The organism is Halomonas sp. KX33721, from assembly GCF_001596805.1.
Taxonomy (GTDB): Bacteria; Pseudomonadota; Gammaproteobacteria; order Pseudomonadales; family Halomonadaceae; genus Vreelandella; species Vreelandella aquamarina.
Genome location: NZ_LVIA01000023.1, coordinates 1 through 97373 on the forward strand (window position 1 = coordinate 1; position 97373 = coordinate 97373).

Here is a 97373-nt window from a genome sequence, read left to right on the forward strand (position 1 = left end):
TCGTGAGGTATTGGAAAATGAGTGACGAGACACTAAGTGCTGAGGAGCTTGGCAACAAGTTGCTTCAGTCTGTTAAAGAAATGAAAGCGGGCAAAACTGCACGAGTCAGTCGTGTTGAGCCTAACGAGGTGGCAGAGGCTCGAGGCAAAACCGGACTGACTCAGGTCGAGTTTGCTGAGGTACTGCATATTTCCGCGCGAACCCTGCAGGAGTGGGAGCAAGGTCGACGTGAACCCTCTGGTCCAGCAAAAGCGCTCATTGAGATTGCTTCCCGTCATCCCGAGGTCATTCGAGAAGGCCTCGAGCTACGGGGTTAACAAGCGGCTGTTGTCGGACGCGCTACGCTGCGCTCCGGCACGCCGCAAAGCCGGGCGTTAACCATATTAGAAATCGGGAAGCCATAGAGTGAATATAGAGCAAATAGTCAATGATTCTTCCGATGAAGACGCTAAGTCAGCGCTGACATATTTTCTTCAGAGCTACATGACACCTGCTTTCGGAGCATTGCCTAAAAATGAAGTTGAACTGATCGTCCTTAACGTCCTAGAAAAGTTGAACGCGATAGATGAAGAGCCAGAGTTATATGAGCTTGTGTCAAAGCTTAAAGTTACTCGCTCAAAGGCTCGCGGCCTAATTTACGACAGGGAGCTACGTCGATCTTCCGAAAAAGAGTTGGACGAAAAAGTGAAAGCTCTTTTGAAAAAGCCGCTAATCCAGAAGAACGGGGACTTGTATGTTCTAGAAGTTGAAAATCCACTTGTATCGGATCATCTGAGGTCGAAGGTCCAGAAGTTAGGCTACGTTTCTGATGGTTCGTTCTCGCCTAGCATAGTAAAACTTGGCCTTGATGCTGTTGCAGCTTTAATAGAGTCATATCTTACTGAGCGAGAAAGGGATGACGTTAAGGGCGCGCTTGTTGCCGCTGGCGCTCCAGATATTTCATTCAAAGGTGTGATTAAAGCTACCTTCAAGAAATTGGCTGGCAAGGTTGCATCAGATACTGGCGAGGCACTCATGGAAAAGGCATCTGATTTCATTTCACCGATAATAGATGCTGGGGTTGATTTGGTAACAGAAAAAGCAAGAGAGCTTTTTGAAGAAGCTGATGAGCAGAATGGTTAACAAACGCAAGCACGCGGAACAATTTTCCGCTGCACTCCAAATTGTCCGGTGTTGCGGGCGTTAGGCAAAACAAGGAAGACAATCATTATGCGTAAAATTTTAATCATATTAGTTTTATTTTTCTCTTCTATTGGTCTGTGGAATTACTTTGCTCTCCAAAAAAAGGTGACAGATATCGTAGATTCTGATTACCGAAATGAAGGAATTAGTGTTCTTTTACATTTCGAGTGGTTCGTAAATCCAAACGTTATCGTTTTTGATATTCGTGAAGTTAAGTCAGATAAAAGCCCAATGGATGTTTCCAGGGTCTTGTTACAGTTATCTGAAACTTTAAAAGACAACAACTATAAGAAAGTCATTCTCTCATTTAAAGGCAGTTCGAAATTTATGCTTGAGGGAGATTTTTTTAAAGAAACAGGCATGGAGTACGGAATTCAAAATCCTGTTTATACACTTAGAAGCTTACCTCAAAATGTATATAACTTGGATGGAACAAAAGCTTTTCCAACATGGACTGGCGGGCTAATAGGTGTGCTTGGTAAACAAATGGAAGACTTAACCGAATTTCACAAACAGTGGTATATAAATGAACTCGTTTCCGGAAGCTGACAAGTTAAAGCATCGGGAAACCACTCGCTGCGCTTGCGTTTTTCGCTGTTTAAAGCGTTAGGCTCATATTTTTCACATATGGAGAAATTAGTATGAATTTTTTGAAGTTAGCTATGGTTGCCGTTTTGTTCGCTTCTGTACCTACGTGGGCCAACAGCTTAACTGGCCCTCAAAAAAATGCCGTCAGGTCTGCCCAGCAATACATCAGCATCCAAGGCTTTTCACGCAACGGACTTATTGAGCAACTATCTTCAGACTATGGAGATGGTTATAACGTTTCTGATGCAACTGTAGCTGTCGATAGCATGAATATTGATTGGAATAAGCAAGCGGTAAGATCTGCAAAGCAATACTTAAGTATTCAAGGTTTTTCGTGCAAAGGGCTTATTGAGCAGCTTTCATCGAGTTATGGAGATAAGTACACCCAGAGCCAAGCAACCTACGGGGCAAAACAGGCGGGTGCTTGCTAAACCGTAAGGCTGCCTAACAAGTTGCTTAATTTCGTTCCGGCCACAAAAAAGCGTGGCCTCCACTGGACTGCCTACGCTGCGCTGCGGCAGCCAATTAGCAAAGCGTTAAAGGCCTTGCTCCGGTGTTCTTTGGTTTGGTGTTTTACCGCCGCTTGGCAGGTTGCCGGCAGGCAGAAAACAGCCCTAAGTTTGGCAACGGCTTCGGCGCGTAATTTGGAGTTCAGGTCGCGGGGCAATCCGGCGTAATCGTCGGGTAATTTCCGCTCATTCGGTGGCCTGGTTCCTGGCGCAATGGGTCAAGATGGCACACAGTATCGGGAGTTGGCATTCAGCATTGGGTGCCCAATAAAAACCAAGGGTGAACAGGCCCTTAACAAGTCGCAGCAGTACGCGGCCGATGGCCGCCGGACGCCCTTTCCATGGCTCCTTCGTCGCCATTCCAAGGTCGCCGCTGTGCTCAGCGTTAAAGATGCTGCTCCACATCCATACTGTTGTGGATAATTCGGATGACAACGATCCTGGATTCCGTACCGGCTCTGTAAAAGATAACATGACTGCCCTGACTGAACTTTTTGTACCCTGGTTTTATGTCACCCGCATCGCGGCCAATATCAGGTTGGCGAGCGAGCAGCTTGAAAGCATCGTCAAGCTGCCTGAGGTATGTATCGCGTTGGCGCTTTCCCCACTTTTCGGTGGTGAAGCGGCCTATCTCGACAACGTCTTTTCGGGCAGAGGCAGTGAGCAGGTATGGACGCATCAGTGAGCTTCGTTGTCCAGTTCTGTAATAACGCTTTCAAGGGAATACTCTGCTATTCCGCTCTGCTCGCCTTCATCCAGGAGGCGTTGGAGCCGTTCAAGCTTACTTTCCGTTTCTTCAAGCAGACGCAGTCCGGCACGTACCACCTCGCTCACCGAGCCATAGCGGCCCTTTTCAACCTGAGTGGCTATAAACTCGTCAAAGTGGGGGCCGAGTGTAATGCTGGTATTTCTAGCCATGGGGAAACTCCTGTACCAAATATTGGTATATCATGGCAAAGCACCCATAACAAGGCAAGGCAGGCCGACGCGATAAAGTCGCGCCACTGTGAAGCTGGCCTCCCGCGGCCTCAAACCAAAAGCGCAGGAACGGCTAGCGCTGGTAGCGGAAGACCCATACCGCAAGCCGCCTCCGTTTGAGAAACTCGTGGGTGATTTTGCGGGGGCCTATTCACGCCGCATCAATATTCAGCATCGCCTGGTCTATCAAGTGCTCGATGAAGAGCGAGTGGTGAAAGTTCTCAGGCTCTGGAGCCACTACGAATAATGCATAACCAACGGCTGTTGCGGATGTATTAGCCTTTATTCACGGCCCGACGTCGCCTAGATAGAGCACTCGATTCGTGCGACGACCTAAAATACGCCAGCAGTGGTGACGGTGATGGCATGCCAATGGGTGCAAGAGGGAACGTTGGCGCTTTTGGAACAGCGCATCAGTGTCTACCGCTGCGCCCTTTTCAACGGCAGCCCAGGTGCCCCATGCCATCCGTCTTGCGCTAGCATCGGTAGATATTCAGCAGCTCGAAAGGGCGCTGTGTGCCGTCAGAGAGGTCGTTGAATACCATGCCTACGTTTAACATCCGCCGTCGAGTCACCACGAACACGGCCAACCACGAACCCTCACTTTGACAAGACGGCTCCAACCATGACCCGCAAAACCCTAAGCCTCAAAACGAAACGGCCCCCAGAGGCCAAGCCCGCCGAGACAGTGGCCGATTCCTCACCCGAAGAGCAATCACACACCGACCCCGAAAAGCGCTTTCTCAACGGCACGGCCATTCATCCTTCCCCGCGCCTTTATCTGGCCAATGGCGTTCGTGAGCACAGCGTGCGGGCGATGGATTTGATCACGCCCATTGGCATGGGGCAGCGCGGGCTGATCGTGGCGCCGCCGGGGGCGGGGAAAACCACGCTGTTGAAGCATATCTGCCAGGCCGTGGCGGCGGCGTATCCCGAGATCAAGCTGTATGCCCTGCTGATCGACGAGCGCCCGGAGGAAGTGACCGATTTCAAGCGCAGCGTGACCGCCGAGGTGCACGCTTCGTCGTCTGACGAAAGCTACGCCCACCATGTGCGCGTGGCCGATAACCTGCTGCAAACGGCGCGCAGGCAAGCCGGGGAAGGGCACGATGTGATGATCGTGATCGACTCACTGACGCGGCTTTCCCGGGTGCACAACGCGGGGCAGCGGGGCAGTGGGCGTACCATGTCGGGCGGGTTGGATACCCGAGCGCTGGAAATCCCCCGCAAACTGTTCGGGGCGGCACGGAACATCGAAAACGGCGGTTCGCTGACCATCCTGGCCACCGTGCTGGTGGAGACGGGAAGCCGCATGGATCAGGTGATCTTCGAGGAGTTCAAGGGCACCGGCAACATGGAGCTGGTGCTGTCGCGGGAGGTGGCCAGTCAGCGCATCTTCCCGGCGCTCGATATTGCCAAAAGCAGTACCCGCCGCGAAGAGCTATTGATCGAGGCCCACGAGATCGAAAAGGTACGCAGCCTGCGCAGAGCCTTGGCGCCGCTCAAGCCAACCGACGGCGCGCAGAAGCTGCTGGCGCTGCTGGAGAAGTACCCCACCAACGCCGAGCTGCTGGCGGCGTTTTCACCCGCTCAGGGGTAAGGCCTGCCACCTGCCTGCGGGCCATCACTCGCCGATGTTGCCTACAACGCCTAGCGGCTGCCTTTCTTCACATGCTTCAAATTGGAGGCCGGGACGGCCTTCTTGACCGGAAACTCTGCCACTTCCCGGCGCTCGATGAGCTGGTTCATGCGCCGTTCGATGGCACACAGGTTCTTGAAGTCGCTGATATCCACCAGCGAGATGGCTTCCCCGGAGGCCCCGGCGCGGCCGGTGCGGCCAATGCGGTGGATGTACTCTTCCGGCTGGAAGGGTAGGTCGTAGTTCACCACTCGGCTCAGTTCGCCGATATCCAGCCCCCGCGCCGCGACGCCGGTGGCCACCAGGTACTTGAGCTCACCGGTTTTGAACTGGGCCAGAATCTTTTCGCGCATGGCCTGGCTTCTGCCGCCATGGATGGAGTCCGCGACGATGCCGCGTTTCTCCAACTGGGCCACCAGCTTGGCCGCGCTGTGCTTCTTCTCGACGAAGATCAGCGCCTGGTCCCAGGCCTGTTCGTTGATCAGGTGGCTGAGCAGGGCGGATTTGGTGTCCTTGTCGACCGTGATCAGCCACTGTTCGATGGTGTCGGCGGCGCGAACGTTGGGGGTGATGGCGATGTTGGCGGCCAGGTCGGTCATCTTGCTGTCTGAAAAACTGCGGGCGAGGGCGCGAACGTCCTGGGTCATGGTGGCCGTGAACAGCAGGTTCTGGCGCTGTTCCGGCAGGCGCACGATGATCTTGTGAATATCATCCACAAAGCCCATGTCGACCATTCTGTCCGCTTCGTCCAGCACCATGACCTGCAGCTCGTCGAAGTGCAGGGCGCGCTGATGCGCCAGGTCCAGCAGCCTGCCCGGTGTGGCCACCAGAATGTCCACGCCTTCGATCAAACGCTCCTTTTGGGGCGCGGTATCCACACCGCCATACGCGGCCATCGAGGTGAGCTGGGTATGCCTGGCGTATTGCGCCACGCTGGCATTGACCTGTACCGCCAGCTCGCGAGTGGGCACCAGAATCAGCGCGCGGATGCGCTTGGCCCGCAGCGCTTCTGCCTTGCTGAAGCGCTCCAGCAGCGGCAGCACGAAGGCGGCGGTTTTGCCGGTGCCAGTTTGGGCGGTGGCGATGAGGTCCTTGCCCGAGAGAATGGCGGGAATGGCCTGTTCCTGGATGGGCGTGGGCGTCTGGTAACCGAGTTCGGTAATCGCCTGAACGAGGGGAGTGGATAAACCGAGTGTAGAAAAAGGCATAAGGGGCCCTGACAGCGAGTCGTAGGTGGGTCGAACGTAAAAAGTGGTGCAGCATAGCGTAAAATCGGCCCGCCGTTGCTCGAATATTGCCCGCCGCGTCACCGTACCTCGCCTTACACAAGGTATAATGCCCCCTTCCCGGCGAAGCCTGTGTGCTTTAGCCTGCTGTTTTACGTCGATAAGGTCGTGGTTTGATGATCAACACGAAAATTTACAAGGCGGTGTACGAGCTGGCCGAAAAGCTGATGAAGGCCGCGTCCAAGGATGACCGCGCCACCTTTGAAGCGCTTTACGCCGAGCTGCAGGCGATCTGCACCGAGCATGAGAACACCGAAAAAGACCACCCCGAGCAGTGGGAAACCCTGGCCGACTTCACCGAAGAGCTGGAAGACGCGCTGCCGATCTACCAAAAGGCGCTGGACAAGGCGGTAGCCAAGCAGTCGAACGACCACATTGCCTCGATTGGTTTCTCCATGGCGGCACTGCAAGTGGAGCTGGGCGACACCCAGGCGGCGATTGAACGCTTGCAGCAGGCCCAGGCCAGTGCCCACACTATTGAAGATAACGAACTCAAAGCAGAAATTGATGAGCTGCTGGCAACATTAACTACCGGTTAGGACCTGATTTTGACCAACAACGATATTTTTCGCCGTATCCGCTACACCTTTGATTTAAAAGACAATACCATCGTGGATATCTTCGCGCTGGCAGAAGTGCCCGTTACCCAGCCGCAGGTCACCGCGTGGCTAAAAAAAGACGAAGACGACGCTTTCGTCACGATGAAGAACCGCGAGCTGGCCGCGTTCTTGAACGGTTTTATCAGCTTTAAGCGCGGCAAGCGTGAAGGCCCGCAGCCTGCGCCAGAATCGCAGCTGAACAACAACATGGTGTTCCAGAAGCTGCGCATCGCGCTGAACATGAAGGCAGAGGATATTTTAGAAGTGTTCGATCAGATGGGCCTGCCGCTTAGCCCTCACGAACTCAGCGCGTTTTTCCGCAAGCCCAGCCACAAGAATTACCGCGAGTGCAAAGACCAAATGCTGCGTAATTTCCTGATGGGCGTGCAGCAACAGCAGCGCCCCAACGATAACGGTTAAGCGAGGCCCTCGCGTTTCACACATACGAAGATCGCATTGCCTGAGACGTTATCCCAGGGCGTGATGGTCTGGTAATCATGCTCGAACACGTGCACCTCGAAGGTAGGCTCCAGCAGGGCGATGAGTTCGCTAAAACTGACGGCCACCATGGGGTGCTCGTCGTGCCACACCTGCGTTGTCTCCGCCGTGGTCTTTTCGATGCTCAGCCGCAGCGACTGCCGCGCCCCTTGCCCGCTATAGTGCCAGCCCGAGCGAAAGCTAAGCGTGGCGTCTGCCTGTTTAGCCGTGTGCTTAACGAACAGATCGTTATTAATGCGCTGCTTATCCACCGCGTTGAAGCAGAACACGCCGCCCTCGTTCAAGGCGCGGTGGGCACTGGCGATGCAGTCGCCGAGCTTGTCCAGGCCATCGCTGTAGTGGATGGAGTAGAGAAAGCAGGTGATGAGATCCAGCGGTTCGTCGACCTCAAAGCTGCTCATATCCTGCAGTGAGAAGTGCGCCTCTGGGCAGCGTTGGGCGGCAATATCCAGCATCGGTTGGTTAATATCCAACCCGCTGCTGGTGTAGCCAGCATCCAGAAAATGACGCACGTGAGGGCCGGTGCCGCAGGCTAAGTCCAAATGGCGTTTGCCTTCATTACCAAAAATTTGGTGCAGGCGACGAATGGCGTGGCTTTGGGCCAGGTAGTCGATGTCGACGCACATCAAATCGTAGTAGCCAGACAGGTCGGTGTAGAGCGCGTTGACGGACATAGTGGCCTAATGGTGAGGGCTGACATAAATGAGGAGGCGCATAGTAAACGAGCGGTTGGAGTTTGAGAAGGCGTAGGAGTGGCTTGGCCAAGCGGCGATCAAGTTTGCACTCTTTCACAGCCTGGCTAGCGCTTTAGGGTTAATGTGATTAAAGAAATTGTGTGATGGTCCGATAACTACTAAAGTCGCACGACACATTCGATTGCCATACGAGGCTGCCATGCTAAAACCCTTTGCTCTCATTCTCTATGCGTTGCTCCTGGCGATGACTTCTTATGTACAGGCGTCTACCACCGAGGCGGCGGAAGCGGCCGCGCTCGCTTGGCTGGAAGCGATCGATCAAGGTGAATATGAGCAGGCTTGGGAAAAGTCGTCGCCGCTGTTGAAGACGCCGCTTTCTCCCACCATGCTGCAGCGCGTGGTGACGCTGGCCCGCAACGATTTGGGCAGCGTCGAGTCGCGGCGGCGCATCCGCATGTCGCAGTACACCTCGATGCCTGGGGCGCCGCGCAACGACTACAAAGAGTTCGCTTTTAAAACCCAGTTCACGAATAACCAGCGCGTGGTCGAAGTCGTCACGCCACATCTGGAAGAGGGCACGTGGCGAGTGAGCGGCTACTACGTGCAGTAACGTGATTCGCGCCCATCAATAGCCGCAACGTTGGCGGCTAGTGTGTTTTCTACACGATCAGCCCCGCCAGTGCCTGCATCCCCAGGACTAGCAGAAGCACCACACTGCCCAGCGCTAGGCTGGTCTTTAGCGCATGGCGTTTCCACATGCTTTCCACTCGGTGCCCAAAACGGTGTACCAGCCATGCTAGTCCGTAGTAACGCAGCCCGCGGGCGATGAGGGCGGCCAGGGCGAACAGCGCGATGGGGTAGCCCGAGAGCCCGGCGGTAATCATCGCGACCTGAAACGGAATCGGCAAAATGCCAATGGCGAGAATGGCTGCAAAGCCGTACTGGTCAAAGAAGCCTTGAAACGCCTGATAGCTCTGCTCCATCCCCATAAATTCGATAAACCACGTGCCGAGGGATTGGTAGAGCACCATGCCCACGCCGTAGCCCACTATCGAAGCCACTAAACAGCCCAGCGTGGTAACGGCGGCAATAGCCCAGATGCGCTGCCGGTTCACTGCCATTAGCGGGATTAATACCAGTTCAATGGGAATCGGCAGAATAATGGTTTCTAAAAAGGAGAGCGTGGCGAGCAGCCACAACATATTTTTCGAGCCGTTAATACGCTCAAACCACTGCTTCGTACGCGTTGATGTAAAGGCCATAGGAGCGCTACAGGGAAGGGTTAATACGGCGGTAAACAGCGGTTAATAAGCTATACACGCCAAACGCAAATAGCCCAACAGCCACAAACGCGAGCAGCCACTGGCCCAAGGCTTGGCCTCTTAACGTGCTGAACACTTCGGTCGTGCCGCCCGCTTGGTTAGGGTTGAACTGGTAAGCCGCTAGGATAAAGAAGCTGCCAACCATAACAAATACCAAGCCACGCACCGCTAAACCAAAGCGGCATACTGGGTAAGCCCAGCGCTGCACTTTGGCAGGCATTGAGAAGTGGCGGTCGAATTTTGCTTTCCAGCCTTTAATGGCATGGGCGATGCCCGCGCCAATCAGCGCAATGCCGACTGCCGCCACCAGCCAGCGCCCGAAGGGCTGCTGCATCAGCCAACTGGCCGCACTTTCAGAACCATCTCCTGAGCCGCTAGAGCCGCCGATATGAACCACAAGCTTGGCAGCAAAAAAGGCCAAGAACGTATGCGTAACGGCGCTAACCAGCAAGCCCCCGCGAATCGCCAGCCCTTTAGTGCCGCTGCCGTGGTGATCAGTATCCTGAAGGGCTTGCAGCGTGCGCCATACGGCATAGCCCACTAACCCCAATGCAATAACGCCCAGCAGCACTTTGCCGAAGGGGGCGGTTAGTACGCTTTCAAGCGCGCCGCGGCTGCCTTCGGTTTGGCCGCCTTGGCCAAACGCCGCCAGTGCCGCTAATCCACCCACCAGCAGATATACCACGCCTCGCGATGCGTAGCCCAAGCGGGCGAACAGTTTTACCGCATCCCGTTGGTTCGGGGGGTTACTGTCCATGATGTCCTCCTGACGTAAATGGCAATGGCGATCCTTCCGGCGGCCCATACTGTGGGTGTAGGGAGATAATGTCCAGCGTAGCGTTTATTGGGCATTTGGCGATAAAAGGGACGCAAACTGAGCAAGATTCGGGTGGGTCCTGGGGCCTTGGCTGGTTAAGCTTGAACTACCGTGAGCGTTACCCCTTAGCCTTGCCCGTGAGATAGAAGCAATGAACGACTATGCCCGCATCGAAAAAGCCATGGCCTTTATGGTGGCGAATGCCGCCCAGCAGCCGAGTTTGGAAACGGTGGCGGCGCAGGTGCATTTGAGCGCGTTCCATTTTCAGCGGCTGTTTTGCCGCTATGCAGGCGTTAGCCCCAAGCGCTTTTTGCAGGCGCTGACGCTGGCGCGGGGTAAACAGCTCATTGCCTCGGCGCAAAGCCTGGCCGATACCGCCCAGGCGCTGGGGCTAAGCGGTGGCTCGCGGCTTTACGATCATTTTGTGACACTGGAAGCGGTCACGCCTGGCGAGTTTAAGCGCCAAGGGGAGGGCGTGGAGATTGCTTACGGCATTCATCCCACGCCGTTTGGCGAAGTGTTGGTGGCAGCGACGCCAAGGGGTATTTGCCGAATGGGGTTTCTGGCCGCCACGCCCGAGGCAGAGATGCTGGCTCAGCTCGCCGCTGAGTGGCCGCGCAGTACCGTGCGCCACCGGCCAGAGGCGACCCGCTATGCCGTCGATGCGCTGTTCGAGCCAGGGAAAACGGCTGCGCCGGGGGCGCTGTCGCTACACGTACGCGGCACCAATTTTCAGCTGAACGTTTGGCGAGCACTGCTGATGATTCCCGACGGACGGCTCGCCAGCTATTCGCACATTGCCCAGGCGCTAGGCGCGCCAACAGCATCTCGGGCGGTAGGGAATGCGGTGGGCGCGAACCCGGTGGCGCTGTGGATTCCCTGCCACCGGGTGATTCAGCAAAGCGGCGCGCTAGGCGGCTACCGTTGGGGGCTAGATGTGAAACGCAAAGTGCAGGCCTGGGAAGCTGCCCAGTACGCTGAACAGTTGGAAAGCGCCCACGGCTAGTGCCCAAACACCGACCAGCCGGTGCGTTGTACGAACATCTCCAGCGCCCGTGCGCCTAGTAGGCTGTTGCCATAGCGATCTAACCCTGGCGACCATACCGCCAGCGAACCGCGCCCCGGCGCGATGGCTAAAATGCCGCCGCCCACGCCGCTTTTGCCTGGCAGGCCCACGCGAAAGGCGAACTCCCCCGAGGCATCGTAGTGGCCGCACATCATCATCAGCGAGTTGATCCGCCGTGCCCGCTGGGGTGATACCACCCGTAGGTTGCTAGGACGGTTGACACCATCGGAAGCCAGAAACAGCCCCGCGTGGGCGAGCTGGTCGCTGCTCATGGCGATGGCGCACTGGTGAAAGTAGGTGCCGAGCACTTTATCGACATCATGGCGCAGCCGCCCAAAGGCTTTCATGAAGTGGGCCAGCGATGCATTGCGGTGTTTGTGCTCCATTTCCGAGGCGGCGACCTGGTGATCAAAGCAGATGCTGTTGTCGTCTGCGATGTAGCGCACAAAGCTCAAAATTTCGGCCAGAGTCTCTTTGGGTTCGTGGCCCATCATAATGGCATCCACCACCGCAATGGCCCCGGCATTGATGAACGGGTTGCGCGGTTTGCCGCCCTCATGCTCTAGCTGAACGATGGAGTTGAACGGGTCGCCGGAAGGCTCGCGGCCTACTTTTGACCACAGCCCATCGCCCCATTTGCCCAGCGCAATGGTCAAGGTAAACACCTTGGAAATACTCTGAATCGAGAAGGGCGTGGTCGCGCAGCCCGCCGAAAAGCGCTCGCCCTCTACCGTGGCTAGGCTAATGGCAAACTGGCTGGGGTCAACGTGGGCTAGCTGCGGAATGTAGTCGGCCACGTTGCCGCGCTCGGTCTCTTGCGCAAGCTCGGCGACTATCTCGTTCAGTATCTCTTGCATATCGGGCGTAATCGGTTGGTGGCGGGAGCCGCTACCCTAGCGGAAAATACCCAAGCTGTCTGCTGGCATACCCTTTATGGCATGGCCTATAACACTAACTAAGTTAACGCCTAGCTTGATTTAAGTGTTTGTTGCAAAAGGTCTCGGTGATTTGCTTGCGTCTGCTGGGGTGGGCTCTAGACTGTCACGATAGCCGTATCACTCAAGGAGCAGGAATGGATAGGACATCCACCCCTGAGGCGTTGCCGACCGCAACGCTCAGGGAGACCATTGCCATTATCAGCCAAGTCATGGCCCCCAACGTGGCAAAAGGGGTCATTCGCCGCCGCCCGAACGTCGTCGGCGTGGTGGAGCGCTTCGGGCTGGATGCCAAAGGCATTCGGCAGCTTCAAGCGCTCAGTAAAAAGTATGGCCGTGGCCCGCTCATGCTGAACGTGCCTACAAAGAGGATGGCGGTGATCCTCGACCCCGCCGATGCCAACCATGTGTTGGCGCACACGCCGGAACCGTTCGCGACGGATGAAGCGCTTAAGCGCAGCGCGCTCGGTCATTTCGAGCCCAAGATGTCGCTCGTGTCCCACGGTGAAGCACGCCAAACGCGTCGCCACTTAAACGAGCGAGTGTTGCAGAGCGACTGCCCGCATCACCTGTTTGCCGATGCGTTCGCCCAGGTGGTCGAAGAGGAAGCCGAAACGCTCGTGGCCCGCACCCAAACCCGGTTCGATGAGCTGGATTGGCCGACCTTTCAACACGCTTGGGAGCGTATCGTGCGGCGTGTGGTGCTGGGCGATAGCGCACGGGATGACCAGACGGTCACCCGCGAATTAGCACGGCTGCGCAAGGCCGCCAACTGGGGCTTTATGCGCCCTAAGCGCAAGCGCTTGCAGCAGCGGTTCGAGCAACACTTGGCGTTTTACTACCAGCAGGCCGAGCCACATAGTCTGATGGCAATGCTCCATCACACGAACCAAGAGGCGGATAGCGCCCCGGCGCCGCTGCAGCAAGTGCCGCAGTGGCTGTTTGCGTTTGATCCCGCCGGTATGGCGACGTTTCGAGCGCTGGCGCTCTTGTGCGCGCATCCTGAGTATGCGGCCAGCGCGCTCGACGAGGTAAAAGATGCTTCGCCGCCTTCCATGGATCGGTTCAAGGCGAGCGTGCTAGAGGCGCTGCGGTTATGGCCCACCACGCCGCTGATTTTAAGGCAGACCACCCAGGCGACTCAGTGGAAGCAGGGAGAAATGCCGGCCAACACGTCGCTGTTGATTCACACGCCCTATTTTCATCGGGACGAGCGCTACCTGCACGCTGCCCATCGGTTCCTGCCAGAGATGTGGCTGCGCCCGGACGGTGCAGGGCGTTGGCCTTTGGTGCCGTTCAGCGCCGGGCCAGGGGTGTGCCCCGGCAGGCACATCGTGCTGCTCGTCACTAGCCGATTGCTCGCTGCGCTTCTTCGGCGTGCGCGCTGGGCGTTGCATCCCCCCGACAAGCTGTCCGGCGAAGCGCCGATGCCGGGGTTACTTAGCCCGTTCCATGTGCGCTTTCGGCTGGAGCGTCATTCCGTTGAAAGTGATGCCACGGCGTAAGAAGGAGACCACGCGATGCCACACGCTCAGCCTACGACCGGTTTACGTTTCGATGTGCTGGTGAATATTCTGCCTGCCGAGGCCGATATTCCGCCGCTGCAATGCTATACGGCACGAGATGGCGGTACGTTGAACTATCGGTACTATCCCGCCCGCTGCGCCTCTGCCAACGAGCAGGCCGCGCCGCCTACATTGCTGGTGCTGCTACATGGCTCATCGGCCAGCAGCCACTATTTGGCTCCCATGGCAGAGTACCTAGCGACATCGGCTGGCTTCGATGTCCTTACCCCCGATTTACGCGGCCACGGGCCAAATCCTATGCGGCGGGGTGACGTAGATTACATCGGCCAGTTAGAGGACGACCTGGCTGATCTGATCGAGCACGCGAAGCATGAACACGCGCCCCATGAACGTGTGGTGATTGGTGGGCACTCTTCCGGCGGCGGGTTGGCGCTGCGCTTTGCGGCGGGCAAGCAGGCAGGCAACTTAGCGGGTGTGGTGCTGTTGGCGCCGTTTTTAGCTTACAACGCCGCCACGGTGCGTAAAAAAGCGGGCTGGGCCAAGCCGAACCTATGGCGCATCGTACCGCTGGCGCTGCTGAATCAGCTGCGCGTTACTTGCTTCAATCACTGGCCGGTGCTGCGTTTCAACCTGCCGCTGGCGTATCGCACTGGCTCTGAAACCCGCAGCTACACCTACCGCATGATGGAGAGCTTTGGTACCGCCAATTACAAAGCTGACCTTGCCAACATTCGCGCGCCCATTCTGGTGCTGGTGGGGGATAGAGACGAGGCGTTTTACGCCAAGCAGTTCGAGCCTACCATTCACCCTCATGCGCCTCAGTCAGAGTTTGCATTCATCGCTGGCGTATCGCATCTGGATATCGTGGTGAATACTACCGCTGCTCAGCGTATCGCCCTCTGGGCAGAGACCCACGGCCTATGACATGAGCTTTATACGACTTGCGAGGGGACTTTCCTCAGTATTTAATGCCGTTGCCTTTCCTAGTTTTTAACTGAGCTTTCTAACTGAATTTCTAAGTCAGTTTTCCAACGCCATTAGTGCAAGCGAGTCACTCTATGCAACGCTACACCGATACGCAGGGCTGCCGCCATGTTTGAACGGCGCCCTCTCTTCCTGGCGGTAGGGATAGCGCTGGGCACTCTGACAATATCAGGATGTGGTTCCAGTGGCGGCGGCGGGGGTGATAGCCACCAGGGCGTGCATACCCCTAGCGGCGCTTCCCCGGGTGTCGGGGCCAGCCAAACCCCCACACCGCTTGAGCCGGGGTTGGTGAGAGTGGCGGTGGCGGATAGCGCGTTTGATGTCGCAACTATCACCAATAGCGAGCGGGTGATTGACCGCTTGGACGTGTACACCGGCTCCGCCGACGTTAGCGGGGTGGATGAGTGGCACGGCAACGCCGTCACGTCTACCATCACGGGCGGAACCTTGGGCAACGCCCGCCTGGATCTTCTGAAAATAGAGGATAGTCAGGGGGCGACGTTAAATAACGCCCTGGATTACGCCATTGGTGAAGCCGCTAATCGCGGTGCACGGGTTATCAACGCCAGTTTTTCCCGCCGTTTGGAAGCCAGCGACCCTCGGCTCACGTTCAATGGGGTGACCTCGGCGACGTCGTATCAGCGCGTGGTGGATGCCAACGGCGGCAAAGGCGGAATCTACGTGGTGAGTGCTGGCAATACGGGCAGCGCTATCGATACGCAAGGCAAGCCGATCTATGCCAGCCAGCCTGGGCTGTACGAAATGATGCTAATCGCCGTTGGCACGACGACCAATGGCGATATTCATCCATCGAGCAGTTATCCCGGTGACGATACGCAACTGCAGGCGCGCTCGATTGGCACCGATTTCGCGAACCGCGACGTGGGCGCGCAGGGCACGTCGATTTCTGCCGCACGCATTTCCGAGTATGCCGCAGGCATCGTAGGTCAGTGGCCGCACCTCACGGCACAGCAGGCGAGCCAGCGGCTATTAGATACAGCAAGCCAAGAGAGCGCTCTGTTCCAGCAAAGTAACTGCGGCGCGAGCGGCACGTTGAACTGTGGCGCGTTCTACTTGGGCCAAGGCATTGCCGATATTGACGCAGCCATGGCCCCGGAAGGCGATCTGGTCGTTAGTCAAAGCCAGCGAGTGGCCGACGGTGGCGCGCAGGCGGATGTTTCTTACCTGCAGCTTTCTGATGCCTATGGCGATGCGGTCGCAGCGTCTGGCGTGTTAGAGAACGTGGTGGCCTTTGACGCGCTGGGCCGAGATTACGCCATTGATTTAGGGCGCAATACGCAGCCCCGCACCGCGCGGGCTACGCAGCTTCGCGATCAGATGCAGCAGATGGCAAGCGCCTCCCCATCGTACGCCACTACTCAGACGGCGATTGAAGGCAACTATCGTTTCTCCACCAGCAGCACGGCCTACGGTGAGCTGCTGGCCAGCCGCTTTGACGGCACCTTTGGCAACGCCCAGCTCAGCGCCTTTCGTTTTTCGGGCGACCAGCCCAGCCCCATGGGCAGCTACGCCGAGCTAGGCGTGATGCCGATGATCTCGTTTCAAGCAGGGTCAGCGTTGACCAATGCCTTCGAGCGTGTTGATGGTGTAGAAACCCGCTATGCGCTAGGTGAACGGCTCAGCATGACGGCCTCCCATTGGCTGGTGATGCGACCAGCGACTATCAAGCGCAGCGCTCGGACGTAGGTTTGGCATGGCAAATCGCCCCAGGGCTGAGTATCGATAGCTACGTCGGCCAGCTTACCGAGCAGCAGGGCCTATTGGGCGCTAACGGCAACGGCGCGCTAGGTTTGGGCGAAGATAACCAGATGCGTTTTACGGGCGTTAGCTTGCAGGCACAGATGGATGGCTTTCGCGGTTTTGCTGAATTTGAGCAGGGGCAGGGCAGCGCATCGGGCAGCGGCCTGCTGACCAGCGTGAACGGCATGCGCGCCCAGCAAATGGCGCTGGGATTACAGTGGCAAGGGGAAGGCGAGCGCGCCGAGCGCTGGGCGCTCACCCTGCGCCAGCCGCTGCGTATAGACAGCGCCACGGCGAGCTTCGATGTGCCCGTAGGACGCCGCTTGGATGGCAGCGTGGTGCGTGAAACGCGCAGCGTGTCTCTAGAGCCGTCGGGTCGTCAGCTCGATATCGAATTGGGCTATGGGTTTTCGGCCAGTGAGCGCAGCCAGTGGCAGTTCAACCTGCTGCATACCCGAGAGCCGGGCCACGATGCTGACGCACCGAGCGACTCAGCGGCCATGGTGAACTACACCTACGCTTGGTAAGAGGCGTGAATGACCACACTGATGATTCAAGGCACCACCTCGGATGCGGGCAAAAACACTGTGGTACGGGCAATCAAAGCATTTGGATTGTATGAACTGCTTAGCTAAGCAGTTCATACGGCATGCCACGCCTCCTCCGTATCAGTCAATTAATCCATTTTCATCATAAAAAGGAAAGGGGCCGGGATATTGGTCAATAAAGCCCTGGTGGGTCACCGTGCCGTGCGTGGCCGACCAGTGGTGTAATAGATACCCTGTGGGCTCTAGCTGAAAGTGTGCAGGGCCGTTTGGAGTGAGATCCAGACTAACTTGGTGGGAGACTCCAGGGCAGCTCATCGCAAGGGTATTCGCAAAGCGGGTCTGAATGCTTCGGTGCAAATGCCCACATAATACACGCTCAACCTGATCATGTTTGCGAATTACGTCGGCTAGAGCGTCAGGCCGATTCAGCGGCTGGCGATCCATATGGCCGATGCCACTCACAAACGGGTGGTGATGCACCATGACAAGAGTTGGTTTTTCCGGATGCTCTGCCAAGGTGGCGTCTAGCCATTGCAGGCTTTCATTACTTAGCTCGCCGTGGGGCTTTCCCGGTACCGATGAGTCAAGCCCTACCAACCGTACCGGATAGTCATCCACGACCCACTGCAAATAGTCCTGATGCTGAAATAGGTAGCGGTGGTCGGGAAAGGCGGCACGTAAATGCTGACGATCATCGTGATTGCCAGGGATCAGGTACACGGGCAGCGTTAATTCCGCCATGAGTTGCTTGAAGGTGGCGTACTCTTCAGGGTGGCCAAAATCGACTAAGTCGCCGCTGATCAGCACCAGAGCTGGTCTTGGCGTTAGCTGATTAAGCGTAGTAATCGCTTTGCGTAGTGCATTAGCGGTATCCACCTGGCGGTAGGAGAGCTTACCGCCTGCCTTAATGTGCGGGTCGCTGATTTGGGCAATCAGGCATTGTTGGTCGTTAATACCTTGCTGGTCATGAAACGGTGTCGAGGCGTTCCCAATGTGTTCAGCCATTAGCCAGTTCCTTGGTCGTGTCCGTTGTCGTCGTTTTCTCTGGGTGGAATAGCACGCTTGAAGGCAGGTTCAAGCCGATGTCTGTTCCGTTTGGCCAGCGTTGCCGCGAGGGCGCTTCAATTTGTAGCGGTGAAGCTCCTCCTGTATCCACCAGCAGCCGTTGGGACTGGCCTAGAAATATACTCTGTACCACCTTGCCCTTTATATCGGCTTGGCTTAGCGGTACTACCTGAATATCTTCAGGCCGGCAGTAAACTATGGGGGCTCCCTGCAAGTGAGGGGCGACCAGTTCTCCCCCATGCACGATTAATCCTCCATCGGATTGCATGCCGATAACTTCCAGGCAGTTAACCGCACCAATAAAGTCCGCTACAAAAGCATTGGCCGGGCGGTGGTAAATCTCCTGGGGCGTGCCCAGCTGGGCAATGCGGCCTGATTGCATGACTGCGATGCGGTCACCTAACGCCATTGCCTCGTCTTGATCATGGGTAACGTAAACCGCCGTAGTGCCTAGTTCTCGAAGCAACTGGCCAATTTCAATTCTCAGCCGATCACGCAGTTTGGCGTCTAGGGCAGCCAAGGGTTCGTCAAACAGCAGCACCTTGGGGCGAACGGCGATGGCGCGAGCGAGCGCAACACGCTGTTTTTGGCCACCGGAGAGGGCATCAATGCGCCGCCCACCAAAGCCTTGTAAGTCGACCATACGCATGACTTCGTCAAGCCGATGGGCGATCTCGCTACGTGGCAAACGCTTTATTTTCAAGCCGTAGGCAATATTGTCGGCAACGCTCATATTGGGAAAGAGGGCATAGTTTTGAAACACCATTCCCACGTCGCGCTTCTCAATCGGCAGAGCGGTGACATCACGCTCTCCAAACAGCACTTGACCGCCTTTGTCGGGGCTTTCCAGGCCGCTAATAATGCGTAGTGTCGTTGTTTTGCCACAGCCAGAAGGCCCTAACAGCACTAACGTTTCGCCCGCGTTGATGTGCAGATCCAGCGGCTGCAGAGCAGTGTTGCCGCCAGCAAAGGTGCGGCTGCATTGAGTAAGTGTAATGCTGACAGATGAACTCATATAAGTTTCTCGAATAAAGCAATTAGATGACTTTAAAGGTGGCTGGCGGTTCGATTGATCAGTGGCGCTGCTGGGTGAGTTTTCCTGCCCACTGAATCGCCACCAGCAGCGGCACCACCATGACTAGAAATATCAGCGTGTAAGCCGAGCCAACTTCGAGACGCATGGAGGCGTAGCTATCGGCCAAGCCGACCGGAAGCGTCTTGGTCAAAGGGGTGTGCAGCATCCAGGTAATGTTGAATTCACCAATGGATAGGGTGACCACCATTAATGCGCCCGCCAGAATGCCGCTCATACTGTTGGGGATGACCACTCCGAAAAAGCGTTGCCTGAAGCTGGCACCTAAGCTGGCAGCGGCTTCTTCCAGTTGGGGAAGTTTGGCGGTTTGCATCACGGAGAGCACCGCGCGCACCATAAAGGGCAGGGTAAACAGCACATGACCAACAAGAATGAACAGCCAGCTACCGCGAAACTCACGATAGCTACCGTAGGCTAGTAACAAGGCAAGCGCGGTGGCCAGCCCCGGCACTGCAACCGGTAGCAGCAGGAGTTCTTCAATCGCGTTGGCCCAGCGGCGTCGACTACGTAGCAGGCCATAGGCAGCAGGCACGCCAACCAAAATAGTGATTAATAAGCAGGCAAGAGCCAGTTTAATGGAGAGCCAGATGGTATCTGCATAGAGCTCCCATACCTCATTTACCCAGCGTAACGTCAGCCCACTCTCCAGGCCTACAAAGTAATTTTCGGTCAGCCCTGCCATCACAGACATGGCGACGGGCACCATCATGAACAAGCACACCAGCAGGGTGAAGCCCAATTGCAGCGTAAAACGAAGGCGAGATTTCATACCGAAGCCCCTAAGTTGCCGCCAGCCAGCCTACGGGCAAGGCTCAATGCCATCCAGGTGATCACGCCCAGTACCACCGAAAGCGCGGCAGCCATGGCGAAATTGGCGTAGTTGGTGAATTCACCATAGATATTGAGCGGTAAAATGCTTAATCGCGTGCCCAGGGTAAACGCCGTACCAAACGCACCCATGCTGGTAGCAAAACAGATAGCCCCAGTAGAAAGCAGAGCAGGTGCAATGCCGGGTATTATGACGTCTTTGGTGACCTGCCAAGTATTAGCGCCTAACGAGCGGGCGGCTTCTTCGATACTTTTGTCCAGGTTGTCGCAGGCCGCCATTACCGTGGTAATCACGCGAGGAATCGAAAAGTAGAGGTAACCTATAAATAAACCGGCCAGCGAGTAAGCGAACATCCAGCGCTCACCAAACAGCCATAGGCTGGCCTGCGCCAGCGCCCCTTGGCGACCACCCAGCATAATCACTAGAAATCCCACCACCACGCCTGGAAAGGCCAATGGAAAAGTGAGGATCGCCACCAAGGCTGCCTTACCAATAAAACGGTGACGAGCGAGGAAGAACCCAGCGAAGCCCGCTATGGCCACCGCCGTGATCGACACGACAAGCGAGATGCCTACGGTGGTCACGAGGCTAATCAAGTACTGACGATGGGTGAGAATGGTGAGATAGGCGCTGATGCCGCTGCTTCGGTCAACCTCGGCACCCATCACTATCAAGCGTGAAAAAGGCAGCAACCAGAAGGCGCAGAAGATGACCAGCGCAGGCATCAGCGCTAACAAAGCGATCAGTCTTTTACGCCTCGCTGGGCCTACGCTAGCTGACTGGGGTCTAAAGTAAGAAGCAGCCCCGGAGGGCTGCTTGGATGCCGCGGTCATGATTAACGCACCTCCGATAAATACCGCTCAGAGAAGCTGCGTTGTGCAGCCGCCATGGCGGTGTAATCGACGGCTTCTGCGCGGGCATAATCGCTATCCGGCAAGAAGACTTCCCGTGCTTCAGCGGAGATGGCGCTTTCACGTACGGGGCGTAAATAGGCGTCTGCCCATACCGCTTGACCTTGGTCAGACAGCACGAAGTCAAGCACCTGCTGGCCGTTCTCAGGATTCGGACCCTCTTTTACCAGGCTCATCACATAAGGAACGACCACGCTACCTTCTTCGGGAATCACAAACTCAACGTTAGCACCGTCGCTGTGGCGGGCACGGTAAGCGTTGAAGTCGTAATCGAGGAGAATCGGTATTTCGCCAGAAAGCACCCGCGCATAGCTAGTCTGCTTAGGCACAATGGGGTCGTTTTCGGCGAGCTCATTGAAGTAGTCGATGGCCGGGGTGAAGTCGTTAAGATCGCCACCCATTGCTAAGTTAACGGCGACCGCACCCACGTAGCCGACAAAGGCGCTAGCGGGGTCAAGGTAACCCACCATGCCCTGGTACTCAGGCTTGAGCAGATCTTCCCAGGAAGTAGGCACCGGCGCGCCGTCTAAGGCATCGACGTTAACCATAAAACCGAGCGTGCCGGAATGAATGGCGAACCAGTTGCCCTCAGGATCTTTCAGGCCTTCAGGAATCTCATCCCAGTGCTCGGGCTGGTAAGGCGCTACTACATCCTCTTCCATGGCTTGAATGCCAAAGGTCACACCGTAGTAGACGACATCCGCTACCGGACTCCCCGCTTCGGCCACCAACTGAGCTAAAGACTGGCCGGAGTTCTTATTGTCTTGGGGCACGCGAATGCCGGTTTCCTGTTCAATCAAGCGCAGCTGAGTTCCCCAGTCAGCCCATTCTGGCGGGCAGTTGTAGCAAATGGCACTATCGCTTGATTGCGCAAAAATGCTCCCTGACGCGCTGATAACCGTCGTGGCCAATACTGCTTGATAAAGATGCTTGAGATTCATGATGTGCTCCTCTATGAAGTGCCTAACTTGAACTTGCGAGTTGTCGGCATTCCGACACTCTCGCCCTTACGCAGCGCGTGGGGCAGGGGAGCAGGTGTGCAAATCTCTCCCCGAATCTTGGCTAGTAGAGTTTGAACCGCAGTACGCCCAATATCGGCGCGTGGCTGCTCAATAGTGCAAAGTGCAGGGTAAATGTGCTTGCCCAAGGCAATACCATCGAAGCCCATAACAGAAAGGTTTTCGGGGACGCTAAAACCCTCACGCTGTAGTTCGCCCATCAGGCTGATAGCGAGCAGATCGTTGGTACAAATCACCGCTGTGAGGGCATCCTCACCCGTTAATTCAGGCGTCAGGCTGTTTAGATCTGCTTGGGTATGGCGCTCCATTTCAACCAGTGGTCTAGGCGTGAAGCCAGCTTCGATCATGGCATGGCAATATCCCGAATATCGCTGTTTCGCACGGTCTGACTGAAGTAGCGGACCAGCCACCATGCCAATGCGTGAGTGGCCAAGGGCAAGTAAATGCCGTGTGGCATCCGTACCTGCAGCGTGGTTGTCTACGCCGATAGAGGTGAAGCCGCTATTGGCAGGTGGGTTATAGACCAATAGGCATGGAGTGGTTTCAAGCCTCAATTTGTCCAACACGGCGCTACTTCCAGCATCGGCGACAGTGAGAACTAAGCCATCAACACGTTGACGTAGCATTTCTTCGACAATGTCGCTTTCACGGCTTGGAGAGTACTCACTGGTTGTCACTAGCAATGAATAGCCACAGGCGCGTGCTGCTACTTCCATGGCCTGCAGTTGCTCCGCAAACACCGGGTTGTCGAGACTTGGCACCATCACCCCGATCATTTGTGTGGCTTGGGAGCGCAACTGCTGAGCAACTTTATTAGGCCGAAAGGCCAATTGTTTGGCAGCGTCAAAAACACGCTCTCGTGTAGTTGGGCGTACCAAATCAGGGTTAGAAAAAGCGCGTGCTGCTGTTGCCCTAGATACCCCGGCAAGTTTGGCGACGCTAAGTAAATCTGCCATGCACAATACCTGTCATTGATTCAATGAGATCGATCTCATTTATTAGGTATTAGCCTAGTGAGGGGATGTGACGAATAAATGTCGGGAATATGTATTTTTGACTTGGTTATGATGACAAGGTGCTTAATCCTTAGCGTCTTGAGCGAGACGAAGAAGAGAGCGTGTTTTCTTGCTCACATTGCGATGATTTATATAGGCCGCTAAAGTCTCGTTCTTAACTCGATGGGCAAAATATCGCCATGACCACACTGATGATTCAAGGCACCACCTCGGATGCGGGCAAAAGCACCGTGGTGGCGGGGCTTTGCCGAGTTCTCAAGCGCCGGGGTCTCTCGGTGGCCCCGTTCAAACCACAAAACATGGCGCTAAACAGTGCGGTGACCAGCGATGGTGGCGAGATTGGCCGCTCCACCGCGCTACAGGCCCAAGCGGCCGGCGTCCTTCCCCATAGCGATATGAACCCGGTACTGCTAAAGCCAGAAACCGACCGGGGTGCCCAGGTGATTCTGCGTGGTAAGGTGTACGGCCATATGGACGCGCTGGACTACCACGCCTTCAAACGCACCGCCCAAGAGAGCGTGATGGCAGCGTGGCAAGCGTTAGAGCAGCGCTATGATGTGATTATTGCCGAAGGCGCAGGCAGCCCGGCGGAAATCAACCTGCGCAAAGGGGATATTGCCAATATGGGCTTTGCCGAAGCCGCGGACTGCCCGGTGCTGCTGGTGGGCGATATTGACCGCGGCGGCGTGTTTGCTCAATTGGTTGGCACGCTGGCGCTACTGAGTGACAGCGAACAGGCCCGCACCAAAGGCTTTATTATCAACCGTTTTCGGGGCGATATTGCGCTGCTGGAGCCAGGGCTAGAGTGGTTGGAAGCGCGCACCCAAAAGCCGGTGCTGGGCACGCTGCCGTATCTACAAGGGCTGCTGCTGGATGCCGAAGATAGCATCGGCACCGTGCAGGCGGAGAAAGAGAGCCAAACGCTCAAGGTTATCGTTCCTGCACTGCCGCGCATCAGTAACCATACCGATTTCGATCCGCTTCGCCTGCATCCGCAGGTATCGCTTAGCTTTATCGGCCCCGATCAGCCCATTCCCTGCGCTGATGTGATCGTACTTCCCGGCAGTAAAAGCACCGCTAGCGACTTAGCCTGGTTAAAGCGCCAAGGTTGGGACGCCGCGATGACTCGCCACCTGCGCTATGGCGGCAAAGTGCTGGGCATTTGCGGCGGCTTTCAAATGCTGGGGGAGTGGGTGGATGACCCCGACGGGCTAGAGGGCACGCCCGGGAAAGTCGCCGGGTTGGGTCTGTTACCGCTGACGACACGCATGGTGGCGGGCAAGCAGCTTCGCAACGTGAGCGGCATGTTGGTGGGGGAAGAAGCAAAGGTAAAGGGATACGAGATCCATAACGGCGTTAGCAAAGGCTCCGCTCTGGACAATCCGCTATTCGATCTCGGTACCCACTTGGATGGGGCCATCAGCGAGGACGGCCAAGTGATGGGCACTTACCTACACGGCCTGTTTGATCATCCAGACGCCTGCCAAGCGCTACTCACGAAGCTTGGCCTAGCCAAGGCAGGCAGCGTAGATTACAACGCCCACCGCGAACAAGCCTTGGAGCGCTTGGCCGATACGCTAGAAGCACATCTGGATATTGACGCGATCCTGGCGTTAGTCAAATCTTAACGGAGGTTATTCCGCTGCAGTGTCTTTCGATGGACGTTTCGCCATCAAGGTAATTTCTACCGAACTGCCACCGCAAATGTGGGGTGATTCAGTACAAGTGCGCGCTGGGTAGCGCCCTGGCTCAAAAAAATTCGGCGTAGATGCTGTCTAGCGCATTGATCTGTTTTAGGTCAGTGAGGTGAACATCCACGCGAACCACATCCGCCAGACTGCCACCTTCTTGCTCTAGCATGCGCGCGAGTTCGCGCATCACTAGGCGGGTCTCCTCTTTAACATCGCCTCGCGCCGCTTCCCCGTTGGAAAGATCGGCCACCGTCAGGCCAGAAATAAACATATAGTGGTCGTCAACTACCATATGGCTACCCGGGAAACTGGGTTTTGGCAGGGTAGGGTCGTTGATGAACTGTGTCATGTGCTCTCCTTGGCAATGAGACTCAAATAAAGCAGCCTTGAACGTTATGACTTGCGGCTTGCAGAGTCGTTCAATTTGCCTGAATGATCAAAAAATCAGTGGCTGACGCAAATACTCTGCCAAAAAATCGATGAGTAGCCGCACCCTGATAGGTGTGTACTGGCTATATGGATACACCGCATAAATATCGGCATTTGGTAAAGCGTAATCAGGCAATAAGCGAATCAACTTGCCGGTTTTGACATGTTTCACCACGTCCCACTCTGCACGTACCGTGACACCCAGGCCTTGTAGCGTCCAGTGTAAAACGGTTTCACCATCATTGGCGCTTAGCGAGCCAGCTACTTTAACGTGGTGATGCTCATTCTCTTTGATAAATGTCCAATTACCGTAGGTATCATCGTTTTGGCGCAGAAACAGACAGTTATGGTGAGATAGTTCACGAGGATGCGCGGGCGTTCCTGCTTTTTTTAAATAGCGTGGTGCTGCGCATAGCCAGCGTTGATGAGTCACTAGCTTGCGTGCATGTAGCGTGGAGTCAGGCAAGTTGCCAAAACGAATACACACATCAAGCGAGCGCTCAATAAGATTGACTGGGTGATCGGTTAGGTAAAGTTGGCAGTCAATTTGAGGATATTCTCGGACAAACTGAGATATTGCGTCTGCTATATACTTTCGTCCAAAACCAAACGGAGCGTTAATCCGTATGGTCCCTTCTGCGCCAGTGCTCTGCTGGCGAATGGCACGCCGCATTGTGTCCATTTCGCGGCTAATTTTCTGTGCATATTCAAGATATAGCTGACCACTACTGGTGAGACTCATTGCTCTTGTGGAGCGAATAACTAGCTGACAACCCATGTTTTTTTTCAATTTGAGCTAGTCGTTTACTAGCTGCCGCCGAAGAAATATCCAGCGCTTTCGCAGCGTTTGAAATACTGCCTTCAGCGCATAGCAAAATAAAAAAAATCGAGTTCGGATACGCTACTCATTGTTAACTCTCAGGTTAAAACTAAATTAACTCTGAGTTTATTGCTGATGTCTGATGATGTCACCTAGGATGCGTTCAGGTTCACACAATAAGCCCTTAACAAGTAGGAGCATCTCATGCGAACACATAACGTTGCAGTCATTCCTGGTGATGGTATTGGTACAGAAGTAATTGGCGCTGGCAAAAAAGTGCTTGAAGCGCTGGCGAAGAAGAACGGTGATTTTACCTTTAATTTTGAGGAGTTTGATTGGAGCTCCCAGCGGTACCTGGATCAAGGCCAGTACATTCCTGAAGGTGGCCTTGAAAAATTAGCGACGTTTGATGCCATTTATTTTGGCGCGGTAGGCAGCCAGCAAGTACCCGACCATATTTCACTTTGGGAACTGCGGTTAGCCATTTGTCAGGGGTTTGACCAATACGCCAATGTGCGTCCTGCTCGCGTTTTACCAGGCGTCAACAGCCGGTTGCAGCATGCCGATAAGATTGACTGGGTCATCATTCGTGAGAATAGCGAAGGGGAGTATTCAGGCAACGGTGGGCGCGTTCATCGTGGTTTACCGGACGAAGTAGCGACAGAAGTGTCGATTTTCTCTCGCAAAGGTATCGAGCGTATCCACCGCTTTGCCTTCGAGATGGCCCAAAGTCGGCCCCGTAAGCAGCTTACTCTGGTTACTAAATCCAATGCTCAACGTCACGGTATGGTGCTGTGGGATGAAATCTTTTTTGAAGTGGCCAAAGAGTATCCCGATGTTTCCATTGACCGTGAGTTGGTGGATGCGGTGACTACGCGCATGGTGCTGAAACCTGAAACGCTTGACGTGGTGGTAGCGACTAATTTGCATGCCGATATTCTCTCCGATTTAGCCGCTGCGCTTTCAGGCAGCTTAGGGATTGCTCCTACGGCAAACCTCAATCCAGAACGTCAGTTCCCCTCGATGTTTGAGCCCATCCACGGCTCTGCCTTTGATATTGCGGGGCAGGGCATAGCCAACCCTGTGGGTTCTTTCTGGACCGCGGTCATGATGCTGGAGCATCTGGGCGAACAGTTAGCCGCTGAGCGTCTTATGGCAGCCATTGAGCGTCTAACGGCTTCAGGATTACAGACCAAGGATCTTGGAGGTACGGCTACTACCCACGATGTCACTCTCGCTATTTGTTCTGATATTGAAAGCCAGGCGTAAGCAATCGTCATGAACATTTTGATAGCGCCAGATAGCTATAAAGGATCGCTTAGCGCGACTGAAGCCGCTGCAGCCATGGCGCGTGGTTTCAAGCGCGGCTGCCCCGATGCTCAGATTACTCAATGCCCGCTTGCTGATGGTGGAGAAGGAACATTGGATGTTCTGTTAGTCAGCGGTTATGCCACGCGGCAAACGCGTTCTGTCATTGACGCATATGGTCGTGAGCATCAGGCGGCGTGGGGGTGGGATGAGCAGAATGCGACGGCATTTATAGAACTGGCGCAGGCAAGTGGGTTATGTGCTGATATGGCGAGCAAGCCAAGTGCTGTGGAGCGTGCTAGCACCTTTGGCGTTGGCCAGCTTATCCGCGAAGCGCTGGACAAACAGGTTCAGCATATTGTGCTGACGTTAGGAGGAAGCGCTACCAACGACGCCGGTGCAGGCATGTTAACGGCCTTAGGCGCACAGCTTCTGGATGCAGAGGGCCACTGCCTGCCTTTAGGAGCCGCCGCACTGGAAAGGGTTCAGCGCGTGGCGCTGGATGCGCTAGATCCTAGGCTTGCCAGCGTGTCATTTACTGCTGCGGTGGATGTTAGTAACCCTTTGCTCGGTCAAAACGGGGCCACCGCGATTTTTGGTCCACAAAAAGGAGTCGCAGCTGGCTCGGTCACAAGGTTGGATCGCGCATTAGCGAACTTTGCACGGTGTCTTTGTCTGGCGCTGGATAAGCCATTGGTCGATTTTCCTGGTGCGGGCGCGGCCGGGGGAATGGGGTTCGCTGCCCAGGTTGCGTTGGGTGCCGAGCTAACGCCTGGTATCGAGCTTGTCATGAGGCATTGCCAATTTGATTGCCTTTTAAAGAAATGCGATTGGGTGGTGACGGGAGAAGGTCGGCTAGATGGGCAGAGTCTTGCCGGGAAAACGCCTATTGGCGTCTCTAAAGCAGCGGCGGTACAAGGTGTTCCCGTCGTGGTGCTTGCAGGCAGTTTAGGTGACGGCTGGCAGAATGCCTATCAAGCGGGTGTTACTGCTGCATTTTCACTGGTAGACGGCCCTGTCTTATTAGTGGATGCCATCGCTCACACCAACAAGCTGATTGAAGATCGCTGTGAAGCGTTGGCGCGATTAATGACGGTGAATCAAATAAATAACCTACCCAAGGAGGTGTTTTCTCACGCTAACTCATGATGACTTTATTCTTTTCTACATAACGAACGCAGCATTCATAGCAACAGTGACAACAACAACATTAATGGAGTATTCCTATGAAAACGTTCACAACACTTTTAACGAGTGCATTGTTCACTGCCGTTGCGGGCAACGCCCTTGCTGATGATCGTAGTGATTGGCCAAACAGTCTTACGATTGGTACCGGTAGCCAAGGTGCGACCTATTACATCTATGGCTCGGGTTGGGGAAATATAGCCAGTGAGGCGACTGGCGCCAATTTCGGAGCAGAGGTCACCGGTGGGCCAGTCCAAAACGTGACGCTAGTGCAAATGGGTGAACACGAGTTCGGTATGGTGACCATGGGGCCTGCTTACCAAGCTTGGGTTGGTGAAAGTGCCCTGGCTCCAGGTGTCGAGCATACTGACATTCGGGCAGTATTTCCGATGTACCAGACCGCCCTTCAGGTGATTGCTCTAGAAAGTTCCGGAATTGAGTCCATCGCTGATTTAGATGGCAAAACGGTGGGGATTGGCCCTGCTGGCGGTACCGGGGATCTGTATTATCCCCAGCTTTTTGATGCTTTAGGTTTGGACGTCGAGACACGTAATGCCGGAGCAGCCGATCAAGCGGGGCAGGTACAGGATGGATTGCTAGATGCGTTTGCCTTTGCTTCTGGCATGCCGGTATCTGCATTTAGTCAGCTAGAAGCTCAGGCTGATGTCAATATTTTCTCGTTTTCCCCCGATGAAATCGCCGTATTTGCCGAGCAGTTCCCTGAACTGTCTGCTTCCGTGATACCTGCCTCTATTTATAGCAGCTTAGAAGAGGATACCTCTGCGGTATCGCTGTGGAACGTTGCCATTACGCATAAAGATATGCCTGATTCGCTGGTGTATGAAGTGACGAAGGCGGTGATGGAGAATAACGACCGGATGATGCAGGTACATGGCGCTGCTATTGAAACTCTACCTGAGAACGCTAAGCACAACGCTTTTATTCCCTGGCATCCGGGAGCTGTCCGCTGGTTTGAAGAAAATGGCGTAGAGATTGACGACGATTTGAAAGGTTAATTAAAACGGCATATTGCGTGCGGGTATAACTCGCACGCCTTCATCCCCAGGCTCAGTCGGCCTAGAAGGTAGGACAGCATGAGTAACAATACTCCAGAAGTGCAGCCCATCATCCGCACCGATAGTGTGTCGGATGTGCCCGTTGCCCATAATGAACGGCTGCTGTCCGGGATGACCGGCAGCATTATTTTCCTTGCGTGTGTTTTGTTTACCTCAATGCACCTATATGCCTTGAATGTCTCGCCCATCGAGACTTGGACATTTCGGATACTTCACGTTGCTGGGGGCTTGGTAGTTGGGTTTGCTTTAACTGCCGCTGTGACGCTTGAACGTGACACCCAGGTCCATCGACGTTCACCCACTGAGTGGCTAGCGTTAGCTATTAGTGGTACTGCTCTTGGTTACGCAGCGCTATGCATGGTATATGCCTGGTGGTTGCGAGATATGCAGGAAGTTGCATCAGTGACCGCGCCCTTATATCAGCTTAGTTGGGCATTAGTCATCGCTACGACATGCGCACTTCTCAGTAGTTGGACGTGGCGCAGTGATGATAAACATATTCACTGGGCTGATTGGATTTTGATGGTGGCTTCTATTTTGGTCGCTGCTTACTTAATCTTTGTTATTGATCGCTGGCGTATGGTGGCAGGTATGCCACTAGTGGGCCAAACGGAACTGCTTGTGTCCGTTGTTGGTGTTGCGTTGATTATGGAGTTAACGCGTCGCGTAGCGGGGCTAGCATTGATTGTCATCACCGGGGTGTTTTTGGTGTATGCGTTTGCTGGACCGTTACTGCCTGGCATTCTTGAGCATCAGGGCTATGGCGCACCGCGCTTCTTCTCCTATCTCTATACCGACAATGGGATTCTTGGCCCGACAACGGCGGTGTCGTCAACGTATATCATTCTATTCATTACCTTTGCCGCGTTTTTACAAGCGTCCAAGGTGGGTGACTACTTTGTCAATTTTGCCTTTGCTGCAGCGGGGCGCTCCCGTGGTGGGCCTGCCAAAGTAGCCGTCTTTGCATCTGGTTTAATGGGGATGATCAACGGAACGTCTGCGGGCAACGTGGTAGCCACTGGTTCGCTGACTATTCCGCTCATGAAGCGTGTGGGGTATCACCCGCGCAGCGCAGGGGGGATTGAGGCGGCCGCGTCTACGGGCGGACAAATCGTACCGCCCATTATGGGCGCTGGTGCCTTTATTATGGCTGAAATTACCGGTATTCCTTATACCGATATCGCCATTGCCGCTTTAATCCCTGCCGGGCTCTATTTTCTATCTATTTATTTGATGGTGGATCTGGAGGCCCGTCGAGATGGCATGCAGGGCTTGGCAAAAGACCAACTGCCTGTTTTTAAAGATATGGTGAAGCAGGTCTACCTATTTTTACCCATCATCATTCTGGTTGGCACGCTTTTCATGGGCTACTCCGTCATTCGTGCGGGCACGCTGGCCATGATCAGTGCAGCGGTAGTTTCCTGGTTCACTCCTCACTGGATGGGACCTAAAGCCTTGCTTAATGCGCTCTCCTTGGGTGCCCGTATGGCAGTTCCATTGATTGCCGTATGTGCCTGTGCGGGCATTATTGTAGGGGTGATCTCATTAACGGGCGTTGGCGCGCGGTTTGCTTCAATGCTGCTAGGCATTGCTGATGCTAGCCACTTTCTAGCGCTCTTTTTCGCTATGTGTATTTCTATTTTGTTGGGAATGGGCATGCCTACGACAGCCGCCTATGCCGTCGCGGCTTCCGTGGTAGCCCCCGGATTGCAGCAAATTGGTATTCCGCCGCTGGTGGCCCATTTCTTTGTTTTTTATTATGCCGTGCTCTCTGCGATTACCCCGCCAGTGGCCTTGGCAGGCTATGCAGCCTCTGCCATTGCCAATACGGACCCTCTTAAAACGGCCATGACGTCGTTCAAGTTCGGGCTATCTGCGTTTATCGTTCCGTTTATGTTCTTTTATAGTCCTGCACTGTTGATGGAGGGTCACTGGTGGGAAATCCTCCGGGTAGTGATCACTGCGAGCATTGGGATTTACCTGCTGGCGGCGGCGGTACAAGGCTACTTTATGAGTGGACGCACGAATGTTTTGCAGCGCCTGATTCTTCTATTAGCAGCGCTGGCGATGATCGCCGGTGGCTGGATGACGGATTTATTGGGTATTGGGTTAGGAAGTATCGTACTGACAACGCAGCTTGTCGCCTCTCGTTCAATGGCAAAATCTCCCAGTTAAACTGGTGTCATCACGCGCTTTGCTCTACGCTGGCGGGCTTTTATAGCTCGCCAGCGCTTGTTGTAAGGTAAAGAAGTGGCGGGGTGATTGAACGCAACGAGAGAGCGTTATGAAGGTAGTCCATGTAAGTCAGAGTGAGCCGCGTGATGCGTGTTTGGCCAAGCTATGTGCTGAGGTGTATGGCCAGCAGGCAGGCCTAACGCCGCTGGTAGTGTTTACCGGTACTAAAAATGTACTGTTTGCCCAAGAAGGCGCACGCCTTTTGGCGGGCGTAGACGGTGCTGGAAAGCCGCTGGCGCTAGCCCTGCTGGTGCTTGATGAAGCGGGCGAGGGCATGACCGTGACTCACGCCTGGGAGTTTGCAAAAGGTGCAAAAGCTCGTTTGTTGAGCGAGCTCAGTCTGAAGGCTCCGCTGCGCATCGATACGCAGGATGAAAAAGAGAAAGCGTTCTATCAGAAGTGCGGCTTCAAACGCTGGTTCGCGGCGGATAATGGCCAGCATATTGGGCTGTCGGCGCGCCATCCTGCCAAGAGCCTTGAGGCGCTATCGCCCACGTTAGCACTGGATGAAGCACTGATTTTGCGTCGTTTTAAACACGATGCGGCTGCGTTTGCTCAGGCTAAAGAGGCATTTTTAACCGGGATCAATAATGTGCCTGCGACGCTTTAAGGCAACGCGACGTTCCATTATTCGCGACTAGCTTGCACGCTGTTGTCATGTTCTCAATAGCGTGGCTAGGGCACGTGATCAGGGAGTAAAACGCTATCGTTTGTCGAAGGTTTGGAATACCCCACCCAAGCAACGGCGTTGGGTGGGCAAACGCTACTTCGCCAATTCGCGCATAGCGGTTTCCAGCCCTTCCAGCGTCATCGGATACATACGCTCGTCGATGAGCTCGCGAATGAGCGTGGTCGAGTAGGTGTATTCCCAAGTGCGGGGAGGCATTGGGTTAAGCCAGGCTAAACGGGGGAATTTCTCGGTCAAGCGTTTGAGCCACACGCCGCCGGCTTCATCATTGAAATGTTCGACGCTACCGCCAGGATGGGTGACCTCATAAGGCGACATGGCGGCGTCGCCGACGATGACCACCTGGTAGTCCGCGCCGTAGGTGTGCAGTACGTCCATGGTAGGGATACGCTCGTTGCCACGGCGCAGGTTGTTTTTCCAGACGCCTTCGTAGAGGCAGTTATGGAAGTAGTAGTGCTCTAGGTGCTTGAACTCGGAGCGTGCCGCAGAAAAGAGCTCTTCGCAGACGCGAATGTGGTCATCCATGGAGCCGCCCACGTCCAGAAACAGCAGCACCTTGACCGCATTGTGGCGCTCCGGGCGCATCTGGATATTGAGCAGCCCGGCATCGCGGGCGGTTTCGCGAATGGTACCGTCCACATCGAACTCGTCCCGAGCGCCCTGGCGGGCGAATTTGCGCAGCCGTCGCAGGGCCATTTTGATGTTGCGGGTGCCCAGCTCCAGCGAGTCGTCGTAATCGCGAAAGCGTCGCTCGTCCCATACTTTGGTGGCGCGGCGGTGGCGGGAGCCATCTTGCCCAATTCGAATGCCTTCCGGGTTGTAGCCGTAGGCCCCAAAGGGGCTGGTGCCGCCGGTGCCAATCCACTTGTTGCCCCCCGCGTGGCGCTCTTTCTGCTCTTCCAGGCGCTTCTTGAAGGTCTCGATGAGCTCTTCGAGCCCGCCTAGCGATTCGATCTTGGCCTTCTCCTCGTCGGTGAGCTGTTTCTCGAATTCGCGGCGCAGCCACTCATCGGGAATCAGCGCTTCGATGGCGGCGTCCATGTCCTCAAGGCCCTTAAACCAGGCCGCAAAGGCGCGATCGAAGCGGTCAAAATGGCGCTCATCTTTGACCATCACCGTACGCGCCACCTGATAAAACGCCTCCATATCGGCAAACACCACGCCGCGCTCCACCACCGCGTGAAGGTCCAACAGCTCCCGCAGTGAAACGGGTACGCCTGCGCGTTTGAGGGTCTCGAACAAGCCGATGAACATGGCTTAGCGCCCGCTGTTTTTCTGGCGGCGCATCATGAACGCCAGGCGTTCAAGCAGGTGGGTATCCTGCTCGTTCTTGACCAGCGCACCGGCCATGGGCGGCAGCGCCTTGGCGGGGTCGCGATGGTAGAGCGCTTCTTGCGCCAGCTCATCGGCCATCAGCAGCTTGAGCCAGTCGACCAGCTCTGAGGTTGAGGGCTTTTTCTTCAGCCCTGGAGCGTTGCGCAGGTCAAAGAAAACCTCCAATGCTTCGCTGACCAGTTTTGGGGCAATGTTCGGGAAGTGAACATCCACAATCGCCTGCATGGTTTCGCGGTCGGGGAATTCGATGTAGTGGAAAAAGCAGCGGCGCAGAAAGGCATCCGGCAGCTCTTTTTCGTTGTTGGAGGTGATGACAATGATCGGGCGCTTTTCGGCGCGGATGGTTTCACCGGTTTCGTAGACGTGAAACTCCATGCGATCCAGCTCTTGGAGCAGGTCGTTGGGGAATTCGATATCCGCCTTGTCGATTTCATCGATCAGCAGGACCACTCGCTCATCAGCGGTAAAGGCTTCCCACAGTTTGCCGGGCTTGATGTAGTTAGCGACGTTTTCAACACCTTCTACGCCCAATTGGGAGTCCCGCAGGCGGCTCACCGCATCGTACTCATACAGCCCTTGAGCGGCTTTGGTGCTGGATTTGATGTGCCAAGTGATCAGCTTGGTGCCGAGGGATTCTGCCAGCTCTTCTGCTAATAAGGTTTTGCCGGTGCCTGGCTCGCCTTTGATCAGCAGCGGGCGCTCAAGTACCACGGCAGCATTCACCGCCTGTTTAAGCGCATTGGTTGCGATATACGAAGAAGTGGAATCAAACGCCATAGTGGGCCTCGGCTTATTGGAAGCGTGGTGAATATCAGATTCAAACAAGTGTACGTGAGGCTGGTCGCCCAGGCCAAGCGCCGTCCGCTCTCAGGCCTTATTCGGCGGCACGATGCCTTGGCGCTGCATTTGCCGATACACCGTTGGCCGTGAAACCCCCAGCTCGCGTGCCACGGCGCTAATGTTCCATTGGTGTTGCTGCAGCTGAATGAGGAGTTGGCTATCGGCGGCCTCGTTTTCAGGCGCGGTGATGGCTGGCGAGTGGGTAATGCGCTGGCTGAGGCACTGTTCGGGCAGGTCGTGTACGGTGATTTCGTCGCTCTCGGCGGTGACGAGTGCAAACGCCAGGGCGTTTTTAAGCTGACGAATATTGCCGGGCCAGGCGTAGGCAAGTAGGGCGCTGATGGCGTCGGCCCGCAGCTAGGGGCGGAGCTTCCGCCGCGTTCGCTCACCACATCGCTGAATACTTGGCGAATCACGTAGAGCTTGTCGGCGCGTTCGCGCAGCGGTGGTAAGCGCAGTTGGGCACCGTTCAGGCGGTAGTAGAGGTCTTCACGAAACTCTCCCTGCGCAATCATGGTATCGATATGGCGGTGGGTAGCGGTGATCACCCGTATATCGACCTTTTCGGGTTTGTTTGCCCCTAGCGGCATCACTTCCCGCTCGGCCAGTACCCGCAGCAGGCGGGTTTGCAGCGCCAGCGGCATATCGCCGATCTCATCTAAAAATAGCGTGCCGCCGTGGGCCTGGGGAATCAGCCCGCGCATACCTTTTGCCCGCCCGCCGGTAAACGCGCCGGGTTCGTAGCCGAACAGCTCGCTTTCGATCAGTGCTTCGGGAATCGCCGCACAGTTCACGGCAATAAAGGTGCCTTTGGCGCGGTTGCCGCTATCGTGCAGCGCACGGGCGACCACTTCTTTGCCGGTGCCGGTTTCACCGCTGATCAGCACGTTGACACTGGCTTCGTTACGCAGCCGTTCGGCCAGTTTCTGCACTTTGCGTATAGCGGGGTCGTCGGCCCCCAACCGTTCTAGCGCTGTTGGCAGCGAGGAGGCGGGCTTTCCGAGTGGTGCGATGCGCGGCCTGCGCGGCTCCAGCAGGCTAATAAAGTAGATGGCGTTGCTGGCGCGGGCGCGAAACGCCCTGAGCTGGTCGTTGGTCGCGCTGTTGATACTCAGCACATCGGCAATTTCGCACTCAAACAGTTCGCTGAGCATCGGTGCGTGTTGAGCAGACCACGGCGGCCAGCGCTGTTGGTGCGTACTGATCAGTTCGCGGCCGACGGCATTGGCGGCAATCACTTGGCCGTTCTCTTCTATCGCGATCAGCCCACGCCCATTGACGTGGACAAACTCCCGCGAGGTATCCAGGCGCACCATCAAGCAGTCGCGGTAGCGCTGCAGAAAGTAGGCGTCTTCGATCATGCGGGCGTAGAGCGTCACCAGCGAGAGGCTGAAGTTCTGGCTCTCATGCTGGGTGGGCGATTGCAGCGCAGAGATATCCAGCACGGCCATCACGTTGCCTTGCGGGTCGGCGATAGGGGCAGCCGTACAGGTCAGCGAAATATGCGTGGCGTCGAAGTGCTCCTGGTGGTGGCAAATGATCGCTTGGCGGTCGTGCAGACAGGTACCTACGGCGCAGGTACCCGCGAAGCGCTCGTCCCAGTCGGCTCCTAAATAGAGGCCCGCTTTGCGTAGCTGCTGGTCCTGGCTGGGGTTGCCGCGAAACTCGACGGTGATGCCCCGGTGGTCGGTGAGCAGCAGCACGTAGCCGAGCTGGGCGATTTGCCCGTAGAGCTGCTCGACCCCGGCGCGGGCGACGTGCAGCAGCTCATCGACGGATTCCCGGTGCTCGATCAAGGTTTGCTGGGGCACCACCCGGGCAGGGCGTGGCTGCGTGGGGTCGAGTTGGTACTCGTTGAGGCAACGTAGCCAAGAACGACGGATGGTGGCCTGCGCCGGAAGTTGCGGCATATCCAGCCCTTCACCGAGCTGGAAGATGTGCTCGATATGCTGGCGCTGCACGGAGGCCAAGCGTGTCGGTGGTAGTGATGGCGTTGGCATGGCGAATCCACACACAATTATTGTTGTGCTTCCAGCCTATGCGCTTTGGCGGTGGTGTCAACGAGGCTATGTTACGCCGTTAGTCGTGCGTTACACCTGTAACGTTGGCCGTACACAAGGCGTGACAGGTGTACGCGGTTCGCGCATTTTATAGTGATAATAAGATGCTTGATTGCTTATATTTTTCAATCGCTTATTGCCTGTTTTACGCATTTGGCACGGCGGATGCTTAGGGTTGAGTGTCTTATCGACAGTTCAACAATAACAACGACCTTGGAGTACCCGCGATGACTCACACAGAAGTAAGAACCCCAACCCACGCCACCAGCACCGTCAACGCATGGCTACAGGAGTTTGATGAGGCGCTGCAGGTAGGCGATATCCAACGCGTGCTGACGCTATTCAATGACGAATGCTACTGGCGCGACTTTCTGGCGTTTACCTGGAATCTAAAAACCTGCGAAGGCCAGAAGGAAATCCAGGCCATGCTTGATGCCACGCTGGCCAATACTCAGCCCACCCAGTGGCAGCTTGACGGTGAGGCCAGCGAAAACGGCGATACCGTCGAGACGTGGTTCACCTTCAAAACGGCCATTGCCAGCGGAAAAGGCTACCTACGTTTGATAAACGGCAAGTGCTGGACACTGCTGACCACCATGCAGGCGCTGGACGATTTTCCCGAACCGCGCAACCACCATCGCCCTAAAGGGGCCGAGCATGGTGCCAACAAACAGCGTGAAACCTGGCTGGAAGCCCGCGAGCGGGAAGAAGCGGAGCTTGGTTACACGCGCCAGCCTTACTGCGTGATCATTGGCGGTGGCCAGGGCGGTATTGGCCTGGGGGCGCGGCTAAAGCAAATGGGCGTGCCCACCATCATCATCGAGCGCAACGAGCGTGCGGGGGACTCCTGGCGCAAGCGCTATAAATCCCTCTGCCTGCACGACCCGGTATGGTACGACCATCTGCCTTACATTCCCTTCCCAGAGAACTGGCCGGTGTTTGCCCCGAAAGACAAAGTGGGCGATTGGCTGGAAATGTACACAAAAGTGATGGAGCTCAATTATTGGAGTTCCACGACCTGCGACAATGCACGCTTCGATGAAGCCGCAGGCGAGTGGATCGTGAACGTGAAGCGCAACGGTGAAGAGATTACGCTACGCCCTAAACAGCTGGTGATGGCTACCGGGATGTCCGGTATGCCTAACGTACCCAAGTTTGCAGGCTCGGAAAGCTTCGAAGGCGAGCAGCAGCACTCCAGCCAGCACCCAGGGCCGGATGCTTACGCGGGTAAAAAGTGCGTGATCGTGGGCTCGAATAACTCGGCTCACGATATTGCCGCCGCGCTCTGGGAGCACGATGCCGATGTCACCATGCTCCAGCGCTCCTCGACCCATATCGTTAAGTCGGATTCATTGATGGAAGAAGTGCTGGGGCCGCTCTACTCGGAAGAGGCGGTAGCTGGCGGGTTGACCCACGAAAAAGCCGACCTGCTGTTTGCCTCCATTCCTTACAAAGTGCTGCCTGACTTCCAGCGCCCGGCGTTTGAGGCGATTAAACAGCGCGACGCTGAGTTTTACCAAAAACTCGAAGACGCGGGCTTTATGCTCGATTTCGGTGACGATGAGTCTGGCCTGTTTTTGAAATACCTGCGCCGTGGCTCGGGTTACTACATCGATGTGGGGGCCTGCGATCTGGTCGCCAATGGCGATATTAAGCTGCGCAGCGGTGTTGGCATCGAGCGTATTAATCCGCACTCCATCACGCTCACTGACGGCAGCGAGCTGGACGCTGATTTAATCGTCTACGCCACTGGCTATGGCTCCATGAACGGCTGGGCGGCACGGCTTATCTCCCAGGAAGTGGCCGATAAAGTGGGTAAATGCTGGGGGTTAGGCTCTGACACCACCAAAGACCCTGGCCCTTGGGAGGGCGAACTGCGCAATATGTGGAAGCCCACCCAACAAGAGGCGCTGTGGTTCCACGGTGGCAACCTGCACCAGTCCCGGCACTACTCTCACTATTTGGCGCTGCAGTTAAAGGCTCGTATGGAAGGACTAGATACCCCCGTCTATGGGCTGCAGCCGGTTCACCATGTGTCTTAAAAGCTATGTGTCTTAACAGGAAGGGATACTTATGAGTCAGTCAACGAATCAGCCTCAGATGCAGGCCGCAGTGTGGTATGCCGCTAAAGATCTGCGCGTTGAGCACGTGCCGGTGCCTACCATCAACGACCCCCATGCGGTGAAAGTGAAAGTCGCCGCCTGCGGTATTTGCGGCAGCGATTTACACGAGTATGCCGCCGGGCCGATTTTTATTCCGGTAGGCAAACCGCACCCCATTAGCGGCGAACAGGCACCGATCATCATGGGCCATGAGTTTGCGGGTGAAGTGGTGGAGGTTGGTGAGGAAGTGACGCGGGTGAAAGTAGGCGACCGTGTGGCCATTGAGCCGATACTTTCACCTAACAAGGATGGCGCTTACCAGATGGAGCGCTACAACCTGACGCCGCTGCTCGGCTTTCACGGCCTCTCCGGCGGTGGCGGCGGATTTTCGGAGTTCACCGTGATGGGTGAGCATATGGTGCACAAACTGCCGGATGACCTCAGCTACGAGCAGGGGGCGCTGGTCGAGCCTGCGGCGGTCGCGCTGCACTCAGTACGCCAGAGCAGCCTCAAAGCCGGGGATAGTGCCGTGGTGTTTGGTGCGGGGCCGATTGGTTTAATGACCATCGAAGCGCTTAAAGCCGCCGGGGCTGCACAGATTTATGCGGTGGAAGTCGCACCGTCCCGTAAGGCCAAAGCCGAAGCGCTGGGAGCCATGGTCGTCGACCCACAGCAAGAGGACGCGGTGGAGAAACTGCACGCCTTGAGCGGCGGCGGGGTGGACGTGGCCTTCGAAGTGACCGGCATTCCCGCCGTGCTCAACCAAGCGCTGCACAGCACCCACGAAGGGGGCGAAGTGGTGGTGGTGAGTATTTGGGAGGGTGACGCCAGCTTCCAGCCCAATGACCTGGTCATCAAGGAGCGCACCATGAAAGGCATCATTGCCTATCGCCATGTGTACCCAGCGGTGATGGCGCTGATGCAGCGGGGCTACTTCCGCGCCGAGGATATGGTCACTCAACGCATTCCGCTGGCGGATATCGTGGAGGAGGGCTTTGAGGCGTTGCTGAACGATAAGGCGCAGGTGAAAATTATCGTCACGCCATAGCGGTACGTTTTTGAAAGGCGAAAGGCCATCCGCGGATGGCCTTTTTTAATGGGATTTTTTGATGGGCGGTGCCGCTACTCGGCATAGATCATTTTGCGCGTCATCCCGCCGTCGGCGACAAAGTTCTGCCCGGTGATAAAGCCGGATTCTTTGGAGAGAAGAAAACGGGTGAGCGCGGCAATATCTTCGGGAGTACCCACGCGCCCCACCGGATGCTGGTCACGATCGATGGCGCGGTGCTCCACCGGCTGCTGGCGGCTGGGTTTTTGCCAGTCGCTGACCTCGATCCAGCCAGGGCTAACGGCGTTGACGCGAATATCCGGGCCTAGGCTGACCGCTAGCGCGTGGGTCAGCGCGACAATGCCACCTTTGCTAGCGGCGTAGGCTTCGGTATCCGGCTCGGATTGGATGGCGCGTGACGAGGCCATCAGCACCATACTGCCGCCGTGCGGGCGTAGATAAGCAGCCCCATGCTTGGCGCACAAAAAGGCGCCGGTGAGGTTAGTGTTTAAGTAGGCCTGCCATGTCTCTAGCGAGAGCTGCTCCACCGGGCCATGGAAGGGGTCGGCAAGGCCCGCGTTATGCACGATGCCGTTGAGCTGGCCAAAGTGGCCGACGGTTTTTTCGAGGCTGGCTGCCACTTGGGCTTCATCGCTGACATCCGCCATTAGTGTTAGCAGGTTCTCACGGCGGGGCAGTCGTTCAGCGGCCGCACTTAGGGCTTCTTTATCAATATCCGTAATGGCAACGCGATAGCCGTCGGTGAGCAGGGTGTGGGCGATACCGAGACCAATTCCTTGGGCACCGCCAGTGATATAGATGATGTGGGGCTTAGTCATACGCACTTTTCCATGGTGAGTTAAACGTGTCTTGGCACGGTAGCCGTTTTAAATGTGAAATATCGATACAGCTAACGACAGCAGCTGAATAAATGCATACATTGACATTAACTGCTAATTGAAGAGGACCCAACGCTAGGGCAGCATATCCTGGAACAGTTGACAAACTTCAGCTACGTGGTATGCCTGTTCTCCTCGGTTCCGGCTGCGTGCAAGGAGATTAACAAAGAGCCCCCGATATTTTAATTGTCGATGCCATGATGGGTGTTGAGCACATGGTGTGCAGCCTCGATGCGTCAGATCAAGATCGGGATCGTTTACTGGTATTGGCGGATGAGGCGCTTTACCGCGCCAAACGCGGGGCCGCAACCAGGTGTGCCAGTAGCGCTATCCGTCGACGGCGCTGGCATGATTCGTTATGGAGCAACGCAGCAACAATTGCGCACTGCTGGTGCGCTTTTGCCGTCTGGCAAGCGATGCGCGTCTTTCGAATACGGTTTATTTTTTATAACTCTATGTATTTAAGTAGAAATATATTTATTGGCATGCGGCTCGCTACATAAACGGTAAGCAGCAAATGAACAGAGTCATTTAGGTCACTTGCATGACGACACTCGATGCTCTCCCTTCTTTGCGACGTTGCTAAGGCGATGCCTGGCAACCCACCGAGTGAGCTGGCGTGCTCCACCTGGGTCCCCTTCGGGGGACTTTTTTTTATGCCTGCTTTTCGGGGCCGTTGGTTAATAAAAGCTATCAGAGTCAGAAAACCTATAATAAAATTTCACAGGAAATTTGAAAACAGTGTTCGTATACTATATATTGTATAGGTTAGCTGGTGTCGACCAGCACCAATCCCAAGCAAGATGCAAGAGGATACTCTGATGAGCAAGCTAAAACTGATGACTGCCGCCGTTGTTTCTGCCAGTGCGCTCATGGCCAGCCAAGCTGCCATGGCCTACGAAGCGGGTGATGTGTTCGTCCGTGGTGGTGTTGCCCAAACAGATACTGGTTCCGGTAACGGCAACGTGGGTGACGCAGACCTCAACGTGCAAAGTGCCCGTGGTTTCACCTTCGGTGCGGGTTACCTGTTCACCGACAAAATCGGTATGGAGCTGAACAGCTCTGAAAAATTCGAGCATGACCTGAACACACGCCCGGGTGGCGATGCAGGCAGCGTCGATCGCCTGCCGGTCAACCTGCTGGTCAACTACTACCCGATGGGTGGTTTAGACTCTAAAGTACAGCCCTACGTTGGTGTTGGCTTAAACTACACCCGCTTCTCTAGCGAGCCGACAGGTTTGAGCATCGATGAGAGCTATGGTGCCATTGGCCAAGCGGGTGTGGACTTGGCAGTGACTGACAACGTCATGCTGAATGGCTACGTTAGTTATGCTGACGTGAGTGCCGACATTAATAACGCGGCTGGCGCCACCATTGGCGAAGTCGATATGGAGCCTGTGACCATCGGCGGTGGTATTACTTACCGCTTCTAATCCAGGTTTGTAAGACACACGCCCGGCCCACTGATGTGGGCCGGGCGTTTTTGCATTGGTAGATTATTACTGCGTTAAATTATCTGAGCCGCTATCCGTCACCAGAATATTATCTTCAATGCGAATACCGCCGCAGACAGCCAACTGATCAACCAGTGTCCAGTTGACAGGATGAGACTGGTTTCGCAGCGGCGCGAGCAGCATGGGAATAAAATAGAGCCCTGGTTCAATGGTCACTACCATGCCGGGTTGCAGGGGGCGGGTGAGGCGAAGGGCAGGGTGAGCGTTAGGTGCCGGTGATGGCGTGCCGTCTGGCTGTCTCAACCCGGCCACATCATGTACCTGAATACCCAGCGAGTGCCCCAGCCCGTGGGGGCAAAAGGCTCTCGTAATACCTGCTTCCACGGCGCTTTCGGCGCTGCCGTTATATAGCCCGTGTGCGACCAAGATATCAGCCAAGCCTTGGTGCATTTTTTCATGCAGCGCAACGAAATCAACGCCAGGGGCGATGTGTGCAATCAGCTCATCTTTGAGGCTGTGCATGGCGGTAATTAAAGCGCCAAACTCGCTGGGGGCATCTGGGCCTGTATAGGTGCGGGTAATATCGGCGCAGTAACCCCGAAAGCGTCTGCCCGCATCTACCAGCAGGCTATAACGCTGCTTGGGGGCTGACAGGTCATAGTGCTGATAGTGTAAGACCCCGGCATGCTCATTTAGCCCAATAATATTTTGATAGGGCACTTCAGACTCGCGTTGTCGGCTGGCTGCCAGATAGGCTAACTGCACATCCAGCTCGGCGGCAGCGCCTATAAAAGCGGCGTTAGCCGCCTGATGACCTGCTACCGCCAGCCGGTTAGCTTCACGCAGGCAGGCAATTTCATAAGCAGATTTCGTCATCCGCAGCTCATCTAGCTCGCGAACTAACGCTTCAGGTTGCAACGTGGCCACGTTAGCGAGCTGCGCGGTGCTTTCAAGCTCCGTTACATCGCCAATGACGGTGGCGCGGCCTGATAGCGGTGGCGTGATTTTGTCGCTACATAGGTGCACATCAAACTCAGCGACCCACGGCTCTTCAGGTAGCTGTGTCGGCAAGTGCCAAAAATCTGCGGGCGCATAGAGGTAGAGCTGGGGGCGTTGATTCGATTGAATCACCAGCCAGCTATGCTGAACGTCTGCCATACCGACCCAGTGTATAAAGTGGCCGTAGGCCTGAAAGGTCGTGGTGTGATCATCGGCGAAATGGTAGCGGGCGTGGCCGCTGTAAATCGCCAGGCTATCCAGCTGATGGTTAGCCAAGCATTGCTGGTAAGCACGCTGTAGCGACGCGATATGCTCGCGCTGCTGTTGGTAGAGGGTTGCTGACATATAAGACATCCTTTCAAGATCGGGGTGGGGTAAGCTCGCTCCACAGGCTATCGAGTTCGGCGTGGTGCTGGCTTTGGTGACGATAAAGCCGCAGCTCCATCGGCACATCCCAGCGGCTGTCTCCAGCCCTGACTAGCGTGCCGTTGGCGAGTTCCGCCGCCACATTGCGTTCCGGTAGCCAGCTCATGCCATAGCCCAGTAGCACCAACTCTTTGATGCCCGCCGCGTAGAGATTTTCACTTTGTGCCGTTAAGCACGTGCTTTGCGGTAGTCGCGCCAAATGCGCTTTGACTGCCGAGCCTAATAGCCCCCCGTTTGGGGTACGCCAGCCAAGGCACTGGCTGCTGGCGAGTGCCGGGGAGCTGTGCACAGGGCGTGCCATCGGCTTTCAGCCCTGTCATGGGGATCAACCGCTCATGACCAATTACCCGATAAGTACAGGCGCTGGTATCAATATCTAGATCACAGCGCCCAACAGGCCAGTAGCAAATCGCCAGATCACACTCCGCCCGTGCTAGTGCCTGGAAGTAGTCGCTGGCCACCCAGCCCGTGGCGCGCAAGTAGGGCTGCATACGGTCTTGCCAACCCAGTTGGGTCAGCCATTCGGGCAGAAAATGCGCCAGCAGGCTTTGCGGTGCTGCCACCATAATGCGCCGCTGCTGCCCGGCACTGATCTCACGAACGCGATCACGCGTTAAGCGAACCCGGTCGGTGACCTGTTCGCATAGCGTTAAAAACTCTTCCCCCGCAGGCGTTAACGACAGCGGTAGCGTTTGCCGATTGATCAGCGTGACGCCCATCTCCTCTTCCAGCAGCTTAATGCGCCGGGAAAAGGTGGGCTGGGTGACGTGCTGTTCGTCGGCAGCGCGAGAGAAGTGTCGCGTTCTGGCCAAAGCAATAAAGTCTTCTAGCCAGCGAATTTCCATGCCCTACCTCGCAAAGCGGCCAAGCGTATAACGGTTGAATGGGCCGCGCTCATAGGCGGCCTTCTTCAACAGCGTGGCACGCAACGTGGGTACCATCATCCTGGGTTTTTAGTGCAGGGATTTCCTGTTTGCAGCGGGCGTTGGCATGAGGGCAACGGCCATGAAAGACACAGCCGCTAGGCAGATTGACCGGCGTAGGCACTTCACCGGAGAGGCGAATGTGCTGGGGGCGGTCATCTTCCAGCCGAGGGATGGCCGACAGCAGCGCCTGCGTATAGGGATGGCGCGGCTTGGCAAACAACGTGGCCGTGGTGGCGACTTCACACACAGTGCCCAGGTACATCACCGCCACGCGCGTGCCGAAGTGCTCGACCACGGCCAGGTCGTGGGTGATGAACAGATAGGTCAGGTTACGGTCCCGTTGGGCATCCATCAGCAGGTTGAGCACCTGAGCCTGAATGGATACGTCCAGTGCTGAAATGGGCTCGTCGGCCACGATAAATTCGGGGTCGACGGCGAGTGCGCGAGCAATCGCAATCCGCTGGCGCTGTCCGCCGGAGAACTCGTGTCCAAAGCGCTTGCCCCAGTCTGGGTCGATACCCACCGAACGCATCACCTCCTCGACTTTATCGAGGATCTGCTGGCGCTTCCAGTCGGGATGGTGAAGCCGCAGTGGCTCTTCCAGCGTCTGCTGAATGGTCATGCGTGGGTTCAGCGACGCGTAAGGGTTCTGGAAGATCATCTGCATGCGCTTGCGGTAGGGCAGGAGCTGCTTCGAGCTGAGATCGTCGATGCGCTGGCCGTCGTAGCGAATTTCACCCTCTGAGGGAGAAATCAGCCCCATGACCGTGCGCGCCACGGTGGACTTACCGCAGCCAGACTCACCCACCACGCAGAGCGCTTCGCCGCGTTTGATGTCCAGGTTCACGCCGTTAATGGCGTGGATAAACTCCTGATGGCGAACCAGCTTGCCGCCTTTGAAACGTAGCTGTTCCAGAAAATCACCGGAGAGTGAGAAACGCTTTTTAAGACCGCGAATTTGCAGTAGCGAGTCGTTGCTCGCTTCGTTTTGGGTCGGCATGGTCGCGATCGTTTCCGCCTGGGCGTTCATAGGGTCTCCTCCTTCAAGCGGCGGTCTTCAAGCATTTCCGCCACCATGTGGCAGGCAACGCGGCAGTTACCGGATTCAACAAAGTCGGGGACTTGCTGGGTGAACCGCCCCGGCTTTACCGGAGACTCCATATCTTGAGAGGATGGAGTTATGAACTCACCAAAACGATATTCCCCAGAAGTCCGGGAGCGAGCTGTTCGATTAGTCCTTGAACAGCAAGGCGAATACCCGTCCAAGTGGGCGGCGATCTGCTCCATTGCCAGCAAGTTCGGCTGTACACCAGAGACTTTGAGAGCCTGGTGCAAACGCACAGAACTCACGCAGGAAAACAGCTCGGTTAACCTGTCTGAACATGAACGGCTCAAGCAGCTAGAGCGTGAAAACACCGAATTGAAGCGTGCCAATGAAATTCTCCGTAAGGCGGCTGCTTTTTTCGCCCAGGCGGAGCTCGACCGAAAACCCAATTGATGGTGTCATTTATCGACGAGCATCGTGCTCAGTTCGGGGTCGAGTCGATTTGTAGTCAACTGCCAATCGCCCCATCGACGTATTACCACCACAAGGCACTTGAAGCTGATCCTGAACGGCGGGCAGACCGGTATCGGCAGGATGCGTTTCTTACCGCTGAGATTCAGCGCGTGTGGGAAGAAAACTTCTGCGTCTACGGTGCCCGTAAGGTCTGGCGGCAACTCCGTCGTGAAGGCGTTAATGTTGCTCGTTGCACTGTAGAACGGCTCATGCGCCGCCTAGGAATTCGCGGCGTGGTGCGAGGCCAACGCCCCTTCACGACCATCAGTGATCCCGGCCAGAAACGGGCACCTGATTTAGTGAAACGTGACTTTACGGCCATGCGTCCTCATCAGCTTTGGGTGGCCGATTTTACCTATGTCGCTACCTGGTCTGGCTTCGTTTACGTTGCGTTCGTTATCGATGTTTATGCACGCTGTATCGTGGGTTGGCGTGTAGCGACGTCGATGAGAACGGCACTGGTGCTGGACGCTCTGGAGCAAGCTCTGTGGGCACGAAAACACAGACAAGGGTTGATCCACCATAGTGATAGGGGAAGCCAATATCTCTCGATCCGCTACACCGAGCGTATGGCTGACGAGGGTATCAATGCCTCAGTCGGCACCACCGGCGACTCCTACGACAATGCGCTGGCTGAAACCATCATCGGCTTGTTCAAAACGGAGGTGATCCATCATCGTGGCCCATGAAGGGGACTGGATGCCGTTGAGTATGCCACGCTGGAGTGGGTTGACTGGTTCAACAACCGCCGACTGCTGGAACCCATCGGAAACGTTCCACCAGCAGAACGAGAAAGGACGTATTATCATCAACTGGAAGAGTCGGGTGAAGCTGCCTGACTCAAACAAACCGGTCTCCGGAATAACCGGGGCGGTTCACTGGAGTCATCCCCCAGCGCTTCGGAGGGCGTGCCGCTCAGCGTGCACTTCGATATTACCGCGCAAAAGGTCGAGTTTTAGGCAGCGTATGTCGCTGCAATTACGCCCCAAAACGCTGGTGAAGCCAGCGGTTAATCTCATCCGATTCGTATAGCCAGGTGGCTTGACCTGCGTCATCGGTAATTTTTAGGCAGGGAACCTTTACTTTACCACCACCTTCCAGCAGGGCCTGCTTATGTGCAGGGTCTATCTGGGCGTCGCGAAGCTCAATATTAAGCCCCAGCCGGGCAATCTCTTTACGCACTTTGATACAGAAGGGGCACGTTCTGAACTGGTAGAGCGCAAGCTGTTGGCAAGCGGCGTCTACCTGAGCCTGCTCTTCTGGGGTGCGCTCTACGGCTTTTGGCGTGGATAGCTTCTCGGAGATCAGCATGACGGGGGCTAGCAGGACGCGAACGCCCCGAAAGAAGTAACGAATTAAGATGCGCATGGTTGTCTCCTCTCACTGCACTGCTTTACAGCGTATGCAGTGGACGGGTTGTTGGATGTCGAATAAGAAAAGGTGCGCGCATCCTGCAATAAATCGTCAGAATTGTCACTTTCTGAGCCTGTAATGCCATGTCGCGCGGGGAACGAGATGAGCAACACCGCGTGGCGTGCTAATCTCAGCGCTCGTTGATTGATGTGTTTAGTAAGTTCAATCGTTTGAAATGGTTAGGAAGGGAGCGCTTGGCCCATGCGTCTGCATATTATTGGCATCTGTGGCACCTTTATGGGGAGCCTTGCACTACTTGCACGGGAGTTAGGCCATGAAGTAAGCGGCTCCGATGCCAACGTATATCCACCGATGAGTACGCAGCTAGCTGAGGCTGGGATCACCCTGATGGAAGGCTATCAAGCAGCCAATCTCTCAGGCTCAATCGACTTGGTGGTCGTGGGTAATGCGCTCTCACGGGGCAATCCGGAGGTGGAGGCACTGCTCAATAGTGGCATGCGCTATACCTCAGGGGCGCAGTGGCTTGCAGACTATGTGTTGCCTGGCCGCAAAGTGATTGCGGTGGCGGGCACTCATGGCAAAACCACCACTGCCAGCTTGTTAGCTTGGCTATTAGAAAGTGCTGGGCTAAAGCCTGGCTTTCTGATTGGTGGCGTACCGCGTAATTTTGGCGTTTCGGCGCGCTTAGGCGACGAAAACGCCCCCTTTGTAGTAGAGGCCGATGAGTATGACACGGCCTTTTTTTGATAAGCGCTCCAAGTTTGTTCACTACCGCCCGACGATTGCCGTACTCAATAACCTTGAGTTTGATCATGCTGATATTTTTCCTGATCTCGCCGCTATCGAGCGCCAGTTCCACCATTTAGTGCGTATCGTTCCCAGCCAAGGGCATTTATTAGTAGCCGATCAGCAGCCCGCACTGGAACGAGTGTTGAAGATGGGGGCGTGGTCACCGGTGGCCTATTTTGGAGCTGATGCAAACAGCCAGTGGCAGCTGCGCTTAGAACGTGCCGACGCTAGCCGTTTTCAGGTCTTGTATTTAGGCGAGCAAGGTGAAGAGGATGGCGTGGTGGAGTGGGCGTTAACCGGCGAACACAACGCGCGCAATGCACTGGCAGCGCTCGCGGCAGCACGACTGTGTGGCGTGAATTTGGTGCGGGCGTGTGCCGCGCTGGCGCGATTTAAAACACCGCGCCGTCGGCAAGAGGTAAGGGGCGAGGTCAATGGCATTCAGGTGATCGATGATTTTGCCCATCATCCGACGGCCATTGCCGCCACGCTACAAGGTCTGCGCGCAGCCACGACCAAGGGGCGTTTGCTGGCAGTGATTGAACCACGCTCCAATACCATGCGTTTGGGTGCCCTGCGGGAGCGCTTAAATGACAGCGTGGCCGATGCGGATGCGGTGTTCTGGTTTCAGCCAGCGGGAGTGGCTTGGTCGATGGAATCGCTGGTAGAGACTCAAGGAGAGCGTGCCGCGCTGTTTAACGATATTGATGCGCTAGTAGAAGCAGTGGTCACTCAAGCGTCACCTCTAGATCGTATTGTGGTGATGTCTAATGGTGGTTTTGAGGGAGTGCACGAGCGGTTGTTAGATGCATTAACAGCGCGGGAGCAGTCGAAGTGACAATGTTTAAACCTCCGGTAACAGTAGCGCTAACAGGTGCTTCAGGCGCTCAGTATGGCCTTCGCTTGATCGATGTGCTGGTCGAGGCGGGGCATGAAGTGTGGGTAATGATTTCCAAAGCGGCTCATATGGTGATTGCCACGGAAACGGATGTGTCACTCCCTGCCCAGCCGCAGCGATTGGTAGAGACGCTCACAGAAAAAAGCGGTGCCCAACCAGGGCAAATTCGCTGTTTTGGTCGAGAAGACTGGATGGCGCCCGTGGCATCTGGGTCTGGTGCACCTTCGGCCATGGTAATTTGCCCCTGTTCAACGGGCACGCTCTCGGCGGTCGCGACCGGCGCCAGTAATAACTTGATTGAGCGCGCCGCTGATGTGGCCATTAAAGAGCGCCGTACGTTGGTGATGGTGCCACGCGAAAGCCCGTTTTCTCCCATTCATTTAGAGCACATGCTGGCGCTTAGCCGCCTGGGGGTGGTGATTTTGCCCGCCGCTCCAGGGTTTTATCACCGCCCTCAAAGCATGGAAGATCTGATCGACTTTATTGTTGCGCGTATACTCAATCAGTTGGGTATTGCCCACCGCCTGATGCCCCGCTGGGGCGAAGACGCCGCGGCCACCTCTCGCGATGCGCAAAACAAGGACGGTTCGCCATGATGTCATGGGCGACGCTCTCGGTCTTCATACCGACGTTTCTCTTCGTCTCGTTAACACCAGGCATGTGCATGACGCTGGCCATGGTGTTGGGCATGACGCAAGGCGTCAAACGCACGCTGTGGATGATGGTCGGGGAGCTGATCGGCGTCGGTTTCGTGGCGGCGGCGGCGGGGGCGGGCGTCGCTGCGTTGATGCTGCGCCAGCCCGAACTATTCATCGCCTTCAAGTGGGTGGGCGGTGCCTATTTGGCCTATTTGGGCATCATGATGTGGCGCTCACGGGGCCGTATGGCTATTCCTAGTGAGCTGGATACTGGCCCTGCCGCTGGGCGTCTTCAGCTTGCCACCCAAGGTTTGGTAACGGCCGTTGCCAACCCAAAGGGGTGGGCGTTTTTTTATGGTGCTACTGCCGCCGTTTTTAGATGGCAGTCGGCCGCTTGCGCCGCAGCTCAGTATGCTAATTGCTGTCATTCTCACCATTGAGTTTGCCAGTATGTTGGTATACGCCACCGGCGGAAAAACGTTGCGTAAGCTGCTAGGTAAAAGCGGCAATGTGAGGCTGCTTAACCGCATCGCGGGCACATTGATGATTGGCGTAGGCATGTGGTTGGCATTGGGTTGAACGAGTCACTCCCTGCATGAATCCCTATGTTTAAACGGGCGGGAAAAAAGTAACACGTAGAATGATGAGTAGTAGTGACCCAAGCAGCAGCCCAAGCCAGGGAAAAGACGGCAAAGGAGGGCGATAACGCCGTTGCCAATTAAGCTGAACAAGCGCACAGACGACCAGACCAAGCAGCACACCGCCCATTAAGTCGCTGAGCCAGTGGACACCAATGATCAGACGCGAAAGTGCCATTGGGATCGTGATGGCAATGGCAAGCCAATATACCCACATCCGCCTTTGTCTCGGCATCTGTGACGCGACAAAGGCTGCCGTGATACCCACCACTACAACCCATGTGGAGGTATGTGCACTTGGGTAGGAAAACGACCCGACTAAATAGTCCGGTGTGTCAGGCCTAGCCCGCGCAAATACGGCTTTACCTAATGTGTTGAGTGCGCCAATACCTCCCAGCGCTAGCGCCCCATGAGCAAGTAGGTCAATACGTTTGACCAACAGCAACCAGAGTGCCCAAGGGGCGACGAGTGTAATAATCCCCGCTTTATCGCCCACTTCGGCAAGTAGCAGGCTGGCGTCTGTTAGCCAGGGAGTTGCCAGCCAGGAGAAGAGTCGCTGCGCCTGCAAGTCAATCAGCAAAGGGCCTGGATGCTGCATGACCATCAGTGTCCAGGCGGATGCTGCGGTAAGCGCTATGATGCATAAAAAGAGTGAGGCTAAAGGCACCTCGCCACTGCGACTCATAGCGAGCCACGGGCGGCGCATGGCGGGTATTCGGCGAGCAATACGTGCAATTGCAAAGTACACCCGCCCCTTGTGACCTACTTGCGCGCGGCCCCAGGAGAACATTACGGCCAGTGCCACGACGCTAACGGCCATCATCACCACGGCCATTTCAACATTGGCGGGCAGGTTGAGCTGCTGTTGCCAAGTGTGGCCCAGCAGGTAGCCGGGTAAAACGTATGCCGGTGCCCAAAGAGCAGCAGAAATTACGTTGGCTAAGAGAAAGGTGCGCGCTGGCATATGCATCATACCCGCGATGAGCGGAATAATAGGGCGCACGGGTCCGACAAAGCGCCCAATAAACACCGAGTAGATACCATAACGCTCAAAAAAACGGGCGCCTCGGCCTAGCCATTCGGGATGAAGCGAAAGCGGCCAACGGGTCACCACGGTATCGCGGTGGCGATAGCCTAAAAAGTAGCTAAGCCCATCGCCTAACACAGCCCCTGCGAAGGCTGCGCCAATTAGCCACGGTAGCGCGACCATTTGATGCCCTGCCATAGAGGCAGCGGCAGTGATAAGTACAACGCCGGGCACCAGTAAGCCTACCAGCGCTAGAGATTCCACCATGGCAATCCCCAGCACCAGTAGGAGCAGCAGCGTAGGTGAAAGTGACAGAGATAACAGTGTGTCGGCGATAGACAAGGGCGATTCCGTCCGCAGATGGGTTACACGTTGGCAATAGCTTCGGCACGCGTTTCCAGGCGCTGTACATATCGCTCGAAGCTCTCTTTGCGAAGAGGCAGGCAGGTGGTAATGCGCGCTTCTAGTTGCCCAGTTTCCACTAGCACACGACGGGAAAGCGCTCTCTGTAAGCGCTCCCTAACAAGCAAGGCGCCACTTTCACTGGTATCGGGTAGGACCAGCCAGAATGTCGCATTGCCAGCGCGACCCAGTATATCGTGATCACGGCAACGGCTATTGACCTCGCTGCACAGGGCACCCAATAAGGCGGTTTGCGCACGGTGACCAAACTGCTCTTCTGCCATATCCAACTGTGGTAAGTGAAGCACTAGGACTGCCAAGCGCTTATTGAGCATTGCTGCCCGTTGAAATTCATTATTGAGCCGCTCTTTCAGCGTATCAATATGGTAAGCATCACAGTCGCTATCGTTTGGGTCTGTGGCCCGCAGTAGCGCCCGACGGCGTGCATGTTCCCATGGGGGAAGGGCGAGCAGTAGCGTTAACGCCACATGACTAAGTGAAAAAGCAGTCGTCTCAAAAGGTGCTAGCCACCACCAGGCGGAAAGGCAAACTATATTCAGACTAAGCGCGCTCCAAAGCGGCAACAGTAAAAATGTGGCTGCAATGGGTAAGCCGAGCCATAGGGGCGCTGGGCTTGGCTGTGTATAGGTGGCGGTTAGCACAGCAATATAGATGCTCGCCAATAACAGTATGCGCGGTATGCAGGGGCGAAACCCTTGGCCTAAATGCATCAGCAAACTGACCAATAACAGCATTGCCAAAAATAGCGGTATTAGCAGTTCGCGGTAGCTGCCCATCGCGTACAGCCACATCATGTAGCCCACCATGATGAACATACTGGCGCTATAGGCCGCAGTCATTAGTCGCTTGGGCAGTGGCTGCACTCTCATGCGGCCTCACTTAGCCGATGTTTCGGGTAGCGGCTTAGGGCTTCGATTGAGAGTGACGCCAGCTCGATCTCCATGAGGGGCTGGTGATAAATGGCGGCGCTGTCGGGTAGAACAGCACATAGGAGCTCGCGCCGTTTAGCGGCCTCTTTGGACGTTCTCGATAATATGAGGGTGGCGAGTGTCGTGCCATTCAGCCGATAGACGTTTTCAAACTTATAAGTCAACTCGCAGAGTTGTTGGGCGACTGGCCAAAGTTGGTGCCGCTTTACTTGAATGACTAACACTTCGGCATGGATAGCTTCCCGCTCTGAGCGGGTTTGTTCTCGCAGTAAATCGCGTAAGAGTTGCTCGCCTGCCCATAGGTTTGCTCCTGGTACTAGCCTTAGGCGTTGGCGTATATCGCCATTCATATTAATTAACTGGTGAGTGCGTGAAAGGGCCAGTACGCTGAGTGTTGCCAGCGATAAAACCATTAGGAGCCACTCCGGTAGGCTCACCACGGGAGCGAGTAGTAAGCAGCTAAGCATGGCCGCGCATGCATTAAAAATGGCGGCCCAGCGATGTTGAGGCAGCATAAACACTGCTCCCCATGCCCAAATAAGCAGCGCATGCCGCTCAGGTGCGGCGGCAATTAACCCTAGTAGTAGCGTTCCAGCGAGCATCTGCCAGGGCAGCCCAGGAGAGCGGCGATGGCTAAAATCCAGTACCAGCGCCGTAATAAAGAGCCAACCAACCGACAGCCAGAGCAACAGGGCAGCTGCTGGCGGTGCCATGGGCGTCCATAAAGCCAGCGCCACGGCAGCGGCGAGTAGACTGGCTCTTAGCAGGCTGATTTTGTATTTGCTTTGCATGGTGGCTTACTATTTACCTGATAGCGGTTGGCCTATTTAGCAGTAGCATAACGCATTGCTTGGCCTAGTCCTTTGAATCACTCAGTATAATGCCCAAATGGCGTAATATAAGCCCACTTCACTTAGCAACGCTGACCACAACACAGGGAGATAGTATGCGCGGTTCTGATGCATTCCAAGAAGACGCCCAACACCATTTGGCTGCCGGGGATGTGCCCGCGTATATGCAGGCCCTGGGGCAAGGCGCTCGGGCAGCGGCAAGCGCATTGCGACGTGCCAATACCCACATTAAGAATCAAGCGCTTGAGGCAATGGCGCAGCGTGTGGCGGCGGCACGCAGTGATATTCTGCAGGCCAATGCCGAGGACATGCAGCGTGGGCGTGACAATGGGCTAGATAATGCACTGCTAGACCGGCTGGCCCTGAATGACCAGCGCATTGACGCGATGATTGAAGGTCTTCGCCAAGTGGCAGCGCTACCCGATCCGGTGGGTGAGATTGACGGCATGAGCTACCGCCCCAGCGGCATTCAGGTTGGCAAAATGCGCGTTCCGCTGGGAGTTATCGGCATTATTTATGAGTCACGCCCCAATGTAACGATCGAAGCGGCCAGCCTGTGTCTTAAATCGGGAAACGCTTGCGTGCTACGCGGTGGCTCCGAAGCCAGCGCCTCTAATGCAGCGCTTAGCCGCTGCCTTCAGGCGGGGCTAGCCGATGCGGGCCTGCCAGCGGGCAGTGTGCAGGTAGTGGCCACTACCGACCGTGCGGCCGTAGGTGAAATGATCAGTATGCCTGCCTATATTGATGTGATTATTCCTCGCGGCGGTAAGTCGCTGATTGAGCGCATTTCCCGCGAAGCTAAAGTACCGGTTATCAAACATTTGGACGGCGTATGCCACGTCTATATTGATACCACCGCCGATCCCGCTAAAGCGCTGGCGATTGCCGTTAATGCCAAAACGCACCGCTATGGCACCTGCAACACCATGGAGACGCTGCTGGTGGATGCGCCCGTTGCCGATATTTTGCTGCCGGAGCTGGCCCGGGCCTATGCAGAACATCAGGTAGAGCTGCGTGGCTGTGAGCGCACGCGCGCGTTACTTCCCCAAGCCACTTTGGCTACAGAGGACGATTGGCATGCGGAGTATTTGGCGCCGATCCTCGCCATTAAAGTGGTCGATGGAATGGAAGAGGCGATTGAGCATATTGAGCGCTACGGCTCGCACCATACCGACGCGATTGTGACTCAAGACTACTCGCTGGCGCGGCGTTTTATGGCCGAAGTGGACTCAAGCTCAGTGATAGTGAATGCCTCTACCCGTTTTGCGGATGGCTTTGAGTATGGGTTAGGGGCAGAAATCGGTATCTCCACTGATAAGCTTCACGCCCGTGGTCCGGTGGGGCTTGAAGGCTTAACGACTCAAAAATATATCGTATTGGGTGACGGCCAGGTTAGACAATGAGTGACACGCCCAGCATCGCCGGGCCAATGCGGGTAGGTATGCTCGGGGGGACATTTGACCCCATTCACAACGGCCATCTGCGCAGCGCTGTAGAAGTGCGCGAGGTGTTAGGCCTCAATACGCTGCATATGGTGCCCGCGCCGCAGCCGCCCCTGCGAGATACACCGCAGGTGTCGGCTGCCCAGCGCTTAGCCCTCTTAAAAGCGGGCATTGGCGATACGCCAGGGCTGTTAGCGGATGATCGAGAGCTTCAGCGCGACGGCCCCTCATACAGCGTGGATACGCTGGCGGAACTCCGCCAGCAGTATGGCGACGATGTACCGTTAGTCATGGTGATCGGCTTCGATGCCTTTTTACGCTTGGCGAAGTGGGACCGTGCAGAGCAGCTTTTCGAGTTGGCCCACCTAGTGGTCATTGCCCGCCCAGGTTATCAATCTTCTTGGCCCTCAGCATTGAAGGAACTGGTCGGTAATCGAGAGGTCGATAGTGTCGATGTATTAATGCAGCGCACGAGAGGCGGAATGTTGATGCTTGAGCTGCCGTCTTTAATGGCGATATCTGCCACTTATATTCGGGAGCGGCTGCAGGCGGGTAAAAGCGTGCGCTACTTACTACCAGAAGCGGTAGAACAGGCTATTTTTTATCAAGGGCTTTATCAGTCCGATGAATAGCGCTGGCAGTCGTGAAAGAAGCCGTTACAATGGCCCGCTTACAGGCTGATGCCACTCGAAATACCGACGTTAGTAACGACACTCGATACCACTACTCGATACCACCACAAGGGGTTGCCTTCAGGAGTCATGCACATCGATACACTGAAAAACCTAGCGATTGACTCGCTAGAAGAGCTTAAAGCACGCGATATTACTCAACTCGACGTTGCGAAATTAACCGAAGTTACCGATCTGATGCTGATTGCCAGCGGTACTTCTACCCGCCACGTGGCCGCACTGGCCCAGAACGTTGTCGAAAAAGCCAAAGCATCCGGCCTTCACCCTCGCGGTGTTGAAGGTGGCGATAATGCCGACTGGGTGCTGGTCGACCTGGGCGATGTGGTGGTTCACATTATGCTTCCAGAAGCCCGTGCGCTGTATGACCTGGAGCGCCTTTGGGCAGATCTGCCTAGCGACGCTGGCGCGATTAGTGAATCGCTGAAGCAGTTTGAAGAGCGAGCCACGATGTCATGAGGATTCGGCTGTTAGCGGTGGGTACAAAAATGCCTGCATGGGTGGAACAAGGCGTTGAGACCTACCGCAAGCGGCTCCCTCGGGATTTCACGCTGGAAATTGAAGAAATACCGCTCGGCCAGCGTGGCAAAAATGCCGATATCGCTAAAGCCCGCGCGCAAGAAGCGCAGCGAATTCGTGAAAAGCTGCGTGGCGATGAAATCGTGGTGGCGCTGGAGGTAAAGGGCAAACCCTGGACCACCGAACAGTTGGCGCAGGAAGCGGATGGCTGGCGCATGGAAGGGCGTGATGTGGTGCTGTTGGTGGGTGGCCCGGACGGCTTAGAGCCTGCGCTTTCCGCTATGGCTGATAAAGCGTGGTCACTTTCGCCGCTAACGCTACCTCACCCGCTTGTGCGAATTATGTTGGCAGAGCAGCTTTATCGCGCCTGGACACTGCTAGTGGGCCACCCCTATCACCGCTAGTGAGCAACATAGAGTTAATCACTAGCCGGTATGTTGCATTTATTCCCCACTGGGGCCGCCGCTTTTATTGTTTGATTTGAGAGTCATCTGTTGCCATGCCCCAGCGCCGTGACACGCTAAAAAATCCTGAGCAAGAGCTGCGTATTTTCCGTGTCAGGGCGCTGCTTGCTGTCTTGGTAGTGATTGTGTTGACGAGCTTGCTGGTAGGCCGCCTTGGCTATTTGCAAATCGTTCAACACGATTTATACAGCACGCGCTCCGAGAAGAACCGGGTACGCGTCGAGCCTCTGCCGCCTAACCGCGGGCTTATCTACGATCGTAACGGTACGCTGCTGGCGGAAAACCGTCCTACCTACAACCTGACCCTGGTGCGTGAGCGTGTCGATGATCTAGACGACACTCTGGCCCTGCTCGTCGATTTATTAGAGCTGCCTGAGGAAGAGATAGAGGCATTTCAGGTGCGCTCGCGGCAGCGTCAGCGTCCTTTTCAACCTGCGCTGCTGATGAGTGACTTAAGCGAAGAGCATATTGCGCGACTGGCCGTTAACCGCCACCGGCTGCCTGGTGTTGAAGTGGAAGCCCAGCTGTTGCGCTACTATCCCGATGCTGAAGTCATGGCTCATGCTCTGGGGTATGTGGGACGTATTAACGCCGAAGAGCTACAGGACTTAGACCCAGGCCGCTACGCGGGCACGCACTTTATTGGCAAGACCGGTGTCGAGCGTTTTTACGAAACCGAGCTACATGGAGAGGCGGGCCTACGCAAGGTAGAGACCAACGCCCGTGGTCGCGTGCTTCGCGAGCTTGGCCGTACTGACCCGGTGCCCGGCGCTAACTTAACGCTTACTCTCGACCGTTCCTTGCAGATGCTGGCTTACGAGCTTTTGGATGGCCGGCGTGGCTCTATTGTGGCTATTGTGCCAAGTACTGGTGAGATTCTGGCGATGGTGTCGACCCCGGGGTTTGATAGCAACCAATTTGTGACCGGGATCGACGTAGCCTCTTATCGAGCACTGCAGGAAGATATCGACCTGCCACTGTTTAACCGTGCTATTCGAGGACACTACCCGCCGGGCTCCACCATCAAGCCGTTTCTGGCCCTGGCAGGTTTGGTGGAAGGGGTCATTACCCCCGACAGCACCATTAATGACCCCGGCTTTTATCAGCTACCAAACGACTCCCGACGCTACCGTAACTGGCTGCGCTGGGGGCATGGCCGTGTTGATATGGAGCGCTCGATAGCGGTCTCCAACAACACCTACTACTACACGCTGGCTCATGACCTCGGCATTGATAAGCTCCATGAGCGTATGACCAACTTTGGTTTTGGCCAGCGCGTTGCCCACGATGTGCAGGGGGAAAGCACTGGACTCATGCCCTCCCGAGACTGGAAGCGAGCACGTTTCAACCAGCCCTGGTACCCCGGTGAAACGCTATCGGTGGGGATTGGCCAAGGCTACTGGCAGGTCACACCTCTGCAATTGGCCAGTGCCACTGCCGCGTTGGCAAACCGTGGGCACTGGGTGAAGCCTCGCCTTGCCCAGCGTATTGGTGAAGAGCCAGTGCCCGCAGAACTACCCGATACGCTCCCCGATATTCAGCTGGCCAACGATAACTGGTGGGATCGGGTATATAGCGGTATGGAAAAAGTGCTCAGTGGCAGCGAGGGTACGGCGCGTCGAACTGGGGTAGGGCTCGAGTATCGCATGGGGGGCAAGTCAGGCACGGCCCAGGTGTTCTCGCTCGGCCAGGATCAGCGTTACAACGCGGAGGAGTTAGAGGAGCGGCTACGAGACCACGCGCTCTTTATGGCTTTTGCGCCCATTGAAGAACCGAAAATTGCGGTATCGGTCATCGTCGAAAACGCGGGGGGTGGCAGCACTCATGCCGCGCATTTGGCGCGGGCGATGACGGATGCTTGGCTGCTCGAAGATGAGGCCCCCGAGGCTGAGGAAGTCAAAGAGGTGTTAGAGGAAGATACCGCCAACGTGGAGGGTAACTAGCGATGCCTTGGCAACTGATTACCCGCTCGCTGCGCCGTTATCCGGTACGCCCGCCTGATAGCGGTATTGCCCGTCGCAAAAGTATTTGGGAGCGTATCCACCTCGACCCTTGGCTGCTAGGGATGCTGTTGGTGTTGATGGGTGGCGGTTTGGTGGTGCTTTACAGCGCTTCCGGGCAGCGTATCGACACCGTGATTGCCCAAGCCATACGCTTTGGTATTGCGCTTTCTGGCATGGTGATTATTGCACAATTTTCCCCTTCAACTTTTTTACGCTGGGCCCCGCTGGCTTACGGTGCTGGGCTAGCGATGCTGTTGGCGGTTGAAGTTGTCGGCGATGTAGGTATGGGTGCCAAGCGTTGGCTGGAAATTCCGGGGGTCATCCGTTTTCAGCCCTCTGAGATGATGAAGTTGGCCGTACCGCTCATGGTGGCCGCTTACTTAAATCGCTGCCAGTTGCCGCCTAGGCTGCGTGATATTGTGGTGTGTGCGGTGATTATCGGCGTGCCCGTGGTGCTCACGGCTATCCAGCCTGACCTTGGGACATCGCTGCTGGTGGCTAGTGCTGCGGTGATTGTGGTGCTTCTGGCTGGGCTCTCTTGGAAGCTCATTGGCTTGGTCGCGGCCCTGGGCGCGGCGGGCCTGCCGGTACTATGGATGAACATGCACAACTACCAGCGCCAGCGGGTACTGACATTTTTAGACCCTGATAGCGACCCGTTGGGCTCAGGGTGGAACATTATTCAATCCACCACGGCTATTGGCAGCGGCGGGCTGTGGGGAAAGGGGTGGTTGGAAGGAACGCAGTCTCAGCTTGAGTTCCTGCCAGAGCGACATACCGACTTTATTATTGCTGTACTTGGTGAGGAGTTCGGCCTGGTGGGTATGCTCTTGCTGCTAACACTATATATCATGATTGTAGGCCGCGGCTTATGGCTGGCATCGTCATCCCAAGATACCTTTGGGCGGCTGTTTGCGGGCAGTATTATCCTGACGTTTTTTATCTATGTATTTGTCAATGTGGGTATGGTGAGCGGCATTTTGCCGGTGGTGGGCGTGCCGCTGCCACTGGTCAGTTATGGCGGCACCTCTAGCGTGACCTTGTTAGCGGGGTTCGGTATTCTCATGTCCATACACGCCCATCGGCGGTTGCTGCCACGCTGACGGTCAAGGTCGTGGCAGTATGAATTCACAGGAGTGGTGAGCAAATGAACAGGGCGCGAAGTCAAGTGGGTGGCTATGTCATTGCCATGCTAGTAGCGTGTTCGGCCCCAGCGGTCGTCGCTGAGGAAACGGTCAGTTTCGATCCGCAGCATAATCCGCAAACCCAGCAACTGGCTGACGAGCTGGCCGAGCAGGGCGTGCCAAATGCGTGGCTGGAGCAAGCGCTGGCTCAGGCAAGCTATCGACAGGAAGTGTTGGATGCCATGGCAGGCGCGGCCGAGCGTCGGCTGCGCTGGTTCGAGTATCGCGATATTTTTCTAACCGAGCAGCGTATCGACGAAGGGGTTGCGTTCATGAAGGCCCATGCCGATGCGCTGGCGCGTGCCGAGTCGGAATACGGCGTGCCGCCGGAAGTGATTACCGCCATCATGGGTGTAGAGACCTACTACGGTCGCCACAAAGGGCGTCATAAAGTGTTGGACTCTCTCGCCACGCTGGCATTTCACCACCCGGTACGCGGCGATTTCTTTCGCGGCGAGCTAGCGGCCTTTTTGACCATCGCCTATCAGCAAGAGGTGGCACCCGAGTCGCTCTACGGCTCCTATGCAGGGGCCATGGGCTACCCTCAATTCATACCTACCAGCTATCAAGCGTACGCCGTCGATTTTGACGGTGACGCGAAGCGCGATTTGTGGAATAACCCAGTCGATGCGATTGGTAGCGTTGCCAATTACTTCGCCGAGCATGGTTGGCAACGAGGCGGCGCGATTTACCATGAAGCCGAAGGCCCTGAAGAGCTCCCTGAAGCGCTGAGCTTCAATCAGACGGTGCGCCCAAGCACGACGGCTGCCGAAGCCGCTGAGCAGGGTGTGGTGACGGAAACTTCCTTAACGCCCGATACGCCAGTGGTGCCACTGGTGCTGGAGTATGCCGATGGCCAGGAAAGCTACCGGCTGGGTGAGTACAATTTCTATGTGATTACCCGCTATAACCATAGCCACCTCTACGCCATGGCAGTCGCCGAACTGGCAGAGGCTATCAAGCAGCAAGCTGAGGCTGAGCATGACTAAACTGCGAATCAATATGCGCTACCTAAGCGGCTCGCTGCTGTTAGCTGCCTTGGTGAGCGGGTGTGCCAGCCAAGCGCCGCAGCGTACAGGCGGAGAGGTAGGTGCTTCAAGCTCCGCGCCTGCTGCTCCGGCGGCTGCCAGTGGCGAGCGCTATGCGATGACTGGCGATGCCTACCCGGTGGCGCCGCCGGATGTCAGCACCGTACCCGATGCCGAGCCGCGAATCGAAGCGCCTTCCCGGGCGGGCAATCGCCCCACCTACGAGGTGTGGGGCGAAACCTACCGTGTACTGCCGGACTCGCGGGGTTATGCTCGCCAGGGCACGGCCTCCTGGTACGGTGAAAAATTCCACGGCTACGCCACCTCCAACGGTGAGATCTACGACATGTACAAGATGACGGCGGCGCATCGCTCGCTGCCGTTGCCGACCTTTGCCCGTGTCACCAGCTTGGCCAATGGCCGTTCGGTGATCGTACGCGTCAATGACCGTGGCCCTTTTCACAGTGATCGCGAAATCGATCTTTCCTATGCCGCAGCGGCTCGACTAGGCATTCTGGACGATGGCACGGGGCCTGTTCGCGTCGAAGCCATCGATCCGGCGCAATGGCTGGCAGAGCGTGGTCGAGGCGGGGAGGCGGCCCGCTCGACGGCGGCGAGCTCACCTGCACCCGCCTCGTCTGCGCCGAGTGTGGTGAGTGCTCCCGCTGCGCCTTCGTCTTCTGCTTCGCCGGTATCCAGTCAGCCGAGCGGTGACGGCATCTTCCTGCAAATTGCCGCGTTAGGTACGGCAGAGGGTGCCCAGCAGTTGCAGCAACGCCTTTCTGGGGAGTTATCGCATGGTGTACATGTGAAGAGCGAGGCTGAAGTGCATCGGGTTCAGGTGGGCCCAGTGACTCCTGCCCAGGAAAACCAGGCGCGGGAAGATCTGCGCCGTGCGGGCTTTCCTCAAGTGTTTATAGTGCGATAATGCGTGCCAATTTAGTCATCCAGCAGCGCCACCGTGCTGCTATTCAATGTAAGTGAGACGTGTGTGATGAGTGTATTGATTTCGATTCGCCGGACCGCCAAGCTGTGCCTGTTTGCCGCGATGACCGTGGTGGCAATACCTGCCACGGCTCAGGTGATTCCCCAGCCGCAACCCCAGACCATCATTCCAGCGCCTCCACAGCTGGCGGCCAGCTCGTGGATTTTGATGGATGCCAATAGCGGCCGTATTCTCGCGGAGCATAATTCCGATGTCCGCCTACCACCGGCGAGCTTGACCAAGCTGATGACCGCCTACATGGTCGAGCGTGAGCTGGACCGAGGCACCATCAACCTGACCGACATGGTCAATATCAGCGAGAACGCTTGGCGCACCGGTGGCTCCAAGATGTTCATCGAGGTGGGCGACCGCGTCTCGGTGGATGACCTGCTACACGGTATCATCATCGTGTCCGGCAATGATGCCAGTGTGGCCATGGCCGAGCATCTGGCCGGGGGGGAAGCGCCCTTTGCCGACCTGATGAACCAGCATGCCACGCGGCTGGGCATGCACAATACCAATTTCCAGAACGCCACAGGGCTGCCGGGTGACCAGCACTACTCCACGGCGCGGGACATGGCCATTCTGTCCCAGTACATCATCAACGACTACCCTGACCACTACGCTATCTACTCACAGCGTAACTTCTCCTTTGGCGGCATCGATCAGCCCAATCGTAACCGCTTGCTGTGGCGCGATCCTTCAGTGGATGGCCTGAAAACCGGCTGGACTACCGAAGCGGGTTACGGCTTGGTATCGTCTGCGCTGCGTGATGATATGCGTCTGATCTCCGTGGTCATGGGCACCAGCTCCGAAGAAGCTCGCGCCCAGGAAACCCAGAAGCTGCTCAGCTATGGCTTCCGCTTCTATGAAACCATGAAGCTCTATGAGCGCGGTGCCGTATTAGCCACGCCGCGGGTGTGGGGTGGTGACACCAATGAGCTACGCGTGGGTGTCGATGGTGAAGTCTTCATGACGCTACCGCGCAACCGCAACGAAGAGCTGCGCGCGCGTCTAAATCTGGATGCTGATATTCAAGCACCTGTGGCAGTAGGTGACGACGTTGGTACGCTGGAAGTCTATCTAGGCGAAGAGATGGTGGGGGAGCGCCAGCTCGTCGCGCTGGAAAACATCGAAGAGGGTGGGCTGTTCAAGCGCCTGTTCGATCAAGTGCAGCGTTTCTTCAGCAACTTGATCAGTAATTTCACCAGCTAAACGGCCAGTGTTGGGCCCAGCTTCTCACATACGCCTTGTATTGTGAGAGGTTGGGCCTTATTTATTGGGATTAGCCCAACGATTCACTTAATGTAAAGGCGAGTTATGAAAAAAGGTGCCAAGCAAGGGCTGCGTGATTTACGCCAGCCCGTGGTGAAAGAGCCACCCAAAATTACCTTCCCGTGCGATTACCCGTTAAAGGTCGTGGGCGATGCGGCTGACGATTTTCCAGCCACCGTGTGTCAAGTCATCGTGCGTCACGCGCCTGACTTCGATGAGACCACGTTGGAAGTCGTGGATAGTCGCAATGGTCGTTTCCAGTCCGTTCGAGTCACCATCGTGGCCACAGGGGAGCAGCAGTTGAGCCAACTGTTCAACGAGCTGAAGGCCACTGGCCGCGTGCACATGGTGGTATGACCATGAGCGACGACGCCCCGATTGCTCTGCACCGCCTCGGCCATCGCCCCTATCTACCAGTATGGGAAGCCATGCGTGAGCTTACCGACACGCGCGATGAAAACACGGCGGATCAATTTTGGCTGGTCGAGCATGAGCCTGTATTTACCCAAGGGCAGGCGGGCAAGCCAGAACACCTGTTGATGCCGGGCGATATTCCCGTGGTCAATACCGACCGGGGCGGACAGGTTACCTATCACGGGCCGGGGCAGGTGGTACTCTATCCGCTGCTGGACGTGCGTCGGGGCAAGATCGGCGTGCGCGACTTGGTCACGGCGCTCGAAAATGCCGTGATCGACGTGCTAGACGCGTATGGAGTGCGCGGCTGGGCCAAGCCCGATGCGCCGGGGGTTTACGTAGAAACGGCCATGGGGGAGGCCAAAATCGCCTCGCTCGGCCTGCGTATTCGTCGTGGGGCCAGCTACCATGGCGTCGCGCTGAACGTCGACGGCGACCTGTCGCCGTTTGCGCGTATCAATCCTTGTGGCTACGCGGGTATGCAGGTCACTTGTCTTGCCGACTTGGTCGATCTCTCTCATGGACAAGACGGGACTAATGGTAAAGACGTTGGCGAACGGCTTGCGCAGGCGTTGGCCGCGCGACTGAAGCGTACCTTGGTGGTGCCTGAGTAACGAAGACTGCCTGCAGAGCGCTGTATGCAGGCAGTCCGCGGCGAGTTAGCCGACGTTGAAGGCGGGGATGCGGTTGCTGTCCGGCTCTTGACCTGGAATGGCCGCAGGAGCGGCAAGACCCAAGTTGTTCTTTTCGAACACGCGGTCTGCCCGGTAGCTAGAGCGTACCAGCGGGCCGGATGGCACTTCCATAAAGCCTTTCTCAAGGCCTAGTACGCGATAGCGCTCGAACTCTTCTGGGCTTACCCAGCGCTCCACGGCCAAGTGGTTTTTGGTTGGGCGCAGGTATTGGCCTAACGTCACGATATCGACACCAATCTCACGCAAATCGTCGAAGGTTTGCAGGATCTCTTCGTCCGTTTCTCCCAGCCCCAGCATCAAGCTGGTTTTGGTGATGATGTCGGGGCGATACTGCTTGGCGTGGGCCAATACGTCGAGCGTTTTGCGGTAGCCAGCGCGAGGGTCGCGCACTTTGCTGGTCAGCCGCTCAACGGTCTCAACGTTTTGCGCAAACACCTCAAGCCCTGAATCGACCACGCGCTCAATAGCGGCTTTATCGCCATCAAAATCAGGCGTTAACGCCTCAACAACCACCTCCGGCGTGCGCGCTTTAATGGCGCGAATACAGTTGGCGTAGTGGGTGGCGCCACCATCGTCTAGATCGTCACGGTCTACTGAGGTCAGCACGATATAGCGAAGACCCATTAGCTCGACGGATTTGGCGGTATTTTCCGGCTCTTCGTGATCCAGCCAACCTTTAGGGTTGCCAGTATCAACCGCACAGAAGCGGCAAGCGCGGGTACATACTGAGCCCATCAACATAATGGTGGCGGTACCATTGCTCCAGCATTCACCCATGTTAGGACAATGGGATTCAGCGCAAACGGTGCTGAGCCGGTGCGTCGCCACGTTTTTCTTAACGGCCTCAAAACGCTCGCCGCCGGGAATTTGCGCGCGCAGCCACTTTGGCTTGCGCTCAAGTGAAGGGGCATCTGCCTGCGCTTTGCGCTGCTTCATGCCATCTTTAATCACCGTCATGCCATGTTCGTTACGGAATTTTTCGCCGCTGGGCACGCGCTGGGAAGGGGTGTTGCTCATAGGAGAGAGCCTCTCTACTGTGCGGCTGGTAAGCAGAAAATCCGAGCGACGCATCACGAAAAATATACGTGCAAAATGTGGCCGCGATGCAACTGTTTACCATGCCCTGAGTAACGCTAACTGATACGTAGGTTGTAAATAATGTAACATATTTGGCAATCAACAAGACACCGTAGAACCGCTAGTGATCCTATTCCAGTGACAGGGCGGGTAAGCAGGAAACTCCATGGCTAGGAAGCGGGCTGCCAGTCGCTTGGAAGTGGCGCTGGAACTCGCTCAGATGCTCACGCACAAAACGCAGGAAGAGCTCTGCTACCGGAGTGGGAAAGTGGTCTCGGCGATACACCGTGCACCAAGCGCGGCGAATGGGGAAGTTGGGCAGTTCCAGGGTAGCTAGCAACCCCTGTTCGAGCTCGCGCTGTACGGCTAAGCGGGGCAACACGGCGACGCCCAGGTGAGCCATGACTCCTTGTTTGATAGCTTCGTTGGTGCCCAGCTCGATACGGTGGGCCAGCCCCACTTCCTGATCCACGGCGAGCTGCTCGAAGGCACTGCGCACCCCTGATCCTGGTTCGCGCATTAGTACGAAATGGCGTGCGAAATCCGTCAGCGTTGGATTGGGCATACTTAGCAGAGGATGTTCTGGCCACACTACCGCCACAAGCTCGTTTTCAAGAATTGGCATAACCACCAAGCCGTCGTCTTCTGGCACCATGGCCATGATCACCACGTCGTCTTGTTGTTCGGCCAGCCGCTCAAGTGCTTGGCTGCGGTTACACACCTTTAAACGCAACTGAACATCCGGGTATCGTGCGCGAAATTTAGCCAGCACATAGGGCACGACATACTGCGCGGAGGAGACGGCAGCGACGTTCAACTTGCCGCTGATCTTGCCGTTAATGTCTGAAAGGCTCATTTGCAGCCGCGACAGCTGACCAAAGATTTCCCGCGTAGAGAGGGCCAGTGTATCGGCCGTTGGCAGCACGTGGAGAGTTTTCCCCGCATACTTAAAGAGAGGCTGCCCCAACGCTTGCTCAAGCTGTCGAATCTGCGCGCTCACGGCTGGTTGTGTCAGGCCGAGCTGCTCGGCGGCCCGTGAATAGGAGCGTTGTTGATGCACTGCCTGAAACACTTGTAGCTGTCGAAACGTTAAGCGGTTGAGCAGCGTGGGGGATGACATAACCACCTCAGGGTAAACTTCCTCGGTAAAAAAGCGCACTGTATAAGGCCTGTTATATAGGGCTTGGCCTCAGCGTCGAAATGCTATCACTGATTTAGGGCTACCGCCTTGAAAGCTTGGCGGTATATAAACGGTGTACGTTTCGATCAATAAGGCAGTCGTTGGAAAAAAAGGGGGGGGAGTCATCGACGTTAGGCAAGGAGTGGCCTAAACTATATTGCATTGCAGCATCATTGCTTTGGGATTGGTGCCATGCATCAACCCAATGGGAGAATATATGAACTTTCTCGCTAATCCTTTGCTTACCACCAATGCGCTTGCTGCTCCTTGGTTTGGGTCATCGAATGATTCCGCGGCGTTACCGGGCGGTGAAGCTCTCGCTAGCATGATGGACCCTTTTGGGTTTGGTCGTGCCGCGGTTAGCTACTGGCGTGACAGTGTAGAGCGCAACATCCTTTATTGGGATGTCATGCGCGAGCGCGGCAACCAATATCTCGAACACATGGAGCAAACGAAGCCCAATGTGCTCGGCTTTGAAACCGAGGTGTTAGTGGATGGCCGTACGCTGCCTAATCCGACTAACTATGAGTTACTGCGGGTATTGCCGCCTAAGAATATCCAGATTGACCCACAAAAACGCCCCTTTGTCGTTATTGACCCGCGTGCAGGCCATGGCCCTGGTATCGGCGGTTTTAAGCCTGATAGCGAACTCGGTGTCGCGCTAAAAGCGGGCCATCCCTGCTATTTTATCGGCTTTTTACCTTTCCCTGAGCCAGGCCAAACGGTGGAAGATGTGGTGGAGTCGGAAGTGGCCTTTTTGCGCCACGTGATTGCGCTACACCCGGAAACCACTGAAAAACCGATGGTGGTTGGTAACTGCCAAGCGGGCTGGCAAATCATGATGGCCGCCGCCCTTGAGCCTGAAGTATTTGGGCCAATCTTAATCGCTGGTGCACCGCTCTCTTATTGGGCTGGCGAGCATGGCAAGGCGCCCATGCGTTATACCGGCGGTATGACAGGGGGAAGTTGGATTACTGCATTGACCAGTGATATCGGCAACGGCCTATTTGATGGGGCGTGGCTGGTTCAGAACTTTGAGCGCCTCAACCCGGCTAATACCTACTGGAAAAAGCAGTACCACCTGTATGCCAATATTGATACCGAGTCCAAACGCTATTTAGAGTTTGAACGCTGGTGGGGTGGTCATGTGGTGCTGGGCGGTAATGAGATCCAGTACATTGTCGATAACTTATTTGTCGGCAATCGCCTTTCTACGGCGCAACTGGTTACCCGCGATGGACGGCGTATTGATCTGCGTAATGTACGCTCGCCTGTGGTGGTGTTTTGCTCACGGGGGGGACGATATTACGCCACCGCCTCAGGCCCTGGGGTGGATTCGTGATCTGTACGCGGGCGAAGAGGATATCATTGCGAATGAGCAGACGATTATTTACTGCTTGCATGATACCACTGGGCACCTGGGAATCTTCGTATCTGGCAGTGTTTCCCGCAAAGAGCACTCCGAATTTACGGCCAACATGGACTACATCGATGTGATGCCGCCAGGGCTGTACGAAACGACGATTTCTCATGCCGACGAACACACAGACGCCGAGCTGATTGAGCGTGACTATCTGCTGGAATTTGCGCCGCGCAACTTCGAGGAGCTTGATCGTGACGTGATGCATCAGCCGGAGGATGATCGTCGCTTCGCCACCGTTGCCCGCATCTCTGAAATTAACCTGGGGTTTTATCGTCTCTACGTGCAGCCGTGGATACAGTCCATCATGACACCCGAGGCGGCGCGCTGGATACGGCGTATGCACCCCATTCGCCTGGGCTACAAGCTCATGTCAGACCGTAACCCGCTGACGGTGCCGCTACCGGTTATGGCCGACTACGTGCGCCGCTATCGTCAGCCGGTGGAGCAGGACAACATATTTAAAGCGCTAGAGCTCATGGCATCTGATCAAATTGTAGTGAGCCTGAATGCATGGCGTGACCTGCGCGATAGCTCAACCGAGCGCCTGTTTATGGATATTTATGGTCAACCGCTGCTCCAGGCCGCTGTTGGCTTGTACGGGGATGCCCATGTACATCGCCGCCGTCCTGGCGCAGAGCCTGAGCACCGCCGCTTTATTGAAAACCGCCAAAATGAGCTGCGTCATAAAATTGCTCAGGGTGGCCCTCATGAAGCCGTGATGCGTTCAGTGATCTATGTGCTAGGTGGCGCACCGGCCACCGATGAGCGTAACTTTAAGCGCCTACGCGCCTCTCGGGCGGAGCTTGAACCCAGCACCTCCTTGAGCGAATTTAAGCGCCTAGTGCGTGAGCAGTTCTTTATTTTGAAGCTTGATCGTGAGCAGGCGCTTAATACGTTGCCGGAGCTATTAAAAGGGCAGACCGGTGAGGAGATAGATAACTATATTAGCCACTTAGAGCATGTCTTTGCCGCTAGCGGTGAGTTAACTGAACATGCCGCTAAGCGGTTTGACCAAGTAAAAGCGTTGTTTGATAAAGCGCGTCCCGCTGCCTTGGTGGCGCCAGCCCCTGAAACAGCGCCCGCATCTGACTCCACTGCGGCTACAGCGGAAATAGCAGCCGAAGCGAGTAACACGGTAACGGCTGAAAAGGCCCAAGAATCATCGGTAGAGGCGCCAAAGAAAAAGCCAGCCATCCGGCCGGCTGGGCAGCGCAGAAGCTCGCCCCGTAAGCGTTAGATAAAGTTGCTAAGACGCCTTCGCCCCCGCTTTTTAGCGGGGGCTTTTGCATTGATAGGCGGCGATTTGGGTTGCCGAGTGCCGAGCGGCAGTCTAGTGTCTAGCTACCCTGATCCAAAAAAGCATCGTAAAACGCACCGCGCCGCTAATGCGTTGTTGTTAGTGTTCGCTTAGCTCCCTAAGAGGCGGTTGCTACTAGCGCTTAATCAAGGGCTGGGGTAGGGTAGGCGCATTTTTCTCATGGTCGCCAAGCACACATTGAGGCGGCAACGTATTCAAAGCATGGGCGATAGCGCCTGGGCAATAGAAAAGTGGAGCACTATGGGCAAGTCACTGGTCATCGTCGAATCGCCAGCGAAAGCGAAGACGATTAATAAATATCTCGGCAACGATTTCATCGTAAAGTCGAGCGTAGGTCATATCCGTGACCTGCCGACCAGCGGCTCAGGTAAGGCAGCCTCCGACCCAAAGGAGCGTGCACGCCAGGCCGCGGCAACGCGTAAGATGTCGGCGGAAGAGAAGGCGGAGTATAAAAAGCGCAAAGCTCACGACCAGCTCATTCGACGCATGGGGATTGACCCAGATAACGGCTGGGAAGCGCGCTATGAAGTGCTTCCGGGGAAAGAGAAAGTAGTTGCTGAGTTAAAGAAACTGGCTGAGAAGGCCGATGCTGTTTATCTCGCTACGGATTTGGATCGTGAAGGGGAGGCGATTGCTTGGCACCTTCGCGAAACCATCGGTGGCGACGATAGCCGCTACAAGCGCGTGGTGTTCAACGAAATTACTAAAAACGCCATTCAGGATGCGTTTAAAGCCCCCGGTGTCTTGAACATCCCCCGGGTTGAAGCCCAGCAGGCACGCCGCTTCTTGGACCGCGTAGTGGGCTTTATGCTCTCGCCGCTATTGTGGGCCAAGATTGCCCGCGGGCTTTCCGCCGGGCGCGTACAATCTGTCGCGGTGCGTCTGATTGTGGAACGTGAGCGGGAGATTCGCGCTTTTATTCCCGAAGAGTTTTGGGACGTTCATGCGGATCTCCTCTCTCCGGATGGAGAATTGGTGCGTTTTGCCCTTGTTCGCCAGGATGGCAAGCCGTTCCGTCCCACCTCTGAAAAGGATACCCTGGCGCGTATTGAGCAGCTGCGCAAAGCCAAGCTCTCGATTACCTCGCGGGAAGATAAACCCACCAGCTCTAAACCGACCGCGCCGTTTATCACCTCTACGCTTCAGCAGGCAGCCAGCAGCCGATTAGGGTTTTCGGTGAAGAAGACCATGACCATGGCCCAGCGGCTTTATGAAGCGGGCTACATCACCTATATGCGTACCGATTCCACCAACCTATCTAAAGACGCGGTGGAGAGTGTCCGTTCGTTTATTGGTGATGAGTATGGTGCGCGCTATTTGCCTGAGTCGCCTAATCGATACAGCAGCAAAGAGAGTGCTCAAGAAGCGCACGAAGCCATCCGGCCCTCTAGCGTCGAGCGCAAAGCGACTGACTTGGCAGGTATGGAGCGTGACGCCGAACGCCTCTACGAGCTTATTTGGCGGCAATTTGTGGCGTGTCAGATGACCCCAGCCGAATACCTCTCCAGCACGCTCAGTGTGGAAGTAGATGGCTACGACCTGCGTGCCAAAGGCCGCGTGCTGAAATTTGATGGTTACACCCGGGTAATGAAGCCTACGGGCAAAAACGAAGATCAAAGCCTGCCTGACCTGCCGACGGGCACGGCAATGCAGCTAGAAAAACTCGACCCTCAGCAGCATTTTACCAAGCCGCCCGCGCGCTACACCGAAGCCAGCTTGGTCAAAGAACTAGAGAAGCAGGGCATTGGCCGCCCCTCCACCTACGCATCGATTATTTCGACTATCCAAGATCGTGGCTACGTGAAGCTGGAGAACCGCCGTTTTTATGCCGAAAAATTGGGCGATATCGTCACCGAGCGGTTGAAAGAGTCCTTCCCTGACTTAATGGACTACTCCTTCACCGCCCGCATGGAGGACAGCCTTGATGAAGTGGCTGAAGGCGAGCGCAATTGGCGGGAGCTGCTTGATGCCTTCTACGATGAGTTCCGCATGGAGCTGATGAAGGCTGAAAGCGAGGAGGGCATGCGTCCGAACCAGCCGGTGCCGACTGATATCGACTGCCCCAGCTGTGGCCGAGAAATGCAGATTCGAACCGCCTCTACCGGTGTGTTTTTGGGCTGCAGCGGCTACAACTTGCCGCCTAAAGAACGCTGCAAAACCACCATTGACCTGATTCCTGGTGAAGAGGCCGTGGCGGAAGACGCGGGCGAAGAAGCGGAAACCAATGCCCTACGTGCCAAGCGTCGCTGCCCGAAATGCGGCACGGCGATGGATAACTACCTGATTGACGAAACTCGTAAGCTTCATATTTGTGGCAACAGCCCAGACTGTGACGGTTACGAAGTAGAGAGCGGCAAGTTCAAGATTAAAGGCTACGATGGCCCGGTCATTGAGTGCGATAAGTGCGGCTCCGAGATGCAGCTAAAATCTGGCCGATTTGGCAAATACTTTGGCTGCACCAACAGCGAGTGTAAAAACACCCGCAAGCTGCTGCGCAGTGGTGACGTCGCGCCGCCGAAGATGGACCCGATTCCCATGCCCGAACTTGCCTGCCAAAAGGTGGAAGATCATTACGTGTTACGGGATGGCGCTAGTGGCTTGTTCCTGGCGGCTAGCAAGTTCCCTAAAAACCGTGAAACCCGTCCGCCTCTGGTCAAAGAGCTGAAAGCCCATGCCGATGAGCTGCCAGAGAAGTATCACTTTATTCTTGATGCGCCAAGCGAAGACCCCGATGGCCGCCCCGCGCAGATCCGCTTCTCGCGTAAAAACAAAGAGCAGTACGTGATGACAGACGAAGAGGGCAAAGCGACCGGCTGGAAGGCGACCTTTGAAGGCGGCAAATGGCATGTGGAGGATAAGCGCAAGTGAGCCCGCGTTCGCGTACCAATCAACTGCTGTATCAGGCCGAGCTGCTGGTCGGCCTGCCGGTTGGCGATGATGAGCACAGCCCTGCCCGACGGATGGCCATCGAAGAGAGCGCGCTGGCGCTGTTCGAGCTAGCACTGGGCTCGCTGCTCAAAGAGGTAACCGAGCACGCACGGTTGACGAGCCATGACTGGCGCGCGCTGCTCGCCAGTGACGGCCCCGATGTGGCAGAGCTGCAGCGTCTACGCGATGCCATGCAGCAGCCGGAAAGCTGGCTTTACTGGCTGGTGGGGCAGCTAGAGAAGCTGCACAGTGATGATGGTGCTGCGCGTCGCGCTGTGCAAAATCCTTCTATGATTGCGGTAGGTAGCCAGTTGACGTTAGCCGAGCAACTGTTAGAGAATCTCCAAGCGGCTAAGCGTGATATTGCCTCGCTACGGGAGACAAGCCAAGAGTGGTAGTCCAGCGGCAGTGCGGTGGTGATAGAGGGAGAGGTTGCCAATAGCGTCTGGTTGCTTACTCTGATAGGTTGAAATGTGCCTATTCGTCACCACGTTGTATGGAAACAGCGATACAGGAGGCACGGATGCGCTATAACCAAGTCAAAGATCTCATTGAGTGGGCAGCGGGTTATCATGGCCGCATGGCGCGCCAATACAGCGCTGGCGCAGAACAAGCCGAGCATGAGCGCCTAGCCATGGTGCTCACCTACCTAGCCGATAGCGAGCTAAAGATGAAAACAGGGCTTGAGGCGCTGTTGCACGATGGCTCGGATCATCGTGAAGTGTTAGAAATATGGTTTGACGATTCAAGCGACTTCCCCCAGCCCCCTGAGCTTGATGCTCTGGCAAAGCAGAGCGTGGCAGGTTCGATTGATGAGCTAACCAAAACAGCGGTAGAGTCCCATCGTAAGTTGCAAAGCCTTTATGAACATCGCGCTTCTCGGGCCAAAATTGAGCCCGAGGAGACGTTTTTTAGCGCATTGGCAGAAGGTCATAATGCAGAAGCTCGCAAACTAGTCGCGAGCATGCAGGAGTTTGACGATATTTAGTGAACGTTGAATTAAAGTTTTTTTCAGTGCTGCTCGTTATTCTGAACGCTAATTTGATGGTCGAAACGCTGACAATAGCTGTGTGAATAAGGTATAACAGCCGCCACTAATGTGTCCTCGGCCTAGCCACACTGGCCTGTATTTGAGAGCAAAATAATGTCTGTGAACCGTCGCCGATTTTTGGCGTTGGCACTGGGCTGGCCAGCAGTGGCTAGCGCAACTGCTACAAGCGCTGTGAATGATTATGAGCCAACCGATTTGGTTGAGACGCTGCTTTCTCGCGCTGCTGTGCCACGCCACAGTAGTGAGTTGTGGGTGCTAATTGACGATAAAGAGGCAACGCTGACCATTTTTCGCGGGAATGCGCTGGTAGAGCGTTTTGCGCCTATTTCATTGGGGCGCGGTGGCGCAAAAACCCAGCGAATTCGCGGCGATAACGTTACACCGCTGGGCGAATTCAGAGTTAATCGATTTAATTTCGAAAGCCAGTGGCATATCTTTATTGGTATCGATTATCCTACGCCACCTCACGCACGTATGGCGCTTGAAAAAGGTATCTACTCCCAAGCGGATTACGAAGCCTATTTTGACCACTACCGGCGTTATGGCTCTCCCCCGCAGAATACTGCGTTGGGTGGCGCTATTGGGATTCACGGAGTTGGCGGCGGTGATCCAGAGATCCATGGTAGCTTCCACTGGACCCAAGGGTGTGTGGCAGTCACCAATGAACAGATCGTACGTGTGGCCGAATTAGTAGATGTTGGCACACGCGTGGTGATCCGCTAGGCTTGTGTTGTTGAAGGAAGTTCTAGGTTTTAAATATGTGGCTATAGACAACCGCTGTGGTCTATTATAAAACAGCGTTTGACTTGCGTGCCTTGGTACGTAACCCTGGTACAAGTCGCTGTAAAGAACCTGCACCGCAGGTAGACAAATTTAAGCTAACGCTTTAGCTTTATTTTTTGTCATACCCTTAACGTAGTACCCAAGGAAGACTCAAGGAGAACATTATGACTCTGAAGACTGCTCTGAAGATGACTGCCGCTGCCGCTTCTCTGGCAATCCTGGCTGGCTGTGCTTCTACCAGCGCTCTGGAAGAAGTTCGCATGACTGCTGAATCTGCACAGGCTGATGCCGCAGAAGCACGCAGCATGGCTTCACAAGCTCTGAACACTGCAAACCAAGCTCAGCGCGACGCGCAAGCTGCTCTGCAGATGTCTGAGCAGAACCGTGAAGAAATGAACCGCATGTTCCAGCGTTCCATGCAGAAGTAATTCTGCTTGGGCCACCGAGCATGATGCATGTTCGGTGGTCGCTGTAGATGTGAAAAACCCCGCCTCGGCGGGGTTTTTTGTTGGCTAGCGCTTTGCGCGTTAAGCGTCGCCTTCAACTCGAACGGTCGTGGAAAGCTCGACACCTTCCAAAATTCCCTCTAGCTGCTGAGTGGGCTGCGGCTCGGGTTCCTGCTCAGGGGCGGGTTCCTGCTCAGGGGCGGGTGCTTGCGGGCCATATAGCGCCACAAAGCGGCCGTCTGGTGCTTCCACCGCGCGTTTGACTTGCTCGTAATCCACTTCTGCTTGATCTTCTGCCAGTTCGCTGACCCGCTCAATGGCATTAAGAAGCGGCTCAAAGTTGCCTACGTTCTCTTCCAGCTGAGGGTAGGATTGCACAAACAGTGTGCCGTCTGCCGCCCAGCCTGCTTTAAAAGGCGCATCCATCAGGTTTACCTTAGTGCCGCTTGGTAGGCGTTCATACAGCGACTCGATATCTTCCGGGTACATGCGAATACAGCCACGGCTGACACGCATACCCACGCCATCAGGGCGATTGGTCCCATGGATCAAGTAGCTCGGCATAGCCAGCAAGATGGCATGACGGCCAAGCGGGTTGTCAGGCCCTGGTGGAACGATAGCGGGTGCAGGCTCGCCTCTTGCAGCCGCTTCACGACGCATCGAGGCGGGCGGTGCCCAGGCAGGGTCTTTGACTTTGACCGTGGTCCGCGTGATGCCTACCGGAGTCGCAAACTCCTCGCGGCCAACGCTGACAGGGTAGGTTTCCACAATGCCGGGGTTGTCGGCAGGGTAGTAGTAAAGGCGCAGCTCGGAGAGATTGACCACCACGCCCTCGCGTGGCGCAGGCGGCAGAATGTACCGCGCAGGGATCACTACCTCGGTGCCTTTACCCGGTACCCATAAGCTAACGTCTGGGTTCGCCATGCGAATCTCTTCGTAGCCAATATTATGGCGACGAGCGATGTCGATAAGCGTCTCTTCGGGGTCCTCCACCGTAACGGTGTAGTACTCACCAATAATATCGCCGTGCTCGGGTAGTCGGAAGTGGCCGCGCGGTAGTTCCTGCGCCTCAGCAACTTGCTCTGCACTAGCAGTGGCGTCGTCAGTAATCGCCGCAGTGCTTTCGGCCTGCTCGGCCGACGGCTGTGCATAAACGGGGCCCACAAGGCTCGCTGCCAGCAGAACTGCCAGGCTGGTAGGTCCCCAACGGGTAATGTTCTTACGAATGTTCATGGTCGATCCTAATCAATGTATGCACTGCTGGTACGCATGGTAATGGGCAGCGATGCGTTACCGATATGTGCTGCTTAATGACAAGTTTGCCCCAAGGTTCACGCCGCCGCTACTTTTTGATTAAGGGTCGTTAGCAGTGCTTCAATCTTTTCGAAACGCTGTTCGACCGTTTCCATTGGAAATTCAAAACGTAAAGTATCGGAACCATCTAAGCGGTAGTGCTGGGGAGATTTTTGAATCAGCGTGACCAGGGTCAGCGGGTCTACCTGGGTAGTGGTGTTAAAAATCACGCGGCCGCGCTGTTCACCTGCTTCTATGCGCGCAACACCGAGCTGTTCTGCCCGGTGGCGCAGCTTCGTCTGCCGAATCAGGTTCTTCAACGGCTGTGGCAGTAGACCAAAACGGTCGATCAACTCTACCTGCAACTCTTTAAGCTCGGTATCTGATTGCGTATTAGCGATGCGTTTATACATGACTAGGCGCTGCTGTACATCGTGAATGTAATCATCGGGAATGAGGGCAGGCAGATTCAGGCTTATTTCGACGCCTGTGTTGAAGGGCGCGTCGATGTTAGGGGTTTTGCCTGCGCGGATTGCTTTCACCGCCCGGTCCAGCATTTCCATATAAAGGGTGTAGCCAATGGTTTCCATTTGGCCGCTTTGCTCGTCGCCCAAAAGCTCACCCGCACCGCGAATTTCCATATCGTGGCTGGCCAATGTAAAGCCTGCCCCCAGGTCGTCGGAGGCGCTAATCGCCTCAAGGCGTTTTACGGCATCTCGCGTCATGGCTTTGGGTGGCGGGGTTAGTAGGTAAGCATAGGCCTGATGGTGGCTGCGCCCTACGCGGCCGCGCAGCTGGTGTAGCTGTGCTAGGCCGAACTTATCCGCACGCTCAATCAAAATGGTGTTGGCGCTAGGTACGTCAATGCCGGTTTCTATAATGGTGGAGCACACCAGCACGTTAAAGCGTCGGTGGTAGAAATCAGACATCACCCGCTCAAGGCTGCGCTCTGGAAGCTGGCCGTGGGCCACAGCAACGCGGGCTTCCGGCACTAGCTCGCGGATCTGTTCAGCAGCATTCTCAATGGTTTTAACTTCGTTGTGCAGGAAGTAGACCTGACCGCCGCGCAGGATCTCCCGCAGTAGCGCTTCCTTAATAATGCTGTTATCGCGCTGCTGTATAAAAGTTTTTACCGATAAGCGCCTTGCGGGCGGAGTGGCGATGATAGAAAGGTCACGGATGCCGCTCATGGCCATATTGAGCGTACGCGGAATAGGCGTGGCGGTGAGTGTGAGAATGTCGATTTCCGCGCGTAGGGTTTTCAACTTCTCTTTTTGGGCGACGCCGAAGCGGTGCTCTTCATCGATAATCAGCAGTCCCATTTTGGGCAGCTCGACGCTTTTCGAGAGCAGCTTATGGGTGCCAATAACGATATCGGTTTGGCCGCTTTTGATGCCTTCCAGGGTTTGCGTCATCTCTTTGCCACCGGTAAAGCGCGAGATTAGGCTGATATTGACGGCAGTGTCGGCAAAGCGGTCGCGGAAGTTCTCGAAGTGCTGGCGTGCTAGCAGCGTTGTCGGCACTAGCACTACGACCTGTCTGCCGGACTGTACGGCGAGGAAGGCGGCGCGCATGGCCACCTCGGTTTTACCAAAGCCGACGTCGCCACATACCACGCGATCCATTGGCTGAGGAGAGACCATGTCGCTGATCACTGCTTCGATAGCCGCCTTCTGATCCGGTGTTTCCTCAAACGGGAAGCTGGCCGCAAAACGCACATACTCATCGCCGGGCGGGTCGTACACTGTGCCTTGCTGGGCTTCACGGCGGGCGTAAATATCCAATAGCTCTGCGGCGGTGTCGCGAATTTTTTCAGCGGCTTTGCGGCGGGCTTTCTCCCACTGGTCGGAGCCCAGCTTATGCAGCGGAGCGAGTTCGTCATCGGCGCCGCTATAGCGTGAAATAAGGTGCAGGCTATCCACCGGCACATACAGCTTGGCACCGTCTGCATAGGAGAGGGCGAGAAACTCGTTGGCCTGGCCGCCCGCTTCCAGAGTCTCCAGGCCCAGGTAGCGGCCTACGCCGTGGGCTTGGTGAACCACCGGTGCTCCTTCGCGCAACTCGGAAAGGTGACGGACCGCTAGTTCGTTATCGTCGGTGGCTTTTTCCCGCCGACGGCTTTGCCGCACGACGTCGCCAAACAGCTCGGTTTCGCTAATTACCGCGACATCGGGCTCGGTGAGCCATAGGCCACTACCCACCATGCTTTCCGTTATAGCGATGTGCTCGCTGCCTGCTAAAAAAGCCTGGAAACTATCGCTATGGGGCAGCGATAGTTTCAGCGGGGAGAGGACTTCCTCCAGTGCTTCTCGCCGCCCGCGAGACTCGGCAACAAACAGCATGCGGGTCTTGGGATGGTTATCTAAGAAGCTCGCCAGCTCGCTCAGCGGCTGTTTGGCGCGCGCATTGATGGCCAGAGAAGGGAGTGCTTGGGCCAGAGGAGCAAGCGCATGGCGTTGGCTGTCGTCCTCAGTGAACTCAAGGCGAGGCCGCGCTTTAATGGCTGAAAACACTTCGTTAACTGGGAAGAACGCCCGGTGAGGCGGTAGTAGCGGCCGTGTAGGGTCAACACCTAAATTCTCATAGCGTGATTCAATCGACTGCCAGTGCTGCTCAGCCGCGTGGAAAACGTCTGGGAGCAAGGCGATGCGAGTGTCTTCGGTGAGATGCTCAAACAGTGAGGCGGTTTCCTCGAAAAAGAGCGGTAAATACTGCTCTAGCCCAGGAGAGGGAATCGCTTTCAGCGCATCGTTATAGAGCGGGCACTGGCGCGGGTCGACATCAAACAGGGTTTCAAACTGCTCACGAAAGCATGCGATGGCGCTGCGGCTGAGCGAATACTCATGGGCGGGCAGCAGTTCGATGACATCCACTTTGTCGGTAGAGCGCTGGCTGCCGGGGTCGAAGTGGCGCAGTGTGTCGATCTCATCATCAAATAGATCAATACGAATCGGCTCATCCATGCCCATGGCAAATAGGTCGATAATCGCGCCGCGCATGGCGTATTCGCCTGGCTCATAAACGGTCTCTACCGCACGATAGCCTGCCCGGGAGAGCGATTCGCGGAAGGTTTCGCGATTCAGCGTGGCCCCCGCCTTTAGCGTCATCACGCGGCCAGCGATGTACGAGACAGGCGGCAGCCGCTGCATGAGGGTATTGACTGGCACAAGCACGATACCGCGCACGCCATCCTGTAGCAGGCGCAGCGTTCTCAGCCGAGCAGAAATAATATCTTGGTGGGGCGAGAAGCTGTCGTAGGGCAAGGTTTCCCAATCGGGGAAGGGGAGAACCGGCACGCTGCTATAAAAAGCGAGATCTTGTTCCAGCCTCTGGGCGCTGGCGGTGTTGGGAGTGATCACCAGTAACGGTGCGCTTGACGCTACCTGAGCTAGCGCCAGGGCAGTCGCACTGCCCGGCGGCGCTTGCAAATAGAGCGTATCGCGAATCCCTTGCGGCTGAGGCGGTTCGAGCAGAGAGAAAGAAGGCATAGTAAAGGTATCGTTTTGCACAGAAACGGAACCAAGATCATACACGATCCGCCCTTTCGCGCAGAGGCTTTGGCGCCATGGGGTGTTAAGATCGCTTGGTCGCTGCATCATTGGCGTTTGTAGTCAATACCCTGTTTCTGTAATACCCCTACATGTTGTGCGACTATCCATTCATTGCGGCACCTTAATAAGCTCCGGATAATGCTCGGGACATCCCCGTTCATAACTCAATGAGGCCGCACGTGAGTCAGCAAGCGCTCGAAAACGTTTTTCAGGAATGGCAAAACAACGAAGCTCTGGCGGAGCAAATGATCCCACTAGTGGGGCAGCTCTATCGCCAGAACAACGTTGTGGCCACGATGTTCGGACGCTCTCTGATCAAGCGGTCGGTCATTCGTATCCTTAAAGATCACCGCTTTGTACGCAAAATTGAAGGCACAGAGCTGTCGGTAGAAGATACGTACCCCATCGTAAAAGCGATGAGTGAGATGAACCTGGGGCCTGCTCACGTCGATGTGGGTAAGCTAGCAGTGAGCTTTAAGCGCCAGGGCGGTGGCGACCTTGATGCGTTTTTGCGCCATGAGCTAGGCGAGATCATCGACGGCTTTCAGCCGGGCGGCAACAAAGGCGAGCCTCAAGACGTCGTGCTGTATGGTTTTGGCCGTATTGGTCGCCTGCTGGCGCGCGTGATGGTCGAGAAGGCTGGTGGCGGAAACCTACTGCGTTTGCGTGCCATTGTGGTGCGCGGCCGTGGTGATGTGGCGAAAGACCTGGAGAAGCGTGCCAGTCTGCTGCGCCGCGACTCGGTTCATGGCCCGTTTGATGGCACCATCGCCGTGGATGCTGACGCGCGTACGCTGACCATTAACGGCAACGTGGTGCAGGTCATCTACGCCGACTCCCCCAGCGAAATTGATTACACCACCTACGATATTCACAACGCGGTGATTGTTGATAACACCGGTATTTGGCGTGATGAAGCGGGTTTAGGCCAGCACCTTGAGTGTAAAGGTGCAGCAAAAGCGCTGCTGACGGCGCCGGGTAAAGGTGACATCAAAAATATCGTATTCGGCATTAATCACGAAACGATTGGCGATAATGACCGCATCGTGTCGGCGGCTTCCTGTACGACGAACGCCATTGTGCCGGTGTTGAAAGTACTCAACGATGAGTACGGTGTGGCGACAGGGCACGTAGAGACCGTTCACTCCTATACCAACGACCAGAACCTGATTGATAACTATCATAAAGGTGATCGTCGTGGCCGTAGTGCGGCGCTTAACATGGTACTGACCGAAACAGGCGCAGCTAAAGCGGTTGCTAAGGCGCTGCCGGAGTTAGAAGGCAAGCTGACTGGTAACGCCATTCGCGTACCTACCCCGAACGTATCTATGGCGATTTTGAACCTGACGCTGGATAAAGGTACTGATGCAGACGCGCTGAACGACTACCTGCGCCGTATGTCGATTGATTCTGCTTACCAAAAGCAAATCGATTTCGTTGACTCTGCAGAAGTGGTTTCTTCTGACTTCGTTGGTAATCGCCACGCGGGCATTGTTGATGCCAAAGCGACCATTGCTAACGGCAATCATGCAGTGGTCTACGTCTGGTACGACAATGAGTTTGGTTATAGCTGCCAGGTCATTCGTATTCTTCAGCATATGTCGAATGTGCAGTTTTTGAAGCTGCCACGTCAGGCGAGTTAATTGGTGCGGGTCCGTAGTGCGCTAAATTAGGGCATTACTTAAAACGTTGAATCAACGCCACCTTCGGGTGGCGTTTTTGTACCAGAAACAAATGCACTACAAATGCATATAGCACTTTTGGAGGCCATCAGGGATGTGGTCATTGGCCGCGCTTATCTTTATAATGCGATAGATTTTTCGGGGTGGTTCAAGCTTGCTTGGGCCTGACTGGTAACAATCTGAACAGAAAATAAGAATTCACTGGGCAGAAAATAAGCATTCGAACCCCTTACCTTCGTATATCCGATCCATCAACTGGGCGAGACTATGATCGAAGTCAAAAAAAGGCCTGGATCTCCCCATCACGGGAGCGCCCGAGCAGCGTATTGAAGATGCGCAGCCTGTGCGTCACGTGGCAATCCTGGGCACTGACTATGTTGGTATGAAACCAACAATGGAAGTTCAGGAAGGGGACAAGGTCAAGTTAGGCCAGCTTCTCTTCACCGACAAGAAAATTGATGGCGTGCGTTTTACCGCGCCTGCCGGTGGTGAAGTAGTCGCAATTAACCGTGGCGAAAAACGTCGTCTGCTGTCTGTGGTTATTAAAGTCGATGAAAATGAAGAAGCGATTACATTTGCTTCTCATGATCGTGGTGCTTTAGGACAGCTTGATCGTCAAACCGTTGTCGACCAGCTTGTTGAGTCAGGACTTTGGACTGCCCTGCGCACCCGTCCTTTCTCACGCACACCAGCCATCGATAGCGTTCCTGCTGATATCTTTGTCACCGCTGTAGATACTCATCCGCTAAGCGCTGACCCTGCCTTTATCATCAATGAAAATGCCCAAGCATTTGAAGACGGCCTCAAGGTGCTAACCCGCCTGACCGAGGGCAACGTTTTTCTGTGCACGGGTGCAAACGCCTCAATTCCGGGTGGTGATGTCAGCGGTGTAAAAACCGAAAGCTTTGCTGGGCCGCATCCGGCTGGTTTGGTAGGCACACACATTCACTACCTCTCGCCCGTGGCGCTGCATAAGAAAGTGTGGCACATCGGTTATCAGGACGTGATTGCCTTCGGCAAGCTGTTTGTAGAAGGTAAGCTGGACATAAGCCGCATCGTAGCGGTAGGTGGCCCGCGTGCAGAAAAACCGCGCATTCTGCGTACCCGTGTGGGTGCCAGCACTCAAGAACTCTTAGCAGGTGAAGTCATCAAACCCGATGACACCCGCGTGATTTCCGGCTCGGTTTTCTCTGGCGCTGCCGCTGAAGGCAAACTGACTTATCTGGGTCGCTTCCACAACCAAATCAGTTTGCTGGAAGAGGGCAATAAGCGCACCTTTATGGGATGGTTATCTCTGGGTGCGAATCGCCACTCCGTTATGGGCATTTATCTTTCCAAATTTAAAGGCCTGAGTAACTACGCGCCGACTACTTCTACAAATGGCTCCGAGCGTGCCATGGTGCCGGTGGGTAACTACGAGCGCGTCATGCCGTTGGATATCATGCCAACGCAACTGCTGCGTTCGCTGATTGTGGGCGACATTGAGGTTGCCATGCAGCTCGGGTGTCTTGAGCTGGACGAAGAGGATCTGGCGCTGTGTACCTACGTTTGCCCCGGCAAATATGAGTACGGCCCCATCCTGCGTGACAATCTCACCATGATCGAGAAAGAGGCCTGATGATGGGTATTCGACAAACACTCGATAATCTCGAGCCGCACTTCCACAAAGGTGGTAAGTACGAAAAGTTCTATCCGCTCTATGAAGCGGTAGATACGATTTTCTACTCGCCCCCCAGCGTTGCAAAAACCACCGCTCACGTGCGTGATGGCGTCGACCTGAAACGCATCATGATCACGGTATGGATGTGTACCTTCCCGGCCATGTTCTTCGGTATGTGGAACGCAGGCTGGCAGGCGAACACTGCCATCGAAGCGGGTTATGCCTCCATGAACGGCTGGCGCGATGCCATCATGATGACCCTCGCGGGCGGTCATGATCCCAGCAGCCTGTGGGCTAACTTCGTTCTTGGCGCGACATACTTCCTGCCCATTTACCTCGTGACGTTCGTCGTGGGTGGTTTCTGGGAAGTGCTGTTCGCCATTAAGCGTGGTCACGAAGTCAACGAAGGTTTCTTCGTGACTTCCGTGCTGTTTGCGCTGATTCTGCCAGCCACTATTCCACTATGGCAGGTTGCACTCGGCATTACCTTCGGTGTCGTGATCGGTAAGGAGATCTTCGGCGGCACGGGTAAGAACTTCCTGAACCCTGCGCTGACGGGCCGCGCGTTCCTCTACTTTGCTTATCCGGCACAAATTTCTGGTGACGCAGTATGGGTAGCAGCCGACGGCTACACCGGTGCTACTGCGCTTTCTATGGCGTTCCAAGACGGTATGACTGCGCTGACCAACACCTATAGCTGGTGGGATGCCTTCCTAGGCTTTATCCCTGGCTCTGTTGGCGAAGTATCGACGCTGGCCATCCTGATCGGTGCTGCCGTACTGCTGTGGACCAAGATTGCCAACTGGCGCATCATGCTGGGTGTATTCCTGGGTATGGTGATTACCAGCACGCTGTTCAACCTGATCGGTTCTGAAACCAACCCCATGTTCGCGATGCCGTGGTACTGGCACCTCGTCATTGGTGGGTTTGCCTTCGGTATGGTGTTTATGGCGACTGACCCTGTGTCCGCTTCCATGACTAACCAAGGCCGTTTGGTATTTGGCGCGCTGATCGGTGTGATGACCGTTCTAATCCGCGTGGTAAACCCGGCGTTCCCGGAAGGCATCATGCTGGCCATCCTGTTCGCCAACCTGTTTGCGCCGCTGATTGACCACTTCTTCGTCCAGGCCAATGTGAAGCGCCGTCTCAAGCGCACTGGTACACCGGCCGAGGAGACTGCCTAATGGCACAAGGTAACAACTCCATCAAGAAAGTCCTGATCGTAGCGTTCTCGCTGTGCATCGTGTGCTCGGTCATCGTTTCGACGGCGGCCGTAGCACTGCGCCCAGCGCAGCAGCTCAATCAGGAGCTGGACCGTAAAACCAACATCCTCAACGTGGCGCGTCTTTACGAGCCGGGTATGGATGTGGAAGAAGCGTTCAGCAACCAGATCACTGCGCGCGTCGTCGAACTCGAAACCGGTGACTATACCGATCAGTTCGATCCCGAGACCTTCGATGGTTTCGAAGCTGCGCGTGACCCGGCCACTGGCCGCACGCTGTCTGGCGACCGTGACATCGCGGGACTCTCGCGCGTAGAAAAATTCGCGACTGTGTACCTAGTAGGCGATCCTGAGAATCCTGACCAGATCGTTCTGCCTATTCGTGGGCAGGGCCTGTGGGGCCGTATGATGGGATTCCTGTCGGTAGAGGGTGACGGCAATACCATCGTCAGTATCACCTACTACGACCACGCAGAAACACCGGGTCTAGGTGCTGAGGTAAACAACCCGCGCTGGCAAGCCCAGTGGGAAGGTAAAAAGATTTACAGCGAAGAGGGCGACCTCTCTCCTGAAATCCACCTGACCAAAGGCGGCGCGAGTAACGAGTACGAAGTCGATGCGCTTTCCGGTGCCACGCTGACCAGTAACGGCGTGACCAACATGCTGCAGTTCTGGCTCAGCGAAGAGGGCTTTGCTCCTTACCTGGCTAAATTCCGCAGCGGTACCGAGCCATCAGACGCCGAAGACACCGAGACTGACTTCGACGACGTTGAGGGGGCCTGATCATGGCGGATGTAAATGCAAAAGGCGTTTTAACGGCGCCTATTTTTAAGAACAACCCCATTGCGCTTCAGATTCTGGGGATCTGTTCTGCACTGGCGGTGACCACCAGCATGAGCGTGTCGCTGGTCATGTCGCTGGCGGTTATTTTCGTAACCTCTTTTTCGAACCTGTTCGTATCGTTGATTCGGAATCACATTCCGTCTTCGATTCGTATCATCGTTCAGATGACCATCATTGCCTCGTTGGTTATCGTGGTCGACCAGATCCTCAAAGCCTATGCTTACGAAATGTCCAAGCAGCTGTCGGTGTTCGTCGGTCTGATCATCACCAACTGTATCGTAATGGGCCGCGCGGAAGGTTTCGCGATGTCCAATACGCCGGGCATGTCGTTCCTGGATGGTATCGGTAATGGCCTGGGCTACAGTTTCGTCCTGATGGTGGTAGGTTTCTTCCGCGAACTGCTGGGTGCTGGCAGCGTGTTCGGCTTCACTGTACTGCCGACCATTCAGAATGGTGGCTGGTACGTGCCGAACGGTCTGCTGCTGCTGCCGCCGTCTGCTTTCTTCATCATTGGTCTGTTGATCTGGGTACTGCGCTCTGTCAACCCGGAGCAAGTCGAAGAGAACGAGTTTAAGATGAAGCACAACACCAAGCCGAAGGAGGCCGTGTAACATGGAACACTATCTAAGCCTTTTCGTCGCTTCGGTATTCGTCGAGAACATGGCACTTGCCTTCTTCCTGGGCATGTGTACGTTCCTCGCGGTATCCAAGAAGGTGTCTTCTGCCATCGGTCTCGGTATTGCGGTTATCGTCGTACTGACGATCACTGTGCCGGTCAATAACCTGGTATTCACGTACCTGCTGCAAGAAGGCGCGCTGACCTGGACCGGCATTAGCGGTGCTGAAAACATCGACCTGTCATTCCTGGGTCTGCTCTCTTACATCGGTGTTATCGCGGCACTGGTACAGATCATGGAGATGTTCCTTGATAAGTACGTACCGTCGCTTTACAACGCGCTGGGCGTTTTCCTACCGCTGATCACCGTAAACTGCGCCATCCTGGGTGGCGTACTGTTCATGGTAGAGCGTAGCTATAACTTCGGTGAGGCCGTGGTATATGGCTTCGGCGCTGGTACCGGTTGGGCGCTAGCAATCGCTGCTCTGGCGGGTATTCGTGAAAAGCTGAAGTACAGCGACGTGCCGGGCGGTCTGCAGGGTCTTGGCATCACGTTTATCACCGTTGGCTTAATGTCACTGGGCTTTATGTCCTTCTCTGGCATTCAGCTTTAATCGGAGCCGGTTTTCTCGGCAGCCCAGGCTGCCGAGGTACAGAAAACCTTCAGCAATAGGAAACCGACATGGTTGATACATCTGTCATCTTGCTCGGTGTTGTCATGTTCACGGTCATCGTTATTAGCTTAACGGCGATCATTCTGGCAGCGCGCAGCAAGCTAGTGAGTAGCGGGGACGTGACCATTGAAGTCAACGGCGATCCCGAGCACACCCTAAAGACCCAGGCCGGCGGCAAGCTTTTGAACACCCTGGCGGCCAACGGTATTTTCCTCTCTTCCGCCTGTGGTGGCGGTGGCTCTTGTGCCCAGTGCAAATGCCGGGTAAAAGAGGGCGGCGGTTCTATCCTGCCGACCGAAGAGTCGCACTTCACCATGCGCGAGAAGAAAGAGGGCTGGCGACTCTCCTGCCAGGTTCCTGTGAAGCAGGATATGAAAATTGAAGTGCCGGAAGAAGTCTTCGGCGTGAAGAAGTGGGAAACCGAAGTAACGGCCAACCCCAATGTAGCGACCTTCATCAAAGAGCTGAACCTGAAGCTGCCTGAAGGCGAGGAAGTTGCCTTCCGCGCCGGTGGTTATGTCCAGCTGGTAGCACCGCCCTACGATATCAAGTTCTCCGATTTCGATATCGAAGAAGAGTACCGTGGCGACTGGGAAAAGTTTGGCCTGTTCGACATTTCCCATAAAAACAACGAGGAAGTCATCCGCGCCTACTCCATGGCGAACTATCCGGAAGAGAAAGGCCTCCTCAAGTTCAACATTCGTATCGCAACTCCGCCTCCTGGCAGCAGTCATCCGCCGGGCCTGATGTCCACCTACGTCTTCAACCTGAAGCCGGGTGACAAGGTAACGGTGATGGGGCCGTTTGGTGAGTTCTTCGCCAAAGACACCGACGCTGAAATGGTCTTCATCGGTGGTGGTGCCGGTATGGCCCCGATGCGTAGCCATATCTTTGACCAGCTTAAGCGTCTGAAATCGACGCGTAAGATTTCGTTCTGGTACGGCGCGCGCTCCTGGCGTGAGACCTTCTACAACGAAGAGTACGACCAGCTGGCGGAAGAGTTCCCGAACTTTGAGTGGCACTTGGCACTCTCCGATCCGCAGCCGGAAGATAACTGGGAAGGCCCGACGGGCTTCATCCACAATGTATTGTATGAAAACTACCTGAAGGACCATCCGGCGCCTGAAGATTGTGAGTACTATATGTGTGGGCCGCCCATGATGAACGCCTCTGTTATCAAGCTGCTGCTTGATATGGGCGTTGAGCCGGAAAACATCCTGCTGGATGACTTCGGCGGCTAATATCGCATCAGCGAACGTTAGAAACGGGGCTAGCCTTTGGGCTAGCCCCGTTTGTTTTTGTTTACCGTTTTGTTGGCAGATGCGAATATCCGTGCTGAAAAACACCCAATGCCTGATCATTTTGCGGTGGCTGAGGTACAATGGGAGGTAGATTTTTAAGGCACTTATCGGCACAAGTATTGTCGGCAGGTGAGGTACCTAACGTAATGCTAGGAGGACAACATGGCAATTTGGCTACTGGTATTCGGGTTTATGGCGCTGATTATGGGCGCGATGGCCGTTGGCGTGCTGATGGGGCGTAAACCCATTGCAGGCTCCTGCGGTGGGCTTAATCAAATCGGCATGAAGGATGGCTGCGATATCTGCGGTGGTAAAGACGAAGTATGCGAAGAAGAGAACCGCAAACGCGGTAGCGTACGGCGCCGTAGTGATGAAAGCCGTGGCGCCGACTTAGGTTACGATGCAACGCGCCGCTAACCGCTGATGCTACTACGCGTTAAATAACATCAAACGCTCGCTTAACCGCGGGCGTTTACGTATGCGCTAATGAATTGATGATGTCAGGGAACAAGGAGATCCAAACCGTATGGCGGTTCACAATTACGATGTCGTGGTGATCGGTACCGGCCCCGCTGGGGAAAGCGCTGCTATTAATGCTGCTAAGCACGGTATGCGGGTGGCGATAATTGAGAAGCAGGCTCAGGTAGGCGGTAACTGCACCCACTGGGGCACCATTCCTTCCAAAGCGCTGCGCCATCAGGTCAAGCAGATCATGGCGTTCAATACCAACCGAATGTTCCGCGATATCGGTGAGCCCCGCTGGTTCTCCTTCCCAAAAGTGATGGAACGCTCCCGCGGTACGATTGATAAGCAGGTTGAAATGCGCACCACTTTTTATGCGCGCAACCGCATTGACCTCTTTCACGGCGTCGCCCGCTTCAAAGACGAGCACACCGTTGTAGTGCGTGACCGCCAAGAGGGGATGGAAGAGTTAGTGGCCAAGAAAATCGTCATCGCCACCGGCTCGCGCCCCTATCGCCCAGCAGATATCAACTTCCGCCATCCGCGTATCTACTGCTCCGATACCATCCTGAGCCTGTCCCACACGCCGCGTACGCTGGTAATTTTCGGCGCGGGCGTTATCGGTTGTGAGTACGCTTCTATCTTCTCGGGGCTTGGCGTGAAGGTAGACCTGATCAACAACCGGGATAGCCTGTTGTCGTTCTTGGACGATGAGATCAGCGATGCGCTCTCTTATCACCTACGCAAGCACGGCGTGCTGATTCGTCATAACGAAGAGTACGAGAGTGTCGAGGGTGATGAAGCAGGCGTAGTGGTACGCCTGAAATCCGGTAAGAAAATCCGTGCCGATGCATTCCTATGGGCCAACGGCCGTACTGGTAACACCGACAGCTTGGGGCTGGAGAACATCGGCCTGGAAGCGAATGGCCGGGGCCAGCTCAGCGTGGATGAGCACTACCGCACCTCGATTCCGCATATTTATGCGGCGGGCGACGTCATAGGTTGGCCAAGCTTGGCCAGTGCCGCCTACGATCAGGGCCTAAACTCCTGTAACGAGCTGCTGGAAAAAGAGTACCGCTTTGTCAGCGATGTCCCGACTGGTATCTACACCATCCCGGAAATTAGCTCTTTTGGCCCCAACGAGCGTGAGTTGACTGAAGCCAAAGTGCCCTATGAAGTGGGCAAAGCGTTCTTTAAAGACACCGCTCGCGCCCAAATCACCGGCGACACGGTCGGTATGCTGAAGATCCTGTTCCACCAGGACACCCTGGAGATTCTCGGTATCCACTGTTTTGGCGACCAGGCGTCGGAGATCCTGCACATCGGCATGGCCATCATGCAGCAGGAGGGCAAGGCCAACACGCTCAAGTACTTCGTCAACACCACCTTCAATTACCCCACCATGGCAGAAGCCTATCGAGTGGCGGCACAAAACGGTCTGAACCGGGTGTTCTAAGCGGTCAGGGCGGGCCTTCCTGCAGAGGTTGGCCTGCCAGATCAGCTTCGGTGGGAGGCCGCTTTAGCGGGCGAATGGCGCCGTCAGGCGCCCCGGCCAAGCCACCGTCGCGAGCTGAAGCTCCCTCCCACGGGGGCATTTCAGCACCGTCGCGAGTTGAAGCTTCCTCTCACGGCTCTTCAGGGCGACGCTATAGCGTTTCCAAAAGCTGTCTAGCCCGGGGCTGCCATTCGCCTTCTAGGGAAGCGGCTTGGGTAAGCGATGCTCTGGCGTCTGCAAGGCGCGCTTGCTGGAATTGTATAATGGCCAGATTGAGCCACGCAGCACCCATCTCCGGGTCGAGGCTCGTGGCTGTCTCGAAGGCGGCCAGGGCGGCTTCGGGCTGGCCATCGGCATACAGGGCATTGCCTAGCGCAAACTGCCCAGTAGGATTTTGCGGGAAGCGCTCACTGAATGCCTGCCAGCTACTCAGCGTTGTGTCGGGGCCGTGCTGCTCTTCAAAGGCACTAATGGCCTCTAACGCATTGCGTGCCGTGACACCTTCGGGCAGCGTGCCCGGCTCGCTGACCACAAACCCCCAGCGCTCAGTACGTGCCCACGTAGCATCAAAACGGCTAAACGATAGGGTGTGCCGCTCGATTTCACCGCTGCGCAGAACAAGCGTTTCGTTCGGCAAATCAAAGCCAATGGCCACCGCATAGTGCCACATGGGAAAGGCGGGCAGGGCGAGGTTCTGCATCACGACCACCGGGTTACCTGCTTCCAGGTGCGTGAGCAGAGCATCCATGGTACCTCGGATGGGAATTGCCAGCCGTTCGTAGCGGCGTACCGTGGCCAGCATTTCCGGCTGCACGCTGCCATCACGCCCAGGCAAGAATACCTGAGGAATCAGCTCGTCTAAGCTAGCCTCTACGCCTTCGTGATTAAGCACCATAGCTAAGGTAGCTGGGCCGCACTGGTATTCCGTTTGGGCGAAAAACGGCACCTCGGTAAGCTCGGTTTGCGGCGTCAGGCTCGCTTTGGTGCTTTCAAGCAGTACCGGGCTGCGTGCGCAGCCGGTTAGCAGTAGAAGCAGCAGGCCTAACAGTAAAACGCCCGCAGTGCGGGCGTTAACATAACGGTTCATCATCGCGGATGAATTAACGTGTGAACGGGTAAACATCGGTTAAACCGAGAATGTCCGTTACCAGCAGAATCACAAATACCGCGAACAGCACACCAATCACGCCAGCACCGGCGGGCAACTGCTCAAGCTGCTGCGCCATTTGCTGGGCTTCGGCATCGCTCAGGGCCGCCACACGCGCCTCGACATCGGCGGGATTGACGCCCTGTTTGAGCAGTTGATCTTGCACATCGGCACGGGCGAGGATTTCATTGATACGCTCGCGGTCCGCACCGGCACGGTCGCCTGCTAAAACAGACTGCGTTGATACCAGATCCATACCTTGCGGGGCGGTAGGGGCCGCCACAACGGGCAGGCTGGCAAACACTAACGCAGCAATCAAAAGGGTCGAGAGGTAAGCACGCACTGTTTTCATTGTCTTCATCCTTAGACTTATCGGGGAGCAAGCTATGAGTAGCCTGAGTGATTAGTATAGAAACAAACAGCGAGTGTTTTAAGACGAAAATGCAAAGTGCTAATTATTTGCACTAATGCGATAGGTCCAGGGCGTTTCCGCCAGGAGGCCTTTTGCCCCTGCCATGGTCATGGCGAGGTCGTGCAGCCCCGGCCATAGAGGCACGGCAGATGCCCCTTTCACCGCTAAATCCAGGCGCTGGGCCATTAGTAGCAGTTTGTGTAAACGCTTCATGGAAAGGCGGCTAATGGCTTTTTGATAGGACGGGCGACGTTTATCAAAAATCATCGGCTTTTGGGATTTGCAGGCATGCTCGAAGCTTTGGCCTTGGTCCAAATGCTGATGCAGCGATAGCAGAGTGCGCAGCTCACGGGTGAGCGCCCACAGCACAATCGGTGCTTCCACGCCTTCGCTTCTTAGGCCGTTCACAATCCGCGAGGCACGGCTGGGCTCACCCTTTAAGCAGGCATCCGCCAGATTGAATACATCAAAGCGGGTGCTGTCTTCCACACCTTGGGCAATGTGCTCGACGTTGAGCCGGGTATTAGCCGGGTAGATCAACGCCAGCTTCTGTAGTTCCTGATCCGCCGCCAGCAGATTACCCTCGGTGCGCTCACCCAGTAGTCGCGCGGCTTCCAGGTCGATCTGCAGGCCGTGATGCGAGGCCCTATCCCGTAGCCAATAGCCAAGCCGTGAGGCATCTACCGGCCATACGGGAACAAAAATTCCCTGTTTATCTAAGGCTTTGAACCAGGCGCTTTTCTGCTGCTTGGCATCGACTTTGCCCATGCTAACCAATAGCAGGTCGTCGCTGCCATCCATCATTTCCGCATATTGAGCAAGCGCCTTGCTGCCTTCCTGCCCCAGCTTTTGATTGCCCAAACGCAGCTCCAACAGTTTGTTGGTGGCAAACAGCGAGAGGTTGCTCGCGGTTTCCAGGAGCCGCCCCCAGGCAAAGTTGGGCTCCACATCCAGCACTTCGCGCTCTTCGATACCCGCTTGGCGGGCGGCGGCGCGCACGGCATCGCAGGCGTCACGATGCTGAAGCGGCTCGTCACCCGCCACGATCACTGCTTTCGGCAGTTTCCTGGCCAGAGCGGCGGGCAATTGATCGGCAAATACCTTCACCGCAGCGCCTCAAGGTTAGCTAAGCGTTCCACAATACGCTGGGCAAGCTGCCGAGTCAGTGTCTGCTCGGCTTCCTGGAACAGCGTCTCGCGGTTCAGCAGGTCGTCATCGCTGACGCGAATCCGCGTGCTGGTACTCAGCGTGGCGTTGTTCAGGGCGTAGGCATTGGTTTCCCGCTGCTGCACCGACAGCGACGTGCTCAGCGTCAGCTCATGCTCACGGCTGGCACGGCCATCGGTCCCGATGCGCCGCTCCTGAAGGGAAGGGGTGCCCAGAGTGACGCGCCAGGGCGCGCCGCTTTCTACCTCGGTGCCTAACTGCTGCAGGCGAGTGCGAAGCTGCTGGGCGAGAGCGCTGTTGTCATCGCCCTCTAGCGAGAGCGCGGGCAGGCGTGGCATGGATTCCGAGCCGCGCAGGCGGAACCCACAGCCACTGAGCAGCACCGCCGCTGACGCGGCGATGCTGAGGGTCAAAAAGCGACGGCGATTCATCCGCTCACCACAATGTTAACCAGCTTGCCGGGCACCACGATCACCTTACGAACCGTTTTGCCTTCCAAATGGCGCTGGACGTTTTCGTTTTCCATCGCCAGTTGCTCGATGGTGGCTTTGTCGGCGCTGGCCGGGGCTTCCAGGCGGGCGCGCAGTTTACCGTTTACCTGTACCACCAGCTCGATGCTGTCGCGGGTCAGGGCGACTTCGTCTACTTTCGGCCACTGGGCTTCAATGGCGGGCTGCTCATGGCCCAACTGCTGCCACAGGGTGTGGCAAAGGTGCGGGGTAATCGGGGCCAGCAGCAGTACGCAGGCTTCCAACGCTTCACGGCTAACCGCGAGGCCCAGTTCGGACGTATCGTCAAACTTAGCGACCGCGTTAGAAAGCTCCATCACAGCGGCAATGGCGGTGTTGAAGGTGGTGCGACGGCCAATGTCGTCGCTGGCTTTTTTGATGGTTTCGTGGGTTTTGCGTCGCAGCGCTTTTTGGTCGTCGTTGAGTGCATCGACGTTCAGCGTGCCTGGAGTGCCCGCTTCCAGGTGCTCGGTAACCTGACGCCAGATGCGCTTCAGGAAGCGGTGCGCGCCCTCGACGCCGGAATCCGACCACTCCAGCGACTGCTCAGGTGGTGCGGCAAACATCATAAACAGGCGCACGGTGTCGGCACCGAACTTGTCGATCATCGACTGCGGGTCGACGCCGTTGTTCTTCGACTTGGACATCTTCTCGATGCCGCCCATCTCCACCGGCTGGCCGTCACTCATCAAAATGGCGCTCAGCGGGCGGCCTTTTTCGTCGCGCTTCACTTCCACATCGGCGGGATTGAACCACTCTTTGCCGCCGTTATCTTTAATGCGGTAGAAGGTTTCCGCGATCACCATGCCTTGGGTGAGCAGCTGCTGGAACGGCTCATCGGAATCAACCATGCCGAAATCGCGCAGCAGCTTGTGGAAGAAGCGGGCGTAGAGCAGGTGCAGAATAGCGTGCTCGATACCGCCAATGTAAAGATCCACCGGCAGCCAGTAGTTGGCACGCTCATCCAGCATGGCTTCGTGGTTATCCGCACAGCAGAAGCGAGCGAAGTACCAGGAGGATTCCATAAAGGTGTCGAAGGTATCGGTTTCACGCACCCAGCCATCGCCCAGCTCGGAGAACTCCGGCATCTTCTTCAGCGGCGAGCCGGAGGCATCCACGGTGACTTCCATGGGCAGTGCGACGGGCAGCTCGTCATCGGAGAGCGGTACGGTCTGGCCTTCCGGGCCGTACTTCACCGGAATCGGCGCGCCCCAGTAACGCTGACGGGCAATACCCCAATCACGCAGGCGATAGTTGGTTTTCACTTCGCCACGGCCAAGCTCGGCCAGCTTAGCGGCAATGGCATCGAACGCGGCTTGGAATTCCAGGCCGTCGAACTCGCCGGAATTGATCAGCGTGCCGTGCTCGGTGTAAGCGCCTTCGGAGATGTCCGGCGTGTTGCCTTGCTCGTCGGCGACCACCGGCTTCAACTCAACGCCGTACTTGGTGGCAAACTCCCAGTCGCGCTGGTCGTGGGCGGGAACGGCCATCACCGCGCCGGTGCCGAACTCCATCAGTACGAAGTTAGCCACGAATACAGGAACTTCTTCACCGCTTAACGGGTGAATGGCTTTATGGCCCGTGGCCATGCCCAGCTTCTCTTTGGTGGCCATTTCCGCTTCAGAGGTGCCGCCTTTGGCGCACTCTTCACAGAACGCCGCGATCTCGCTGCTCTGCTCGGCGGCCTGTTTGGCCAGCGGGTGCCCAGGGGCGACGGCCACGTAGGTCACGCCCATCAGCGTATCGGGGCGGGTGGTGTACACCGCCAGTGGCTCGCAGGCGCTACCATCGGCGGCGTTGATATCGAAGCTCAGCTCGACGCCACGGGATTTGCCAATCCAGTTGCGCTGCATGGTCTTGACCTGCTCGGGCCACTCGACGTTATCCAAATCCGCCAGTAGTTCATCGGCGTAATCGGTGATCTTCAGGAACCACAGCGGGATCTCCTTGCGCTCCACCAGGGCGCCGGAGCGCCAGCCGCGGCCGTCGATCACCTGCTCGTTGGCCAGCACCGTCTGGTCCACCGGGTCCCAGTTCACCGTGGACATCTTCTTGTAGACCAGCCCTTTCTCCACCAGCTTGGTGAAGAACCACTGCTCCCAGCGGTAGTAGCTGGTGTCGCAGGTAGCGAATTCGCGGCTCCAGTCGTAGGCAAACCCTAGTGCCTTCAACTGGTTGCGCATGTAATCGATGTTTTGGTAAGTCCACTTGGCAGGCGGCACCTGATTTTGGATCGCGGCATTTTCCGCCGGCATCCCGAACGCGTCCCAGCCCATGGGCTGCATGACATTTTTACCCTGCATGCGCTGGAAACGTGAGACAACGTCGCCGATAGTGTAATTACGCACGTGGCCCATGTGCAGCTTGCCGCTGGGGTAGGGGAACATGGATAGGCAGTAGAACTTTTCGCGGTTGGCGTCCTCTACGGCTTTAAAGCACTGGTGCTTGTCCCAGTACTGTTGAGCGTCACGTTCGATCTCGCGGGGGCTGTATTGTGCGTCCATCGGTGTTTTCAATGCCTTGGGATAATTCGCCCCTGTTCAGGGCGCAAAGTGAATAGTAGATGACGACTGTCAGATAAGTAGCGTCGATTGTATCCTATGCGGGTGTATCCTTGAACGGCTAACCGATGATAGGCAGCACCTGTGGCAACAAAAGGAGAGGACCCATGGAAAAACACAATGATCACCGCCTTCGCGAAGGCTACGAGCGCCTATTGGAACGCATGCAGGATGGTGCCAACGAGCTCACCTGGGACAACCTGCAAAAGGATTTGGACGACGCCGTTGCCTTTGAAGCTGAGCTTGAGGAGTACACCAAAGACGAGCTGGCGCTGCTGCGTGCCTGGGTAGAGCGCGACCTGAAAGACATGCGCTACTACATGGCGGATACCGGCAAGCAGGTTGCCAGCTGGCTAGGAATCGACATCGACCAGCTTTCCCGCCGGGTCGCGGAATCGCTGCTTTCCATTGCCGACCGTAGCGTGGTAGACCGCGAACGTTTCGAGGATGACCTAGAAGCCGCCCGCGCCGACTACTGCGAAGGCGAAATCGCCGCCCCTGGCTTAATGGCCTGCACCCACTGCGATGCTCAGGTCATGTTTAACGAAGTCGCCCGGCTGGAACCCTGCCACCAGTGCGGCCACCGCTACTTCTACCGCTTTCCGAGCAAAATCGTCGAAACCTAAGTATCTAACCTAGCCAAACGCTCAAGCCTGCGATCGCGCCTAGCGAGAGCAGGCTCATCATCGCCGCATAAGGCAGATTATTTTTCATCATCTGATAACCGCTCACCCCGTAACGCCCCTGCAACGACAGGTTAATACCCGAAAGCGGCCCCACACTGGTGCCCACCGCCCAGGCGCTAAGCGCCACAAAGGCAAACAGGGTCTGCTCAGCGCTGCTCAGATTAAGCACCGACGCCAACACCGACACCCCAATAATCGGGTGCAGCCCCACCAGCGCACTAAGCGTAATAGCCGCAAAACTCACCATGGCCTGCCATGTACCAAAACGGGCAAACAGCGTCCACTCATCGCCTGCCGTCGCTGTTACCAGCGTTGAAAGCCCCAGCGTTAATAAGCCTGCCGCTAAAAACAGTGAAATTTCCCCGCGCATGGCGGGCAGGCGAGTAACGGTATGCTGACGCAGGCGCCGCAGGGTAAAACGCGGGCCTTCCCGCAGGTTGCTCAGCAGCGCCACCCCCGGCAGCAAAAAAGTAATAATGCTGACAATGGTGAGCGATGGCGTGATCCAGAAGTGAAACAGCATCACCAACGCCGCCATGCCCGCAGGCATGAGCAGGCTGCGGGGCGAAAGCGAAAAGCCATCCACCTCGGTTAAATCAAACCGTCGCCGCAGTTCTAGCGTGGTTAATAGCCCCGAGAGCATGGCTATTGGAAAACCCACCACGGCAATCTGGGCATACTGCACCGAAGGCACCAACGCGATCACCAGCGCCATAGAGGCAAAGAAGGGCGACCACAACGCGGCGCTGCTAAGCCCTCGGTTCAGCGCCAATAACTGCGGCGTGGTTAACGGCGCACGGCGAGCCAAGCGGTCGCCCACCATAAACACCGTCGATAGATTCAAAATCGTGCCGAGAAAATGCACGCCCAGCCAGGTGCGCAGCACGCCGTCCGCCCCCGTTACCCGCTTACCCGGCGCACGCTTGTTGCCCTGGGTGCCAATCAGCGAGATAAAGCTCACGCCTACCAGCATGGAAGCCACGAACACGTTCCCCTGCAGCATGGCAGGCCAGTTCACCGCCGCGCCATACACGGTTTGCGCCACCACCAGCATCACCACACCCAGGGCAATCAACACCCCCGCCTGAAGGCGCGAACGCTTGGGAATATCCCGCCACAGCAGCGCCACCGCCGCCCACAGCAGATAGCTCACCGCCTGCGCGGTCGGCACCGCGCCGGTAAAACCAATAATCTGTGCCAACAGCCCGAGCAGAATCAAAACTCCCGCCAAGTGCTGCCGCGTCGTTGTCTCTCGCATCTCAGTCCCTTTACCCCGGCTTATTCATGAGGCCGACCTGAAAACGAAGATAGTCGGGTAGACCGAGCGATTGCTCGACCCGGCCCCCCACAGATCCGGACGTGCGCAATTAACGCATCCGGCTCTTCAACCATCAGTTTCGCTGAAGGATCAGCATGGGTGAACGATCCTCGCCTTGGGAAACGGCAGTAACTTAAAGAGTTGAAGCGCATTCCGCCACACAATCCTTGCCTTCTGGGATCGCCGGCTCAGCCATTTGATCCAGCACCACTTCACCCGATGGCGAAACGTCTGTATGGATCGCATATTGCCGCGAATACCGTAGTAGGCAACGTGACCTTGGATCTTACGACTCAACTTCTCATGCTGTTCCCGGATCGGCAGGTGACGATTCCACCGGCACCACTGTGAGATGTGC

Annotated in this window: 85 protein-coding genes, 7 pseudogenes and 1 other annotated feature; of the genes and pseudogenes, 54 read left to right on the forward strand and 38 right to left on the reverse strand. The window is 56.0% G+C overall.

Annotated elements, in window-relative coordinates:
- The 4 genes from A3220_RS09540 to A3220_RS09555 form a co-directional block, all read left to right on the forward strand.
- Positions 1-317 (forward strand): helix-turn-helix domain-containing protein (locus A3220_RS09540; protein WP_252860448.1); only part of this gene is annotated, 317 nt, incomplete at its 5' end.
- A gap of 88 nt (positions 318-405) precedes the next feature.
- Positions 406-1122, forward strand: a complete 717-nt coding sequence (locus A3220_RS09545; protein WP_062374589.1) for a hypothetical protein — start codon at positions 406-408, stop codon at positions 1120-1122.
- A gap of 87 nt (positions 1123-1209) precedes the next feature.
- On the forward strand, positions 1210-1731 hold the full coding sequence (locus A3220_RS09550) for a hypothetical protein (protein ID WP_062374590.1): 522 nt from the start codon (positions 1210-1212) through the stop codon (positions 1729-1731).
- 92 nt (positions 1732-1823) lie between these two features.
- Positions 1824-2201, forward strand: coding sequence for an Ltp family lipoprotein (locus A3220_RS09555; RefSeq protein ID WP_062374592.1), 378 nt, complete (start codon positions 1824-1826; stop codon positions 2199-2201).
- Positions 2202-2664: 463 nt separating this feature from the next.
- Here the strand turns inward: A3220_RS09555 and A3220_RS09565 are convergent, their stop codons facing one another.
- Positions 2665-2958, reverse strand: a complete 294-nt coding sequence (locus A3220_RS09565) for a type II toxin-antitoxin system RelE/ParE family toxin (RefSeq protein ID WP_062374597.1) — start codon at positions 2956-2958, stop codon at positions 2665-2667.
- Positions 2958-3197, reverse strand: a complete 240-nt coding sequence (locus A3220_RS09570) for a type II toxin-antitoxin system ParD family antitoxin (protein WP_016914150.1) — start codon at positions 3195-3197, stop codon at positions 2958-2960. Before A3220_RS09570 ends, A3220_RS09565 begins: the two co-directional genes overlap by 1 nt.
- Before the next feature lie 88 nt (positions 3198-3285).
- Here A3220_RS09570 and A3220_RS09575 point away from each other — a divergent pair, with 88 nt between their 5' ends.
- Both A3220_RS09575 and rho read left to right on the forward strand, forming a co-directional pair.
- Positions 3286-3504 (forward strand): Txe/YoeB family addiction module toxin, encoded by a 219-nt coding sequence (locus A3220_RS09575; protein WP_062374599.1) that lies wholly within the window; start codon positions 3286-3288, stop codon positions 3502-3504.
- A 378-nt stretch (positions 3505-3882) separates the two neighbouring features.
- Positions 3883-4857, forward strand: a complete 975-nt coding sequence (rho, locus tag A3220_RS09580) for a transcription termination factor Rho (RefSeq protein ID WP_062374601.1) — start codon at positions 3883-3885, stop codon at positions 4855-4857.
- A gap of 50 nt (positions 4858-4907) precedes the next feature.
- Here rho and A3220_RS09585 read toward each other — a convergent pair whose 3' ends face one another.
- Entirely contained in the window at positions 4908-6104 is a 1197-nt protein-coding gene (locus A3220_RS09585) for a DEAD/DEAH box helicase (protein WP_062374603.1), read from the reverse strand.
- A 194-nt stretch (positions 6105-6298) separates the two neighbouring features.
- On the opposite strand from A3220_RS09585, the gene A3220_RS09590 reads away from it, so the two are divergent.
- Both A3220_RS09590 and A3220_RS09595 read left to right on the forward strand, forming a co-directional pair.
- Positions 6299-6721 carry a hypothetical protein gene (locus A3220_RS09590; protein WP_062374605.1) on the forward strand — a complete coding sequence of 141 codons (423 nt, stop codon included), beginning with the start codon at positions 6299-6301 and terminating at the stop codon, positions 6719-6721.
- A 9-nt stretch (positions 6722-6730) separates the two neighbouring features.
- Entirely contained in the window at positions 6731-7201 is a 471-nt protein-coding gene (locus A3220_RS09595) for a DUF1456 family protein (protein WP_062374606.1), read from the forward strand.
- On the opposite strand, the gene A3220_RS09600 is transcribed toward A3220_RS09595, so the two are convergent.
- On the reverse strand, positions 7198-7953 hold the full coding sequence (locus A3220_RS09600; protein WP_062374608.1) for a class I SAM-dependent methyltransferase: 756 nt from the start codon (positions 7951-7953) through the stop codon (positions 7198-7200). The genes A3220_RS09595 and A3220_RS09600 overlap by 4 nt on opposite strands.
- 220 nt (positions 7954-8173) lie before the next feature.
- On the opposite strand from A3220_RS09600, the gene A3220_RS09605 reads away from it, so the two are divergent.
- The gene (locus A3220_RS09605) at positions 8174-8584 is read left to right on the forward strand and encodes a DUF4019 domain-containing protein (protein ID WP_062374610.1); all 411 of its coding nucleotides are present in this window, start codon (positions 8174-8176) and stop codon (positions 8582-8584) included.
- A 49-nt stretch (positions 8585-8633) separates the two neighbouring features.
- Here the strand turns inward: A3220_RS09605 and A3220_RS09610 are convergent, their stop codons facing one another.
- Both A3220_RS09610 and A3220_RS09615 read right to left on the reverse strand, forming a co-directional pair.
- Positions 8634-9236: a VTT domain-containing protein gene (locus A3220_RS09610; protein WP_062363240.1), complete on the reverse strand. Its 603-nt coding sequence runs from the start codon at positions 9234-9236 to the stop codon at positions 8634-8636.
- Between the two features lie 7 nt (positions 9237-9243).
- The gene (locus A3220_RS09615) at positions 9244-10053 is read right to left on the reverse strand and encodes a DUF1206 domain-containing protein (protein ID WP_044630401.1); all 810 of its coding nucleotides are present in this window, start codon (positions 10051-10053) and stop codon (positions 9244-9246) included.
- Positions 10054-10264: 211 nt separating this feature from the next.
- Between A3220_RS09615 and A3220_RS09620 the strand changes: the two genes are divergently transcribed.
- Positions 10265-11119 (forward strand): methylated-DNA--[protein]-cysteine S-methyltransferase, encoded by an 855-nt coding sequence (locus A3220_RS09620; protein ID WP_062374612.1) that lies wholly within the window; start codon positions 10265-10267, stop codon positions 11117-11119.
- Here the strand turns inward: A3220_RS09620 and A3220_RS09625 are convergent.
- Positions 11116-12036 (reverse strand): glutaminase, encoded by a 921-nt coding sequence (locus tag A3220_RS09625; protein WP_062374613.1) that lies wholly within the window; start codon positions 12034-12036, stop codon positions 11116-11118. The two genes, A3220_RS09620 and A3220_RS09625, sit on opposite strands and share 4 nt — an antisense overlap.
- A gap of 215 nt (positions 12037-12251) precedes the next feature.
- Between A3220_RS09625 and A3220_RS09630 the strand changes: the two genes are divergently transcribed.
- The 4 genes from A3220_RS09630 (at position 12252) to A3220_RS17945 (ending at position 16912) form a co-directional block, all read left to right on the forward strand.
- Positions 12252-13619, forward strand: a complete 1368-nt coding sequence (locus A3220_RS09630; protein ID WP_062374615.1) for a cytochrome P450 — start codon at positions 12252-12254, stop codon at positions 13617-13619.
- A 15-nt stretch (positions 13620-13634) separates the two neighbouring features.
- Entirely contained in the window at positions 13635-14564 is a 930-nt protein-coding gene (locus A3220_RS09635) for an alpha/beta fold hydrolase (RefSeq protein WP_062374617.1), read from the forward strand.
- Positions 14565-14732: 168 nt separating this feature from the next.
- The gene (locus A3220_RS09640; protein WP_252860449.1) at positions 14733-16331 is read left to right on the forward strand and encodes a S8 family serine peptidase; all 1599 of its coding nucleotides are present in this window, start codon (positions 14733-14735) and stop codon (positions 16329-16331) included.
- Positions 16283-16912, forward strand: coding sequence for a hypothetical protein (locus A3220_RS17945; RefSeq protein ID WP_252860450.1), 630 nt, complete (start codon positions 16283-16285; stop codon positions 16910-16912). The genes A3220_RS09640 and A3220_RS17945 overlap by 49 nt, the downstream gene beginning before the upstream one ends.
- 141 nt (positions 16913-17053) lie before the next feature.
- Here A3220_RS17945 and A3220_RS09645 read toward each other — a convergent pair whose 3' ends face one another.
- From A3220_RS09645 to A3220_RS09670, 6 genes are read right to left on the reverse strand one after another with little or no spacing between them, the layout of a single operon-like run.
- Positions 17054-17938 carry a phosphodiesterase gene (locus tag A3220_RS09645; RefSeq protein WP_174524462.1) on the reverse strand — a complete coding sequence of 295 codons (885 nt, stop codon included), beginning with the start codon at positions 17936-17938 and terminating at the stop codon, positions 17054-17056.
- Positions 17931-19013, reverse strand: coding sequence for an ABC transporter ATP-binding protein (locus A3220_RS09650; protein WP_062374619.1), 1083 nt, complete (start codon positions 19011-19013; stop codon positions 17931-17933). The genes A3220_RS09645 and A3220_RS09650 overlap by 8 nt, the downstream gene beginning before the upstream one ends.
- Before the next feature lie 58 nt (positions 19014-19071).
- Entirely contained in the window at positions 19072-19860 is a 789-nt protein-coding gene (locus A3220_RS09655) for an ABC transporter permease subunit (RefSeq protein WP_062374621.1), read from the reverse strand.
- Positions 19857-20753 carry an ABC transporter permease gene (locus tag A3220_RS09660; protein ID WP_062374623.1) on the reverse strand — a complete coding sequence of 299 codons (897 nt, stop codon included), beginning with the start codon at positions 20751-20753 and terminating at the stop codon, positions 19857-19859. The genes A3220_RS09655 and A3220_RS09660 overlap by 4 nt, the downstream gene beginning before the upstream one ends.
- Before the next feature lie 2 nt (positions 20754-20755).
- The gene (locus A3220_RS09665) at positions 20756-21772 is read right to left on the reverse strand and encodes an ABC transporter substrate-binding protein (RefSeq protein ID WP_062374625.1); all 1017 of its coding nucleotides are present in this window, start codon (positions 21770-21772) and stop codon (positions 20756-20758) included.
- An 11-nt stretch (positions 21773-21783) separates the two neighbouring features.
- Positions 21784-22806, reverse strand: coding sequence for a LacI family DNA-binding transcriptional regulator (locus A3220_RS09670; RefSeq protein WP_062374627.1), 1023 nt, complete (start codon positions 22804-22806; stop codon positions 21784-21786).
- Between the two features lie 239 nt (positions 22807-23045).
- On the opposite strand from A3220_RS09670, the gene A3220_RS09675 reads away from it, so the two are divergent.
- Entirely contained in the window at positions 23046-24494 is a 1449-nt protein-coding gene (locus A3220_RS09675) for a cobyric acid synthase (RefSeq protein WP_054645377.1), read from the forward strand.
- 121 nt (positions 24495-24615) lie between these two features.
- Here the strand turns inward: A3220_RS09675 and A3220_RS09680 are convergent, their stop codons facing one another.
- The 3 genes from A3220_RS09680 to A3220_RS18310 all read right to left on the reverse strand — a co-directional run bounded on the left by A3220_RS09680 (position 24616) and on the right by A3220_RS18310 (position 25861).
- Positions 24616-24906 carry a RidA family protein gene (locus tag A3220_RS09680; protein ID WP_354702735.1) on the reverse strand — a complete coding sequence of 97 codons (291 nt, stop codon included), beginning with the start codon at positions 24904-24906 and terminating at the stop codon, positions 24616-24618.
- A gap of 87 nt (positions 24907-24993) precedes the next feature.
- A complete protein-coding gene (locus A3220_RS09685) occupies positions 24994-25728 on the reverse strand; it encodes a LysR substrate-binding domain-containing protein (protein WP_062374628.1) in 735 nt (244 codons plus the stop codon).
- Entirely contained in the window at positions 25712-25861 is a 150-nt protein-coding gene (locus A3220_RS18310) for a LysR family transcriptional regulator (protein ID WP_164834382.1), read from the reverse strand. The genes A3220_RS09685 and A3220_RS18310 overlap by 17 nt, the downstream gene beginning before the upstream one ends.
- Positions 25862-26010: 149 nt before the next feature.
- On the opposite strand from A3220_RS18310, the gene A3220_RS09690 reads away from it, so the two are divergent.
- From A3220_RS09690 to A3220_RS09710, 5 genes are all read left to right on the forward strand, one after another.
- Entirely contained in the window at positions 26011-27075 is a 1065-nt protein-coding gene (locus tag A3220_RS09690; RefSeq protein WP_054645378.1) for a tartrate dehydrogenase, read from the forward strand.
- A 9-nt stretch (positions 27076-27084) separates the two neighbouring features.
- Positions 27085-28263 (forward strand): glycerate kinase, encoded by a 1179-nt coding sequence (locus tag A3220_RS09695; protein ID WP_062374630.1) that lies wholly within the window; start codon positions 27085-27087, stop codon positions 28261-28263.
- Between the two features lie 77 nt (positions 28264-28340).
- Positions 28341-29315 (forward strand): TAXI family TRAP transporter solute-binding subunit, encoded by a 975-nt coding sequence (locus A3220_RS09700; protein WP_044630410.1) that lies wholly within the window; start codon positions 28341-28343, stop codon positions 29313-29315.
- 171 nt (positions 29316-29486) lie between these two features.
- Positions 29487-31550 (forward strand): TRAP transporter permease, encoded by a 2064-nt coding sequence (locus A3220_RS09705; RefSeq protein WP_252860451.1) that lies wholly within the window; start codon positions 29487-29489, stop codon positions 31548-31550.
- A 109-nt stretch (positions 31551-31659) separates the two neighbouring features.
- Positions 31660-32220: a hypothetical protein gene (locus A3220_RS09710; protein ID WP_062374633.1), complete on the forward strand. Its 561-nt coding sequence runs from the start codon at positions 31660-31662 to the stop codon at positions 32218-32220.
- Positions 32221-32373: 153 nt separating this feature from the next.
- Here the strand turns inward: A3220_RS09710 and A3220_RS09715 are convergent, their stop codons facing one another.
- The 3 genes and pseudogenes from A3220_RS09715 to A3220_RS09725 form a co-directional block, all read right to left on the reverse strand.
- On the reverse strand, positions 32374-33552 hold the full coding sequence (locus A3220_RS09715; protein ID WP_062374634.1) for a VWA domain-containing protein: 1179 nt from the start codon (positions 33550-33552) through the stop codon (positions 32374-32376).
- 3 nt (positions 33553-33555) lie between these two features.
- On the reverse strand, positions 33556-34410 hold the full coding sequence (locus A3220_RS09720) for a MoxR family ATPase (RefSeq protein ID WP_062374636.1): 855 nt from the start codon (positions 34408-34410) through the stop codon (positions 33556-33558).
- 90 nt (positions 34411-34500) lie between these two features.
- Positions 34501-36473 (reverse strand): annotated as a pseudogene (locus A3220_RS09725) (sigma-54-dependent Fis family transcriptional regulator).
- A gap of 287 nt (positions 36474-36760) precedes the next feature.
- On the opposite strand from A3220_RS09725, the gene A3220_RS09730 reads away from it, so the two are divergent.
- Entirely contained in the window at positions 36761-38575 is a 1815-nt protein-coding gene (locus A3220_RS09730; RefSeq protein WP_062374637.1) for an NAD(P)/FAD-dependent oxidoreductase, read from the forward strand.
- A 31-nt stretch (positions 38576-38606) separates the two neighbouring features.
- A complete protein-coding gene (locus A3220_RS09735) occupies positions 38607-39683 on the forward strand; it encodes a 2,3-butanediol dehydrogenase (RefSeq protein ID WP_275041238.1) in 1077 nt (358 codons plus the stop codon).
- A 74-nt stretch (positions 39684-39757) separates the two neighbouring features.
- On the opposite strand, the gene A3220_RS09740 is transcribed toward A3220_RS09735, so the two are convergent.
- The gene (locus A3220_RS09740) at positions 39758-40522 is read right to left on the reverse strand and encodes an SDR family oxidoreductase (protein WP_062374639.1); all 765 of its coding nucleotides are present in this window, start codon (positions 40520-40522) and stop codon (positions 39758-39760) included.
- Positions 40523-41403: 881 nt separating this feature from the next.
- Between A3220_RS09740 and A3220_RS09745 the strand changes: the two genes are divergently transcribed.
- Complete coding sequence (locus A3220_RS09745; RefSeq protein WP_062374640.1) at positions 41404-42015, forward strand: OmpW family outer membrane protein; 612 nt, start codon at positions 41404-41406, stop codon at positions 42013-42015.
- A 66-nt stretch (positions 42016-42081) separates the two neighbouring features.
- On the opposite strand, the gene pepQ is transcribed toward A3220_RS09745, so the two are convergent.
- From pepQ to A3220_RS18165, 4 genes and pseudogenes are all read right to left on the reverse strand, one after another.
- The gene (pepQ, locus tag A3220_RS09750) at positions 42082-43380 is read right to left on the reverse strand and encodes a Xaa-Pro dipeptidase (protein ID WP_062374642.1); all 1299 of its coding nucleotides are present in this window, start codon (positions 43378-43380) and stop codon (positions 42082-42084) included.
- A gap of 13 nt (positions 43381-43393) precedes the next feature.
- Positions 43394-44306, reverse strand: a pseudogene (locus A3220_RS09755) (LysR family transcriptional regulator).
- Positions 44307-44355: 49 nt separating this feature from the next.
- Entirely contained in the window at positions 44356-45417 is a 1062-nt protein-coding gene (locus A3220_RS09760) for an oligopeptide/dipeptide ABC transporter ATP-binding protein (protein WP_062374643.1), read from the reverse strand.
- Positions 45414-45518 (reverse strand): annotated as a pseudogene (locus A3220_RS18165) (methionine ABC transporter ATP-binding protein); the annotation flags it as partial. The pseudogene A3220_RS18165 and the gene A3220_RS09760, both read right to left, overlap by 4 nt.
- A gap of 49 nt (positions 45519-45567) precedes the next feature.
- Between A3220_RS18165 and A3220_RS09770 the strand changes: the two are divergent.
- A pseudogene (locus A3220_RS09770) lies at positions 45568-46784 on the forward strand (IS3 family transposase).
- Positions 45843-45959 (forward strand) — a sequence feature (AL1L pseudoknot). (Overlaps the previous pseudogene by 117 nt.)
- A 139-nt stretch (positions 46785-46923) precedes the next feature.
- On the opposite strand, the gene A3220_RS09775 reads toward A3220_RS09770, so the two are convergent.
- Complete coding sequence (locus tag A3220_RS09775) at positions 46924-47313, reverse strand: glutaredoxin (RefSeq protein ID WP_062374645.1); 390 nt, start codon at positions 47311-47313, stop codon at positions 46924-46926.
- 246 nt (positions 47314-47559) lie between these two features.
- On the opposite strand from A3220_RS09775, the pseudogene mpl reads away from it, so the two are divergent.
- From mpl to A3220_RS09790, 3 genes and pseudogenes are all read left to right on the forward strand, one after another.
- A pseudogene (gene mpl, locus A3220_RS09780) lies at positions 47560-48946 on the forward strand (UDP-N-acetylmuramate:L-alanyl-gamma-D-glutamyl-meso-diaminopimelate ligase).
- Positions 48947-48948: 2 nt separating this feature from the next.
- A complete protein-coding gene (locus A3220_RS09785) occupies positions 48949-49602 on the forward strand; it encodes a flavin prenyltransferase UbiX (protein ID WP_044628092.1) in 654 nt (217 codons plus the stop codon).
- A pseudogene (locus tag A3220_RS09790) lies at positions 49599-50223 on the forward strand (LysE family translocator). The gene A3220_RS09785 and the pseudogene A3220_RS09790 overlap by 4 nt, the downstream one beginning before the upstream one ends.
- A 30-nt stretch (positions 50224-50253) precedes the next feature.
- On the opposite strand, the gene A3220_RS09795 reads toward A3220_RS09790, so the two are convergent.
- From A3220_RS09795 to A3220_RS09805, 3 genes are read right to left on the reverse strand one after another with little or no spacing between them, the layout of a single operon-like run.
- Positions 50254-51651: a bifunctional DedA family/phosphatase PAP2 family protein gene (locus A3220_RS09795; protein WP_058577805.1), complete on the reverse strand. Its 1398-nt coding sequence runs from the start codon at positions 51649-51651 to the stop codon at positions 50254-50256.
- A 23-nt stretch (positions 51652-51674) separates the two neighbouring features.
- Positions 51675-52601 carry a diguanylate cyclase gene (locus A3220_RS09800; RefSeq protein WP_062374647.1) on the reverse strand — a complete coding sequence of 309 codons (927 nt, stop codon included), beginning with the start codon at positions 52599-52601 and terminating at the stop codon, positions 51675-51677.
- Complete coding sequence (locus A3220_RS09805; protein ID WP_058577803.1) at positions 52598-53452, reverse strand: hypothetical protein; 855 nt, start codon at positions 53450-53452, stop codon at positions 52598-52600. Before A3220_RS09805 ends, A3220_RS09800 begins: the two co-directional genes overlap by 4 nt.
- A gap of 155 nt (positions 53453-53607) precedes the next feature.
- On the opposite strand from A3220_RS09805, the gene A3220_RS09810 reads away from it, so the two are divergent.
- The 11 genes from A3220_RS09810 (at position 53608) to lipB (ending at position 64129) form a co-directional block, all read left to right on the forward strand.
- On the forward strand, positions 53608-54915 hold the full coding sequence (locus A3220_RS09810) for a glutamate-5-semialdehyde dehydrogenase (RefSeq protein ID WP_058577802.1): 1308 nt from the start codon (positions 53608-53610) through the stop codon (positions 54913-54915).
- Entirely contained in the window at positions 54912-55586 is a 675-nt protein-coding gene (gene nadD, locus A3220_RS09815; RefSeq protein ID WP_058577801.1) for a nicotinate-nucleotide adenylyltransferase, read from the forward strand. The genes A3220_RS09810 and nadD overlap by 4 nt, the downstream gene beginning before the upstream one ends.
- Positions 55587-55715: 129 nt before the next feature.
- Complete coding sequence (gene rsfS / locus A3220_RS09820) at positions 55716-56102, forward strand: ribosome silencing factor (protein ID WP_044628086.1); 387 nt, start codon at positions 55716-55718, stop codon at positions 56100-56102.
- Positions 56099-56566, forward strand: coding sequence for a 23S rRNA (pseudouridine(1915)-N(3))-methyltransferase RlmH (rlmH, locus tag A3220_RS09825; protein ID WP_044628085.1), 468 nt, complete (start codon positions 56099-56101; stop codon positions 56564-56566). Before rsfS ends, rlmH begins: the two co-directional genes overlap by 4 nt.
- A 95-nt stretch (positions 56567-56661) precedes the next feature.
- Positions 56662-58569 (forward strand): penicillin-binding protein 2, encoded by a 1908-nt coding sequence (gene mrdA, locus A3220_RS09830; RefSeq protein WP_062374648.1) that lies wholly within the window; start codon positions 56662-56664, stop codon positions 58567-58569.
- A gap of 2 nt (positions 58570-58571) precedes the next feature.
- Positions 58572-59732: a rod shape-determining protein RodA gene (gene rodA, locus A3220_RS09835; protein WP_058577799.1), complete on the forward strand. Its 1161-nt coding sequence runs from the start codon at positions 58572-58574 to the stop codon at positions 59730-59732.
- Positions 59733-59776: 44 nt separating this feature from the next.
- Complete coding sequence (gene mltB / locus A3220_RS09840) at positions 59777-60802, forward strand: lytic murein transglycosylase B (protein WP_062359393.1); 1026 nt, start codon at positions 59777-59779, stop codon at positions 60800-60802.
- On the forward strand, positions 60795-61769 hold the full coding sequence (locus A3220_RS09845) for a septal ring lytic transglycosylase RlpA family protein (RefSeq protein ID WP_062374650.1): 975 nt from the start codon (positions 60795-60797) through the stop codon (positions 61767-61769). Before mltB ends, A3220_RS09845 begins: the two co-directional genes overlap by 8 nt.
- A gap of 66 nt (positions 61770-61835) precedes the next feature.
- Positions 61836-63041 carry a D-alanyl-D-alanine carboxypeptidase family protein gene (locus A3220_RS09850; protein WP_062374652.1) on the forward strand — a complete coding sequence of 402 codons (1206 nt, stop codon included), beginning with the start codon at positions 61836-61838 and terminating at the stop codon, positions 63039-63041.
- Between the two features lie 105 nt (positions 63042-63146).
- Positions 63147-63458 (forward strand): DUF493 domain-containing protein, encoded by a 312-nt coding sequence (locus tag A3220_RS09855; protein WP_058577795.1) that lies wholly within the window; start codon positions 63147-63149, stop codon positions 63456-63458.
- Between the two features lie 2 nt (positions 63459-63460).
- A complete protein-coding gene (gene lipB / locus A3220_RS09860; protein ID WP_062374653.1) occupies positions 63461-64129 on the forward strand; it encodes a lipoyl(octanoyl) transferase LipB in 669 nt (222 codons plus the stop codon).
- A 45-nt stretch (positions 64130-64174) separates the two neighbouring features.
- Here lipB and lipA read toward each other — a convergent pair whose 3' ends face one another.
- Both lipA and A3220_RS09870 read right to left on the reverse strand, forming a co-directional pair.
- Positions 64175-65227 carry a lipoyl synthase gene (gene lipA / locus A3220_RS09865; protein WP_044628077.1) on the reverse strand — a complete coding sequence of 351 codons (1053 nt, stop codon included), beginning with the start codon at positions 65225-65227 and terminating at the stop codon, positions 64175-64177.
- Between the two features lie 190 nt (positions 65228-65417).
- A complete protein-coding gene (locus tag A3220_RS09870) occupies positions 65418-66407 on the reverse strand; it encodes a LysR family transcriptional regulator (RefSeq protein WP_062359427.1) in 990 nt (329 codons plus the stop codon).
- Positions 66408-66684: 277 nt separating this feature from the next.
- On the opposite strand from A3220_RS09870, the pseudogene A3220_RS09875 reads away from it, so the two are divergent.
- From A3220_RS09875 to A3220_RS09900, 6 genes and pseudogenes are all read left to right on the forward strand, one after another.
- Positions 66685-69127: pseudogene (locus tag A3220_RS09875) on the forward strand (DUF3141 domain-containing protein).
- A gap of 321 nt (positions 69128-69448) precedes the next feature.
- Complete coding sequence (topA, locus tag A3220_RS09880; protein WP_062359390.1) at positions 69449-72076, forward strand: type I DNA topoisomerase; 2628 nt, start codon at positions 69449-69451, stop codon at positions 72074-72076.
- Complete coding sequence (locus A3220_RS09885; RefSeq protein ID WP_054640988.1) at positions 72073-72534, forward strand: DUF6586 family protein; 462 nt, start codon at positions 72073-72075, stop codon at positions 72532-72534. The genes topA and A3220_RS09885 overlap by 4 nt, the downstream gene beginning before the upstream one ends.
- Positions 72535-72659: 125 nt before the next feature.
- Complete coding sequence (locus tag A3220_RS09890; RefSeq protein ID WP_058577790.1) at positions 72660-73124, forward strand: hypothetical protein; 465 nt, start codon at positions 72660-72662, stop codon at positions 73122-73124.
- 156 nt (positions 73125-73280) lie between these two features.
- On the forward strand, positions 73281-73910 hold the full coding sequence (locus A3220_RS09895) for a L,D-transpeptidase (RefSeq protein ID WP_044628072.1): 630 nt from the start codon (positions 73281-73283) through the stop codon (positions 73908-73910).
- 224 nt (positions 73911-74134) lie between these two features.
- Complete coding sequence (locus tag A3220_RS09900; protein WP_016914087.1) at positions 74135-74398, forward strand: Lpp/OprI family alanine-zipper lipoprotein; 264 nt, start codon at positions 74135-74137, stop codon at positions 74396-74398.
- A 99-nt stretch (positions 74399-74497) separates the two neighbouring features.
- Here the strand turns inward: A3220_RS09900 and A3220_RS09905 are convergent, their stop codons facing one another.
- Both A3220_RS09905 and mfd read right to left on the reverse strand, forming a co-directional pair.
- The gene (locus A3220_RS09905) at positions 74498-75649 is read right to left on the reverse strand and encodes a L,D-transpeptidase family protein (RefSeq protein WP_062374655.1); all 1152 of its coding nucleotides are present in this window, start codon (positions 75647-75649) and stop codon (positions 74498-74500) included.
- Between the two features lie 98 nt (positions 75650-75747).
- Positions 75748-79197, reverse strand: coding sequence for a transcription-repair coupling factor (mfd, locus tag A3220_RS09910; protein ID WP_174524463.1), 3450 nt, complete (start codon positions 79195-79197; stop codon positions 75748-75750).
- Between the two features lie 242 nt (positions 79198-79439).
- On the opposite strand from mfd, the gene A3220_RS09915 reads away from it, so the two are divergent.
- The 9 genes from A3220_RS09915 to sthA all read left to right on the forward strand — a co-directional run bounded on the left by A3220_RS09915 (position 79440) and on the right by sthA (position 89176).
- Positions 79440-80903, forward strand: a complete 1464-nt coding sequence (locus A3220_RS09915; protein ID WP_044628069.1) for a glyceraldehyde-3-phosphate dehydrogenase — start codon at positions 79440-79442, stop codon at positions 80901-80903.
- A 328-nt stretch (positions 80904-81231) separates the two neighbouring features.
- Positions 81232-82560 carry a Na(+)-translocating NADH-quinone reductase subunit A gene (locus A3220_RS09920; protein ID WP_062374659.1) on the forward strand — a complete coding sequence of 443 codons (1329 nt, stop codon included), beginning with the start codon at positions 81232-81234 and terminating at the stop codon, positions 82558-82560.
- On the forward strand, positions 82560-83786 hold the full coding sequence (locus A3220_RS09925; RefSeq protein ID WP_054645012.1) for an NADH:ubiquinone reductase (Na(+)-transporting) subunit B: 1227 nt from the start codon (positions 82560-82562) through the stop codon (positions 83784-83786). The genes A3220_RS09920 and A3220_RS09925 overlap by 1 nt, the downstream gene beginning before the upstream one ends.
- On the forward strand, positions 83786-84607 hold the full coding sequence (locus A3220_RS09930) for a Na(+)-translocating NADH-quinone reductase subunit C (RefSeq protein WP_062374661.1): 822 nt from the start codon (positions 83786-83788) through the stop codon (positions 84605-84607). The genes A3220_RS09925 and A3220_RS09930 overlap by 1 nt, the downstream gene beginning before the upstream one ends.
- Positions 84608-84609: 2 nt before the next feature.
- Positions 84610-85278, forward strand: a complete 669-nt coding sequence (locus A3220_RS09935; RefSeq protein WP_044628065.1) for an NADH:ubiquinone reductase (Na(+)-transporting) subunit D — start codon at positions 84610-84612, stop codon at positions 85276-85278.
- 1 nt (position 85279) lies between these two features.
- On the forward strand, positions 85280-85897 hold the full coding sequence (nqrE, locus tag A3220_RS09940; protein WP_044628064.1) for an NADH:ubiquinone reductase (Na(+)-transporting) subunit E: 618 nt from the start codon (positions 85280-85282) through the stop codon (positions 85895-85897).
- Between the two features lie 68 nt (positions 85898-85965).
- Positions 85966-87198 carry an NADH:ubiquinone reductase (Na(+)-transporting) subunit F gene (gene nqrF, locus A3220_RS09945; RefSeq protein ID WP_044628063.1) on the forward strand — a complete coding sequence of 411 codons (1233 nt, stop codon included), beginning with the start codon at positions 85966-85968 and terminating at the stop codon, positions 87196-87198.
- A gap of 222 nt (positions 87199-87420) precedes the next feature.
- The gene (gene nqrM / locus A3220_RS09950) at positions 87421-87675 is read left to right on the forward strand and encodes a (Na+)-NQR maturation NqrM (RefSeq protein WP_044628062.1); all 255 of its coding nucleotides are present in this window, start codon (positions 87421-87423) and stop codon (positions 87673-87675) included.
- A gap of 109 nt (positions 87676-87784) precedes the next feature.
- The gene (gene sthA / locus A3220_RS09955; protein ID WP_058577788.1) at positions 87785-89176 is read left to right on the forward strand and encodes a Si-specific NAD(P)(+) transhydrogenase; all 1392 of its coding nucleotides are present in this window, start codon (positions 87785-87787) and stop codon (positions 89174-89176) included.
- A 190-nt stretch (positions 89177-89366) separates the two neighbouring features.
- Here sthA and A3220_RS09960 read toward each other — a convergent pair whose 3' ends face one another.
- The 5 genes from A3220_RS09960 to leuS form a co-directional block, all read right to left on the reverse strand.
- Positions 89367-90305 carry a PA2778 family cysteine peptidase gene (locus tag A3220_RS09960; protein ID WP_062374663.1) on the reverse strand — a complete coding sequence of 313 codons (939 nt, stop codon included), beginning with the start codon at positions 90303-90305 and terminating at the stop codon, positions 89367-89369.
- Positions 90306-90315: 10 nt separating this feature from the next.
- A complete protein-coding gene (locus tag A3220_RS09965) occupies positions 90316-90714 on the reverse strand; it encodes a PA2779 family protein (protein WP_062374664.1) in 399 nt (132 codons plus the stop codon).
- Positions 90715-90813: 99 nt separating this feature from the next.
- A complete protein-coding gene (gene holA, locus A3220_RS09970; RefSeq protein ID WP_062374666.1) occupies positions 90814-91881 on the reverse strand; it encodes a DNA polymerase III subunit delta in 1068 nt (355 codons plus the stop codon).
- Positions 91878-92372: an LPS assembly lipoprotein LptE gene (gene lptE / locus A3220_RS09975; RefSeq protein ID WP_054640984.1), complete on the reverse strand. Its 495-nt coding sequence runs from the start codon at positions 92370-92372 to the stop codon at positions 91878-91880. The genes holA and lptE overlap by 4 nt, the downstream gene beginning before the upstream one ends.
- Complete coding sequence (gene leuS, locus A3220_RS09980) at positions 92369-94954, reverse strand: leucine--tRNA ligase (RefSeq protein ID WP_062374668.1); 2586 nt, start codon at positions 94952-94954, stop codon at positions 92369-92371. Before leuS ends, lptE begins: the two co-directional genes overlap by 4 nt.
- 164 nt (positions 94955-95118) lie before the next feature.
- Here leuS and A3220_RS09985 point away from each other — a divergent pair, with 164 nt between their 5' ends.
- On the forward strand, positions 95119-95637 hold the full coding sequence (locus A3220_RS09985; RefSeq protein WP_058577785.1) for a zinc ribbon-containing protein: 519 nt from the start codon (positions 95119-95121) through the stop codon (positions 95635-95637).
- Positions 95638-95641: 4 nt separating this feature from the next.
- Here the strand turns inward: A3220_RS09985 and A3220_RS09990 are convergent, their stop codons facing one another.
- Positions 95642-96955 carry a hypothetical protein gene (locus tag A3220_RS09990; protein ID WP_062374670.1) on the reverse strand — a complete coding sequence of 438 codons (1314 nt, stop codon included), beginning with the start codon at positions 96953-96955 and terminating at the stop codon, positions 95642-95644.
- Positions 96956-97373 lie beyond the last annotated feature (418 nt).

Bases quoted from the DNA above. Each gene is read 5' to 3' on its own strand.
- A3220_RS09550 (WP_062374590.1), top strand. From the start codon at position 1,210: ATGCGTAAAATTTTAATCATATTAGTTTTATTTTTCTCTTCTATTGGT.
- A3220_RS09555 (WP_062374592.1), top strand. From the start codon at position 1,824: ATGAATTTTTTGAAGTTAGCTATGGTTGCCGTTTTGTTCGCTTCTGTA.
- A3220_RS09565 (WP_062374597.1), bottom strand. From the start codon at position 2,958: ATGCGTCCATACCTGCTCACTGCCTCTGCCCGAAAAGACGTTGTCGAG.
- A3220_RS09570 (WP_016914150.1), bottom strand. From the start codon at position 3,197: ATGGCTAGAAATACCAGCATTACACTCGGCCCCCACTTTGACGAGTTT.
- rho (WP_062374601.1), top strand. From the start codon at position 3,883: ATGACCCGCAAAACCCTAAGCCTCAAAACGAAACGGCCCCCAGAGGCC.
- A3220_RS09585 (WP_062374603.1), bottom strand. From the start codon at position 6,104: ATGCCTTTTTCTACACTCGGTTTATCCACTCCCCTCGTTCAGGCGATT.
- A3220_RS09590 (WP_062374605.1), top strand. From the start codon at position 6,299: ATGATCAACACGAAAATTTACAAGGCGGTGTACGAGCTGGCCGAAAAG.
- A3220_RS09600 (WP_062374608.1), bottom strand. From the start codon at position 7,953: ATGTCCGTCAACGCGCTCTACACCGACCTGTCTGGCTACTACGATTTG.
- A3220_RS09605 (WP_062374610.1), top strand. From the start codon at position 8,174: ATGCTAAAACCCTTTGCTCTCATTCTCTATGCGTTGCTCCTGGCGATG.
- A3220_RS09610 (WP_062363240.1), bottom strand. From the start codon at position 9,236: ATGGCCTTTACATCAACGCGTACGAAGCAGTGGTTTGAGCGTATTAAC.
- A3220_RS09615 (WP_044630401.1), bottom strand. From the start codon at position 10,053: ATGGACAGTAACCCCCCGAACCAACGGGATGCGGTAAAACTGTTCGCC.
- A3220_RS09620 (WP_062374612.1), top strand. From the start codon at position 10,265: ATGAACGACTATGCCCGCATCGAAAAAGCCATGGCCTTTATGGTGGCG.
- A3220_RS09625 (WP_062374613.1), bottom strand. From the start codon at position 12,036: ATGCAAGAGATACTGAACGAGATAGTCGCCGAGCTTGCGCAAGAGACC.
- A3220_RS09630 (WP_062374615.1), top strand. From the start codon at position 12,252: ATGGATAGGACATCCACCCCTGAGGCGTTGCCGACCGCAACGCTCAGG.
- A3220_RS09635 (WP_062374617.1), top strand. From the start codon at position 13,635: ATGCCACACGCTCAGCCTACGACCGGTTTACGTTTCGATGTGCTGGTG.
- A3220_RS09640 (WP_252860449.1), top strand. From the start codon at position 14,733: ATGTTTGAACGGCGCCCTCTCTTCCTGGCGGTAGGGATAGCGCTGGGC.
- A3220_RS09645 (WP_174524462.1), bottom strand. From the start codon at position 17,938: ATGGCTGAACACATTGGGAACGCCTCGACACCGTTTCATGACCAGCAA.
- A3220_RS09650 (WP_062374619.1), bottom strand. From the start codon at position 19,013: ATGAGTTCATCTGTCAGCATTACACTTACTCAATGCAGCCGCACCTTT.
- A3220_RS09655 (WP_062374621.1), bottom strand. From the start codon at position 19,860: ATGAAATCTCGCCTTCGTTTTACGCTGCAATTGGGCTTCACCCTGCTG.
- A3220_RS09660 (WP_062374623.1), bottom strand. From the start codon at position 20,753: ATGACCGCGGCATCCAAGCAGCCCTCCGGGGCTGCTTCTTACTTTAGA.
- A3220_RS09665 (WP_062374625.1), bottom strand. From the start codon at position 21,772: ATGAATCTCAAGCATCTTTATCAAGCAGTATTGGCCACGACGGTTATC.
- A3220_RS09670 (WP_062374627.1), bottom strand. From the start codon at position 22,806: ATGGCAGATTTACTTAGCGTCGCCAAACTTGCCGGGGTATCTAGGGCA.
- A3220_RS09675 (WP_054645377.1), top strand. From the start codon at position 23,046: ATGACCACACTGATGATTCAAGGCACCACCTCGGATGCGGGCAAAAGC.
- A3220_RS09680 (WP_354702735.1), bottom strand. From the start codon at position 24,906: ATGACACAGTTCATCAACGACCCTACCCTGCCAAAACCCAGTTTCCCG.
- A3220_RS09685 (WP_062374628.1), bottom strand. From the start codon at position 25,728: ATGAGTCTCACCAGTAGTGGTCAGCTATATCTTGAATATGCACAGAAA.
- A3220_RS09690 (WP_054645378.1), top strand. From the start codon at position 26,011: ATGCGAACACATAACGTTGCAGTCATTCCTGGTGATGGTATTGGTACA.
- A3220_RS09695 (WP_062374630.1), top strand. From the start codon at position 27,085: ATGAACATTTTGATAGCGCCAGATAGCTATAAAGGATCGCTTAGCGCG.
- A3220_RS09700 (WP_044630410.1), top strand. From the start codon at position 28,341: ATGAAAACGTTCACAACACTTTTAACGAGTGCATTGTTCACTGCCGTT.
- A3220_RS09705 (WP_252860451.1), top strand. From the start codon at position 29,487: ATGACCGGCAGCATTATTTTCCTTGCGTGTGTTTTGTTTACCTCAATG.
- A3220_RS09710 (WP_062374633.1), top strand. From the start codon at position 31,660: ATGAAGGTAGTCCATGTAAGTCAGAGTGAGCCGCGTGATGCGTGTTTG.
- A3220_RS09715 (WP_062374634.1), bottom strand. From the start codon at position 33,552: ATGTTCATCGGCTTGTTCGAGACCCTCAAACGCGCAGGCGTACCCGTT.
- A3220_RS09720 (WP_062374636.1), bottom strand. From the start codon at position 34,410: ATGGCGTTTGATTCCACTTCTTCGTATATCGCAACCAATGCGCTTAAA.
- A3220_RS09730 (WP_062374637.1), top strand. From the start codon at position 36,761: ATGACTCACACAGAAGTAAGAACCCCAACCCACGCCACCAGCACCGTC.
- A3220_RS09735 (WP_275041238.1), top strand. From the start codon at position 38,607: ATGAGTCAGTCAACGAATCAGCCTCAGATGCAGGCCGCAGTGTGGTAT.
- A3220_RS09740 (WP_062374639.1), bottom strand. From the start codon at position 40,522: ATGACTAAGCCCCACATCATCTATATCACTGGCGGTGCCCAAGGAATT.
- A3220_RS09745 (WP_062374640.1), top strand. From the start codon at position 41,404: ATGAGCAAGCTAAAACTGATGACTGCCGCCGTTGTTTCTGCCAGTGCG.
- pepQ (WP_062374642.1), bottom strand. From the start codon at position 43,380: ATGTCAGCAACCCTCTACCAACAGCAGCGCGAGCATATCGCGTCGCTA.
- A3220_RS09760 (WP_062374643.1), bottom strand. From the start codon at position 45,417: ATGAACGCCCAGGCGGAAACGATCGCGACCATGCCGACCCAAAACGAA.
- A3220_RS09775 (WP_062374645.1), bottom strand. From the start codon at position 47,313: ATGCGCATCTTAATTCGTTACTTCTTTCGGGGCGTTCGCGTCCTGCTA.
- A3220_RS09785 (WP_044628092.1), top strand. From the start codon at position 48,949: ATGTTTAAACCTCCGGTAACAGTAGCGCTAACAGGTGCTTCAGGCGCT.
- A3220_RS09800 (WP_062374647.1), bottom strand. From the start codon at position 52,601: ATGAGAGTGCAGCCACTGCCCAAGCGACTAATGACTGCGGCCTATAGC.
- A3220_RS09805 (WP_058577803.1), bottom strand. From the start codon at position 53,452: ATGCAAAGCAAATACAAAATCAGCCTGCTAAGAGCCAGTCTACTCGCC.
- A3220_RS09810 (WP_058577802.1), top strand. From the start codon at position 53,608: ATGCGCGGTTCTGATGCATTCCAAGAAGACGCCCAACACCATTTGGCT.
- nadD (WP_058577801.1), top strand. From the start codon at position 54,912: ATGAGTGACACGCCCAGCATCGCCGGGCCAATGCGGGTAGGTATGCTC.
- rsfS (WP_044628086.1), top strand. From the start codon at position 55,716: ATGCACATCGATACACTGAAAAACCTAGCGATTGACTCGCTAGAAGAG.
- rlmH (WP_044628085.1), top strand. From the start codon at position 56,099: ATGAGGATTCGGCTGTTAGCGGTGGGTACAAAAATGCCTGCATGGGTG.
- mrdA (WP_062374648.1), top strand. From the start codon at position 56,662: ATGCCCCAGCGCCGTGACACGCTAAAAAATCCTGAGCAAGAGCTGCGT.
- rodA (WP_058577799.1), top strand. From the start codon at position 58,572: ATGCCTTGGCAACTGATTACCCGCTCGCTGCGCCGTTATCCGGTACGC.
- mltB (WP_062359393.1), top strand. From the start codon at position 59,777: ATGAACAGGGCGCGAAGTCAAGTGGGTGGCTATGTCATTGCCATGCTA.
- A3220_RS09845 (WP_062374650.1), top strand. From the start codon at position 60,795: ATGACTAAACTGCGAATCAATATGCGCTACCTAAGCGGCTCGCTGCTG.
- A3220_RS09850 (WP_062374652.1), top strand. From the start codon at position 61,836: ATGAGTGTATTGATTTCGATTCGCCGGACCGCCAAGCTGTGCCTGTTT.
- A3220_RS09855 (WP_058577795.1), top strand. From the start codon at position 63,147: ATGAAAAAAGGTGCCAAGCAAGGGCTGCGTGATTTACGCCAGCCCGTG.
- lipB (WP_062374653.1), top strand. From the start codon at position 63,461: ATGAGCGACGACGCCCCGATTGCTCTGCACCGCCTCGGCCATCGCCCC.
- lipA (WP_044628077.1), bottom strand. From the start codon at position 65,227: ATGAGCAACACCCCTTCCCAGCGCGTGCCCAGCGGCGAAAAATTCCGT.
- A3220_RS09870 (WP_062359427.1), bottom strand. From the start codon at position 66,407: ATGTCATCCCCCACGCTGCTCAACCGCTTAACGTTTCGACAGCTACAA.
- topA (WP_062359390.1), top strand. From the start codon at position 69,449: ATGGGCAAGTCACTGGTCATCGTCGAATCGCCAGCGAAAGCGAAGACG.
- A3220_RS09890 (WP_058577790.1), top strand. From the start codon at position 72,660: ATGCGCTATAACCAAGTCAAAGATCTCATTGAGTGGGCAGCGGGTTAT.
- A3220_RS09895 (WP_044628072.1), top strand. From the start codon at position 73,281: ATGTCTGTGAACCGTCGCCGATTTTTGGCGTTGGCACTGGGCTGGCCA.
- A3220_RS09900 (WP_016914087.1), top strand. From the start codon at position 74,135: ATGACTCTGAAGACTGCTCTGAAGATGACTGCCGCTGCCGCTTCTCTG.
- A3220_RS09905 (WP_062374655.1), bottom strand. From the start codon at position 75,649: ATGAACATTCGTAAGAACATTACCCGTTGGGGACCTACCAGCCTGGCA.
- mfd (WP_174524463.1), bottom strand. From the start codon at position 79,197: ATGCCTTCTTTCTCTCTGCTCGAACCGCCTCAGCCGCAAGGGATTCGC.
- A3220_RS09925 (WP_054645012.1), top strand. From the start codon at position 82,560: ATGATGGGTATTCGACAAACACTCGATAATCTCGAGCCGCACTTCCAC.
- A3220_RS09930 (WP_062374661.1), top strand. From the start codon at position 83,786: ATGGCACAAGGTAACAACTCCATCAAGAAAGTCCTGATCGTAGCGTTC.
- A3220_RS09935 (WP_044628065.1), top strand. From the start codon at position 84,610: ATGGCGGATGTAAATGCAAAAGGCGTTTTAACGGCGCCTATTTTTAAG.
- nqrE (WP_044628064.1), top strand. From the start codon at position 85,280: ATGGAACACTATCTAAGCCTTTTCGTCGCTTCGGTATTCGTCGAGAAC.
- nqrF (WP_044628063.1), top strand. From the start codon at position 85,966: ATGGTTGATACATCTGTCATCTTGCTCGGTGTTGTCATGTTCACGGTC.
- nqrM (WP_044628062.1), top strand. From the start codon at position 87,421: ATGGCAATTTGGCTACTGGTATTCGGGTTTATGGCGCTGATTATGGGC.
- sthA (WP_058577788.1), top strand. From the start codon at position 87,785: ATGGCGGTTCACAATTACGATGTCGTGGTGATCGGTACCGGCCCCGCT.
- A3220_RS09960 (WP_062374663.1), bottom strand. From the start codon at position 90,305: ATGATGAACCGTTATGTTAACGCCCGCACTGCGGGCGTTTTACTGTTA.
- A3220_RS09965 (WP_062374664.1), bottom strand. From the start codon at position 90,714: ATGAAAACAGTGCGTGCTTACCTCTCGACCCTTTTGATTGCTGCGTTA.
- lptE (WP_054640984.1), bottom strand. From the start codon at position 92,372: ATGAATCGCCGTCGCTTTTTGACCCTCAGCATCGCCGCGTCAGCGGCG.
- leuS (WP_062374668.1), bottom strand. From the start codon at position 94,954: ATGGACGCACAATACAGCCCCCGCGAGATCGAACGTGACGCTCAACAG.
- A3220_RS09985 (WP_058577785.1), top strand. From the start codon at position 95,119: ATGGAAAAACACAATGATCACCGCCTTCGCGAAGGCTACGAGCGCCTA.
- A3220_RS09990 (WP_062374670.1), bottom strand. From the start codon at position 96,955: ATGCGAGAGACAACGACGCGGCAGCACTTGGCGGGAGTTTTGATTCTG.